The sequence below is a fragment of the Nonomuraea sp. NPDC046570 genome (genome assembly GCF_040645915.1).
GTDB lineage: Bacteria > Actinomycetota > Actinomycetes > Streptosporangiales > Streptosporangiaceae > Nonomuraea.
In genome coordinates this window covers 343,701-459,043 of sequence record NZ_JBEYZF010000003.1, presented here as the reverse complement: position 1 = coordinate 459,043, position 115,343 = coordinate 343,701, and the positions used below count along the sequence as shown (strand labels likewise).

Sequence of the window (115,343 nt, the reverse complement as noted above, 5' to 3'; positions counted from 1 at the left end):
CCTGGACGAGGCGATCGAGGCCAACCGCACGGCCCTCGCCGCGCTGCCCCCGAACCACCCCCACCGGCCGATCGTCACCAAGGGCCTGGCGCTCCTCTACAGCGCCCGCTACCTCGCCACCGACCAGGACGACGACCTCAAGGAGCTGATCCGGCTGGGCCAGGACGGGCTCGCCGCAACCCCCGACGACGACCCGGCGTGGGCGAGCCACCAGCACGTGGCGGGCCACGGCCTGCTCATGCGGTTCTGGCGGTCCGGCCGCAACCGCGACCTGTGGGGTGCGATCCGCGCGCTGCAGGCGTCGGTCACGGCCACCCCGCGGGACCACCCGATCCTCTCGGGCCGCGCCTCCCAGCTCGGCCTGGCGCTGAACACGCGGTACGAGCGCTACGGGCGCCGCCGGGACATGGAACGGGCGATGGCCGCCTTCCGCCTGTCCACCGAGGTGACCTCGGCCTCCACCTCGACCAGGCTGACCAACACCCGGATGTACGCGGCCTACAACCTGCACCACGAACGCCCGGTCGAGGCGCTGGAGCACTACCGGGTCTGCGTGCAGGAGCTGCTGCCGCTCGCCGCCTGGCGCGGCCTGGACCGCTACTCCCAGCAGAACCAGCTCAAGGAGGTGGCCGGGCTGGCCTGCGAGGCGGCCGCCGCGGCGCTGGCCTGCGGCTCGCCCAGGTCCGCCGTCCAGCTCCTGGAGCAGGGCAGGGGCGTGCTGTGGGCGCAGCTCCTGGAGACCAGGACGGACCGGAACCAGCTCCGCGAACGCCATCCGGAGCTCGCCGCCGAGTTCGACCGGTTGTGCGCCGTGCTCGACAGCCGCGACGGCGAGCGGCAGGGCCCCGAGACCCTCCAGGGCGACGGGCTCGGCGGCCCCCGCGAGTGGGACAGCGTGGACCGCAGGAGGCGGGTGACGGCCCGGTTCGCCGAACTGCGCGACCACATCAGGCAACTGCCCGACTTCGACCGCTTCCTGCGTGCTCCCGACTTCACGGCCCTGCGGGAGGCCGCCGCCGAAGGCCCCGTCGTGATCGTCAACGTCGATGACAGGCGCTGTGACGCGCTGCTGCTGACCGCCGACGACCTGCGGGTCCTGCCGCTGCCCCGGCTGACCCACGAGGACGCCGTCCAGCGGGCGCGGGCCTTCCACGACGCGCTCGCCACACCGCCGGCCGGCGTCGCCGCCCGGATCGCCGCGACCCAGACGGTGCTGACCACCCTGGAGTGGCTGTGGGACACCACGGCCCGGCCGATCCTCGACGCGCTCGGCCTGCGTGACACGCCCGGCGAGGCGACCCGGCGGATCTGGTGGTACCCGACCGGGCCGCTCTCGACGCTGCCCCTGCACGCCGCCGGCCGCCACCTGCCCGACCAGCCCGCCGAGTGGGTGGGCGACCACGTGGTCTCCTCGTACACGCCGACCCTGCAGGCGCTGCTGCGGGCGCGGGGCACCGCACCGGCCGACGACCTCCCCGCCACGCTCGTGGTCGGCCTGCGGACCACGCCCCGATCCGGCGACGCCTACGCGGACCTGCCCGCCGTGCCCGGCGAGGTGCGGGCCGTGCGGGACGCGCTCGGCGAGCGGGTGACCGTACTCGAGGACGGGGCCGCGACCCGGCAGGCCGTGCTCGGCGCCATCCCCGGCCACCCCCGGGCGCACTTCGCCTGCCACGGCAGCCAGAACCCGGAGGACCCCTCGGCCAGCCACCTGGCGCTGCACGACGGCGAGCTGACCGTGCTCGATCTCGCCAGGACCGGCGCCGCCGAAGGCGAGCTGGCCTTCCTGTCGGCCTGCGAGACCGCGCAGGGCGACCCCGCGCTGGCCGACGAGTCCATCCACCTGGCGGCGGCCTTCCAGCTCGCCGGATACCGGCACGTGATCGGCACGCTCTGGCGGCTGAACGACGCCTCCGCCGCCGAACTGGCGGGCGAGGTGTACGGCAGGCTCGCCGGCGGCGAGGGCCCGGCGATCGCGCTGCACCAGGCGGTGCGGCGGCTCAGGGGGATCGCCGGGTTCGGCAGCCCGGTGTCCTGGGCGCCCTACGTGCACATCGGCCCCTGAGCCCGCCCCTCACAGGCGGCACCCCCTCGGGATGGTCGACGACGTCGAACGGGGGTCGACGCCCTCGCAGGCCTCGAGGTAGGGGTACGCCTTCGAGCAGGAGAAGCCGGTGGCGCCGCTCAGCCGGAGGCAGACCCAGGCCCTGTCCCCGTCCGCCAGCACCCGCGCCCTGGTCGCGGCCTCGCCACTGCTGCCCGCGTACTTCCCGTAGTACCCCCTCCGCCCGGTCGACGGGTTCTCTTCGTAGACCCGGACGAGGTCGCGAGCGACCCCTCCGACGAGGCCCGCGTGGTAGAAGGGCTGTCCCTTGCACTTGAACAGGCCGGCCCTCCGGTCGGCCACGCTCAGGCCGCCGATCCGTTCCCAGGCGCGGCGGGCGCACTCCACGGACGACGCCGGGGCCGAGGCCGACGCCTGGGCCGAGACCGAGGCGGAGGCCGGGGAGGCGAGGACGGGGAGCGGCGCGAGCAGGCCCACCACTGTGGCGGTGGCGAGAAGAACTGGTTTCATCGTGGGCTCCTTTCCCGTCCCTCACCGTAGGGATCGGTTGTTCAGGATCCGTTCAGCCGGGGCTGACCACGAGGTTCCGCACGTCCACCTCGGCCAGCCAGGCGCGCAGCAGGAACTCCGAACCGAGGCAGTCGGCGAGCAGCGGGTAGCCGGTGACCGGGTACCAAGAGGTCTGGGTCGCGCCGTAGTCGAGCTGGTAGGCGACCTTGCCCCGGTCGTACAGGATGCGCCAGTGGTGGGTGCCGTAGTCGAGGCCGCCCGGCGGGGTGTCGGGCTGGGCGTCGGGGTAGGTGTTGGCGGCGGGCAGGTGGGTCACCGCGAGCTGGTTGAGCTGGCCTTTGCCGCCCTGGTAGAAGGCGTACTGCAGGGACAGGCCGCGGGGCTGGGAGCCGTCGAAGCGGGAGCAGACGCCGAGGCCGTACCCCCAGCCCATGCCCGGGGACGGCGTCTGGGTCGGGCGTCGTACCGTGACGTCGAGGTCGACCTGGAACCTGCACCAGTCGGGCAGCTCCGCGCGGATCCCCGTCCAGGTGTAGCCGCCCGTCGACTTGATCGCCCAATCCTTGATCGTCCACTGCCCTGACCCGTCGCTCCGCGCGACCGACTTGCCGGTGGTGTCGAAGCCGGTCGGTTCGAGGCCCTGGGAGACGGTCCGCGCGGTCTCCTCGCACACCCGCCTGCCAGTGCCGGAGACCATCCCGAGGGGCCCGAGCAGCACCACGGCCGCCACCAGGACAACGAGCAGGGCCACCACGCCGAACAGTCTCCGTGACAGGCGCGGCCGCCGGACCTCCCCGGCCGGGCCGTGCGGGTCGGGGACCGTCCACGACAGATCCGGGACCGGAGCGGGCCCCTGACCGGGGGAGCCGGTCAGCGCCGCGTACACCTGCTGAACGTCAGGACGCCGCTCAGGCTGCTTGTGCAGCGCCCACCCGACGAGATCCCGCAGCCTCTCGTCGACCCCCTCCAGATCAGGCTCCTCGTACACGACCCGGTGCAGCACCACGGGAGCGGCGTCCTCGCCGAACGGGCACCGGCCGGTCGCCGCGTACGCCATCACGGCGCCCCAGGCGAACACGTCCGAGGCCGGGGTGGACGGTTGCCCCATGGCCTGCTCGGGAGACATGTACCCGGCCGTGCCCGGCGCGTTCCCGGTGGCGGTGGTGAGGCCGCCGGCCATCTGCGCGATGCCGAAGTCGATGACCTTCGGGCCGGTCGGGGTGAGGAGCACGTTGCCCGGTTTGAGGTCCCGGTGGACGACGCCCGCCCCGTGCATGGCCTGCAGCGCGGCGGCGATCCCGACGCCGAGCTCGACCAGTTCCTCCCCGGCCAGAGGCCCGGACCGGCGGACCCGTACGGCCAGGTCGGGGCCGTCCACGTACTCGGTGACGAGGTAGGCGCGGTCGCCGTCGACGCCCGAGCCGACGATCCCCACCGTGCAGAAGGGGGCGGACTCGGCCACCCGCCGCAGGATCTCGGCCTCCCGCCGGAACCGCCGCCGGTACCCCGCGTCGTCCAGCCGCTCGCCGCGGATCATCTTCACCGCGACCTGCTCGCCGCCGGGCCCTTCGGCCAGGTAGACGACCCCCATCCCGCCCTGGCCGAGCAGCCGCACGACACGGTAACCGCCGATGTGGCGCGGCACGTCGGGCACGGGCGCCCCCCGGAGGTGTGATCCTGGACGCGTCTCGACGATAGGCCGTCGGCCTTCCTCCCCGCAACGGCGATGGCGGGACGGCCCCCGCGCCCGTCCCGCCACCGTTCAACCCGTTCAGTTCTGGCACCAGCGGCTGCCGTCCGAGTACAGCCCGACCACCGCGAGGCTGTGCCGGATGAAACGGATCCGCAGGCACTGGTTCTTGCCGGCGGTCTGCGCCAGCTTCCAGCGCGCCGCCGCCACCGCGACCGTCAGGCTGTAGCAGGCCGCCCGCACCAGCCGATGCGGCGAGCCCGCGCAGGCGGCGCGGAACTCGGGGCCGATGTCGGAGGCCGCGGCGAGCGCGCGGGTGACGCCGCGGCTGAGGTAGAGGCTGCAGGTCCAAGGCCCGCAGTTCAACGTGCCGAGCCCGTAGCCCGCCGAGGCCGTGCTCGCGGTGGCAGCCGGGGCGATGCTCGCGGTGGCGGCGCCCGCCCCCATGCCGAGCGTGACGGCGAGAGCGAGGGCGGCGGCGGTTCGGGAGATCCACTTCATCGCTGTTACCTGCCTTCCCGCAGGGTCCCTCCCTGCGAACTGAGGACAGCGTGCGACTCGGCCGGTTCAGGATCGGTTCAGCAGGCGCAGGACCCGTTTCTGGCCGTGGACGTCGCCCAGTTCGGCGAAGATCGAGCGGGCCAGCTCCAGCTCGTCGTGCTGGCCGGTGAGCTCGCCGACCGCGGCCAGCGCCCAGGCGTGCCCGTGTCGGTCGCCCAGCGTGCACAACCGGGCCGCCGCCGTTCCCGCGTCCGCGCCCGCCGCGGGGTCGCCTTCGGCGTGCCGGACCAGGGCCAGGCTGAGCAGGCCGTAGGCGGTCAGCCGGGGGTCCCGCAGACGGCGGCCGGCCAGGTCGTGTTCCTCCTCGGCGTGCCGCCGGGCGGCGGCGACCTCGCCGCGCGCCAGCCGTACGGTCACCAGGTCGTGCAGGCAGGCCGCCTGGGCGTGGCGGTCGCCGAGGTCGCGCAGGGCCGTCAGGGCGCTCATCAAACAGTCGCGCGCGACCTCCTCGTCGCCCGCGCGGTGCCGCAGCGCGCCGAGCCCGCGCAGGCAGCGCGCCTCGCCGCGGCGGTTGCCGCCCGCCCGGAACTCCGTCCGGCCGTGCGCGAGCATGCGCTCGGCCACGGCCTGCTCGCCGCGCTCCAGGTGGACGAGCCCGAGCCGCAGCAGCACCCACGCCCGATCCTGCGGCTCGCCGTGGCGGATGAACCGCCCCATGCTCTCCTGGTACGTCTCGACCGCCCCGGCGAGATCGTGCCGCGCGCGCTTCAGATCACCCAGATCCCGCAGCACCAGCGCGTGGCCGCGACCGTCCCCCGCCTCCAGCGCCGCCGCCCGCGCGTACCGGTTCGCGGTCCGCCACTCGTCCAGGTACAGGCGCGCCTCGAAGAACGGGGTGAGCGCGTGCGCCAGCCGCCACGCCTGGTCCGGCCGGCCGGCCAGATCCGCCACCAGCGCGACCAGGAAGGCCCGCTCGGCGTCCAGCCACTCGACGCCGTCCCGCACGTCCGTCGTGTCCATCGACGGCCCGCCGCTCAGGTCGAACTCCTCCGACGTCAACGGCAGCACCGCGGCCCGCACCCGCGCCAGCGCGACGTCCGCCAGACGATCCAGCCCCTCCCGCGGCCCCGGACGCTCCTGGACCAGCAGCCGCATCAGCTCGTGCAGCCGGAAACGGTCCTGCCCCGCGGCGTCACCCGCCAGCCGCTGCAGCAGCCCGAGACCCGCGACCGCCTCCGCCCATCCGGCCGGCCCGAGGCCCGCCCAGGCTGCGAAGTCCGTCGCCGACAGCCGCGCCAGCAGCCGCAGCACCGACTTCAGCTCGTCGTCCAGGCTCTCGTAGCCGAGCTCCAGCGGCGTACGGACCGCGACGTCCCCCGCCCGCATCTCGTCCAGCCGCGACGGCTCGTCCCGCAACCGCCTGGCCAGCCCCGCCGTGGAGACGTCCCGGCTCGCCGCGAACCGCGACCCCACCACCCGGACGGCGAGCGGCAGCCCCGCGCAGGCGTCGATCACGCGATCGGTCGCCGCGCCGTCCGTCTCGACCCGCCCCGTGCCCCCCAGCCTCGCCAGCAGCGAGCGCGCCTCGTCCCGGGTGAAGACATCCACCTCGTACGGCCTGGCCCCCGCGAGCCCGGCCAGCGGCGACCGCCCGGTGATGAGCGCGACCGAGTTCGGCCCGGTCGGCAGCAGGGGGCGCGCCTGTTCCTCACCGGATACGTTGTCCAGCAGGACGAGCAGCGTGCGCCCCGCCGTGAGCGTCCGGTACGCCGCCAGGCGCTCGGCCATGGACGCCGGGATCGCCCCGCCGGGGAAGGCGAGTGAGCGCAGGAATCGGGCCAGGACCGGGCCGGGGTCGGGCTCGCCGCGCAGGTCGGCGAAGAGCTGCCCGTCGGGGAAGCGCTCCCGGTGCCGCCAGGCCGTGTGCACCGCCAGGGTCGACTTGCCGACGCCCGCGTGGCCGTATAGGACGATCGGCAGCGGCGCTCCGCCCGGCCTGGTCGCGAACGCGGTGTCGAGCCGGTCGAGGAGCCGGGCGCGCCCGGTGAAGTCGGGGTCGTCGCGGGGCAGCTCCGCGGGCGGCGGCCGGTCGTCGGCGCCGAGGGCCGGATCCTGCCGGAGGATCCGCTCGTGTAACAGGCGCAGCCGCGCGGACGGCTCGGTGCCGAGCTCCTCGGCCATGACACGGCGGAGCCGGTCGTAGAGGGCGAGCGCCTCGCCGAGGTTGCCGGAGCGGTAGAGGGCGATGAGCAGCAGCCGGTACGCGCTGTCCCGCAGCGGATGCCTGGCCACGAAGATCCGCAGCTCGGTGAGGACCCGCTGGTGCTCTCCCAGCCCGATCCGCAGCTCGCAGAGCTCCTCCAGGGCCTCGGCCCGCAGCTCCTCCAGCGGGACCGCCTCCATCCGCTGGAGGTGGTCGGACTCGACGTCCTCCAGCGCGTCGCCCCGCCACAGGTCCAGCGCCGCGCGCAGGACGCGCACGCGTGCGGCCGCGTTCCCGTCGCGACGGGCGAGCAGCGCCCGGAACCGCTCCACGTCGACCTGCCCCGGCTCGACGCGCAGCCGGTAGCCCCTGCCGCCCGGGACGCTCTCGATGAGATCCCTGGGCAGGATCTTCCGCAGGTCGCTCAGATAGACGCGGACGACTCCCGAGCTGATCTCCCGCGGCCCGGCGAGGGCCTCCAGGAGCTGGCCCACCGAGACCGCCCGACCGGCCGCGAGGGCCAGGGTGGCCAGCACCGTCCGGTGCCGCGGGACCTGAACCGGCACGACCCGCTCGCCATGGCGGACCTCAAGGTGCCCCAGCAGGTTGATTTCCACTGTTATAGGACGCGCGGCTCGAGCATCTGGTGGTCCGCGGCGAACGCCCGCGTCCCTGGCCGGAACGCGGGCGCTCGCGGCTAGGTCAGCACTGGCGCAGGCCCGGCGCGGGGTCCACCGGGGTGTAGATGTCCACAGCGGGAACGTTGCCCCACTGGCCGTTGTCGAGCTTGGTCCAGTACCAGACGTTGTTCCCGCCCGGGTGGTGGTCGCCGGGGCCCCAGCACTGGAACCAGCTGAAGGTCGTGGTCAGCGTGCCCCTGACCGCCGACCTGTACGACCGGTGCTCGTAACCCTTGGCTCCTCTCTTGTTGCCGCAGTGCAGCCGTCCGTCCGCCCAGACGCTGCAGTCGGCGGCCCGGGCGGACTGGGCGGCGGGCGCCGAGGCGGTGGCGGGGGCGGCGGTCAGGGTGGCGCCGAGGACGACGGCGGAGGTCAACACGATCGTGGTTGCTCTGGCGAGCGACATGCGCGTTCTCCTGCGGTAGGGGGAGGCGGTACGCGTTGGTGCGCACCGCCGACCGGGCTAGGCCCGTCCAGTCGCAGACTGTATTCGCCTGACTACCGTTTGTGATGACGCCTGAAGGTGAGATCGATGTGGTCAGTCGGTGAGGTCGTACCACTGGGGTGTGGCGACCTTCAGCGGGTCCGGGATGGGACCGGCGCCCGGGCCGGGGACGACGTAGAGGGCGACGGTGTCGGAGCTGTGGTCGCGGGAGCCGTTGACGATCCAGTCGTCCTTGATCCGGTCCGCCGGGACGGTCTCGTCGAAGAAGCCGCCGTCGGGGAGGATCCACAGCAGGCGATAGCCGACCTTGAGTTGGCGCCGCTGTAGCTCGGCGCGTACCGCCGCGACCGTCTTGCCGTGCACCGTGTAGCCGTCCAGGGACTCCTCTCCCGAGGGGTCGTAGGCGTGGTCGCCGGCGTAGGGCTCGCCCGGCTCGGCGGGACGGCCGACCCCGAGGACTACCCGGCCGGGGAAGTCCGCGGGCATCCAGACCTTGCCGCAGAACGCCGACGAGCAGGGCGTCACGCTCTGCACGCCGATGCTGCCGCGCCACTTGAAGCCCTCTGGCACGATCGGGCCGAACAGGGTGCCGACCTCGTCCGGCGCCGCCGGGATGACCTTCACTGTCACGTTCAGCCCCACCGCGCGGAACGCCTCCTCGAAGCGCCGGCGGTCGGCGGCGGGATCGGTGATGGTGACGGCGAAGTAGTCGTCGGCCATCTTGATGGAGACGGCCGCATTGGCGTACTCCAGGGCCGGACCGCCGGCGGGCAGGCCGACGCCGATCGCGATGGACACGGACGCTGCCGCCGCCACCGCGATCACGACCGGTCGGCGGAGGCTTGGGAGCCAGGACCGCCGACGGCGCGGAGGCCCGGTCGCCACGATCTCCTCGAACAGGTCGTGAACCCCCTGGCTCACCACGGGCTCGGTGGCCGGATCGATGGCGGACACCATACGGTCGATCTTCCTCATCGGCTCTCTCCTTCCAGTGCGGCCGTCACACGGACCTCGTCTGTCGTGTCGAGCAGCCGGGCCAGCCGCTTGCGGGCCCGATGCAGGCGCAGCCGTGCGGCGGTGCCGCTGCACCCGAGGACCTTGGCGATCTGCGGACCCGTCAGCTCCTCCCAGCAGGCCAGCGCCAGCACCTCCCGGTCGGCGGGGGGCAGGGCGGCGAAGGCGGTCCGGACCGTGTCCCCGCGTGGATCGGCGGGCGCCGCCTCCTGGCCGGTGGCCAGTTCGTCACGGAGCCGCGAGGCCAGCGCGGTACGGCGGGACTCCCCGCGCCGGTGGTTGGCCAGGACGCGGCGGGCCGTGCCGTACAGCCACAGCAGCGTGAAGTCGCCGTCGGGGACGTCGTCCAGGCGGCGCCAGGCGGTGAGGAAGGTCTCCGCGATCACGTCGGCGACGTCGTCGGCCGAGTCGGTACGGCGCTGCGTGTACCGGTGGATCGCCGGATAGTGGGCGAGGTAGAGCGCCTCGAAACGATCTCGCGCGCCGGGGGGCACGCGTGACTCCTGCACAGGTGTCTCCTAATCGAAAGGTGCTGGACACCCCCTCAAGTGTCCGGCAGCTCGGGAAGTGTTTCCCGCCCTGGTCAGGCCGCCGGACATCCTTGGTTCGCACGCGTGGTGACGATAATGTCGCGGAACGTAGTCAATCTGAAGGGGTTGTCCCGATGCACGTTCTCCGCAGTCTCACCGCCACCGCCTTGGCGGTCGTCGCGTTGACCACCGCCGCTCCGTCCCAGGCCGAGGACATCGTCACGGGTGAACTGCGGATCACCAGGTACAACATCCACCAGGGCACCGTGGACCGGTGGTACCTCACGTGTGATCCGGACGGGGCCACCCATCCGGATCCGAAAGCCGCCTGCGACCGGCTGTGGGAGATCGGCGGCGATCTCGAAAAGCTCAGGTTCCGGCCGGTCGGCCCGTGCCCGAGGGTCTACCATCCGATCCGCGTGGAGATCGACGGCCGCTGGTACGACCAGCGGAAGAAGTTCGCGATCGTGTACCCCAACTCGTGCTTCGCCGAGTTGCTGGCCCTCCCGGTCGTGCCCACCCCCTGAGCCCGCGCCCTGCCGGATGACGTGGTACCTCCCGGAACAAGAGTCACTGTGGTTGTAACGGCGGATGCTCCTTGTCGAGATGTATCAAGAGGAGCTGTCAAGGGCCGGGGGCGGAGTGCTACGGCATGGGTGAACTTCAAGCGCGACTGCCGGCCTCTCGGACGCGTCTGTTCACTTCAGGGCGACGACTGGGGTGGGTGTTCCGGGATCCGCGTTCGCTGGCGGTGCCGTTCACCGAGCCCGAACCGGTGCCGCGGCCGGTCCCCGACCAGCTCTTCCAGCGGCGGCAGGACGCCGAAGTCTGGCGTGGCAAGCAGGTCGGCCGGGCGTTGAAGCTCTTCGGCACGCCCTCGCTGGCCCTGCTGCTGATGGGCGGCTGCACGGTGGCGGTCGGCGGCGGTGGACCGGTCGCGGCCGGCCTGATCGGGCTGGCCGCCCTGGTCGGACTGCCGGGCCTGCTCCTGGTGCTGGTGTCCGGCCGGCGGAAGCGGGTGGCTTCTCGGGCGGTCCAGGAGGCGCAGCACTTCCACGCCGACGAGCACGAGCGCGCCCATGTCGGGTGGCTGCGCCGCCGGGCCGAGCACCAGCGGGCGCAGGCGGCGTGGGTGGCGCGGGCGGACGAGTGGGGGTCCGCGCAGGCGCGGGTGGCGCGGCGGCTGGACGTGTTCGGCGGCGGGTTGTGGGGCTGGGAAGCCCTGCTGACCGTGCACGGGGCGTCGTCGCTGGCGGGCCAGCCGGTGCTGGTCGTCGACCTGTCCGGCGAACGGGTGTGCGTCGAACTCGCCGCCCTGGCCCACTCGGCCGGGGTGGCGGTGCACAGCGAGGTACTCCCCGCCCAGCTCGCCGAATCGTGCCTGTGCGACGGGCTGGACGCGGGCCAGCTGGTGGACGCGATCGTGGAGTCGATGCACGCCCCGGAGGGGGCGCCGGGCGCGTCACGCGCCGACCGCAGCATGGACCACCGGATCCTCAGCGCGCTGGCGGCGGCGCTGGGCGGCGAGGTGACCATGGCGCGGCTGGCCGAAGGAGTACGCGTGCTGCTCGACGAAGCCCCCGCTCTCACCCGGTTGAGCGCGGGCGAGCACCAGCGGATCGCGCATGACCTGTTCTCCGAGGAGTACCGCAGGCAGGTCCGGCCCGCGTTGACCCGGATCGAGTCCTTCCTGCACCCGCTGGAGGCGTTGGGCGCGGGGCGCACCCGTTCCGGGCCGGCTCCGCTGACCTGCGTGGTGGTGGAGGGCAGCGGGCGCGGCCCCGGCCTCGAACTGCTGACGGATCTGATCGTGCAGTGGCTGACCCACCGGATCTCCACACCGACCGGGCATGTCCCGGCGGTCATCGTGGCCGGAGCCGACGAGCTGGCACGGCGGCACCTGGAGCGGCTGTCGGATGTGTGCGAACGCCGGGGGGTGCCGCTGACCCTGCTGTTCCGTCATCTGCGGGAGGCGTCGCTGGAGATGATCGGCGGTGGCGCGGTGGCGTTCATGCGGCTGGGCAACCACGAAGAGGCGACGCGGGCCGCCGACTTCATCGGCCGCCGGCACACGTTCGTGCTCTCCACGCTCACGCGCACACTGGGCGGCAACGAGACCCACACGACGACCGACTCGTCCGGGCACTCCGACACCGACGGCACCAGCACCTCGCTCAACGACTCGTACAACTTCACCGACCGGCTGTTCAACAGGTTCACCTACAGCGGGCTGAGCGCGTCGGCCGGGGCGAGCCGGTCGGTGACCCGCAACTGGTCGAGCGCCCTGTCCTTCGCCGACGGCACCAACTGGTCGGACGCCGCCGCCCGGCAGCGGGTGTACGAGTACGCGGTGGAGCCGACCACGTTGCAGGGCTTGCCGGACTACGCCCTGCTGCTGGCCGAGCACGTCTTCGGGCAGGGCGTCCAGGTGACCCCGGTGGACTGCAATCCGGCGATCATCACCTTGCCGAGGGTGAGCATCGATCCGCTGCCCGATGCGGCCGAGGCCGTGCAGGCGGGGGAACCGCAGACTACGGGGGGTGAGCGTGGGGGTCGACAGCTCCAGCGGCGAGGAGAGTGAGAAGCCTGAGCGCGCCGAAGAACCGCCCATCGCCGAACCGGCGCCGGAGCGAGCCACCGAGCCGGTGAAGATCGAACCGGATCCCACCTACGAAGAGCTCCACGCCCTGGCTGATCGGCAAGAGGCGGAGATGGCCTCTGAGGATGAGGCAGGTCTCAGGGGTGACGACTCCTTCGATGAGCTGTCCAACGATGCGCCTGGCAACGGTGACGCGCAGACGGTTGACGAGCCCGGCGTGGAGGACCCTGATCCGACCTTTGAGGAATTGCAGGCACTCGCAGAACAACAAGAAGCCGAAATGGCCGCTGAAGAAGAGGCGGACAAAGCAGCCTCATACCCAGATGGGCTTCAGGAGAGCGGCTGGGAGCCAGAAACGGTAATCGGCTTCGTGCAGCGGTGGGAGGACCACGAGGCGCGTTGGCCACAGGAAGAGGCCGCCGCAGTCGATCATTCCGGGGACGAGCCAGGTTGGTGGCGAGGCGAAGGCGGCCAATATTTGATTGTCGAAGAGAACATAGTCACCGGACATCACTACGACCGCCTGGCTGCGATCAGGCCGGAGGTGACAGGTTCGATTGAGGCCATAAAGGCTGAGGTTCCTGGAGCGGACCTGGTTGGACTGGAATATCAGCTAAAGGGGATCGACCGCTATAAGGAGAAAGTAGCGGCAGACCTCGCGTCCACTCCGGAGCGTGCGGTGGAGAAGGTCACGCCGAACATTCCGGACGCGTTGCGCTACACCTACCAGTTCGACAAGGATGACTATGTCAACGGCTACGATGCGGTCTGTGAGCGCCTGCGGGGCCAGGGTTTTGAGATGGAGTTAAGTCGCAACTCCTGGGGTGACTCCCAATATAAAGGCATTAACACCCGATGGCGCAACGAGGATGGCCAGATGTTCGAGGTGCAGTTCCATACCCCCGAAAGCTTCGAGGCGAAGCAGCTCACGCACAAGGCATACGAAAGGCTCCGCAATCCGCTCACTGATGGCCAGGAGATGAAGGAACTAAGGGTCTTTCAGCGAGAGGTTGCAGCCTGCATTCCCGTACCGGAACAGGTGAACGATATTCATAACTACCGAAAGAAGAGTGGTTGAGAATGGCGGAGAAAATCACCTATTATGCAATTCTCGTAGACGAGTACACCATCGACCGGCCGGCTGGCCTGCTGCGTCGCAGGGAGGCTGAAGACGGCGCCTTCGTGGACGAGGGGCTGCAGAAGGATATGGCGTGGCACCGCACAGGCAGCGTGGTCGAGTGGGAGTTCGGTAACTACTCCAACGAGCTCGAAGAGGTGAGTGAGGAGGATGCGCGGCGCATTATTGAGGATCTGCGGGTGCGTTGGAGTGCGCTGAGTTGACGTTCGTGTTAGGGCCGCCTGGGTTGCGGTGGGAGCGGGTTCCGGCGTTTCGGGTGATGGAGATTCCGCGGCCTGAGGAGGGGGTGGAGGCGCGGCGGGGTGAGGATGGGGCTGATGGGCGGCGTTCTCGGGTGGCGTCGTTGGTGCAGGCCTTTTACGCGGCGGGGGAGGGCGGCGGGGCCGGGGGCGGGCGCGCGGGGAACGAGGGCGGCGGGGCGGGTGAGGGTGGTGGGGCGGTCGGGCTGGGCTGGGTTCGGGCTGAGTCCGAGGGGCCCGTAGAGATCGTGGTGGCGGGGGCTGGGCTGGCGGTCGGTGGTACGGGGGAACCGATGGTTCCGTTGCGGTTGCCGGTCGGTGCTCGTGGTCGGAGGCTTTCGGGTGGGTTGGCGTCGGTGCTGGGGCGGTTGCCGTACTGGTGCCGGATTGTCGGCAAGCATGACGCGCTCCTAGTGCGTCAGTCCGAGGAGCGGCGGTTCAGGAGGACGTCGCTGGAGGACGGTCTGCTGGCGGTGTGGGATCAGCCGTTCGGATGGGTGGTGCTGGCCGAGCCGGTCGCCGACGGCGTACTGGAAGAGATGGCCGCGCAGGTGGCGCTGGAGCAGCGTGGCGCGCAGGCGCGGGGGGAGAAGTCGCCCGCGTACGCGGTGGAGACCGAGCGGCTTCGTGAGCGCTACCGGGAGCTGGCGCAGGCGCAGTCGACCGGGTTGTGGCGGATCCATCTGCTGGCGGGCGGCGCCAGCGCCGGGGACGCGCGGCGGGTGGCGGGGCTGGTGTGCGCGTCGATGGATGTGGCGGACCTTCCGTACACGCTGAAACCGGCGCCCGCGGCCCAGGGTGTGTCCCATGTGATCGAGAACGGTGTGGACGGCTCGTCCTTCACCGCGGGGACGGAGATGGTGGCGGCGCTGGCGTGCCCTCCCGAGCAGGAGCTCGCGGGGGTCAGGTTCGTGCTGTCGCCCCGGTTCGACATCAGCCCGGAGGACGGGGAGGGCGGCTTGGGCCTCGGCGTGGTGCTGGATCGGCAGCGACGGCCGGCGGGAGCGCTCACCCTGCCGGCCCGCATCCTGAACCGGCACACGTTCGTCTGCGGCGCGACCGGCGGCGGCAAGTCGAACACCATCCGCGGCCTGCTGGAGTCGGCCACCGCGCAGGGCCTGCCGTGGCTGGTGGTGGAGCCCGCCAAGGCCGAGTACGCGGCGATGGCGGCCCGCCTTCCCGGCCACGAGGTGATCGTGATCCGGCCGGGCGACGTCGACGCCGTCGCGGCGGGCCTCAACCCGCTGGAGCCCGCGGTCGGGCCGGACGGCCGCCGGTTCCCGCTGCAGACCCACGCCGACCTGCTGCGGGCGCTGTTCATCGCGGCGTTCGCGGCCGAGGAGCCCTTCCCGCAGGTGCTGTCGGCGGCGCTGACTCGCTGCTACGAGGAGCTGGGCTGGGACCTGGCGCTGGGCGAGCCGCGGATGCCCGCCGTACAGCCGAGGTATCCGACGCTGGAGGATCTGCAGCGCACCGCCGAGCGGGTGGTCGCCGACATCGGGTACGGGCGGGAGATCACCGACAACGTGCGCGGCTTCATCCGGGTACGGCTGGCGTCGCTGCGGCTCGGCGTCACCGGGCGGTTCCTGCAGGGCGGGCACGGCATCGACTTCGAGCGGCTCCTGCACCGCAACGTGGTCTTCGAGATCGAGGACGTCGGCGACGATCACGACAAGGCGTTCTTCATGGGGACGGTGTTGTTGCGCCTGGCCGAGCATCTGCGCGTCAGCCGGGCCGGGTCCAGGAGCCTGCGGCATCTCACGGTGATCGAGGAGGCGCACCGGCTGCTGCGCCGCAGCGAGGGGCAGCAGGGCGCGGCGGCGCACGCGGTGGAGATGTTCGCCTCCCTGCTGGCGGAGATCCGCGCCTACGGCGAAGGGCTCGTCATCGCCGAGCAGATCCCCGCCAAGCTGGTCCCGGACGTCATCAAGAACACAGCCGTCAAGATCGTTCATCAGTTGCCGGCCGCCGACGACCGGGAGGCCGTGGGCGCGACGATGAACCTCACCGACGCCCAGTCGGCGTACCTGGTGACCCTGCCGCCGGGCGAGGCGGCCGTGTTCACCAGCGGCATGGACTTCCCGCTGCTGGCCCGCATGCCCGACGGGTCGGGGCGCGAGCAGTGCCCGGCTCGTACGGCGAGCGCCGCCCGGATCGTCGATCCGCGCAGCCGTACCTGCCCGCGGGAGTGCGCGCAGGCTCCGTGCACGCTGCGGCAGATGGCGTCCGCGCGGCGGGTCCTGGAGGACGATCCGCGGCTCGCGGTGTGGGCGGAGCTGTCGGTGCTGGGCCACCTGGTCGGCGAGCACATGCCGATTCCGGGCCGCGCGCTGCTCAAGGACCTGCGCGGGATGGAGGAGAGGTCACGCGACTGCGCGCTCGCCCACGCCGTGGACGGCGCCGCGGTGGCGCGGTCCGCGGTGATCGCCAGGACGGTCAGTCCTGCCGAGCTCGCCGAGCACGTGTGTGAGGCGATGCGCGGCCGGGTCGCCGGGCAGTGGGTGTGCGCGAAGGACGAGCCGCGGTGGCGGGTCGCGCGACCGGACGAGCTGACCCTCGGCGGGGAGGGCGCGCCGGCTGTGGAGGCCGCGATCGGCGGCGCCGGTGGGGAGCGGGACCAGGCGCTCGCCGCGGTCCTCGACGACTTCCTCGGCTGCCGCTGGCCGCTGCGCCTTCTCGCGGATTCGCCTGCCTGACAGCGGCCGTGTCCTTGCTCGTGTTCCGGCAAGGGCGGTACAGTCATCCCCGCTTATAGTCACCAATGATGACTATAAGGTGGGAGGGTGGCCATGCGGCGCAGTGAACGCAAGCAGACAGATCCTGACCTGGGGGTTCTCGCGGGCAGGCTGCTGTTCGCGGTCCAGGAGGAGATGTTCGACGCCCTCGCCCGCGAAGGCCACCCCAACCTGCGGCCCCAGCACGGCGCGGTGCTGGCCTACCTCGACGCCGAAGGCAGCCGGGCCACCGACCTGGCCCGCCACTCCGGCCAGCACAAACAGGTGGTCGGCAAGGTGATCGACGAGCTGGAGGCCCTCGGCTACCTCGAACGCCGCCCCGACCCCGCCGACCGGCGCGCCAAGCTCATCGTGCCCACCCCGCTCGGCCTGGACCAGATGGCCCGCTCCGACGCCATCATGGCCGCCATCGAGGACCGCCATGCCCAGGCCGTCGGCGCCGACGACTACGACGGGTTCAAAACCCTGCTGCGGCAGATCATCCAGCGCCAGCGGGACCAGGCGGCCGACGAGACCTGAGGCGCGACCGGCCCTCGCCGAGGGGCACGTCGACGAGGTCCGCCGACGCCGAGACCGTGACGAAGCCGGTAGGTGACCGCCCCTCAGGCGAGTTGGTGCGCCCACGGCGGGTCGGCTCCAGGCGCCTTGCACGTCTCCGCCGCCGCCCGCGTCCCGAACGCCAGTGCCGCCCGCACGTCGTCCGGGGTCAGCGTGTCGAGCCTGCCGCCGAGCCGTCCCCGCGAGCGCAGCACGTGGAGCAGGCCCGCGGTGAACGTGTCGCCCGCGCCCACCGTGTCCACCGGCTCGACCTCGACCGCCGGCACGGACACGCGGGCGCCGTCGAGCGAGGCGAACGCGCCCTGGGCGCCCAGGGTCACGACGACCAGCCGCACGCCGTACCCGTGCCAGGTGGCGCAGGCCTGCTCGGCGGAGAGCTCCAGGTGGGCCAGGTCCTCGTCGCTGACCCGCAGGATGTCGGCGAGCCGCGCCCAGCGGGGGAGCGCCTCCCGGTAGGCCGTCACGGGGACGAGCGAGGTGCGCACATTGGGGTCGAGGGAGATCGTCGCGTGCGGGCGGACGCGGGCCAGCGCCCGCTCGATGAGCGGGCCGCCCGGCTCGACGACCAGCGCCAGCGACCCCGCGTGCAGGCACTCCACGTCGTACGGCGTGCGCCCGGCCAGTTCCTCCGCGGTCCAGAGCCAGTCGGCGGTGCCCTGCGTGTAGAAGTCGTAGGCGGCCCGGCCGGACGCGTCGATCGCGGTGATGGCCAGCGTCGGCCGTTCCGCCGCGGCCACGCAGGAGGTGAGGTCCACCCCGGACGTCGCCAGATGGTCGCGCAGCAGCGTGCCCATCGCGCCTCCCGCCAGCCGCCCGATGAACCTCGTCGGGGTCCCCAGCCTGGCCAGCGCGACCGCCGTGTTCGCCGGGCTGCCGCCGGGGCGTACCTCGAGGGTGAGCGTGCCCTGGCCGGGCGACACGAAGGCGTCGGCCACGGCCTCGCCGATCACCGCGACGCCCGTCACGAGGAGCTCAGCCGGGAACGCGGGTCGGACGGGGGGAGCAGCAGGGAGAGCAGTGTCGCCGTGAGCACCGGGGCGGGGTCGGGGAGCCTCCCCGCGCCGGCCTCCTGGGCGGCGTTGTGCAGTGTGCTGTAGAAGGTGGCGACCAGCCAGGAGACGGGCAGGTCGGTGCGGAAGTCGCCGTCGTGGCGGCCGCGGTCGATCAGGTTCTCGATGCGGACCAGGACCGGGTCGTGGTGGGCGCGGATGAGTTCGGGCGGCAGCGCGCGGGCGGCGGCGCTGTACAGCCGTCCGTGCCGGTCGAGGATCTCCCAGGAGGACCGGACCAGCCTGGCCAGCGCCTCCGGGGCGGGCAGCCCGCGCAACTCCCGGTCGTCGATCGTGGCGCCGGCCACGGTGATCGTGTGCTCCAGCACGGCCTCGACGAGGGACTGCCGGGAAGGGAAGTGGCCGTAGAGGGTGACCCGGCCGACCCCGGCGGCCTGGGCGATGTCGGCCGTGCTGGCGTCGGGGTCGGTGCTCAGCAGCCGCGTCGCGGCGTCGAGGATGGCGGCGATGTTGCGTTCGGCGTCCGCGCGGCGCCGCGCCGGTGTTGTCCTGCCCGTCATGAACGGCCAGCCTACGACTCCCGGCACCCGCGTGGGTTCAGTGCACGTGCGGTGTGCTGGACGCGGGCAGCCGGCCGCCCGGCATCAGCCCGGCGGCGACGAGCGCGGCCACCCCGGCGGCGACGGCCGAGGCCAGGAAGGCGGCGGTGAATCCGGTGACGCCGCTCCCGGTCAGGCTGGCGGCGGCGATGGTGGACAGCACCGCGATGCCCACCGCGCCGCCGAGTTCGTGGAAGGTGTTGACGACCCCGGAGGCCAGCCCCGCCTCGTGGTGCGGGGTCAGGGCCAGAGCGGTGGTGGTCGCCGCGACGAACACCGCGCCGAGCCCGACCGAGGCGACGGTCAGCCCCGGCAGCAGCGTCGTGTAGACGCTCGCCCCGGCCGACAGGCCGGTCAGCAGGCCGGTGCCGATCGCCGCCACGACCAGGCCGGACACGGCCACCACCCGGCCGCCGAGGCGGCCGACCAGGCGGCTGCCCAGGTGCGCGCCGAGACCGGTGCCGACCGCGACCGGCAGGAACAGCAGACCGGTCGCCAGGGCGCTGTAGCCGCGCAGGTGCTGCAGGTAGAACGAGCCGAGGAAGAACAGCCCGATCAGGATCCCGGTGGCGACCAGCATCAGGAACGCGCCCGCCAGCACGGGACGCCGGGTCAGCATCTCCACCCGCATCAGCGGGGCGCGCACCGACCGCTCCACAAGGGCGAAAGCGGCGAACAGGACGACGGCCGCGACCAGCGGGACCAGCGTGCCCGCGTTGCCCCAGCCCGCGTCACCGGCGCCGACCAGGCCGTAGATCAGCGACGCGGTGGCGGTGGTGACGAGCACCGCGCCCGGCAGGTCGATCCGCTGCCTGACCTGCCCGGCGGGCCGGGCGCTGACGAACACGGGCAGCGCGGCCAGCAGGGCGAGACCGGCCGGGACGTTGATGAAGAACACCCACCGCCAGCCGGGCCCGGCCGTGAGCGCCCCGCCCAGCAGCACGCCGAGCGCCGAGCCCGCGCCGCCGATCGCCGCCCACACGCCCAGCGCCCTGTTGCGCTCGGGGCCGTGGAAGGCGGTGGTGACGGTGGCGAGCGCGGCGGGGGACAGCAGCGCGGCGCCGACGCCCTGGGCGACGCGCCCGCCGACCAGCGTCGGGGCGTTCTGCGCCAGGCCGCTCACCAGGGAGGCCAGGGTGAAGACGGCCAGCCCGGCGAGCATCAGACGGCGGGCGCCGAACACGTCGGCCAGGCGGCCGCCGAGCAGCATCAGCCCGCCGAAGAACAGCGTGTACGCCGTCACCACCCAGGTGAGCGTGGCCCGGGTGAGACCGAGGTCGGCGCCGATGTCGGGCAGGGCGACGTTCACCACGGTGACGTCGAGGATCAGCATGAACTGGGCGGCGCTGATCAGCGCCAGCGCCCGCCAGCGACGCGGGTCCGGCGGCGCCTCGGCGGCCGCGGAGGAGTGGAGGGACACGGACTGCTCCTTAACTCGAACATCGATGTACGAGTTAATACTATAGAGGGGCAGGGTATTCCCTTGGTCGGGCGTGGCGGTGGAGCGCCGGGCGGCTCAGGACGAGGTCTGCGTGGTCTCGGCCGAGAGGTGGTCCACCACGGCCGCCAGGTGGCCGGAGCGGGCGAGGGTCTCGCGCTGGCGTCGGGCGGAGGTGCCGCGGTGCCGTACCCGTTCGACCAGGTCGAGCACCTCCTTCCAGTCGCCCGCCTGCTCCAGGGCGTCGCGGACATGGGTCAGGAGGCGGTCGACCATCGCCAGGGCGGGGATCGCCTCGGCGGTCGCGGGGTCGATCAGGAGGCCGTCGAGCCCGGATCGGGCGGCCCGCCACATGGCTGCTCTGGCCAGGCCCGGAAGGGCTAGCAGGGGCGGGCGGTCGTGCGCGATCTCCTCGATGCAGGTGGCGACGAGGGCGCGGGACAGCGCGGCCTGCAGGATCGTGTCGTCGATCGTGGGGCACACGTCCGCGACGCGGAACTCCAGGGTCCGGCTGCGGGTGCCGAGGCGGGCGTCCCAGTAGATGTGGCCGGTGTCGAGAATGGTCCCGGAATCCATCAGCAGCCGGATTCGGTCGGCGTACTCCTGGTGGGAAGCGTGGATCGGGGGCGGCCCCGCGACGGGGAAGCCGCTCCACAGCATGGTGCGGTAGCTCTGGTAGCCGGTGTAGGCGCCTTCGTAGAAGGGGGAGCTCGAGGACAGGGCCAGCAGGACGGGCAGCCACGGCCCGACCCGGTTGAGGACCTGGACCGCCAGCTCGCGGTCCTCGATGCCGACGTGCACATGGCAGCCGCACGTGGCCCGGCGCTGCACCACGTCCTGGTAGTGCTCCAGGATGTCCGCGTAGCGGGCTTTCGGGGTGATCGGCAGGTCGCGCCAGCCGGTGGTCGGCATCGTCCCGGCCGCCATCACCGTGAGCGCCGAGGCGGCGGCGGCCCGGTCGAGTGAGGCGCGCAACGCGCCGAGCTGGTCGCGCAGTTCACCCAGGTCCCGGCATATCCCGGTGCGGGTTTCCACAATGGACAACTGGTATTCGTGATCGAAGCCGTAGTATTCGGTGGCGGATTCCTGCACGCGCAATAACTCCATTGCGGGCAATCCTGTTGGGACCAGAGTTCGATTCACCGGGTCGACGACGAAGAACTCTTCTTCAACTCCCATGGTGAGCACACCGTGACTATACACAGAGATGGTGGGAATACCCCGCGACGGAGATCAGCTTTGTCGCGGGAGGTTGCGCCGGGTACAGCCGCTCACTCCGGTGAAATGAGTGCGAGTGTGACCTTCGTTAGGGGTTTCGGTCGCCCGGCATTCATGTAAAGGCATTGGGTTATAGTTTTCGATCGTCCATATCCAGGAAATAGACAAAGTCGGGCCCCGCATAACCCGAGTTTCGGTCGGCGCATCGAACCCGGAAGGCTTACGAAATGTTGTCCGCGTCCACCAGGGACGCGGCCTCCTCCTCGGTCAGCAGGTCGATCTCGGCGGCCAGGCGCGCCTCCACGGCGGCGGCCAGGCGGCGGACGGTCCTGGTGGTGAACAGCGTGTTCAGCGGCAGCTCGATGCCGACCTCGGTGCAGATCCTGGCCACCACCCGGGTGCCGAGCATGGAGTGCCCGCCCAGGTCGAAGAAGTCGTCGTCGACGCCGAACCCGGAGCGGCCCAGGATCTCACCCCAGATCTCGTGCACCAGCTCCTCGCTCGCCGTGCCGGGCTCGGCCGGGGCCGCCACGGGCTCGTCGCCGGCCGGGGCGGGCAGCGCGGAGCGGTCGAGCTTGCCGTTGGGCAGCCGGGGGAAGGTCCGCACGGCGACGAAGAGGCTGGGCACCATCGTCGCCGGGAGCCGGTCCTGCAGGAAGGCCCGCAGCTCCGCCGCCGGGGCGTCCGCGTCGAGGTAGGCGACCAGGGCCCGGCCGCCGGGCGCGTCGTCCCTGACGGCCGCGACCGCGCGCCGTACCGCCGGGTGGGCCGTCAGGGCGGACTCCACCTCGCCGAGTTCGATGCGGACGCCGCGGACCTTCACCTGGCCGTCGTCGCGGCCGACGAACTCCAGGGTGCCGTCGGCCGTGCGGCGGACCAGGTCGCCGGTGCGGTAGAGGCGCCCGCCGGGGGAGCCGAACGGGTCGGGCAGGAACCGCTCGGCCGTGACGCCCGGTCGCCCGCGGTAGCCGCGGGCCAGGCCGTCGCCGCCGAGGTACAGCTCGCCCACCACGCCCAGCGGCGCCGGGGCCAGGGCGTCGTCGAGCACGTAGGCGGTGGTGTTGGCCACCGGCAGCCCGATGGAGATGGTCGCGGCGCGCTCGGGCACCCGGTGGACGAGGGACCAGATGGTCGTCTCCGTCGGCCCGTACAGGTTGTGCAGCTCGCCCGCCACCTCGTGGATCCGCTCCGCCAGGTGGGCGGGCAGCGGCTCGCCGCCGCTGAACACCCGGGGCAGCCCGGCGGGCAGCTCGCCGAGGATCTCCGCCAGCACCGAGGGCGGCGCCTGCACGGTGGTCACGCCCGTGTCCGTCAGCAGCCGCCCCAACCCCCCCGTGCCGTACGGCGGAGCCACCACCACGCTCCCGCCCGACAGCAGCGGGCCGAACAGCTCCAGCGCGGCGATGTCGAAGGAGAGCGGCGTGAGCAGCAGCATCCGCTCGGCCGCGTCGAAGGCGAGGCTCTCGACCAGGTTCACCACGCCCCGGTGCGGCACCATCACCCCCTTGGGCACGCCCGTGGAGCCGGAGGTGTAGATGACGTAGGCGAGCGCGTCCACGGAGACGGCGGGCAGCTCGACGCCGGGGGGCGTCTCCTCGAAGGGCTCGTCCACGAGCAGCGCGGGCACGCCGGGCATGGCCAGCGCGGAGGTGGTCAGCGACAGCACCGCGCCGGAGTCGGCGAGCATGAAACGCAACCGGTCGGCGGGGTAGCGGGGATCCAGCGGCACATAGCAGCCGCCCGCCTTCAGCACCGCGAGCAGCGCCACCACCAGGTCGGCGCCCGGCGGCAGGCACACGGCCACCGGCGACTCGCCGCCGACGCCCCGCCCGCGCAGCCGCCGCGCCAGCCCGTCCGCGCGCTCCTCCAGCTCGGCGTAGGTGAGGGTGCGGCCGTCCGCGACGACGGCGGTGGCGTCGGGGGACAGCGCCGCGCGCCGGGCGACCAGCTCGTGCAGCGGGCGATGCGGGTAGGCCGAGCGCGGGCCGTGCCACGAGGTCAGCAGCCGCTCCCGCTCGGCCGCCGAGACCAGCGGCAGGCGGGACAGCGGCAGGCCGGGGTCGGCGGTCACGGCGTCGAGCACGGTGAGGAAGCCGTCGGCCAGGCGCGCGATCGTGCTCTCGTCGTACAGGTCGGTGCTGTACTCGATCCAGCCGCTCATCCGGCCCTGCGGGTTCTGCACCTCCAGGGTGAGGTCGGTCTTGGCGGTGCCGGTGCCGTACTGGCCGCGCGCGTCGACCGGGAGCTGGTTGAAGGCGACCTGGTAGAGCGGCGTCCGGGCGGGGTCGCGGGGCGGGCGCAGCTCCTCCACCAGCCTGGCGAACGGCACGTCCTGGTGGTCCAGCGCCTCCGTCACGGTGGTGCGGACCCGCTCGACGATCTCGCTGAACGCCGGGTCGCCGCCCAGGTCGGCGCGGAGCGGCAGGGTGTTGACGAACATGCCGATCAGCGGGTTCAGGTCGGGCAGTTCCCGCCCGGCCATCGGCGAGCCCACCACGACGTCGGTCCGGCCGGTCCAGCGGGCGAGCAGCGCGGCGAAGGCGGCGAACAGCACCATGAACGGCGTCGCCCCGGCCTCGCGGCCCAGCGCGGCGACCCGTCCGGTCAGCTCCTCGGGCACCGAGAAGGCGTGGTTGGCGCCCGCGTAGCTCAGCTCGGCCGGGCGGGGCCGGTCGGCGGGCACCTCCAGCGGCACGCTCCCGGCCAGCCGGGCCCGCCAGTAGGCCAGGTCGTCGTCCAGGGCGCCGCCGCTCAGCCGCTCGTGCTGCCAGACGGTGTAGTCGGCGTACTGGATCGGCAGCTCGGGCAGCTTCGGCGGGCGGTTCTCGCGCAGCGCCGCGTGCGCCTCGGCGAGCTCCTCGCTGAACACCTCGGCCGACCACGCGTCGAAGATCGTGTGGTGGGCGACGAACAGCAGCCGCCACTCGCCGCCGCCCAGCTCCACCAGCCTGGCCCGCCACAGCGGCGGCCGGTCCAGCGGGAACGGCTCGGCCGCGTCGGCCGCCGCGATCCTGGCCAGCTCGGCGCTCCGCTCCGGCTCGGGCAGCCCCGACAGGTCCGTCCGGGCGACGGTGACCGGCACCTCGGGCGCGATCACCTGCACGACCCGCTCCCCGCGCAGGGCGAAACCGGTGCGTAGCGACTCGTGCCGCGCCACCACCGTCCGCAGCGCGGGCTCGACCAGGCTGGGGACGACCGGTCGGAGGCGCTCCAGCCGCGAGCAGCCCGCCACGTTGTAGAGCGGCAGCGCGGGCAGCAGCGCGGTGAGGAACCAGATCCGCTCCTGCGCGTACGAGGCGGGGAAGACGTCCTCGGTCAAAGGTCCTCCGTGAGGCAGTCGCGGATCTCGTCGGCGATGGGGGCCAGCGCGTCGATCTCGCCGATGGTGGCCAGCCAGTGCCACTGGTCGAGCGCGTGGTAGAGCCGGTAGAAGGCGACGCGTTCGGCCCAGTCGGCGGGCAGCTCGCCGTACCCCTCCAGCAGCGCGCGGCGGCGCAGCGGGTCGCCGCGCACCGCGAAGTAGTCGGTGCGGGCCAGGTCCATCAGCGGGTCGCCGCCGAGCGCGTTCTCCACGTCGATGACGCCGGTCAGCTCCCAGCCGCCCGGCCCTTCGGCGACCATCACGTTGCGCTCGTGGAAGTCGTGGTGCAGCAGCACGGGCGTGGCGCAGCGGCCGATCAGGTGGCGGCGCTCGCGCACGTACTCCTCGACGCGCGCGTGCAGCGCCGGGTCGCCGCCGAACTCGGCGAACTGGGCGAGCTTCAGGTCGAGCTGGCCGCCCAGATACGCCTCGTTGGACGGCTCGGGCACCCCGTCGATCGGGCCGAACTCGCGCAACTCCACCCCGTGGACGGCACGCAGCACCCGGCCCATCTCGCGGTACAGCCGCTCGATCGTCTCCGGCTCCAGCGCGCCGGACACCTGCGACAGCGGCCGTCCCGGCACCTTCGACATGACCAGGTACGCCTGCGGCAGGTCGCGCTTGGAGTCGTCGGCCCGCACCACCACGGGCGCCCGCGCGCCGCTGCCGCGCAGCAGCTCGTACACCCGCATCTCCTTGCGCATCCGGGCGGTGAACAGCTCCGGATAGAGCTTGAAGATCAGCTCGCGGCCGGCGGTGCGCACCTCGTAGACCGCGCTGATCTCCCCGCCGGTCCGCAGCACCACGCCCTCGACCGGCTCGCCGAGCAGCTCGCCCGCCTTCTCCGCGCTCAGCGGCATGGTGAGCGCCTTGGCGAAGGCGGGCGCGGTCCAGGCCAGGCTGACGGTGTTGCCCGCCCGCTCGCGCAGCGCCTGCGCGCCCACCAGGTCGTCGGGGTCGGCCTCGGGCATCTCGTCGTCGAAGCGGGCCAGCACCGGGATCCGCATCGAGACCAGCACGTGTACGGCGATGCCGAGGCCGAGCAGGATGTACATGAACGCGATGCCCCGGCCGGGACCGACGCCGATCACCGCGCCGACCGTCGAGGCCAGCGCGCCGCCCGGCGCCAGCAGCGGTTCGAGCAGCCGCTCGCCCAGCGGGGCGACGACCGCCATGCCCACCGGCAGCGTCGACCAGGAGATCATCTGGTTGAGCGCCATGACCCGGCCGTGGAAGCGCTGCGGCACCTTCACATGGATGATCGTCATGAAGACGCCGTTGACGATCGACAGGCTGCACCACAGCCCGAACGCGCCGAGGCCGACCACCAGCGGGGAGGCGTGCAGGCCGGTGATCACCGCGAACAGGCTGAGCAGCAGCGTGCTCAGCAGCACGGCGCGCATCCTGCGCCTGCGGGGTCCTCCCCACAGGGCGACGACCAGGCCGCCGACGGTCGCGCCCAGGCCGCCGACGAACGAGATCCGGCCCGCGGTGCCGAGGTCGGAGAAGGCGAGCACCAGCGGTGAGATCGACATCAGCACCGCGGCCAGCATGACGTTCAGGACCGCGAAGTAGAGCAGGGCGGCCCGCAGGTGGCGGTTGCCCAGCGACATGCGGAAGCCGCCCGCGATCTCGGCGGCCAGCGACTCCCTGCGCTCGTGCGCCATCGTCGCGGGGAAGCGGATGAGCAGCAGCGCGACGAGTACCACCGCGAAGCTGGCCACGTCGATCACCAGGATGCCGCTGAGGCCGATGGTGGACAGCAGCCCGACGGCCAGCAGCGGGGCGACGAACTGGGAGGTGCCCATCAGCATCTGCACGATCCCGGCCGCGTGCCCCAGGTACTGCTTGGGCACGAGCTGGGGCAGGGCGGAGGTGAAGCCGAGCCGCTGGAAGATCAGCGCGACCGACAGCGCCGCGGTGAGCGGGTAGATGTGCCAGATGTCCAGGGTGCCGGTCCACAGCAGCAGGCCGAGCGCGAGCTGTACGCCGCCGGCCAGGCAGTTGCCCACGATCATCATCCGGCGCCTGCTCGACCGGTCGACGATCGCGCCGATCAGCGGGGCGGCCAGCACGCCCGGCATGATCGCGAGGGCGACCAGCAGCGCGAAGTTCACCAGCGAGCCGGTCGTCGTGTAGACCCAGATCGGGATGGCGAAGTCGGTCACCGCCGTGCCGACCATGGAGACGAGCTGGGCCGCCGCGACCGCCATGAAGCGCCGCATGCTCGGCTTCGGGGCGCTGTCCCGTTGCGGCGGCGGGTCCTGCCCGAGCGTGGAGGTCTCCTCGATCCACCACCCCGCGCCGGGCCCGCGCGAGCGCCGGTCGAGGGTGTCGGCGGCGCCGTACCCCATCGCCACGTGCGCGTTGGTCAGCACCTGGGCCAGGTCGTCGGCGCGGTACTTGAGGAAGTAGTGGCCCGCCTCGTCCAGGATGACCAGCGCGGTGGAGGGGGCCAGGAAGTGCCACTCGCGGTAGCGCTCGCGGTAGTAGTCGGTCGCCGGGTCCTGCTCGCCGACCACGGCGACGACCGGGGCGCGCAGCGGCTCGACCCGCTCCGACAGCATCCGGGTGAAGCTCTCCTCGGCGATCAGGGTGTCCCGCCGCTGGTTGCGGACCATGAACCGGACCTGCTCCTCGTCCAGCCCGGAGATGTCGTTGCCCATCGACTTCATGCGGTTCTCGTAGGCCCGGTCGCCGCGCAGCCGGTCCAGGCGGGTCAGCCGGCCGAGCGGCCCGGCGATGCGGCCCTGCGGCCTGGCGAAGGGGAAGATCGCGCCGATGTACACCGCGGCCAGCTCCCGGCCCTGGGCCTCCAGCCGCCTGGCCACCTCCACGGTGACCGCGCCGCCGATGCCGCAGTGGCCGTACAGCGCCAGCGGGCCCTGGACGCCGTCGAGGATCTCGCTCACGCAGAGCTCGATGACCTCCTCCAGCGGCATCGTCGGTTCCTCGGGGCGGCCGGGGTCGTGGCCGGGGAAGGCCATCGAGTAGAGCGCGCACTCCTCGGGCAGCGCGTCGGCGAGCGGCTGGTAGACCAGGGCGCTGCCGCCGCCGTACGGGATGCAGACGTAGGTGATGGCCGGGTCTCGCCGGGACCTGGTCAGCTCGTAGAGCAGGGTGCGGCGCTCGCCCTCGGCGGGGGCCGGGCCCTCGACCAGCTCGGCCAGCGCCCGCACGGTGGAGTGCTTGAACAGGTCCATGACGCCGATCGCGCGCCCCTCCACCGCGGGCAGCGCCCGCCGCAGCCGGGCGACCGCCTGGATGGCCACCAGGGAGTGGCCGCCGAGCTCGAAGAAGTCGTCGTCGGCGCGTACGGCGGGCACCTCCAGCAGCTCCTGCCAGATGCCCGCGATGGCCAGCTCGGCGGGCGTGCTCGGTTCGGCGCCCCTGCCGCCCTCCTCGCCGTGGCGCCGGGGGACGGGCAGCGCGGCCCGGTCCACCTTGCCGTTGGGGCTCAGCGGCATCGCGTCGAGGTGGACGAAGGCGGAGGGCACCATGTGGTCGGGCAGGATCATCCTGAGCGGGGTCCGCAGGTCCGGCTCGCCGTCGGCCACGACATAGGCCACGAGCCGGGTGTCGCCGTCCTTGGTGGCGATCACCAGGGCCTCGCGGACGCCCGGCTGCTCGCGTAGCACGGCCTCGATCTCGCCCAGCTCGATGCGCTGGCCGCGGATCTTGACCTGGTTGTCGATCCGGCCGAGGAAGTCGATCGCGCCGTCGCGGCGCAGCCGTACCAGGTCGCCGGTGCGGTAGAGGCGGGCGCCGGGCGGGCCGAAGGGGTCGGGGACGAAGCGTTCCGCGGTCAGCGCGGGCCTGGCGTGGTAGCCGAGGGCGAGTTGGACGCCGCCGATGTGCAGCTCACCCGGCACGCCGAAGGGCGCCGGGCGCAGGCCGGGGTCGAGCACGTGCAGCCGGGTGTTCTGCACCGGGTGGCCGATCGGGACCTCCTCGGCACCCGGGGTGCAGCGCCACGAGGTGACGTCGACGGCCGCCTCCGTCGGGCCGTACAGGTTGTGCAGCTCGACTCCGGGAAGCTGTTCGAAGAAGCGCGCCGCCACGTTCGGGGTCAGCTCCTCGCCGCTGCACACCACCCGGCGCAGCGACACGCACGCCTCGACGCCCTCCTCCTCCAGGAAGGCGGCCAGCATCGAGGGGACGAAGTGCATCGTGGTCACGCCCCGGCCGGTGACCAGGTCGCGCAGGTAGGCGGCGTCGCGGTGGCCGCCCGGCGCGGCCAGCACCAGGCGGGCGCCGACGACGAGCGGCCAGAAGAACTCCCAGACCGACACGTCGAATCCGGCGGGGGTCTTCTGCACCACCACGTCGTCGCCGGTCAGGCCGTAGGCCCGCTGCATCCAGTCCAGGCGGTTGCCGATGCCCTCATGGGTGTTGGGCACGCCCTTGGGGCGGCCGGTCGAACCCGAGGTGTAGATCATGTAGGCGGGATGGCCGGCGGTCGCCGTCGCGGGCGGCGGGTCGTCCGGGCAGCCCTCGTGCGGGTCGTCCATCGCCAGCGTCACGATCTCGGCCGGGGGCAGCCGGTCGCGGCACCCCTCCTGAACCAGCAGGACCTCGGCCGCCGCGTCCGCCAGCATGAAGGCCAGCCGGTCGGCCGGGTAGTCGGGGTCCAGCGGCACGTACGCGGCTCCGGCCTTGAGAACGCCGAGCAGGCTGACGACCAGCTCCACCGACCGCTCCCCGCACACCGCCACCCTCGCGCCGGGTCGCACGCCGAGCCCGCGCAGCCGGTGCGCCAGGCGGTTGGCCCGCCGGTCGAGCGCCGCGTAGGTCACCCGCTCGTCCGCGAACTCCAGCGCCACCGCCTCCGGCGTCCGCGCCACCTGCGCCTCGAACAGCCCGCCCAGGGTCGCGTCCTTCTGGTACGGCTGCCGCGGCCCCTCCGCGCAGGCGAGGATCCGCTCCCGCTCACCGGCGCCGAGCATCTCCAGGGCCGACAGCCGGGCGGACGGATCGGCGACGGCGGCGCGCAGCAGCGTCTCGAAGTGGGCCGCCAGGTCCTCGACGGTTCGCTCCCCGAGCAGGTCCCGGTTGTAGACGAACAGCCCGTCGAGCCCGTCGGGGCGCTCGGTCAGGAACAGCTCCAGCTCGAAGCGGGCGGCGCGGGCCTCCAGCGCGAACGGCTCGGCCGTCAGCCCGGGCCAGACGGCGTCGCCGCCCGGATGGCTCTGCATGGTGAGGACGGTCTGGAAGACCGGCGACCGGGATACGTCACGCTCGACGCCGAGCTCGCCGACGAGCTGCTCGAACGGCAGCTCCTGGTGGGCGTAGGCGTCCTCGGCACCGCGGCGTACCCGGGCCAGCAGCTCGGCGAAGGTGGGGTCGCCGTCCAGGTCGGCGCGCATCGCCAGCACGTTGACGAACAGGCCGATCATGCTCTCCAGCTCGCTGCGCGCCCGCCCGCCCACCGGCGAGCCGACCGCGAAGTCCGTCTGGCCCGAGTAGCGGCCGAGCAGCACCTGGTAGACGGCCAGCAGCGTCATGTACAGCGTGGCGTCGTGCTCCCTGGCCAGCCGGGAGGCCGCCAACAGCAGGTCCCGGTCGAGCCGGAAGGCGTGCGCGCCGCCGGTGAAGGTGGGCTCGGCCTGCCGTCTGCCGTCCAGGGGCAGGTCGATCGGCGGCACCCCGGCCAGGCGTTCCCGCCAGTAGGTCAGGTCCGCTTCGGCGGCCGGGCGGTCACGCTGCCACAGGGCGTAGTCGCCGTACTGGATGCTCAGGTCGGGCAGGTTCTCGCCCGCGTAGAGGGCGCGCAGCTCGCCGGTGAGGATCTCCACCGACCAGCCGTCGCCGACGATGTGGTGCAGCGTCACCAGCAGCACGTGGTCGTCGGCGGCCAGGCGGACCAGCGAGCCGCGGATCAGCGATTCGCCGGCGATGTCGAAAGGGCGGGCGAGTTCGGCGCTGAGCAGCTCGGCGGCGGTTCGCTCGTCGGGGGCGTCCAGGCGGCGTAACTCGAAGCCCTCCAGGTCGACGATGTCGGTGGTGGGGCGGCCGTCGGAGTCGGCGGGGTAGCGGGTGCGCAGGATCTCGTGCCGGGCGACGATCGCGTGCAGGGCGAGCTGGAGGCGTTCGGCGTCGAGGGGGCCGCGCAGGCGCAGCACCAGGGGGATGGTGTACGCGCCGGTGCCCGGGGCGAACTGCTCCATGAACCACAGGCGTTCCTGGGCGAAGGTCAGCGGCACCTCGCTGTTCGGCGCGCGGCGGGGGATGCCTCCCACGGGGCCGCCGGCGCGACGGCGGCGCAGGCGTTGCTCCAACAGGGCCCGCTTGGCGTCTGAAAGCCGGATGTCGCCCTCAGGCAAGGAGGTCAAACCTGTCTCGCTTTCTGTGGGGGACGGCGCGGCCTGGATGAGAGGTCGTGGAGTGATGAGGCTATTCATACATATAGGTCCTGCTTGCGTCGAGTTGTTGGAGGGATTGGGATGCACTTGTATCGGCTTTCCCGAAATGGTGTTTAGGGCATCCTCTAATGGGTGGCCTGGGTGTTGTGGCTGGGAGCATTCGGGGGATTCATGGCTGACTGTTACAACGGTTGACGCGACTCTGCGCGCCTGGTTATAAGGAAACATCGTATTTTCGGTGACCAGCCGGTGAACGGGGCTCGCCCGTTCGCCGGCCCCCTTTCCCCCTGGGCAGTGGACCTCGTAGAGGAGCGCCTTGAGTATGGCGATCGAGCACCACTCGATCCGGCTACCGAACCACCTCGGAGTTCCCCTGCTCTGCCTGCCGTACGCGGGAGGCGCCGCCGGTGCCTATCGCGACCTGCGGCGGGCCGGGGCCGGGGGGTTCGAGGTGGTTCCCGTGCAGCTTCCCGGCAGGGAGGAACGCGGGGACGAGCCGCCCGAGTTCTCGGTGGCGGACGTCGCGGACCAGATCGCCCCGCGCACGGGCCGGCCGTACGCGATCTACGGGCACAGCATGGGCGCCCGCCTGGGCTTCGAGGTCGTCCGCGAGCTGCGCCGGCGCGGGCTCCCGCCACCGGTCCGGTTCTACGTGGGCGGCGCGCACCCGCCCGACCGGCCGGTGCCGCTGGCCGCCGCCGCGAGCCTGCCCGACGAGCGGTTCGTCGACCAGCTCGTACGGCGGGCCGGCGCGCAGCCCGAGCTCAGGGACGTGCCCGAGCTCAGGGAGCTGTTCCTGCCCGCCCTGCGCGCCGACTTCACCTGGATCAAGAACTACCGGTACACCCCCGAGCCACCCCTCGCCGTGCCCGTCGTGGCCTTCGCCGGGCTCGACGACGCCGAGGTCGGCCCGCCCGACATGCTCGGGTGGGCGAGGCACACCAGCGCGGGCTTCAAGCTGCGGACGATCGACGGCGGTCACTTCTTCCTCAAGGAGCAGCCCGGCAGCCTGGCGCGGCTGCTCACCGAGGACCTGTCGGGCACCGAGTCCCTGGAGGACGGCGAGATCCACGTGAACCTCAGCCCTGGACCGACGGCGACCGCCCGGGGAGGTGGCAGCCGTGATGGCGGCGTCGGTCATGGGGTGGGCGTCGCTGTGCGCCCGATGCGGTCGTTGCCCGCCGACCGGGACCTCCTCGACCCTGGCGAGCTTGAGCAGATCGAGTCGGCCGCCGAGGAGGAGCGCGACTGGCTGACCGCCAGAGCCGGGGCCGCCAAGCAGGCGCTGGCCTCGGCGAGCGGCGCCGACCCCCGCCACGTCACCTTCCCCGACCTGGCCGCACGCGCCCCCTGGCGGCCCGGCGGCGAGCTCGCCCCCTGGCAGGTGCACCTGCTGTCCGTCCCCACTCCCTCGGGCGAGGTCATCATGGCCCTGGCCACCTCTCACGACCGGGTACGGCTCCGCGTCGACCTCGTCCCGCCTGCGGGGTGGTCACGATGACGCGCCTGCCCGACCTCGTCCCTTCCACGGGACTCCTGCCCGACCTGGTCCTGGCGCAGGCCGCGCGGACCCCGGACGCGGTCGCCGTCCGGCAGTGGGAGGCCCGCCTGACCTACCGCGAGCTCGTGGAGGCGGCCACCGCCCTGGCCGTGCGGTTGCGCGCCGCCGGTGCCGGGCCGGAGGCCCGCGTCGGCGTCTGCGCCACCCGCACCCCGGACCTGATCGTCTCCGTGCTGGGGGTCATGCTCGCGGGCGGCGCCTACGTGCCGCTGGACCCCTCGCATCCCGAGACCCGGCTGCGGGCCGTACTCGAAGACGCCGGCATCACCCTGGCCGTCACCGACGAGACCGGGCTCCACCTGCTCAAGCCCACCGGAGCGCACCTCCTGCCGATCCGCGAGGAGCGGAACCTCCAGCCCGGCCTCGCCGAGATCGCCGCCGGGCCTCGCGCGCATCCCGCCAACGCCGCCTACGTCCTCTACACCTCGGGTTCCACCGGCAGGCCGAAGGGGGTGGCGGTCAGCCACGCCGCCGCCGTCGCCTTCGTCACCATGGCGGGGGAGTACTTCGGGCTCGACGAGGGCTGCCGCAGCATCGGGTTCGCGGCGCTCGGGTTCGACGTGTCGGTGCTCGACGTCTTCGCCCCGCTGGCCCGCGGCGGCTCGGTCATGTTCATCCCCGACGAGGACCGGGTGGACCCCGCCCGCCTGCAGCGCTTCCTCGAACACCACGAGGTGACCTGGGGGACCATCCCGCCCGCGCTGCTGCCCCTGCTGGAACCGGACCGGCTCCCCGCCCTGCGCGACCTGCTCACCGCGGGCGAGCCCGCCGGCCCCGAACAGGTCGCCCGCTGGTCACGGCCGGGCGAGCGCCGCTTCCACAACTGGTACGGCCCGACCGAGACCACCGTCTGCGTCGTCGGCACCGAACTGTCCGGTGCGTGGGACCGGCCCCTGCCGATCGGGCACGCGCTCCCCGGCTGCACCGCGTACGTCCTCGACGACCACCTCACCCCCTGCGATCCCGGCACGCCCGGCGAGCTGTTCATCGGCGGCCCCCAGCTCGCCCGCGGCTACCTCTCCCGGCCGGGCCTGACGGCCGAACGATTCGTCCCCGACCCGTACGGCCCGCCGGGCGCCCGGCTCTACCGCACCGGCGACCGGGTGGTGCGCGAGCCCGACGGCCGTATCGGTTTCCTCGGCAGGCTCGACCGCCAGGTCAAGGTGCAGGGCCAGCGCGTGGAGATGGGCGAGATCGAGACCGTGCTGCGCGCCCACCCGACCGTCGGCCAGGCGGTCGTCGACCTGCGCCCGGGACCGGGCGGCGGCAAGGAGCTCACCGCCTACCTCACCCCCGAGACGGCCCCCGGCCTCCCCGAGATCCGCGAGCACTGCCTGTCCCGCCTCCCCCGCTACATGGTCCCGACCCGGGTACACCGCCTCCCGGTCCTCCCTCTGACCTCCGCCGGCAAGATCGACATGCCGCACCTGCACAGCCTGGAGCCCATCGCCACCGCCTCCACCGGGGATCCCGCTGGTGGTGAACCCGCGGGCCGGCCCCCACGTACCGACGTCGAACGCGTGGTCGCCGCCACCTGGGCGCGCGTCTTCGGCGTCGCCCAGCCCGGCATGGACGACGACTTCTACGCCACCGGCGGCCACTCCCTGCTCGCCATGCGCCTGGTCGCCGCCCTGCGCGCGGAGCTGCACCGAGAGATCGCCGTCGAGGACGTCCTGACCGGACGGACCGTGGAGGGACTGGCCCGCAGGGTGGCACAGGCCCCGCCCGCCGACGACCCGCCCGCGCACGCCCCCGCCGCCCTGACCGCGACCCAGCGCCGCATGTGGTTCGTCGAACGCCTGACCCCCGGCACCCCGGTCCACAACATCGCCATGGCCCAGCGCCTGTCGGGCCCCCTCGACCTCCCCGCCCTGCGCACCGCCCTCACCGCGGTGGCGGCGCACCACGAATCCCTGCGCTGGCGCGTCCACGACGCCTCCGGCGTCCCCCACGTGCTCGTCACCCCGCCCGGCGAAGTCCCCCTCCCCGTGGACCACGCCGACCAGGCGGCTGTCGACGCCTGGCTGGCGCGGGAGGCGCGGACCCCCTTCGACCTCGCCGGCGGGCCGTTGTGGCGGGCGCGGCTGCTGCGGCTGGGGGAGGAGGAGCACGTGCTCGCCGTGACCGCCCATCACATCGTCTTCGACGGCTGGTCGCAGCAGGTGCTCTACGACGACCTCTCCCGCGCGTACAAGGGCGGGAGCCTCACCGCCCCCGCTACCTCGCCCGGCGGCTACGCCGCCTGGCTCGACGCCAGGGACGAGTCCGGCGGGCTCGACTGGTGGGCGCGGCGCCTGGACGGCGTGCCCACCGTGCTCGACCTGCCCGGTGACCGCCCGAGGCCGCCCGTGCAGACCTTCGACGGCGCCGCCGCCCACGCCGCCGCCGACCCCGCCACCAGCGCGGCGGTCCGCGAACTGGCCGCGCGGATCGGCGCCACGCCGTACTCCGTCATGCTGGCCGCCTTCGCGCAGGTCCTCTCGCGGCTCACCGGCGCCGCGGACCTGGTCGTCGGCACCCCGGTCGCCGACCGCCGCCACCCCGCGTTCGAGCCGCTGCTGGGCTGCCTCGTCCAGGTGCTGCCGGTACGGCTGGCGGCGGCGGACGAGCGCCCCTTCATCGAGCACGTGACCCGGTGCCGGGACGCGCTCGCCGACGCCCTCGCCCACCTGGACGTACGCCTGGAGCGCGTGGTCGAACGCCTCGGCGCGGGCCGCGACCTGTCGCGCAACCCGCTGATCCAGGTGCTCTTCAACATGTACGACTTCACCGAACCCCGCCTCGACCTGCCCGGCCTCCAAGCGCGCCCGCTGCCGCCCGGCCTGCCCGGCTCCCTGTTCGACCTCACCCTCTACGTCGGCGAACAGGACGGCCACTACGTTCTCCAAGCCGTCTACAACCCGGCCCTGTACGACGCCGGACGCGTCGACGCCCTCCTCGCCTCCTACCTCCACCTCCTCAACCGGCTCGTCACCACCCCCGACGCCCCGGCACGACAGGCGTCCCTGCGCCCGGCCGCTCCCGGAAGCTCCGCCGCACTTCCCGAGGGGCGGGCGTCGCTGCCGGGATGGCAGGGGGCGGGCCTGGTGGAGCGGGGGGCCGAGCGGGCGGCCGAGCATCCCGGCCGGGTGGCGATCACCGGAGCGGGCGGCACGCTCACCTACGGCGACGTCGCCGCGCTGGCGGGAAGGACGGCCGCGGCTGTCGGCGGGACTGCCGCGCCCGGGGAGGTCGTCGGCGTGCTGGCCGCCCGGCGCTGCGAGCTGCCCGCCCTGATGCTCGGCGTGCTGGCGAGCGGCGCCCGCTGGGCCGTACTCGACCCGGCGCTTCCGCCCGCCCGGCTGGCCGCCCAGGCGGCCTCGGCCGGCGCGCGAGCCCTCCTGCGCTGCCCCGGCACGGTCCCGCCGCCCGAGCTGGCCCACCTCCCGGAGGTGCCCGCGGACGGCGACCCGCGTCCCGCGGTCCCGCTGGAGCGCAGGGGGTACCTCTCCTTCACCTCGGGCACGACCGGCGAGCCGAAACCGGTGCGGACGGGGGAGCGGGCGCTGGCCCGGTTCCTCGACTGGTATCCGCGGGCCTTCGGCCTCACCGCCGAGGACAGGTTCGCGCTGCTGGCCGGGCCGGGCCACGACCCGCTGCTGCGTGACGCGTTCGTCCCGCTCGTGGTCGGCGCCACCCTGCACGTCCCGGAGCAGGAGGCGATCCGCGACCCCGCCCGCCTGGCCAGATGGCTGCGCGACAGCGGGATCACCGTCGCCCACCTCACCCCGCAACTGGCCCTGCTCATCGCCACCGCGGGCCTGACGCTGCCCGCGCTCCGGCTGGTCGTGTTCGGCGGCGACCGGCTCACCTGGCCGGACGCCGCCAGGTTCGGCACGGTCGCCCCCGCCGCCCGGCTGGTCAACAGCTACGGCACCACCGAGACGCCCCAGGCGCAGGCGATGTACGAGCTCGGCGGACGCCGGGCGGGCGCGGGGCCGGTGCCGATCGGCCGCGGCGTCGACGGGGTCGAGCTGCTGGTGCTCGACGCGAACGGCGGGCCCGCCGCGGTGGGCGAGCTCGGCGAGGTGGTCGTCAGGAGCGCCCGGCTGTCCGACGGCTACCTCGACGAACGGCTCACCGCGGAACGCTTCTCGGCGGAGGAGGGCGGCGTCGGCCGCTACCGCACCGGCGACCTGGGCCGCTACGACCCCGACGGCCAGGTGATCCCGGCGGGCCGGGCCGACGGGCAGGTCAAGGTGCGCGGCCACCGGATCGAGCTGGGCGAGATCGAGGCCGTGCTGGCCGAGCACCCCCAGGTCAGGGCCGCCGCCGCGGCGCTCGCCGACCAGCCGGGCGGTCCCGTGCTGCGCGCCTACGCCGTCCCGGCGGCGGCCGGCACCCAGGCCGGCGACCTGCTGCGGCACCTGCGCGCCCGGCTGCCCGACCAGGCCGTGCCCGCCGACGTGATCCTGCTGCCCGCGCTGCCGCTCACCCCGAACGGCAAGCTCGACCGGGCCGCCCTGCCCGCCTCGCCGCCGCGTCCCGCGACTCCCCGCGCCGAGGAGCCGCACGGCAGAACCGAGCGGATCATCGCGGGGGTGTGGCGCGAGGTCCTCGGCCTGCCGAGGATCGCTTTCGACGAGAACTTCTTCGACATCGGCGGCCACTCCCTGGCCACCGCCGAGGTCCAGTCGAGGCTGACCGCCCCGCTTGGCCGCGAGGTGCCGATCGTCGACCTCTTCCGCTTCCCCACCGTCCGCTCGCTGGCCGCCCATCTCGACGGGCAGCGGGCCGCCCCAGGTTCAGGCCGCGCCGCCCGGCGGATCGCCGCAAGCCGCGCCAGGACCGCATCTCGCCGGCCCGACCAGGCCAGACAGGAGCTTGAGCCATGACCGGTACCGCATACGACGAGGAGCCCGCGGTCGAACCGATCGCGGTCATCGGGCTGGCCTGCCGCCTGCCGGGGGCCGAGGACGTGCCCGCGTTCTGGCGCAACCTCGTGGGCGGCGTGGAGTCGGTGACGTTCTACACCAGGGAGGAGCAGGCCGCCTTAGGGGTGCCTGACTACCTTCTGGACGACCCGAGCTTCGTGCGCGCCGCCTCGATCGCCAAGGACTACGGGGCGCTGGACGCGGCCTTCTTCGGCATGTCGCCGCGCGAGGCCGAACTGCGCGACCCGCAGCAGCGCATGTTCCTGGAACTCGCGCACACCGCGCTGGAGGACGCCGGCTACGATCCCGGCCGGTACGCGGGAGACGTCGGCGTCTACGGGGCGATCGGCTCCGACGAGTACCAGTGGGTGTACATCAGGCGCGACCGCAAGACGCACGCCTCCGTCGGCAACCTGGCGATCTACGTCGGCAACCACCCCGACTACCTGGCGACGCTCGTCTCCTACAAGCTCGACCTGCGCGGCCCCAGCCTGACCCTGCACACCGCCTGCTCCTCCTCGCTGGTGGCCGTGCACGTCGCCTGCGAGGCGCTGCGGGCGGGCGAGTGCGACATGGCGCTGACCGGGGGCGTGTCCATCGAGATGCCGCCGGAGTGGGGGTACCAGTACCACCAGGACGGCATCTACGCGCCCGACGGCCACTGCCGGGCGTTCGACGCCTCCGCGCAGGGCACCATCTGGGGCGGGGGCGGCGGCATCGCCGTACTCAAGCGGCTCTCGGACGCGGTCGCCGACGGCGACCACATCCGCGCGGTCATCCGGGGCAACGCCATCAACAACGACGGCGCGACCAAGGCAGGATTCTCGGCGCCCAGCATGGAGGGGCAGGCGGTCGCGGTCGCCAACGCGCTGGACGTCGCGGGCGTCGACCCGCGTACGGTCACCTACGTCGAGGCGCACGGCACCGGCACCTCGGTGGGCGACCCGATCGAGGTGGCGGCGCTGTCGAGCGTGTTCAGCCGGGACACCGAGGACGCGGGCTGGTGCGCGATCGGCTCGGTCAAGACCAACATCGGCCATCTCGGCCCGGCCGCCGGCATCGCCGGGCTGACCAAGACGGTCCTGGCGGTGGAGCACGGCCTCATCCCGCCGAGCCTCAACTACGAGCGCCCCAACCCGCGGATCCCGTTCGGCGAGAACCCCTTCCGCGTCGCCGCCGACCTCACCGAGTGGAAGTCCAACGGCGTCCCGCGCCGCGCGGGCGTCAGCTCCTTCGGCATCGGCGGCACCAACGCGCACCTCGTCGTCGAGGAGGCGCCCGCCACCGCGCCGCAGGTCCGCGAGCACCGCGGCCAGCACCTGCTGCGCCTGTCGGCCCGCACCCCCGCCGCGCTCGACGCCATGGTGACCAGACTCGCCGACCGGCTCGCCGAAGGGGACGCCGAGCTCGCCGACGTGGCCTTCACACTGAGCACCGGCCGCCGCGAGATGAAGCACCGGGCGGCCGTGGTCGCGTCGGACGCGGCCGACGCGGTCCAGGCGCTGGCCGACTCCCGCCGCCTGGTCAAGGGCCGGACCGGCAGCCCGCGGGTGGCCTGGCTGTTCTCCGGCCAGGGCGCGCAGTACGCGGGCATGGGCGCCGAGCTCTACCGGACCGAGGAGGTCTTCCGGGCGGCCGTCGACGAGTGCGCCGAGATCCTCCGGCCCGAACTCGGCCTCGACCTGCGAGAGCTCATCTTCCCCGGCGGCGCGGCGGAGGAGGCCGAGGAGCGGCTGCGCCGCACCGCGTTCACCCAGCCCGCGCTGTTCACCGTCGAGTACGGCCTGGCCACGCTCTGGCGCTCGTGGGGCGTCGAACCGGCGGCCATGATCGGCCACAGCATCGGCGAGTACGTCGCCGCCACCGTCGCCGGAGTCTTCGACCTGCCCGCCGCCCTCCGCCTGGTCGCCGCCCGCGGCAGGCTCATGCAGAGCATGCCGCCGGGCTCGATGCTCGCCGTCCGGCTCGACGAGGGCGAGGTCCGCGGCCACCTGCCCGACGGCCTGTCCATCGCCACCGTCAACGGCCCCGGCACCTGCGTGGTCGCCGGCCCGAGCGACCTGATCGAGGAGTACGGCACGCGCCTGGCCGGGACCGGCGTCGGCCACACCGCGCTGCGCACCTCGCACGCCTTCCACTCGGCGATGATGGACCCCATCCTGGGCGAGTTCCACCGCCTCGTCGCCGCGACCGCACGCCGCGCGCCCGCGCTGCCGTTCCTGTCCAACGTCACCGGCACCTGGATCACCCCCGAGGAGGCCGTCGACCCCGCCTACTGGGCCCGCCACCTGCGCGAGCCCGTCCGGTTCGGCGACTGCGTGGCGACGCTGGCCGCCGACGGCGAGTGGCGGCTGGTCGAGTGCGGCCCCGGCCGCCAGCTGGCTGGCCTGGCCAGGACCCAGCTCCCGCAGGGCACGCCCGCGCCGCTGCCCAGCCTGCCCGGCCCCACCGAGGCCGCCTCCGACCTCAAGGTCGTCTACTCGGCGGCGGGCGCGCTCTGGACGGCGGGCGTCACCCTGGACGCCGAGAGGTTCGGCGAGCCCGGCCGCCGGGTTCCGCTGCCCACCTACCCGTTCGAGCGCTCGCACCACTGGGTGCCGATCATCGCCGACCCCGAACTCATCTACCCGAGGCCGCCGCGGACGGGCTCGCTGCCCGTCGAGGAGTGGTTCAGCCTGCCCGCCTGGCGCCAGGCGCCGCTGCCCGCCGCCCGGACGCTGCCCGACCTCACCGGCACCCGCTGCCTGCTGTTCGCGGGCCCGTCCGCCGAGCCGCTGCTCGCGGCGCTGCGCGAGGCGGGCGCCGACGTGCTCACCGTCCGCCAGGGCGAAGCGTACGGCAGGGCCGCCGACGGCTCGGTGACGCTGCGGCCCGGCTCCCGCGACGACTACGAGACGCTGATCGCCGAGACCGGCGTGCCCGGCCGGATCATCCATGCCTGGGCGCTGGACGGCCCGCCCGCCGCGGACGCCGAGCAGACCTGGGCCGCCCAGGAGAGCGGCTTCTTCAGCCTGCTCGGCCTCTTCCAGGCGCTGGCCCAGGCCGACCGGGACGGCGACGTCCACCTGGACGTGCTCACCGAGGGCACCCAGGGCGTCCTCGGCGGCGACGTGCGACGGCCCGAGCACGCCACCGTGGCGGGCATCGCGGGCGTCGTCCCGCTGGAGGCGTCGTGGCTGTCGGTCCGCCACATCGACCGGGAGTCACCGCACGACCTGGCGGCGTTGCTCACCGAACTGGCCCGCGACCCGGCACTGGACCGGCCGGACGAGGGCACGCCGCCCTCCCCGGTCGTGCTGCGCTCCGGCCGCAGGTGGCTGCGCGGCTACGAGCCGGTGCCCGTCGAGGCGCCCGCCGACGCCGCGGCGGGGCTCAGGGAGGGCGGCGTCTACGTCATCACCGGCGGGCTCGGCGGCATCGGCCTGACCCTCGCCGAAGACCTGGCCGCCAGGACGCGCGGCGGGCTGGTGCTGCTGGGCCGCTCGGGACTGCCGCCACGCGAGGAGTGGGACGCGCTGGAGGGCGGCGGAGACCGTACCGCCAGGGCGATCGGGGCGGTGCGGCGGATGGAGCGCGCGGGCGCGAAGGTGCTGGTGCTGGCCGCCGACGTGACCGACGCGGCGGGCATGCGCCGCGTACGGGAGGAGACGCTGGCCGCGTTCGGCCGCGTCGACGGGATCGTGCACGCCGCGGGCCTGCCCGGCGGCGGCATGGCGGAGGTCAAGGACCGGCGGGACGCGACCGGCGTGATGGCGCCCAAGCTGTCCGGGACGCTGGCGCTGCGCGACGCGTTCGGCGACCTCGACCTGGACTTCGTCCTGCTCTGCTCCTCGGTGACCGCGGTGGCGGGCGGCTTCGGCCAGGTCGACTACTGTGCGGCCAACAACTACCTCGACGCCTACGCCCACACCTGGCCGGGCCGGGTGATCTCCGTCAACTGGGGCGCCTGGCTGGAGGTCGGCATGGCCGCCGAGGTCGAGGCGCCGAAGGCGTTCCGCGCGCTGCAGCGCGGCGAGCGGGTCAGCCCGATGGACCACCCCGTGCTCACCCAACTGCACGACGCGCCCGCCGACCGGCTGCCCTGGTGCAGCGGCAGGCTGTCGCCCGGCACCCACTGGGTGCTGGACGAGCACCGCGTCGCGGGCGTGCCGGTGCTGCCCGGCACCGGCTACCTGGAGACGGCCAGGCACGCCTTCGCGACGGTGGTGCCCAGCCCCGCGCCCGGGCACGTCGTCGAACTGCGCGACGTCGCCTTCGTGGCCCCGCTGTCCGTCGCCGACGACGCCTCCACCGAGCTCCGGGTCATGCTCACGGCGGCGGGCGACGGCGCCGAGTTCGACGTGGTCAGCGTCGTCGGCGGCACGGCCAGAACCCACGCCAGGGGCACCGCCGCCTGGGTCGCCGCCGAACGGCGGCACATCGACCTCGCCGAACTACGCGGACGCTGCTCGTACGGCACCCGCGAGGACTCCATGTTCGCCTCCGCCTCCGGCCTGGTCACCTTCGGCCCCCGCTGGCGCAGCCTGCGCTCGGTCGCCCAGGGCCTGAACGAGGAGCTCGCCCGGCTGGAGGCCGCCCCCGAGACCGCCGCCGAACTCGACCGGTACACCCTGCACCCCGCCCTGCTCGACGAGGCCACCGCCTTCGTCAGCGCCGCGGGCGAGCACAGCTACCTGCCCCTCGGGTACGGCAGGCTCACCGTGCACGCCCCCCTGCCCGCCCGCCTGTGGAGCCACGCCAGGCACCGCGACACCGGCGGCGGCGAGGTCATCGCCGTCGACCTGACCCTCTACGACGACGCGGGCGACCCGGTCGTGGAGATCTCCGAGTTCGTGCTCAGGCGCGTCGACACCGACGCCGTCGCCAGGAGCGTGGACGAGGGGGCCCACGAGAGCGCCGCCCAGCAGGAGGTCGCGGAGGAGTCGGCCGCCGCGGGCGTCGCTCTCGACGTCGAAGGCGCCCGGCGCGGCATCTCGCCCGCGCTCGGGGCGGACGCGTTCCGCCGCCTGCTCGCCGCGGGCGTCGGCGCCCAGGCGGTCGTCAACGCGACGCCGCTGCCGGAGTTCGTGGCGGGCGTGCGCAAGCTGACCAAGGAGACGGTGGAGGAGCAGGTCGAGTCGGCCGCCTCAGCCGACGGCGGCGACGGCGACCGCTCCGGGCACGTCGCGCCGCGCAACGACCTGGAGAGCACCCTCGCCGCCCTCTGGGGCGAGGTGCTCGGCACCCGGCAGGTCAGCGTCGAGGAGGACTTCTTCGACCTCGGCGGCAACTCGCTCGTCGCGGTCCAGCTCATCGCGCTGATCCGGAAGAAGCTGGGTGTGCGGCTGCCGATGCGCAGCCTGTTCCAGGTGCCCACGGTGGCCGGGATGGGTGTGCTGGTGGAGGAGATGCGCGGGCAGGGCGAGACGAAGGCGGCCCCGTCGCCCATCGTCCGTCAGCCCCGGGCGGACCAGGGCTGACGGAGCCGCGCCCGGCGTCAGGCGTTCAGCTCGGCCAGCAGGCCGAGCTGTTCGATCCGGTCGTCGACGGTGGGCGCGCCGAGCCCGACGATCAGGCTCGTCGCGCCCGCCTCGCGGTACGCGGCGAGCCGTTCGCGGACCCGCCCCGGCGTCCCGCACAGGGCCAGCGCGTCGACCAGGTCGTCGGGCAGCTCGTCCATGGCCGCGCCGAGACCGTCGTCCAGATAGACGTCCTGCACCCGGGCCGCCGCCTCGGCGAACCCGAGCCGATGCGCCAGCCGGTTGTAGAAGTTGACCGCCTTCGTCCCCATCCCGCCCAGGTACAGCGCCAGCATCGGCCGGACGATGTCCCGGGCGTAGTCGGCGTCCTCGTCCACCATCGCCATCACCATCGGCGACACCGCGATCTCCGACACGTCCCGCCCCGCCGCGGCGGCCCCCTTGCGCAGCAGCCCGAGGGACTCGGCCAGGTGCTCGGGCGGGAAGTGGATGGGCAGCCAACCGTCGGCGATCTCCCCCGCGAGCGCGATCGCCCTGGGTCCCATCGCGGCCAGGTGGATGGGGAGCGGCTCTCGCACCGGCCCGATCGCCAGGCTCAGCTCCTTGCCGCTGCCGCCGGGCAGCGGCAGCTCCATCGTCTCGCCCTTGATCCGCACGGGCTCGCGCGCCAGCGCCATCCGCACGACCGCGACATAGTCCCGCAGGTACGCCAGCGGCCGCTCGTAGCGGTGACCGTGCCACCCCTCCGTCACCTGCGGGCCCGACGCGCCCAGGCCCAGCAGGAACCGGCCGTGGGAGAGCCGGTCGACCGTGGCCGCCGCCATCGCGGTCGCCACGGCCGAGCGGCCCGAGACCTGGACGACGCCGGTGCCGAGCTCGATCCGCGACGTGCCGGCCGCCAGCCAGGCCATGGTCGTCGCCGGGTCCGCGCCGTACCCCTCGGAGGCCCACGCCGAGGCGTACCCCAGCCGCTCCGCCTCCTGGACCAGCCGCAGCTGGTCCTCGGGACTCGCCGCGACCGGTCCCAGGGTTCCGATGCTGAAGCCAAGACGCACGACCGCCTCCTCGTCACAGGGATCTCGACCCGCATCATCTCCCGCGAACCGCCGGGAGCGAAGATCACAGACCGGAAATGTTCACGCGTCTTGAAGGACGCCGACGGAGAAATAGAGCGGTCGTCTTGGAGACTCCGGAATAGTCCATGTCGTGCCCGGAATAACGCTCGCCCCGCGCGGTGACGCGTGCCGCTACGGGCTCTTGGGGGCATCGTGGAGGAGGATCGACTGGTAGCCTGCTCTACTTTCATCGACATTTCGGGTATTTAGGCATCATGCTTGACATATCCAGGGAACATCTCTGAAACCTCCCTACAGCACTGTGGTGAGGGAAAGGGGAGGTGCGATGGTTCTGAGACTGAGGGTGTCACTGCCGGACCGGCCCGGGACGCTCGGGCAGGTGGCCAGGGCGCTGGGTGTGCTCGGGGCCGACATCCTGCAGGTCACCGTGCTGGAACGGGAATGCGGCAGGGCCGTGGACGACTTCACCGTCTGCTGGCCCGGCGTGTCCACCGCCGAAGCCGCGCGCGAACGGCTCTCGACGGTCCCGGGCGTACGGGTGGAGGGAGTCTGGCCGACCAAGGAGGTGCCCGGGTCCACGCCGGACTACGACCTGCTGCTGCACGTGGTCGCCGACCCGGCGCGCGGCCTGCCGACCCTGGTCGACGCGCTGCCGGGCCTGTGCGGCGCGGAGTGGGCGGTCGCGCTGGCCGGCGACGCCGTACGGCATGCGAGCCTGGCCGCCCCCGCCACCGTGAAGCTGCCCGGCCTGGTCCCGTTGCGGCCTGCCGCCTTCGCCGAGGCCGGGATCCGGCTGATGGTGCTGCCGATCACCCACGCCGCCCTGCACGTGGTCGTCGGCCGCAGGGAGGGCCCGCCCTTCCACCGCGCCGAACTGGACCGGGCCGCCAGGATCGTCGAGGTGGTGGCCAAGCTCGCGGACCGCGCGGTGGCGCGTTGACTAGCGGCGCGGCGGGTCGATGCGGGCGCCGTCCGTGGTGAACAGCATCAGCCTGGCCACGTCCACGCCCACCTTGACCGGCATGGCGGGACGCCACGCGGGCCGACCCCCGAGCCTGACGATCAGGTCCGCCCTGCGGTGGTGGCCGCTGCCGGGATTCTGGCCGACCTGCTCCTGATCCTCGTGCTGCTGCTCGGCCGGCGCGAACATCCGCCGCACCATGGCCCGCAGCCCGCCGGACTCGGTGCGCCCGCTGGCCGCGAGGCGCGGGTCCGGAGGCTCCGGCACGGCCACCGCCGGGGCGCCGCACTCGACGTAGGCCAGCCACTCGTGCCCGTGGTACTCCAGCGTCCTGACCCTGCCGAAGAAGGACGGCCCGTCATAGGACTCCTGCACGGGCGCGAGCCCGTCGGGCCGGATGCCGATGATGATCTGGCGGCCGGTGTGCTGGGAGACGGCGTACGCCCGGGGATCGCTCCACGGGATCACCAACTGGTGCGGGCCGAAGTCGAGCAGCACATGCTGGTTCTGCGGGGTGCGTACGGTCGCCGACAGCAGGTTGAGCTGCTGGGAGCTGAGGAAGGCGGCCACGAACGCGGTCGCCGGGTCGTTGTAGATCTGACCGGGCGTGCCGACGTCCTGGAGCACGCCGCGGTTCATGATGGCGATCCGGTCGGCCAGGGTCAGCGCCTCGACCTGGTCGTGCGTCACATAGATGGTGGTGACGCCGAGCGAGCGGACCAGGGAGGAGATCTCCATCCGCAGCTCGGTGCGCATCCCGGCGTCGAGGTTGGACAGCGGCTCGTCCATCAGGAAGATCTTCGGCTGCCGGACGATCGCCCGGCCCATCGCCACCCGCTGGCGCTGGCCGCCGGACAGGGTGCCGGGACGGCGGTCCAGGGTCTCGTCGATGTGCAGCGCCTTGGACAGCTCGGTCACCCGCTCCCTGACCATCGCCGGGTCGGCCTTGGCGATCTCCAGCGGGAAGGCCATGTTGCCGCGCACGGTCCGGTGCGGGTAGAGGGCGCCGTTCTGGAAGACCATGGCCACGTCGCGGTCGCGGGGTGCGAGGTGGTTGGAGATCTGGCCGTCGAGCCAGAGGTCGCCCTCGGTGATCTCCTCCAGCCCCGCGATCATCCGCAGCAGTGTGGACTTGCCGCATCCGGAGGGCCCGAGCAGGACCAGGAATTCGCCGTCCTCGGCGCGAAGGCTCATGCGGTCGACAGCGAGGTGGCCGCCGGGGTACACCTTGGTCACTTTGTCCAGGACGACCGAGCTCATGGGCCTGCTCCATGTTGGGGTCCGCCGGCGGGGAGCTCGCATGCTTGGCGGGCACGGGGCGTCGCCTGTGACGGGGCTGGTTGATGAGGTAGTACATCGCGGGTTAACGCCTCATGTCCAGCCTTGACATAAAAAATCGTGCTTTGGTCATGCGAGTCGACTCGCGTCCCTCGACGATGCGACCGGGCCGGGCACTCCCCGCGCCGATCTCCGCAGCAGCCTGCCCGCCTGGCCTCGACAAACGACGAAAAATCGTTGCATGGAACAACTTGCGTAAACTTGCCGAAACCTCTTACATGTTGGGAGGTTTACGTGATTTTGGGGAGACTTCTATGACAGTTCAGGACTCGTCGCCGACCCGCTGGTGGCGGGACGCGGTGATCTACCAGGTGTACGTGCGCAGCTTCGCCGACGGAGACGGTGACGGCGTGGGTGACCTGCGTGGCGTGCGCGACCGCCTGGACTACCTCGCGGACCTGGGCGTCGACGCCCTGTGGCTGACGCCGTTCTACACCTCGCCGATGGCCGACTTCGGGTACGACGTGGCCGACTACCGCGACGTCGACCCGCTGTTCGGCACGCTCGCCGACGCCAAGGCGCTGATCGACGACGCGCACGGCAGGGGCCTGCGGGTGATCGTGGACGTGGTCCCGAACCACACCTCCGACCAGCACGCGTGGTTCCGCGAAGCCGTACGGGATCCGAAGGCCCGTGACCGGTACATCTTCCGGGAGGGCAGAGGCGACGGGCCGCCCAACGACTGGGAGTCGATCTTCGGCGGGCCGGCATGGACGCGGGTCGAGGACGGGCAGTGGTACCTGCACCTGTTCGCCCCTGAGCAGCCCGACCTCAACTGGGACAACCCCGAGGTGCACGCCGAGTTCGAGGAGATCCTGCGCTTCTGGCTGGACCTGGGCGTCGACGGGTTCCGCGTCGACGTCGCGCACGGCATGGTCAAGCCCGCCGACCTACCCGACATCGGCCACCCGGACCAGGTGCGGATGATCGGCACCGAGCCCGTGCCGTACTTCGACCTCGACGAGGTGCACGACATCCACCGCCGCTGGCGGCGCGTCCTGGACTCCTACCCTGGCGAGCGCATCGGCGTCGCCGAGGCGTGGGCGCCCACGCCCGAGCGGCTGGCCAGGTACGTCCGCGAGGACGAGCTCCACCAGGCCTTCAACTTCCACTACCTGGGCACGCCGTGGGAATCCGGCGCGCTCCGCCACGTGATCACCGAGTCGCTCGCCTCGGCCGCCTCGGTGGGCGCGCCCAGCACCTGGGTGCTGTCCAACCACGACGTCAAACGGCACGTCACCCGCCTCGGCGGCCTGGCCAGGGCGCGCGCCGCCGCGCTGCTGACGCTGGCGCTGCCCGGCTCGGCCTACGTCTACCAGGGCGAGGAACTCGGCCTGCCCGAGGTGCTCGACCTGCCCGAGGAGGTCTGCCAGGACCCGCAGCGCCTGCGCGACCCTGACAGCGGACGCGACGGCTGCCGCGTGCCGATCCCGTGGACCTCGCAGGGCCCCTCCTACGGCTGGCGCCACCCCTGGCTGCCCATGCCCGCCACCTGGGGCGAGCTCAGCGTCGAGGCCGAACGCGACGACCCCGAATCGACGCTGGAGCTGTACCGCCAGGCGCTGCGCCTGCGCCGGACGCTGACCGGCGAGCTGCGCTGGCACGACTCGCCGGATGGCACGCTGGTCTTCTCCCGCGACGGGTTCGTCTGTACGGTCAATCTCACGGGCGCCCCGGTCAGGTCACCGATCGAGGGAGAGCCGCTGCTGGCGAGCGCCCCTGTGGAGAACGGCCTGCTGGCTCCCGATTCCACCACATGGTGGAAGACAAAGGTTGCGTAAAGTGTCCACCATGAATGGTCACGCTCGACTGGCTGACATCGCCGCCCAAGCCGGGGTGAGCGAGGCGACGGTAAGCCGGGTGCTCAACGGCAAGCCAGGGGTGTCCAACGCCACCCGGCAGGCCGTGATGACCGCGCTCGACCTCATGGGCTATGAGCGCCCCCAGCGGCTGCGCCAGCGCAGCAACGGACTGATCGGCCTGGTCACCCCCGAGCTGGACAACCCGATCTTCCCCGCCTTCGCGCAGGCGATCGAGAGGGCGCTGACCCAGCACGGCTACACCCCCGTGCTGTGCACCCAGATGCCCGGCGGCGCGCCCGAGGACGAGTTCACCGAACTGCTGGTCGACCGGGGGGTGAGCGGCATCGTCTTCGTGTCGGGGCTGCACGCCGACACCACGGCGCGGATGGACCGGTACACCAGGCTGACCGACCGCGGGCTGCCGATCGTGCTGGTCGACGGCTACAACGAGCACATCGACGCGCCGTTCATCTCGTCCGACGACCGGCTGGCGTCGCGGCTCGCCGTCCAGCATCTGGTCGACCTCGGGCACGAGCGGATCGGGCTGGCGCTCGGGCCGCGCCGGTTCGTGCCGGTCATCCGCAAGATCGAGGGCTACCGGCAGGCGATGGCGCACCTGCTCGGCGCGACCGACGTCGAGGAGCTCATCGCGCACTCGCTGTTCTCCGTCGAGGGCGGCCAGGCCGCCGCGGCGCAGCTGCTGGCCCGCGGCTGCACCGGCATCGTGTGCGCCAGCGACCTGATGGCGCTCGGCGCGATCCGGGCGTGCCGGGAGAAGGGCCTGTCGGTGCCGGGAGAGGTGTCGGTGGTCGGCTTCGACGACTCGCCGCTGATCGCCTTCACCGACCCGCCGCTGACCACCGTCCGCAAGCCGATCGGCGCGATGGCCTCGGCCGCCGTGCAGACGCTGCTCGAAGAGATCAACGGGGCGCAGGGCAGGCACGTTGAGCTCATCTTCCAGCCCGAACTGGTCGTCCGCGGCTCCACCGGCTCGGGGCCGCTGGTCAACCGTTGACATCCTCCTCTGCCTGTGGGCAGGGGATTCCAACGGCGACTACCCCACGGGGAGGTCGTGTTGAGGTTCACGGTTCGCGGGCTCCGGCAACCCGGGGCCTCCCCATGCGGCCACCGCATGCCCTGCGGCGGTGTCTCGAATGTTGCGGGCGCCTCGTGGTGCGCCCGGCGGTCTGAGCCGGAGACCAGCGTGATTCGGCCTCAGCCGAATGTGGATTCCGGAGCGTCGCGAGAGCTGGCAGGGTTGCCCGGAGGTAAGTTCTTGCGCGGGTCAATCGGGCCGGCCGTCAACCGCGTACGGGCATCGGCCTGTACGCGCACGACGGCCGGCCGTCCCGTCCCAGGGTCATCGGCGCGAATCGCGCCGATGGGGTTCGCCGGGGACGGTACGGGATCGGCAGCGGCACGCCGCTGCCGATCCGCGACTCCCACCGCCGACCCGGGCTTGGTGGTGCGGAACCGGGCCGTGCTCTGCTCAGTTGACCAGGGCCCCGGGTACGGTGGATCAGTCCGACCGGTGGATGAGCGTGAGCAGGGCCGGCACCCAGTGATCACCGTAGCGCTGCCGCAGATCGGCGAGCCGCCAGTCACCGCCGGTGATCTCGCGGCGGCAGAGGGGCGTGCCGCACCGGCAGTCCATGGTGAAGTCCGCCGCACCGCTGCAGGTGGCGTAGTCGTTGGTCACCTCCTCGCCTTCGGCGATGTCGCGCCGTGCGGCGAGGGTGTAGGCGCCGATCCACCACAGGTTCGGATCGCAGCTGTGGTTGCCCTTGCCGTTGGGGCGTCCCGGGGGCAGGACCAGGTGCAGCTCGTCCGTGACCGTGATGCTGTCGATGTAGGGACGGCCGGGACGCAGTGCGGCCCGGGCGAACAGTTCCCGCAGCTCCGCCTCGGACACCAGGTGACCGCCGAGCCGCGACACGACCGTGCCGGCCCTGATGGCGGCCCGCGCGAACAGGCCGTCCCCGGCGACCGGAGAGGGCCGTACCTCGAGGTCCGGGTGCAGCCAGCAGTCAGGTTCTGGATCTTCTATCACGAGCCCACCCTGCCTCACTCCCGCCGTGGTCAGGCGGGTCGCTCGATCACGCCTTGTCGGAGAGGGTGACGCGCACGCCCCCGCTCAGCCCCGAGTCGTGTAGTTCCACCAGCACCGGGCGGATCTTCCTGGGGAGCTCGAACAGCAGCGCGCCGGTGAAGGAGTCGCCGGGGCCCAGCCTGACCGGGGTGGTCTCGGCGCCCGACTTGTCGAGGAGCTTGGCGGCGCCGTGCTTGGCGTCGTCCTCGTCGACGATCTTCTGCTGGCCCGGGTACAGGACCCGGGCCTCGATGCCGATGTTGCTCACCTTGACCGCCAGACGGCATCTGCGGGTCGCGGCCTTGCCCGCCGCTTTGGGGCAGGTGAGAGCGTTCACGGTGAACCGGAGCTTGCCGTCCTGTACGGGCCCTTCCGCGTTGACGCTCGCCGGCCGCATGACCAGGGTCAGCAGGGTCAGCGCCACCAGTAACAGCACCACCAGGGCGACCCCCGCCACCAGGCAGCCGATCCCCTTGCGCGACTTGGCCCGCCCCGCGACGGGGTAGGCGGACGGCGGGACGGGTTGCATCGGTCCACGGCCCCGCCCGGTCTGCGGCACGGTCCCGGCCGGCCACGCGGACGCGGGCGGCCCCTGCGTCGCACGCGGCCGTCCTGCGGGCGCGGGGCCGGGTCCGGCTGCGGGCGGAGGGGCGGGTCGTCTGGACGAGGTGCCGGGGCCCTGCGGCGGGACGCCGCCAGGCCCGCGAGGCAGTGGCCCGGGACTGGTGCGGTCGTAGGCGGGAGGCGGGGCGGGCCGGGACTGGCGGGGCGGCGGCGCCTGGTGGGCGCGGTTGCCGGGGAAGCCGGCCAGCGGGGGCACGTCGGCCGGATTCCACATGTTCGTCAGGTGCTTGGTGGCCGCGAGCTGCGCCGGCCGGTCACCCGAGGTGTCGGGCGCCCCCACCAGTTCGAGCAGCAACTGCCGCGCGGGCGGCCGCATCGCCGGGTCGGGATGGATGGCGGCGGCGACGAGCCGGTCCAGCGGCGCGGGCAACCCCCGCAGATCAGGCGGCGCGGTACGGGCCCTGGCCGCCATCACATAGGCGTCCCCCTCCCCGAACGGATGCCCGCCCAGCCCCGCGTACGCCACCAGCGACCCCCAGGCGAACACGTCCGCCGCGGGGCTGGTGCGCCCCTCGAAGACCTGCTCGGGAGCGATCCACCCGGGCGTTCCCATCACCATGCCCGCGTTGGTGTGCTTGGAGCCCAGGTTCGTCGACTTGGCCAGGCCGAAGTCGATCACCCGCGGCCCGGCGAGCGTCAGCATGACGTTCGCCGGTTTGAGGTCGCGGTGCACCAGCCCGGCCGCGTGGATCGCGGTGAGCGCCGCCGCCACGCCGACGGCGGCCGAGTGCAGCACCGACGGCGGTAGCGCGCCGTGCTGGATGAGGTGGTCCTCCAGGGAGACGCCGTCGATGTACTCGGTGACGAGGTACAGCAGGCCGTCGTCGTCGCCGTGGTCGAGCACGCGGGCCGTGCAGAAGGAGGCCACGCGCTGGGCGTTGGACACTTCTTCGTGGAAGCGCGAGCGGTAGACGGGGTCGGCGGCGAAGTCGCGGCGGATCGCCTTGAGCGCCACCTGGGTGCCGTCGGGGGACTGGGCCAGGTAGACGGTGCCCATGCCGCCGGAGCCGAGACGGCTGAGGAGTTCGTACACCCCGATGGCCGCTGGGTCCTGGGGCGTCAGCGGTGTGCCAGGGGAGCTGCCTTGCCGCCCCAACGTCACTGTCCTCCTCAGCCTGTCTTGACCTTTTCACCCCCGACTCTAATGGAGGAAGACCTCACAAGCGCCTTATCCACGGGCCTCCAGACGGCGGGCGGCTTCGTCGAGATGGCCGGAGGCGACGGCGCAGCGGATGATCTGCCCGGTGAGCACCGGGTCGAGCCAGGACGGCGCGATCCCTTCGCGGCGCAGCCTGCTCGCGATGTCGCGCAGTCTGATCGCGTGCTCGGCCAGTTCGGCCGCGTCCGCACGCAGCGTTTGCGAGGGTTTGGACATGGAGTCTCCTTTGTCCTAGTCGTTGGTGAGCGGGGTTCCCGCGCCGAGCCTGGCCCGGTAGCGGGGGACGGACAGGGCCGCCAGCGGGGTGGCGCCGTCGAGGCCGAGCTCGCGCAGCAGCCGGGCCACGGGATGGCCGGAGGATCCGGCGCGGAGCCGTACCGGGGGCAGGGGGTGGGCGGTGGTGTGGCCGTCGACCTCGACGTGTGAGCGGAGCGGGTGCTCGCCGAGGCGGGAGTAGAGCACCTGGTCCATGCGCGGCGAGGGCAGGCCGGGCCCGAGCCGCCCGGCGAGCGCGAGCAGCGGGGTCCCGTGGTGATCGTGTACGGCCGCAGCCACCCGGCCCCTCTTCCGCCCGACCGTCACCCGCCCGGTCAGGCCGGGCAGCCCCCACACCTCCCGGCCCGCACGCGCCGCCTCCTCCGTCGAGACGACCCTGGCGACCACGTGCACCCCGGAACGCCGCCGGTCGGCCTCCGCCAGCAGCTCGGTCCACACCTTCAGCGGACGCGCCCGCCACGGATCGTGGACCAGGAGGCCGACGCTGACCTCGTCGTGCGCGCCCAGGGAACCGGCCCGGTAGGAGTAGGCGGAGACGGTCACGACGGCCCGCCCGCCGAGCCGTACCAACTGGCCGAGGCCGGGGCCCGCCAGGCGGGCGGCGGCGTCCGCGTCGGCGGCGAAGAAGGCGACGAGGGCGCTGCCCTCGCAGTGCCGCTGCGAGGAGGGGACGGTGAGGAACGGGAAGCCGGGCGGGGCCTGGCGCCGGTCCCACAGGCGGTAGGCCTGGCAGCGGGTGACGGGACCGTGGAAGGCGGACAGCCGCCGCTCGATGTGCTCGCGCTCCTCGTGCAGGTCGTCGCGCAGGTCGTCCAGGTAGACCTGGATGTCGTGGCACTGCGGGAAGCGGTGGGACGGGTTGGTGTAGTCGACGACGTACCAGTCGGGGTGCAGGTCGAAGCAGTTGCCCGCGCCCATGCCGTCGAGCGTGGGCACGATGTCGTGCTGGTTGGTGATCGAGGCCACCCAGGTGCGCGGGTCGGCGCAGATCTTGAAATCGATCGGCGCGCCCACCGACACCACGTGCGTGACCCGGTACCTGGCGCAGAAGGCCGCGTCCTGCGCCAGGTTCATCACCGCGGCCCCGCCCTCGCTGTGCCCGACCAGCACCAGCTCGGCCCCCTCCGGCACACCGAAGTCGGCGATCGCCTTGGCCAGCGCCCTGACGTACGGCGAGTCGCCGAGGATGGTGTTGCGGCCCGCGCCGACGAAGTCCTGCGGCGAGTCGTTGACGGGACTGCCGAACCCCATCCCCGGCGCGAGCACGGCATAGCGCAGCCGCCCGTCCGGCCCCTCGATCTCCTGCAGCATGATCCGCCCGTTGGTGCGCAGTACGGCGATCGCCTCCAGGAAGGCGAGCACCGACCCGCGCGAGGCGATCCCCGCCCGCTCGCCGGGCGGCAGGGCGATCCGGTAGGCGGCGCCTTCGCCCCTGTCCCACCGGGTGACGAGCCTGGTGTCCAGCCCGAACAGCGGCTCCGACCTGGGCGCCCTGCCGACGGCCACCCCCCAGCCCGACCCGTCGTTGAACGGGTTCTCGTCGATGAGCGCGCGCACCGCCAGCAGCTCCATCGCGATGGGCGCGATCGCCGACACGGTTTCGGACGCCCCCCGGCGGGCGAACATGCCGCGCAGGATCCTGACCGCCGCGAGGTCCCGGTCGGAGGTGACCGCGTCGATGAGCGCCCGGGTGTCGTCGTCCTTGAACAGCTCGGGATGGCCGACCGCGACCGCCTCGATGCGCAGCCTGAGCGAGGTCACCGCGACCAGCTCGGCCAGGCTCTCCGCACCGGCCACGCCGCCCGCCCTGGCCGCGAACTCGCCCGCCCGGCCGCCGCACACCGCCCAGCCCAGCCCGCGCGGGCTGGTCAACGCCCGGGCCAGGGCGAGCCGGCCGCGCAGGTCCGCGCGGGCCAGCGCGGCCGTCGTGCGCTCGCCGATCGCCCGGATGCGAGCCGCGATCCCGGCGATCTCCGCCGCCGCCTCCTTGAGCACCGCCTCCTTCATCGGGCCGCCTCGCGCAGCACGATCCGCAGCTTCAGCGTGTCGAGCATCAGCGGCAGCCTCGGCGGCAGCGGCCTGCCCTCCAGCTCGGGGGTGGCCCGGCGGAGCAGCTCGGCCAGGAAGGCGGTGGCGACGTGCAGGGCGAGGTTCATGCCCTTGCACTGGCCGTCCCCCCGGCTGAACGGCCCGAGCAGCCACTCCCGCTCGGCCGTCCCGTCGTCCCAGATGCCGGGGGAGAAGGTGTGCGCGTACCCGAGCCGGGAGTCTCTGGCGTGCAGGATCAGCGGGATCAGCACGCTGGTGCCCGCGGGCAGCACGTCGCCGTACCAGTCGGTGTCGCGGGTCGTCGTGCGCACCAGCACCGGCACCGGCGCCCACAGCCGCAGTCCTTCCAGCAGGCAGCCCCGGAGCCGCGCGGGCGGGCAGGGGAAGGAGGCCAGCAGCGCGAGCGACTGCATCAGCGCGGGCGTCGGCACAGTGAACCCCATCAGCCAGAACGCGGCCTGCCTGACCACGCTGGTGGCGGGGCCGCGCGGCGTCGCGGCGGCCAGCGCGGCCAGGCTGCCGGGCTCGGCCCGGAGCAGGTGCCCGGTGATCAGCTCGTCGTAGCGGGCCGACAGCCTGGCCTGGGCGCGGCCGCGCAGCCCGGCCCAGTTGCCCGCCAGCCGCAGCCTGGCCAGGACGCGGCTCAGCTCGTGGTCGTCGCGGGCGGCGTCGCCGTACAGGCAGCGCCGGGCCACCCGGTTCCAGCAGGCGTCGAGCCGGTCGTAGGTCACCACGCCCGGCACCAGCGTCGCGGCCTCCTCGGCGGCGATCTCGGCGAAACGGTCGGCCATCCGGTGCGCGGTCTCGGCCGAGCCGAGCACCTCGCCGACGAACGCGGCCCGCTCGCGCCGCTCCGCGCCGGTGGACAGCAGCAGCGTGCCGTCCAGGAACGGCGCCAGGCCCTTCAGCTTCTCCGGCGCGGCCAGCGAGTACACCTCGTCGGAGGCGCTCAGCACCTCCCGGACGTCCTCGCCGGACAGCACCAGCAGGGTGGGCCCGGCCAGGCCCTTCACCAGCACCGGGCGCCCGCCGTAACGCTCCCGCAGCTGGGCCGTGAGCCGGTGGGCGTACCCCAGCGTGCCCAGCCGGTTGGTCACGGTGTGGCCCGGCCTCGCCGTGGTCACGGTGCCGCGCAGCAGGCCCGGGAGCAGGAACGCGGCGATGAAGGCGGCGTTCTCGGCCGGGGTGGCGCGGGGGATTCCGTCAGACATGCAGGACCTTCCCGGGGTTCAGGATCCCGGCCGGGTCGAACAGCGCCTTGATCTCCTGCTGCAGGCGGAAGGCTACGGGATCGAGTTCGCGGCGGAGCCAGGCTCTTTTCAGGAGCCCCACCCCGTGCTCCCCGGTGATCGTCCCGCCCAGCTCCAGCGCCGCCGCCATGATCGCGTCGTGCGCCTCCTCCGCCCGCCGCACCTCGTCCGGGTCGTCCTGGTCGAACAGCACCAGCGGGTGCAGGTTGCCGTCGCCGGCGTGACCGGTCGCCGCGATGTACAGGCCGTGGCTCTTGGCGATGAGCTCGATCTCGTCGACGAGCGCGGCCAGCGACCCGCGCGGCACCGCCACGTCCTCGACGAACGCGGTCGGCCTGCCCTTCATCCGGGCCAGCACGGCCAGCGTCGCCGCCCCGATCATCCGGCGCGCCTCCAGCACCTGCTGCGACCGCGCCGTCTCCAGGTGTACGGCTCCCGCCAGCGCGCACAGCTCCGCGATCGCCTCGAGGTCGCCGTCCTCGCTCTCCACGATCAGCGTCGGCGCCGCCCCCGCCGACAGCAGGGGATGGCCGAGCTCGATGATCGCCCCGGTCGTGGTGCGGTCCATCAGCTCCAGCGCCGACGGCGTGTGCCCGGCCGCGATGATCGCCGCCACCGCCGCGCCCGCCGCGAACGCCGAGCCGAACTGGGCCAGCATCGCCAGCGCGGGCCGCCGGGCCGGGCGCAAGGCCAGTGTCGCCTCCACGATCACCCCGAGGGTACCCTCCGAGCCGACGAACAGCCGGGTCAGGTCGAGCCCCGCCACCCCCTTCACGGTGCGCCTGCCGGTCCGGGTGAACGTCCCGTCGGCCAGCACGACGCCCAGGCCGAGCACGTAGTCGGCGGTCACGCCGTACTTCACGCAGCACAGCCCGCCCGCGCCGGTGGCGATGTTCCCGCCGATCGTGCAGGTGTCCCGGGAGACCGGGTCGGGCGGGTAGAACAGGCCCTGCTCGGCGACCGCGTCGGCCAGCACGCGGGTGGTGACGCCGGGCTCGCAGCGGACCAGCCGGTTGGCCTGGTCGATCTCCAGGATGCGGTCCATCCCGGTCAGCGACAGCACGACGCAGCCGTCCACGGCGTTGGCGCCGCCGGCCAGGCCGGTGCGCGCCCCCTGCGGCACCACCGGCACCCGCAGCGCGTGCGCGGTCCGCACCACGTGCTGCACCTGCTCGACCGTGCGCGGCCGGGCGACCACGGCGGGCGCGCCCGCCGGCCCGAAGGGGGCGCTGTCGCGCGTATGCAGGCCCAGCGCGGCCGGGTCGGTCAAGACGGCGTCGCCGGGCAGCCCGGCGCGCAGTGTTTCGATCAGATCCACGGACTCTCCTAGGAAGGTGGGGCGACCGGCACGTCGATGAGGTGCGGCGCGTCCGACGCGGTCGCGGCGCGGACGGCCTCCACGAGGGCGTCGAAGCTCTCGGCCCGGGACGCGGCCACGCCGTAGCCGCGGGCGATCGAGCAGATGTCGATGCCGCCGATGTCGAGGCCGGGCACGCCGGGCGCGTTCTCGAGGCGGCCGAACCACTTCAGGATCGAGTACTCGCGGTTGGTGAGGACCACGAACGTCACCGGGATCCGGTAGGCGGCGGCGGTCCACAGCGCGGGCACGGCGTACTGCGCCGACCCGTCGCCGACCACCGCCACCACCGGCCGCGAGGGCTGCCCCAGCCGGGCGCCGACGGCCGCGGGCAGCCCGTAGCCGAGGCCGCCGCCCGCGGTGAACAGGAACGAGCCGGGCCTGCGCATCCGGATCTGGTCGTGGAAGTCCGGCCGGTTGGACGGCGACTCGTTGACCCAGAGCGTGTCGGGCGGCGCGCCCTGGGCGAGCGCGGCCAGCGCCGAGACCGGCGACATCGGGCTCCGGCCGGGCGGAGCGGGCGCGGGGCCCGGCCTCGGCTCCGGGGCCGCGCGGCCGGTGGGCTTGACCAGGTCGGCCAGGGTGCGCAGCGCCTGCCGTACGTCGCCGACGATGGCGTCCCCGCAGGCGGCGCGGGCCGCTTCGGCGGGGTCGCAGGTGAGCTGCACCAGCTCGGCGCCCTCGGGCAGCAGCGCGCCCGGCACGTACGGGTAGTAGCGGAAGACCGGGGCGCCCGCCACGATCACCAGGTCGTGGCCCGCCAGCTCCGCCGACAGCGGCGCGATGGCCGGGGGAAGCTGGCCCCGGTAGGCCGGGTGGTCCTGGGGGAAGGCGACCCGGCCCTCCAGGGGGGCCTCCCAGACCGGCAGCGCGCACCGCTCGGCCAACTCGACCGCCGCGTCCCAGTCCGCGTCGGCGCCCACCACCAGCACGGGCGAGACGGCCAGGTCCAGGCGCTCGGCCAGCGCGGCCAGCTCCGCCGGGTCGGCCGTCGAGGCGCCCGCCACCCGGCGCGGCGGGCACGGCGCGGCCTCGGCGTCGAAGTCGTCCATCGGCAGCGACAGGAACACCGGCCCCCTCGGCGGGGTGGCCGCCAGGTGGTAGGCGCGCTCCAGCGCGGCCGGCACGTCCTGCGGCCTGGGCGGCTCGTAGGCCCACTTCACGGCGGGCTGCGGCAGCGTCGTCGGCGCCACGTTGGTCAGTAGCGCCTCCATCGTCAGCATCGCCCTGACCTGCTGCCCCGCCGTGACGATCATCGGCGTGCGGTTGGCGGCGGCACCGAGGATCGCGCCCATCGCGTTGCCGACCCCGGGCCCGGTGTGCAGGTTGACCAGCGCGGGCCGCCCGGTGACGGCCGCGTAGCCGTCGGCCATGCCCACCACCACGGCCTCCTGCAGCCCGAGGACGTAGCGGAAGCCGGCGGGGAAGTCCTTCAGCATGGGCAGCTCGGTCGAGCCGGGGTTGCCGAACACGGTGGTCAGCCCCCGCTCGCGCATCCAGTCGACCACCACCTCCCTGACCGTGCTCACGCGGGCCTCCGCCACGGGGTGAACGGGTTGCGCACCCCGGCCAGCGCGGGCGCCAGCTCCGGGTGGTGGCGCAGCAGCACGTCGGCCATCCTGCCGCGCTCGACCCAGGCCAGCCCCTCGGGGCTGTAGATCTCGGGCTTGTACAGGTCGGTGAAGAACGGGTCGCTCTTCAGCCGCCGCGAGGCCATCAGGATGAACACCCGGAAGGCGGTGTCGGAGAAGGCGAACCCCGTCGGCGGGCGCTCGGCGTACATCCCGACCATCGTGTCCATCCGGTCGATGTCGCCGTCGTAGACCTCGGCCAGTTCGGCCGCGGTCGCCACGTCGCCGGTCAGGTCGGCGAAGCCGGTGATCGGCGGCCGGTGCAGCATCCGCCGGAACGCGGTGTAGCGGGGTATGCCGCGCTCGCGGTCGCGCAGCACGTCCACCGCGGCCAGGTCGAGGTGCTCGCCGAACATGCCGCGCAGGTTGCGCAGCGCGTCGGGGTGGTTGTGCAAGGTGATCGCGCCCGGGTGGGCGACGCCGAAGCTGTAGAACAGGTCGGACATCCCGTAGGCGTCCACCGCCGCCCGCGTGCCGCGCCCCTGCAACGGCGTGAAGTCCGTCCTGGCCACCAGCTCCCCGCGCAGGTGGGAGCGGATCTCCCAGTCGTCGGGGATGAGCGGATGCATCCGGTAGGCGGTGACGAACTCCTCGGTGATGGAGTACGGCACGCCGTGGTGGTCCATCGGCGACCCCAGGATGCCCGACAGCACCTCGCCCCGGCCCAGCCGCCGCCCGGCGAACCGCCCGAGCAGCCCCGACCAGTTCACGTTCATGCCCAGCCGCACGCTCGGCCGGTCCAGCAGCGCCGGCGTCCACTCCACCGTGTGGATCTTGGCCATCAGCGCGACGTTGACCAGCCTGGCCGTCTGGAACAGCCGCTCGTCCCGCCAGCTCGGGTAGGCGGCGGCCAGCATCGCGCAGATCGCGTTGTGCTCCTTGACGAACAGCGTGTGCAGCATCGACAGGCCGGCCCAGTAGTTGTCGGCGAAGCCCGTCCGGTCCACGCCCGCCATCCCGGGCGAATCCTCCTCGGGCAGCCGCCCGTCCTCGACGATCATCATGCCGCCCTCGCCGGTCCGCAGCCGGCGGCAGGCCGCCTCGGAGCTGCCGTAGAGCTGCGAGCCGTCCCACCAGTGGGTGACCACGTTCTGGAAGGTGGGCGGCGCGTCCGGGTCGGCGGGCGGGACCGGGTCGGGTCTGGTCCGCCGCACCAGCATGGCCCGCTCGGGCCACGGGTCGCCGTCCTCGACGGGCACCCGCATCGGATGGGCGGCCGGGTTGCGGCCGTGGCTGAACCAGTCGTGGTTCTGGAAGTGGATCCACGCGGCGGCCAGCACGTTGAGCGACGTGGCCGGCTTGAACGAGCGCCTGGCCAGCAGCTTGTTGCTGACCTCGCGCGGGCTCGGCGACATCAGCTCCGGCAACTGCTCGGGGACGGTCAGGTGCAGCGGCGCGTTGCGGTCGAAGCGCGTGTGCGCGGCGCCCATGTCCACGTCGGCGGGGTCGTAGCCGCTGCCGTCGTAGGTCCTGTGCAGCGGCCTGCAGCTCGCCGGCCGGCGCGGAGGCTCGCCGCCCGCGTCGCAGGTGTCGTGCAGGTTGTGCTCGCGAAGCTGCTCGCGCAGCCCGGCGAGCTTGATCAGCTGCACCGCGAAGGGGAGCCGGTGCCACTGGTCGGTTGCCGTCATAGGGGAGCCTCTCGGTCACGTGTAGTGATCCGATGAGAACGCTCCGTAATCGCCGGAGGCAACGCGCGTTTCGACTGATGGAACGTTGCCGACGATCGGCGACGCGACGTTCCGCCCGCCGGTACGGCTCGCGCAGGGCGGCGCGAGCCGTACCGGATGGGCTCAGTCGAGGGCGCGCATGGTGGTGGAGATGGCCTGGGCGGCGCCGCGCACCGCGATGCCCAGCCGGGCCAGCGGCAGTGCCGAGGCGGGCGTGGCGACGCCCACCGCCATGCAGATCGAGCCGGTCGGCCCGAACACGGGCGCGGCGACGCACGCCACGCCTTCGGCGTACTCCTCCTGGGAGTAGGCCACGCCCTGCCGGCGGACCAGGGCCAGCTCGCGGTCGAGGGTGGCGAACGCGGTGATGGTGCGCCTGGTCATCCGGGTCAGCGGCCCGCCTCGCTCGGACAGCGCCTTGCGCAGGTCGTCGTCGAAGGCGAGCAGCACCTTGCCGGTGGCGGTGCAGTGCAGGGGGGCGCGGTCGTGCTCGTCGGAGGGGGTGTGGATCCGGTCGTGACCGTACAGTCGTTCGACGTAGGCGGCCTCCAGGCCGGACGGGACGGCCAGGTTCACCGTCTGCCGGGTCGTCTCGTACAGGTGCAGCAGGTCGGGGAGCACCGCTCGCCGGGTGCCCGGGATCCTGGCCCGGGACATGGCGGTGAGCAGGTCGCCCAGCATGTAGCCGGTGCCCTCGCGGCGGGCCAGCCCGCGCGAGCAGAGCACGCCGAGCAGCCGGTGCGCGGTCGACTTCGGCAGACCGGTCCTCCTGCCCAGTTGCGACAGGCTCAGCGGGCGCGGATCGGTGCTCAGCGAGGTCAGGATGTCGATCCCGCGTTCCAGACTTCCTGAGGTGGTGCGATGCGCTCCTTGTCGCGGGAGGATCGGATCGTGGTGGAGGGAGGAGGAAGTCCTCGGCATATTGCGTCACCCTTTTTGTTTCGCCGAGGAGAAGGGAGGGTCTTCCCCGGAAACAGTGTTTGCCAAATTTTTGACTACCCGAAATGCAGGTCTGTGACACCCGCTTATGGCGGCCCGCCCCGCAGCGAGATGATCTCCGCGAACACCGACAACGCCACCTCCGCGGGCGTCCCGGCACCGAGGTCCAGTCCGCCCGGGACCCGCACCCGCGCACCCTCGGCGAGGGGCGTGGGGAGGACTTCAACTGGAGCTGACGCTCACGCGCCGGGTGCGGGCTTGCGGGCGACGCCGCCAAGGAAGGCGTAGTGGGTGATCGTCGAGCAGCGCTCCACGCCACCGGGACCGGGACGCCACTCCGGCATCGGCACCAGCCCCGGGTCGAGCAGCTCCAGCCCGTCGAAGAAGGCGAGGATCTCCTCGTGGGTGCGCCAGCGCCCGGTGCCCAGCCGCTCGTTGAACATCTTCTCGAAGGCGGTCACATGCGCCGAGACCCGCGGGTGCGCCTGACCGGGGTCGGCGAAGTGCGAGATGGCGACATAGCTGCCCGGGGGCAGCTCCGCGACCAGCCGCCGCACGATGCCGCCCGGCCCCTCCTCGTCGTGCAGGTGGTGCAGGATGGCGAACAGCAGCACCGCGACCGGCCGCTCGAAGTCGATCAGCGCCCGTACGTCGGGATGGCGGAGGATCTCCTCGGGGGAGCGCAGGTCACCCTCGACGATCCGGGTCCGCGGGGCGGACAGCAGCGCCCGCCCGTGCACGAGGGCCATCTCGTCGTTGTCGACGTAGATCACCTTCGCACCGGGGGATACCTCTCCGGCCACCTCGTGCACGTTGCCCTGAGTGGGCAGGCCCGAGCCGATGTCGACGAACTGGTCGACGCCCGCCTCGCCGGCCAGATGGCGGACCACGCGACGCAGGAAGGTCCGGTTGACCCGGGCCGCGTCGGCGCCCTCCGGGTCCATCCGGACGGCGGCCTCGGCCACCTGGCGGTCGACCGCGAAGTTGTCCTTCCCACCGAGGAAGAAGTCGTAGACGCGGGCGATGCTCGGTCGCTTCGCGTCGACGCCAGGGGGAACGCGTTCCTCGATGGGCACAGGAGTCTCCGTACGCAGGGGATCTTCACCGTACCAACCGAAGATGATCTTCGCTAGCGGAGGGCGGCGGCCTGCGCGGCGAGCTTCTCGATCCTGGCCCAGTCGCCGGTGGCCAGCGCGTCGGCCGGGATGAGCCAGGTGCCGCCGACGCACCCGACGTTCGGCAGCGCCAGGTAGGCGGGCGCGGTCTCAGGCCGGATCCCGCCCGTCGGGCAGAACCGCACGTCGGGCAGCGGCCCACCCAGCGACTTCAGGTACGGCAGGCCGCCCGCGGCCTCGGCGGGGAAGAACTTGAGCTCGTTCAGCCCGCGCTCGGCCAGCGCCATCACCTCCGACGCGGTGGCCGCGCCCGGCAGGAACGGCACCCCGCTCGCCAGCAGCGCGTCCACGAGGGACGGCGTGGTGCCGGGCGAGACCAAGAACTTCGCCCCAGCCCCCACAGATGCCGAAATATCAGCAGAAGTCCGGATTGTTCCGGCGCCGATGATCGCGTCGGGCACCTCGGCGGCGATGCGCGCGACGGCCTCCAGCGCGGCCGCCGTGCGCAGGGTCACCTCGATGACCGGCAGGCCGCCCGAGACCAGCGCCCGCGCCAGCGGCACGGCGGTCTCCACGTCGTCGATCACGACGACGGGAATCACGGGGGCGAGATCGAGCAGAGTCATGCGATGAGCTCCTTGGCGGATTGCCGGGTCAGCCACGCGGCTGCCCCGGTGAGGGCCGGCTGCGGTGCCACGATCAGCGTGGTCGCGATCGCCGACAGGTAACCGGCCAGGTTGGGGCTGGCCTCGAAGCGGGCCCTGAAGTCGCTGGCGCGCACCCGGTCCACGATACGGGGCAGCACGCCGCCGCCGATGTAGACCCCTCCCTTGGCGCCCAGGGTCAGCGCGACGTTGCCCGCGAAGCTGCCGAGCAGCCCGCAGAACACCTCGATCGTCTCCGCGCACAGCGTGTCGTCCAGCCGGGCGACGATGTCGGAGGCGGTCAGCTCGGGCGCGGTGACGCCGTTGACCACGGCCAGCGTCCGGTGCAGCCGTACCAGGCCGGGGCCGGACAGCAGGTGCTCGGCGTCCACGTGCGCCACCCCCTGGGTGTGCAGCACCCGGACGATCTCCAGGTCCCGCGCGTCCAGGACCGGCACGGTCACGTGCCCGCCCTCGCCCGGGACCGGCACCCAGTCGTCCCCGGCGGGCACCAGCCCGGCCACACCGAGCCCGGTGCCGGGCCCGAGCACGGCCTTCACCCCCCGGGAGGGAGGAGGACCGCCGAGCGAGACCAGGTCCCCCTCGCCGTCCAGATACGGCAGCGACGCCGCGAGCGCCTCGAAGTCGTTGAGCAACCCGGTGTACGGCAGGCCCAGCTCCCGAACCGACCCCGCCCAGGGCGAGTTCGTGAGCCGGTACCTGTCACCGTCGATCGGCCCCGCCACCGCCACGCAGCCCGCGCCCGGTCGCACTCCACCCTCGATCGTGTCGAGATACGCGGCTACGGCTTCGGGAAGACTGTCGTGCTCGGCCCCGGTGAGGACCCTGACGTGCCCGGGCTGGGCACCTGGTGCGGTGACGAGCCCGAAACGCGCGTTGGTGCCGCCGATGTCGGCGACCAGCCAGGGCAGATCGAAGAGGTGGTCGCTCACCTGGCGACCTCGGCGTGCGCGGTGCCCGCCGGGGCGGCGAAGCCCAGGCCGGGACCGTGCTCGCCGGACTCGGCGCCGTTGACGCCGAAGATGCTCGCGCCGTGCTGCGCGTGGCCCGCCATGCGGCGGAACGCGGAGAACAGCTCGCGCCCGGTGCCGACCCACTGCGCGTCGCTGCGCGCCCGCCCGCCGGGCTCCCGCCCGGCCAGCTCGCCGGCGGGCACCAGCAGCTCCAGCGTGCCCGCGGTCGAGTCGAGCCTGATCGGGTCGCCGTCGCGGACCAGCGCGATCGGCCCGCCGTCGGCCGCCTCGGGCGACAGGTGGATCGCCGCGGGCACCTTGCCGGACGCGCCCGACATCCGCCCGTCGGTGACGATCGCGACCCGCTGGCCCCGGTCCAGCAGCACCGCCATCGGCGGGGTGAGCTTGTGCAGCTCCGGCATGCCGTTCGCGCTCGGCCCCTGGTAGCGGATGACCGCCACGAAGTCCTGCCCGTCCAGCTCGCCGGCCTCGAAGGCGCGCAGCAGGTCGAGCTGGTCGTCGAAGACCTTCGCGGGCGCCTCGATCACCAGGTGCTCGGGCTTGACCGCCGACACCTTGCTGACCGCGCAGCCCAGGTTCCCGTCCAGCATGTGGATGCCGCCGTCGGCCGCGAACGGCTCGGCGACCGGGCGTAGCACGTCCAGGTCGGCGCTCCCCTGGGCGGCCTCCTCCCAGACCAGCCCGCCGTCCTTGAGGACGGGGGCCGAGCGGTAGTGGCCGAGGCCGCGCCCCGCGACGGTGAGCACGTCCTCGTGCAGCAGCCCGGCGTCCAGCAGGTCGCCGATCAGCACCTGCATGCCGCCCGCGTCGCGGAAGTGGTTCACGTCCGCCTGGCCGTTCGGGTACATCCTGGTCAGCGACGGCACCACCTTCGACAGGCCGGCCAGATCGTCCCAGGTGAGCACGATCCCGGCGGCGGCCGCCATGGCGACCAGGTGCAGCGTGTGGTTGGTCGAGCCGCCGGTGGCCAGCAGCGCGACGCACGCGTTGACCACCGCCTTCTCGTCGACCACCTCGCCGACCGGGGTGTACTCCGGCCCGTGCGCGGTGATCTCCACCGCGCGCCGGCCCGCCGCCTCGGTGAGCGCGTGCCGCAGCTCGGTGTGCGGGTTGACGAACGTCGAGCCCGGCAGGTGCAGGCCCATGACCTCCATCAGCACCTGGTTGGAGTTCGCGGTGCCGTAGAAGGTGCAGGTGCCAGGGGAGTGGTAGGACTTCGACTCCGCCTCCAGCAGCTCGTCCTGGCCGACCTTGCCCTCGGCGAACAGCTGCCTGGTGCGCGCCTTGACCTTGTTCGGCAGGCCCGAGCCCATCGGCCCGGCGGGCACGAACACCGCGGGCAGGTGCCCGAAGTGCAGCGCGCCGATCAGCAGCCCCGGCACGATCTTGTCGCACACGCCCAGCAGCAGCGAGGCGTCGAACATGTCGTGCGACAGCGCGATCGCGGTCGACATGGCGATCACGTCACGGCTGTAGAGGGACAGCTCCATGCCCGCGCGGCCCTGCGTGATGCCGTCGCACATGGCCGGCACGCCGCCCGCGACCTGCGCCACGCCGCCGGCCGCGCGCACGGCGGCCTTCAGCTCGGGCGGGTAGGTCTCGTACGGCTGGTGGGCGCTCAGCATGTCGTTGTAGCTGGTCACGATGGCCACGCCGGGCTTGGCCGTACCGCGCAGCGCGAGCTTGTCGGAGGCGGGTGCGGCGGCGAAGCCGTGCGCCAGGTTGGCGCAGCCCAGCGACGCGCGCGCCGGGCCCTTGGCGCGGGCGCTCTCGCCGTCGCGCCGGATCCGCTCCAGATAGACGGTACGGCTCGCGCGGCTGCGCGCGGCGATCCGCTCGGTCACCTCGGCGATGACGGGGTTCACGGCAGGTCCTCCTCGTGCCAGGCGCGACCGCTGCGGCCGAGCAGTTCGTGGGCTCCCGCGGGCCCGGTGCTTCCGGCGGGGTAGGGCTCGGGCAGCGCGGCCGAGGACTCCCAGGTGGCCAGGATCGGATCGATCCACTGCCAGGCGGCCTCGACCTCGTCCCGGCGCATGAACAGCGTCGGATTCCCGGCCAGCACGTCGGTGAGCAGCCGCTCGTACGCCTCGGGCACCCGCGTGGTGAACGTCTTGCCGAAGCTCAGGCTCAGCGGCACCGGCTTCAGCGTCACCTCGCCCGCGCCCGGCTCCTTGGCCATGATGTGCAGCTCGATGCCCTCCTCCGGCTGCAGCCGCAGCACGAGCCGGTTGGGCGTGCCACCGGGGAAGATGGAGTGCGGCACGTCCTTGAACTGCACCACGATCTCCGACCGCCGGTACGGCATGCGCTTGCCGGTCCGCAGGTAGAACGGCACCCCCGCCCACCGCCAGTTCTTCACCTCGGCCCGGATGGCGGTGAAGGTCTCCACCCGGCGCGAGGCCTCCGTGGTCGGCGTGGAGGCGGGCTCGTCGAGGTAGCCGGGCATCCCGTCCGCCTCGGTGTACTGCCCGCGCACGGTGAAGCGGTCGGCCTCGGTCCCGGAGATCGGCCGCAGCGACTGCAGCACCTTCACCTTCTCGTCGCGGATCGACTCGCGGTCGTTGCGCGACGGCGGCTCCATGGCGACCAGGCAGAGCAGTTGCAGCAGGTGGTTCTGCACCATGTCGCGCAGCGCGCCGGCGTGGTCGTAGTAGCCGCGCCGGCCCGGCGTGCCGACGGTCTCGGCGGCGGTGATCTGCACGTGGTCGATCCAGAGGGAGTTCCAGATCGGTTCCAGGAAGGCGTTGGCGAACCGGAGCACGAGCAGGTTCTGCACCGTCTCCTTGCCCAGGTAGTGGTCGATGCGGAAGATCTGGCGCTCGTCGAAGATGGCGCCGACCTCGTCGTTGATGCGCTGCGCGCTGACCAGGTCGCGGCCGAGCGGCTTCTCCAGCACCACCCGCGACCTCGGCGTGACCAGGCCCGCCTGCTGCAGTTCCCGGCAGAACGGGCCGAAGGTCATCGGCGGGCTGGCCAGGTAGAAGATCCGGTCCCGCTCCTCGTGCCCGGCCAGCAGGCCGCCGAGCGAGCGCCAGCCGCTGTCGTCGTCGCCGCCGACGTCCACCGAGACGTGGTGCAGGCGGCCGAGGAAGCGCTGCCACATCGCCGGGTCGTCCACCGGGACGGAGTCACGTACCTCGGCGTCCACCTTGCCGCGGAAGTCGGCGTCGTCCAGGCCGCCGCGCGACATGGCGATGACGCGCGTCTCGGGGGAGAGCCGCCCGTCGCGGTCGCAGTGGTAGAGGGCCGGGATGAGCTTGCGCATGGCCAGGTCGCCGGTGCCGCCGAAGACGACGAGGTCTGCGGTGTGCGCGGCGGTGGGTGGCAGGGGGGACACGTCGGGAACTCCGATTGATCAGCCAAGCGGGGACAGAACGGACACTAGCCAGAGTTTGGGGCATACACAACCCGAGTTTTGCTATTTGAGATAAGAAAGTCACGACTATTCATGACCTAAGACTGTGTGGTTCACTGGGCCGATGCCTCGACGTACCGCCGCGACCCTTGCCACCACCGGCGAGGTGCTGGGCCTCATCCGCTCCGGTGAGGCCGTGACGCGGGCGGACATCGGCCGGGTGACCGGCCTGTCCCGCCCCGCGGTGTCGCTGCGCGTCGGGGAGCTGATCGAACGGGGCCTGGTCGTGGAGCGCGCCGACGCCCCCTCCACCGGCGGCCGTCCGCCGGTTCGGCTGGAGTTCAACGCCGCAGGCGGGGTCGTGCTGGTCGCGGCGCTCGGCGCGAGCCGGACCCGGGTGGCGGTCTGCGACCTCGCGGGGGCCGAGTTGGCCGGGCGGGAGTTCGTCATCGACGTCGAGCAGGGGCCCGACGTGGTGCTGCCGCTGCTCATGGACACCTGGGACGAGCTGCTCGGCGACCGGCCGAGGAGCACGGTCAGGGGCGTCGGGATGGGCGTGCCCGCGACCGTGGAGTTCGCCGCGGGCCGTACCGAGAGCGCGCGGGTGATGGCGAGCTGGACCGGCGTGGTGATCCCGCCGATCGTGCGCGAGCGCTTCCCCGTGCCGGTCTACGTGGACAACGACGTGAACGTGCTGGCCATCGGCGAGCACCGCGGCGCCTACGCCGAGGAGACCGGCGACCTGATGTACGTCAAGGTCTCCACCAGGATCGGCGCCGGGATCATCGCCGGCGGCGGGATCCTGCGCGGCGCGCTCGGCGCGGCCGGGGAGATCGGCCACATCCCGGTCCGCGACGGCGGCGGCGTGCTGTGCCGCTGCGGCAACGTCGACTGCGTGGACTCCGTGGCCAGCGGCACCGCGCTGCTGCGCGACCTGCGCGCCGCGGGGCACGACGTCAAGACCATCGCCGACGTGACCGCGCTGATCCGCGCGGGCGACGCCGGGACGATGGCCATGGTCCGCGAGGCGGGCCGGCGCATCGGCGAGGTGCTGGCCAGCGCGGTCAACCTGCTCAACCCGTCCGTGGTGGTGCTCGGCGGGGACGTGGCCGAGGCGTTCGCGCCGCTGGTGTCGAGCATCCGCGAGGTCGTCTACCGGCGCTCCACCGCGCTGGCCACCCGCAGGCTGCGCATCGAGGCCAGCCGCCTGGGTCCCAGCGCGGGCATTTCCGGCTGCGCCGTGATGGTCCTCGACCACGTCCTGTCGCCTGACCTGATCGACGAGTCCGTTTGACGGATCTCTGCCAAACCATGGCAGGATCTTCCGGATGTGGCACCGGATCGGGGCTTTGTCCCTTGTTGTGTTGATGTCAGTGGGATGTGGCGCGCTGCCCCGCGAGCAGGACTCTCCTCCGTCCCCTCCGCCGACGACGGCAGCCCCATCGCCCGCCGCGCCCACCGGCAAGGAGGACGCCCGCCCCGCCCTCGGAACCACCCGCAGCACGCTCACCCCCGCGCTCCAGGTCGACGTGGTCGGGCTGAACCGGGTGGCGGGCAAGCATCTCGTCGCCCAGGTCAGGCTCACCAACACCGGCACCGAGAAGGAGCTGCCGTGGACCGGTGAGCTGGGCGACAGCACGCGGCCGCTCGGGCGGATCCTGTGGGCGTCGGGGATCGGGGTGCTCGACGCGGAGGCGCGCCGGTGGCTGCTGCCGTACAAGCCCGAGGGCAGTCCGTGTCTCTGCACCGACCAGGATCGTGACGGGCTCGGCTACTTCATCGAGCCCGGCAGGTCGATCACCGTCTACGCCGTGCTGCCCGCGCCCTCCGGCAACCCGGCGTCCACGACCGTCGTCACGCCCGTCGGCCCGCCGATGCTCGACGTGCCGATCAGCGACGACCCGCCGGTCACCGACGGCCTGGACATCCCCGACCCCGGCGCCCAGCCGGTCACCACGCTCAGCCACCGCCTGCTGCTGCCCTCCGAGTCGCTCGACCGCTCGGAGGAGACCGCCGACGACGGCAAGGACCTACAGGTCAGCCTCTCGTCCGACGTGCTGTTCGCGGTCGACAAGGCCGACCTGACCGGCAAGGCCAGAACCGTCCTCGCCCGCACCGCCAAGCTCATCGACGCCTCCACCGGCCCGTCCGTCACCGTGTCCGGCCACGCCGACTCCTCCGGCACCGACGCCATCAACGAACCGCTGTCCAAGCGCCGCGCCCAGGCCGTCCAGCGCGCCCTGTCCGGCCTGGTGACCCGCGACGGCGTCCGCTTCAAGGCCGAGGGGTACGGCTCCCGCAAGCCGCTGTACAGCAACGACGAGGAGGAGGGCCGCCGCCGCAACCGCCGGGTCACCGTGGCCTTCGTCAAGCCCGCCCCCGCCCAGGAGCCGGCGGCGCCCAGCGACCCCGTGATCACCATGGCGCCCGGCCAGGACGACCTGAAGGCCTCGGCCAAGCTCGACGGCAAGCCCTTCACCCTGGAGGTGACCGGCCTGCGGCGGCTGCCCGGAGACCTCGCGGTGCTCACCTACCGCGTCACCAACGACGGCGACGCGGAGGCCTGGGCGCACGAGCTCGGACACTCCACCGAGTGGATGTCGTACAAGTACCAGGCCGCCAGCAACCTCCGCCTGACCGACACCGACGCCAGGCGGCAGTACCTGCCCGGCCGGGTGCTGGTGGACGCGGACGGCGGGACGGACGCCTACTGCGCCTGCTCGGAGACCTCCGGCGTACGGCTGAGCGCGCCGAAGTTCGGCCCCGGCGAGACGAAGGAGTTCTGGGGCCTGTTCGGCCTCCCCGCCGCGGTCCCGTCGGTATCGGCCAAGATCGCCACCTGGCCCGCGATCCAGGTCTCGGCCCGCTAGCTGCCTCGCCTCCGGGGACACCCGTCGCAGGATGTCCCCGGAGGACCGCCCGGCCCGGTCAGCCGAGGAGGGTCTCGCCGACCCAGCCGCCCTCCGCGCACCCCGGGGGGATGACGAAGACGGCCGAGCCGATCGGGGTGATCCACTCGTTCAGCAGGTCGACCTCGGCCAGCGCCCGCTGGACGGGGGTGAACTGCCGCTCCACGTCGGCCTGGTACGCGGCGAACAGCAGCCCCGAGTCGGCCTGCCCCTCGTCGTAGTTGTAGACCCTGCGGAACATCCGCGACCCCGGATCGGCGACCCGGGCCCGCCTGATGTGCGCCTCCCTGGCGATCACCGGGAACCCGAGCCCGTTGAGAGCCTCGAAGTCCGGCTCGTCGTGCTCGGCCTTCCCGGTCAGCGGCGCCCCCGTGTCGAGCCGCCTGCCGACGCTGAACTCCTTCGCCACCCGGTCGGCGGCGTCCCAGGTGTCCATCAGCATCCTGATCCGGCGCAGTACCAGGGTGGTGCCTCCGGCCAGCGGCCCCTGCCCGATCCACACCGCCCGCTCGAAGTCGGGCGTGCCGGGGACAGGGTTGACGGTGCCGTCGAGCTGGCCCATCAGGTTGCGCTGGGTCAGCCCCGCCCGCTGGGTCGCCTGCCGGAACCCCCGCTGCACCCACCGGATCTTGGCGAACGAGCGGGTGTCCTTCAAGGTCATCCGCAGGGCGTGCGCCACCGAGACCGGGTCGTCGCCGCAGATCTGCAGCAGCAGGTCGCCGCCGCTCCAGCGCTCCTCCAGCCGGTCGACCGAGAAGCGCGGCAGGGGGCCGGGGTGGCGGTGCCGTACCTTGGCGGCCTCGAACAGCCCCGGCCCGAACCCGAAGGTGACCGTCAGCCGCGCGGGCAGCGCGGCCAGCTCCGGCTCGGTGTCGGCCAGCGCCCCCTTGCCCTGGGTCAGCCGCCTGGCGTCGTCGGTGAGCAGCCGCATGAGCCGCGCGACCTCGTCCCTGCCGGTCCCGCTCCGCAGGTCGAGCCCGACGAACACGCCATGGGCCTGCGGCGGCGTCGCGACCCCCGCCTGGTGGACCCCGTGGAACGGTTCCACACTCGTCCCCGTCGCCGCGGGCGGCTGGGTGACCGCCTTCTCCGTGGTGTACGCGGCCAGCGCCGCCGCCCCGCCCGCGAGCAGGCCCCGGCGGCTCAGCCCGTCCGCCCTCACTGGTGCCCCGGCTGGTATTCCTCGTTGGCCCCCGCGAAGTCCTTGCCCACGGCCGTGAACTCCATGACCGAGCCGTCCTTCAGCGTGAGCGTGAAACGCACCTCGGAGCCAGGCTTCACCGGGTTCTTCACGTCCATGAGCATGATGTGGTTCCCGCCGGGTTCGAGGGTCAGCGTCCCCTTGGCCGGAATGGTGAACCCATCCTCCTTGGGGCGCATCACCATCTTCCCGGCCTCCTGCACGGTCTCGTGCAGTTCCACTCGCGGTGCGGCCGGGGTGGCGGCCTTCAGGACCGTGACGGCGGTGTCCCCGCTGTTCACCAGCGTCCCGAAGGCGGCGCTCATACCGCCGCCTCCCTTGATCGTCTTCACCCACGGGTCGGTGATGCTCAGCACCGGGCCCGGGGCGGCGGCCTGCGCGGCCTTCGGCGCGGGCGGCGCGGCGGCGTCCGGGGTGCCCGTACAGCCGGCGAGCCCGGCCATCGACACCAACGCGACGCAGAGCACACGGCGAACGTCCATACGAATCTCTCTCCCTTGGTCATGGCATGGCGGGAGTCCAGCCAGGACTCCTCCTACGGCCCTGGGCCGTTTCAGACGGTGCGGAGGGAGAGGGGAGGGCCGCGACCGCTCACCACGTGCTCGAGCAGCGCGGAACGCAGGACGAGCGGGGAGGAGGGCGGCGCCGCGTGGAACGGCACCACGATCGGGCCGGGGGCGAGCGGGAGGCGCAGGCCGAGCCGTACCCCGATGCGGCGCACCAGCGCCCACAGGGCGGCCTCGCCGCGCGCCAGCCAGAGCGCGGTCAGCCCGACCGCCCAGCCGTGCATGACCAGCATGCCGAGGCCGGGCACCAGGCCCGCGTGCGCGTGCGCACCGCCGGCGAGCGCAGGGGACGCGAGGTCCGGCGTGGACACGGTGTGCGCGAGGGAGAACAGCAGGTGAAGAGCCACCTGCAGGGTGGTCAGCAGGGCCAGGACGGCGGCGGGACCGCGTTCCCGGCCGGAGACGAGGGCTCCGGCGGCGAAGGACGCCGTGAAACCGGTCATCGCGCTGCCCAGCGAGACCGTCCCGCCCGCGACGATGTGCGCGAGCACCCCAAGCCCGGCGCAGACCACGGCGAACGCCGTGGCACGCACCAAGCGGAAGGACAGTGAGGCGGTCATCGTGTGGGGAATCCTCCCACGTACCCCGCTCGCCCCCGCCTCCGCACCCGCCGTTCAGGCACTCGCCGGCGTTCACCGGACCGGGCAGGCGGTGCTCGGATGGGGTCAGCGGTCGAAGTCGAGCGATTCCTGCGGGGTGGGTCGGGGGTTCTGGCGGCGGTGCTTCTTCTTCTTGGTGTGGGTCGGGGTGGGGGAGTGGCCGACCGGTGGGTGGGTGGCGTTCAGCGTGGTCACCACGTCGTCGCCGGGTTCCCTCTCAGGGGAGGGGGTCACCGCGGTCGTCGGCGGCTGGCGGGTCGGCTTGACCCCGTGCTCCTTGACCTTGCGGGACAGCGGCGACTTCGAGGACCGCGCGGGGGTCGGCGTGATCTGCCGCACGGGCGAGGTGACCTGGTCCTCGCTGGGGACTCCGCTGGGAAGCGCGGAGGCGGGAGCGCTGGGCCGGGCCGATCCGGCGGGCACGGGACGGATGGCGTTGGCGCGCGGCGGCTCTCCGCCACCGACCTCGCTGAGCGACCTGGAGGTGAGCGCGAAACCGGCCACGACCACGGCGGCGGCCAGCATGAGCGTGCCGGCGAGCACGGCGACGGTCATCAGGGCCCGCCTGCTCCGCTCGGGGTGTGCGGCCGGGCTGGGGGCAGTCACGAACGAAGATCGTAGTGACAACTGGTCTCGAATGGGGAACTACCCGCCCGAACGCCTGGACCTTCGGGGCAAAGGAAAAGCTCCGGACGGGCCCGGTCCGGAGCTTTTCCTGGCCGCTAGCGAGCGAGGTGGTCGGTGCCGGTGGCCCAGATCGCCTGGCTGCCGTCGTAGATCACGACGTTGCCGTCGTCCTGGACGCTGAGCCGGGACCCGGGGTGACCGTGCGTGCCGGACGCCCACACGGGCTTGCCGGAGACGGTGTAGACGACAAAGTTCCCGTCGGTCTGGAACACCGCCCGGTGGCCCCTGTGCACGGTGTTGCTGGCCCACCGGGGCGAGTTGAACTCGTCGTAGACGACGAGGTTGCCGTCCCGTTGCAGGACCAGGCGGGCAGCGGCCGAGCTGACCGAGTCGTCGTGCGACAGGACGTACGGCGCGTTCAGGACGACGTCCGCGTGCGCCGGTGTGGCGGTCCAGGATCCCAGCATGAGGGCGGTGAACAGGATGACGCCCAGAGACCTGATCGTGATGCGTTCCTTCGGCCCGTTGAGGGGCAAGGTGAGCCTCCTTAAGCTGATCGAACACGTTGAGTGGTCGGAGCGCTACGCTCTGACGTTGATCAGTATGGGCGAGTCAAGAGGCGAAGTCGAGGTCATTTGCGCAGGTGAGGCGCAGATGGTCGTGACAGGGAGAGCACATGGGCGCAGAGTGAGGGGATGAGGACCGACGTCACCGAGATCGCCTCCGGCGTGTACCGGCTGTCCACCTACGTGCCCGACGCGGACCTGGCCTTCAACCAGTACCTCGTCGTGGCCGAGGAGCCGCTGCTGTTCCACACGGGCCTGCGCGCCCTCTTCCCGCTCGTGTCGTCCGCGGTGGCGAGCGTGATGCCGGTCGAGCGGCTGCGCTGGATCACCTTCGGCCATCTGGAGGCCGACGAGTGCGGGGCGATGAACCTGTGGCTGGCCGCCGCCCCGCAGGCGCGGGTGGCGCACGGCGCGCTCGGCTGCGCCGTCTCGATCAACGACCTGGCCGACCGCCCGCCGCGCCCGCTGGCGGACGGCGAGGTGATCGACCTCGGCGGCAGGCGGGTACGGCGGATCGAGACGCCGCACATCCCGCACGGCTGGGACGCGGGCGTCCTGTTCGAGGAGACCACCTCGACGCTGCTGTGCGGCGACCTGTTCACCGCGATGGGCGAAGGTCTGGCGCTGACCGAGCGCGAGCTCATCTCCGGCGCGCTGGCCGCCGAGGACGTCTACGGCGCCACCTGCCTCACCCCCGGCACGGGCCCCGCCATCCGCGCCCTGGCCGAGCTGTCACCGCGTACGCTCGGCCTCATGCACGGGCCCGCGTACGCCGGTGACTGCCCGCAGGCGCTGCGGGACCTGGGCGACGCCTACGACGAGCGGCTGGCCGCCGAAGGCGTGCGCCTGCACGGCCCGATCACGCCGTCGGCGCGTCAGGCGCCGCAGTGATAGCTCTCGCTGGTGAACAGCCCGTAGGCCCCCTTGGGCCCGTTGATCCGGGCGCTGAGCCGGACGCACTGTGCCCTGGCCACCACCTGGGCGGGGCCCGCGTAGATCTTGAATCGGCTCGCCTCGCCCACGCACTCGCCGGTCGCCGTGTTACAGAGCTCGACCTTGGTGAACGAGCGTTCGCCCCTGTCGATGACCTTCTCGGTCCAGGCGCAGTTGGCGCCGGTTTGGTGGTTGTAGGTGAGGTACGCCACGCCGAAGACCTTGTGCGGCTTCTTCACGTTCCTGACGAAGTGACTGTCGAGGATCTTAAAGTCGTCGCCGAACTTCTCCGCGCACCGGTTGGGTGTGGCGCCGGCCCGCGCCGCTGTGGCGGGCGGGCCCACCACCCCCAGACCTGCCGTGAGCGCCAGCGCCGCCGCGATCGTCGCGAACCTCATTGAGCGTGCCCCTTCGTCGGTGGTAACCGTCACTGTCGGTAACCAGTCAACCAGCGGGCGAGGTCAATCGCACGGATGTCAGCAGGCGCACAGCAACGCGCGCAGCGAACTCTCCAGCGACACGCCGCTCTCCACGGGCTCGGGCCACGGGAAACGCGCCAGCGACGGGTCCTCGACGCCGAGTCGCACGGTGGCGCCGAAGCGGTCGAGCTCCCACAGCCAGGCGTCCTCGGCGGGCGCGTCGAGCAACTGGGAGACCCCGGCGCCGAGCTGCGGCCGGTGCGCGCCGTTGACGTGCGCGAGCACCCGCTCGGCCACCTCGGCCAGCGGGTCGGGCGCCGCCTCCAGGTACTCCTCGGCGTCGAGCACGCCGGACTCCTGCCCGGTCAGGTAGACCACCTGGCCGACGTCCACGCGGAGCAACTGGGGCGCGCCCGCCTCGCCGTACCGCTCCAGGGCCTCGAAGAGGGCGTCGTCGGGGCTGTGCGCCGCGATCGCGATCGCGGCCTCGCGCGCCGTCTCCGGCGGTACGGCCTCGGCCCAGCCCTGCACCTTGAGCAGCGAGCGCGGGTGCTCCACCGCGCCGATCATCCGCACCGCGTTCAGGTCCACGGTGACGACCGCGTCGCCGCGCAGGCCGTACAGCTCCTCGCCGGGGCGGACCAGCAGCAGCGGCCGGCCGCTCGCGTCGACGCCGCCGTGCGCGCGCCGGGCGGGCATGGGTGAGCCCGCCACGCAGGCGTGCGTGACGGCGGAGGCTCCGGCGAGCGTGCGGATCCGCTCGGGGAGCGGCGGGGCGAGCAGCGGCATGGCGTCTCCTTGAGGTTGTCGCTCGACATAGGTTAGGCTTGCCTTAGTAAGGTCTACCTAACCATATTGAGGTGAACGTGCGCTACACCGGCCCGAAGGTGCGACTGTCCCGACGTGCGGGAGTTCCGCTGACCAGGAAAGCCGTCCGCTACTTCGAACAGCGCCCCTACCCGCCGGGCGAGCACGGCCGCAAGACCAACCGCCGCACCACCGGCGACTACGGGCTGCGGCTGATGGAGAAGCAGAAGCTGCGCTGGTACTACGACGTCGCCGAGCGGCAGCTGCGCCGCTACTGGGACCTCGCGGTGCGCCGGGAGGGCGCCTCGGGCGCCGAGCTCGTCGCGATCCTGGAGACCCGCCTCGCCTCGCTCGTACTCCGGGCCGGCCTCGCCCCGTCCATCTACGCCGCCCGCCAGTACGTCACGCACGGCCACATCACGGTCGACGGCCGCAAGGTGGACATCCCCAGCTACCTGGTCAAGCCCGGCCAGGTCATCGCGGTACGGCAGCGCTCGCGGGCCATGCAGCCGTTCGTCGCGGCGGCCGAGGGCGTGTACGCCGACGAGCGGACCGCCGCCTACCTGTCGGTGGACCACGCCGACCTGCGCTTCACGCTGCTCAGCCACCCGACCCGCGAGCAGATCGCGGTCCCGGTGGACGAGCAGCTGGTGGTCGAGTTCTACTCCAGGTGATCAGCGGCGCCAGGCGGCCCAACTGCCCGCCTGGTTCTGGTTCCCGGCGACCGGCCGCCAGCCGGGCGGCGCCGCGGGCCAGGTGCCCTCGATCCCGGCACCCGCCGGCCACGGCACGACGACCAGACTCAGGTCCGCGGGCAGGAAGTGGCCGCGGGACGGATCGACGGGGACCAGCTTCCGCCGTACGGCGAACGCCTGCGAGACCCAGATCCGCCAGTGGACCCCCTGGTAGTCGACGCCCACCCGATCATCGGGACGCAACCCGGCGGGCGCCAGGTCCGTGGCGAAGCTCAGGATCCTCCCCCAGGGGACGGAGACCTTGACCACGGTCACCCCGGTGATCGCCAGTTCGACGGCGACGCAGGCGGCGGCCACGGCGATCAGCCCGGTCCGGCGGCCGGCCGTGGCCCGCACCAGGGTGGCGAGGGCGAGCAGGAGCGTGGCGGTCACCGTGGCCCGCCAGAGGTTCAGGGCGTCCCAGTCCCAGGTCAGGAAGCAGATCTCGGGGAAGTCGAACACGCCGAAGAAGTCGCGGGACAGGCTCTCGCCCGCGTGCAGCCAGACGATTCCCGCGGTCACGACGGTCAGCGCCGCGGTCCCGAGAGCCGCCCTGATCGCCGTGGCCGTACGGGCACGGGTCAGCACCACCAGACCGGCCGCGACGAGCGCGGGCGTGAAACAGGCCAGGTACCTGCCGTAGGCGTGGTTCGCGACGGTGCCCTCGCCCGGCAGCGCCGCCGAGGTCGCCACGGCCACCCCCGCGATCGCGGCCAGCGTGACGCCCGCGAGCAGCCGGTCCGCTGGAGGGGCGGCGCGGCGGAAGGCGGTCGCCGCCAGGGCGAGCAGGCCGACGCCCGCCAGGCCCCAGGTGGCGACGATCACGTGCCAGAGCTGGCCGGCGGCGACGGAGACCGTCCAGGCCAGGCCGTCCAGGGTGGTCAGCCGGTCGGTGAGCCAGTCGCCCAGCGGGGCGACGCCGCCCGGGTAGAGCTCGGCCCGCACCCAGCTGTTCAGCGCCCAGCCCGCGCCCGCCCCGAGCGCCGCCACCAGGGCCATGGCCGCGACGTCGCGCCCGATCGTCCCGCGGCGGCGGAGGGCGACGACCACGAGCAGTCCGGCGTGCGCCACCAGGATGATCAGGCCGCGCGCGTGCGTGCTGTACGCGTACGCGGCGGCCGCGCTCGCCGCGACGCCGTGCAGCCGCCCGCCTCCGCCGAGCCACCCGTGCAGCAGGAGCAGCCAGCCGAGGACGACCACCGGGAGCACGGCGTCGGTCAGCGCGAACTGGGAGTAGTAGATCGCGGAGGGGATCAGCGCGGTCACGTGCGCGAGGAGGCAGGCTCGGCCTCTCGGCAGGCCCATCCGGCGCAACGCCAGGTACGCCAGCACCAGGAGGCTCGCGCCGGCCAGCGCGTTGATGACGAGGACCAGCCGGTACACGGTGGCGGGGTCGTCGCTGATCCAGTAGACGGGGGCCAGGAGGAGTGAGTATCCGCCCTGGTAGAAGGTCCGCCCGGACAGGTCGCTGGGCGACCCGCCCGAGATGAGGCGGGCGGCCAGGAGGTAGCCGCTCTCGTCGGGGACGAGGATGGGCATCGCGTGCTGGAAGGAGACGGCCATGCGGAGCGCGGCCTGTGCCATCCAGCCGGCCAGCAGCGTCAGCGCCCAGAAGCGGGTGCGGTCGGGGAGTTCCGCGGCGGGGGACGTGACACGGGGTGACGCGACGGCGGTTGGTCCCACGATGGCCTCTGAGATGGTGAAATCGACAGAACTGATTTCACACCCTAGTCGCGGGCTTTTCACCGGCGAGCGCCTTGAGCGTCGCCGTCGGCTCTGTTTTGTCTCTTCACGCGGTAACGCCGTGCCCGGATATTCTCCGGGCACGGCGTCAGTCGTTTCGCCGGGTCAGTTGTTCGGCGGGGAGTTGAGCACGAAGGCGGAGCAGTTCCTCGGCCAGTTGTACCCTCCCGACGTGACGCACGCCGTCTGGTAGACGTCGCCGTCCTCGGTGAGGATGGAGATGTGAATATCGTTGGCGGGCGGCTGGCCCTGGTCCACCACGGTGGCGGCGATCACCTTCTCGCCGGGCGGGATGAGCGAGCTGAGGTCGTGCCACGGCGGCTTCTTGCTCGAGTCCCGGACGACCAGGCCGCCACCGGTGGGGACGAGCAGCGTGAAGTGGGTGTTGGCGCGCTGGGCGCTGTCGATGCTCGCTCCCGGCCCCATGGCCCCGGTGGCGCCGGGGATGCCCTGCGGGCCGGTGGGCCCGGTGTTTCCCGGCTGGCCCTGCGGCCCCGAGGGCCCGGTGGCTCCGACGCCGCCCTGCGGGCCCGCAGGCCCGGTGACCCCGGTGCCGCCCTGCGGGCCTGACGGTCCGGTGGGACCGGCGACCCCCTTCGGTCCTGTGGGCCCGACCGCGCCCCTCGGCCCGGTGGGGCCGGTGGTCCCCGACGTCGCGCCCGGCGGACCGGTGGGTCCGGTGGGCCCGGCCTGACCCTGCGGGCCGGGCGGGCCGGTCTTGCCCTGGGGGCCGGTCGGGCACTTGCAGGAGTCGTTCTTGCACGGCGTGCCGGGACAGGGCTTCTTCCCGTGCTTGCGGCAGGGCCTGCCTCTGCCGCAGCCGAGGCCGCCGTCGAGCAGGCGCCCGTGCGTGTTGCCCGCGGCCTTCCGCTCACCGGGAGGTCCGAACGCGCTTTCGGCGGAGGCGTTCACCGACGTCTGAAAGGACGACGCGATGATAATTCCGGAAATCGTCGCTGTGGCCATCCATGAAACGGCGCGACTTCCGTGGCGAAGGCGCTGGACGGTCCCATGACTAAGAAGGGACATCTCACTTCCCGAAGACTAGAAGATTCCAGAGAATCTGAATCCCTGCTGCGCCGTGACAGTGGCGACAAGCTCGGAGATACCCCGGTTATAGAGGTGAAACCTGCCTGGGGAGTTATCAACGAGCAAAGGGATGATCGTCTTTGAGAGTGCGCCGGATATCGCGATTTCCAGCCTTTAATTCAAACAAACGGGGACAGAATGCTACGCCGGGTGACCGGCGCGCGGCGGGGCCGTGCAGTAGTCGCCCACCCCCGACTCCAGCAGGTCGAACGCCCGCTCGGCCTGCCGGGTGGCGTCGGGCGCGATCTCGTCCCAGCTCTCCCCGGCGAGCTTCCGCCGGACCGCCTGGCCCGCCACGATGCGGGTGACCGCCAGGAGCTGGGCGGCGACGATCGCGGGCGTGAGGTCGTCGGGATCGGCGCCGGACTCCTCCGCCAGCGTCTCGGCCAGCAGCGCCTCCCGGCGATCGTGCATCACCTTCAGTCGCGCCTGCAGCGAAGGGCTCTCGCTCACCAGCCTGGCGAACAGGTCGCCGCCCTCGTTGAGCCCGTACCGCCAGTGCCGGGTGTCGAGCGCGTCGAGGAAGTCACGCCGTACGGCCGCCACCGCGCCCTCGCCCGGCCGGCGGTCCCGGACGACCTGGGCGGCCAGTCGCTCGGCGTTGTCCTGGCGGTCGAGGAACAGGTCCTCCTTGGTGCCGAAGTAGTTGAACACCGTGTTCACCGACACGTCCGCGGCGCGCGCCACCTCGGCCACGGTCACATGCTCGAACCCGCGGGCCATGAACAGCCCCATCGCCACATCGGCGATCCGCTGCCGGGTCTCCCGCTTCTTGCGCTCGCGCAGGCCCTCTTCCATGCCCCCAAGGATACAACTTTGCGGTCACTCTAAAATTTAAGCTACTCTAATTTTGGAGGCGATCACATGATCAAGGTTTCAGGTCTGAGCAAGACCTTCAAGGACGGCGTGCAAGCCGTCCGCGGCGTGGACATGACCGTGCGGGCCGGCGAGATCGTCGGCTTCCTCGGCCCCAACGGCGCCGGAAAGACCACCACGATGCGCATGCTGACCACCCTGCTGCGCCCCACCGCGGGCACCGCCACGCTGGCCGGGCACGACCTGCTGGCCGACCCGCGCGGCGTGCGCCGCCGCATCGGCTACGTCGCACAGTCCGGCGGCCTCAGCCCGGCCACCCCGGTCGGCACCGACCTGCTCCTGCAGGCCATGCTGTACGGCCTGAGCCGCCCCCAGGCCCACGAGCGGGTGGCCGAACTGCTGGGCCTGCTGGAGCTCGGCGGCCTGGAGACCAGGATGGGGGTGACCCTCTCCGGCGGCCAGCGACGGCGGTTCGACATCGCCTTCGCCCTCGTCCACCAACCGGTGCTGCTGTTCCTCGACGAGCCCACCACCGGCCTGGACCCGCAGAGCCGGGCCAACCTGTGGGACCACATCCGGGCGCTGCGCGCCGAACACGGCGTGAGCGTGTTCCTCACCACGCACTACCTCGACGAGGCCGACGCTCTCTGCGACCGGCTGCTGATCATCGACCACGGCCGCATCGTCGCCGAGGGCACCCCGGACGAGCTGAAGGCTGGCGGCACGCTCGACGACGCCTTCCTGTCCATCACCGGCCGCTCGCTGCGCGAAGGGAGCCCGGCATGAGGGAGACCTGGCTGGTGTTCCGCCATCACCTGGCGCTCACCCTGGCCCACAAGTACGGCATCGTGTTCACCGCCGTGCAGCCCATGCTGTTCCTGGTGCTGTTCGGGCCGCTGTTCGCGACCATCGGCAGTTGGGAGACCCTGGTGCCGGGCCTGATCATCCAGCTCGCGCTGATGAGCACCGGCCTGGCCGGGTTCGGCATCGTCTTCGAGAAGCGCTCGGGCGCGCTGGAGCGGCTCAGGGTCACCCCCGCGCCCCGGCTGTCGCTGCTGCTCGGCCGGGTGCTCGACAACGCCGTCACGCTGGTCGTCCAGACGTCGGTGCTGGTCGCCGTCGGCTACGCGTTCGGCCTGCGCGCCCCGCTGGGCGGCGTGCTCGCCGGGCTGCTGCTGGTCGTGGTCCTCGGCGTCAGCCTGGCCGCGCTGTCGTGCGCGATCGGGCTGACGATGAACCAGGAGTTGTTCGCGCCCGTCATGACCACCGCGGTCGTGCCGCTGATCCTGCTGTCGGGGGCCTTCCTGCCGATGTCGATGGCGCCGCCGTGGCTGGACGCGCTCTCCCACCTGAGCCCGTTCCGGTACGTCGTCGAGGCGCTGCGCGACCTGTTCGCCGGCCACTACCTCACCGGAACCGTGCTGGCGGGCACACTCGTGACGGCCGTGTTCGCCACGGTCTGCCTGGCCGTCGGCACCCGCGTCTTCAGCAGGGCCGGGGCCTAGTCCCGGGGCGGGCCGAACGGCTCGATCCGGGGGTCGGAGTAAGGCGGGCCGGCCCGGTGGCCCGCCTCGTCCGTCACACGCAGGCCGTACAGCCCCTGGTCGGGGTCGATGAGCACCAGGCCGTAGCCGGTGTCGACCTCGTCCTCCGACAGGCCGAGGCGCTCGATCGCGTCGGCGAGCGTCGCGCCCCGCGGCAGCCGTACGGTGATGAGGACCATGTCATCACGCTACGCTCTTCGCCCGCCTCTGCAACGCGGCGACGATCGCGGCGGTGGACACCACGCCGAAGCCGTAGTCGAAGTCGAAGCCCACGTCGCTGCGGTCCTCGGCGGTACGGCGCAGCAGCGAGCGGAGCTGCGACGGTGACAGGCGCGAGGCGGGCCACTGGGTGCGGATCGCCGCGACCAGTCCGGCGGCCACCGGGCAGGCGGCCGAGGTGCCCGAGTCGGGGGCGTCGTCGCCGAACGCCTTCGACCCGGAGAAGTGCGTGTAGGCGCACACGTCCGGCTTGCGGGTGGTCAGCCGTCCGGGCCCCTGCGAGGAGTAGCCGACCCGTTCGTTGTTGACGTCCACCCCGCCGATCGACAGCACCCGCGGGTGCGAGTTCGCGCCGCCGATGGGCCGGTCGGGGTAGGCGCACCTGCCGTCCTTGCACTCGCGCCCGCAGTTGCCCGCCGCGAACAGGATGTCCGCGCCCGCCCCGTCGAGGGCCGCGACGATCAGGTTGAACGGGTGGGCGGCGTTGTCGGAGTAGTTGCCGGGGTGGCCGGGCGGGAAGTCCCACGCGGGGGAGAAGGACCCCCACGAGTTGCTCACCACCAGCGACCTGGAGTCGGCGGGCTGGGCGTCCAGCACCGTGCGCAGGTGCGCGAAGGCCGCCACCGCGTCCGACAGCAAGCCGTCCAGCGCCGAGCCGCCCGGCCGGGGCGACAGCAGCACCGGGATGTCGATGAGGGAGGCCTGCGGCGCGCCGATGAGCGCGTCGAACGCGCACATCGTGCCGTGGTCCACCTCGAACTCGCCGGGTCTGCCGCTCACGCCGGAAGGGTTCCAGCTGCGCTCGGCGTCGAGGGTGACGCCGCGTCCGAGCGCTCTGGCCACGTGCGCGGCGTTGATGCCGGTGTCGAGCACGGCCAGCGCCACGCCCTGCCCGTCGAGCCCGGCGGCGTTCAGCGCGGCCACGTTCATCAGCCGTTCGACGTCGTGCCAGTCGCCCACGGGGGCGTCGCCGCCGCAGGTCAGGTTCGACTCGATGACTGGGTCGGCGAAGACGCCCACGACGTCGGGCCGCAGCGTCGGCAGCAGCGCGAGCCGGGTGGACAGCTCGTCGTCGGCGATCTCGCCGCGCACCAGCACCGAGGCGTCGTCGGCGGCCAGGGAGAAGGTCAGCGGCTGGTTGAGGGAGAGCGGATCCCCGCCGGTGGCGGGGAGTGGCCGGGGAACGGCCACCGGGGTGAAGGCGGTGTCGAGCGCGACGCCGGGCAGGCCGTCGGCGACGTCGGCCGTCGTCGCGCGCCGCCCGGGATCGGCCACCGCCGCGACCAGGTCGGGGGATGGACGTAGCTGGATCAGGACCCGCATGGGAGACCACCGAACTCTCTGGAGGGAACGAACCTCCCCACATTCCTCCATCCGCAGGACCGCGTCCAGCGACTCTTCAGGGTTGTGACCTGCTGGATTACCCCATTTCCCCGCGAACGGGACTTTGATTTTCGGCGCGGAGGAGATGTGCCGCCAGCGCGGTCAGCCACACCCACCCGATGACGAGCGTCAGCCGCTGCAGCAGCCCGCCGATCGGCATCAGGGCCGGGCTCTGACTGAAACCCCCCGAGGCCAGGACGAACCCGGCCAGGAACGCGGGCGCGGTCACGAACGAGTACACCGCCCACGCCGTACGGCCCGCGCGGGCGAACCGGTAGCCCACCACGCAGCAGGCGACCGGCAGCGCGAGGAAGACCGGCGCCGAGAAGGCGTCGTGCAGCATGCCGTCGTCGGTCGGGACGGGCAGCAGCATCGGGGTGCCGGCCGGGTAGCCGCTGACCGGGTCGGTCGGGAACACGCCCGCCCCGATGAGGCCGACGCCCATCATGCCGACCAGCACGGGCGCCCAGGGGCCCGCCTCGTAGCGCCGCCTCAACGCGGGGGCCAGGCCCGCGGCGAAGGCCACCAGCAGCAGGCCGGTGACGATGAAGTTCGCGGTCTGCGTCCACCACAGCTCGCCGAGTGCCAGCGCGCTCACCGGGTGCCGCATCGGGTCGTAGCCCGCGCGGGTGGCCCCCTCGACGAGGAAGGCCACGACGAACAGCGGAGGACCCACGACGCCGCAGGTGAGCAGCGCCCGTTCCACCCGTAAAGGCACGGTCATGCCGGAACCCTACCCGGCGATCACCGGCCGTGTCAGAGGCCGCACAGCTCCGACAGCGACTGGGCCGCCTGGTTGTTCCGCGTCGGCGTCTGGGACGGCGTGCTCGGGCGGGTCCTGGTCGGCTTCGGCGTGACGCCGGCGGAGGGGCTGCCGGGGGAGGCGCTCACGTTCGCGGCCAGGGCGGTACGGGAGGGTTTGAGCGAGTCGTTCAGCGCCTTGGCGGACGCGCGACGGATCTTGTTCCAGTCGGCCGAGCCGGGCCAGTAGTGCGGCGGCACGAACTGCAGGCTGGTGATCTTGGCGCCCTTCACCTTGAGGGCCAGCGTGGCCAGGTGCTCCAGGAGCGGCTGCGGGATGTTGGTCTGGGCCATCCGCCGGGCCGCGTGCGCGATCTTCGTGAAGTTGGCCAGGATCTTGTCCGGGGTGGCCTGCTGGGCGAAGGCGCCGATGACGCAGCGCTGGCGGGCCATCCGGGAGAAGTCGTCGCTGCCCACCCGCGAGCGGCCGTACCAGAGCGCCTCCTCGCCGGACAGGCGCTGGTAGCCGGCCTTGATGGTGCCCGCGGTGCCGTAGAGGCCGCCCCACTTGACGTCGCTGTCGACGCGGATCTTGAGGCCGCCGATGGCGTCGACGAGGTCGGCGAAGCCGTACATGTTGACCAGGGCGTAGTAGTCGATCTTGATGCCGAGGGTGTGGCCGATGCCGTCCATCAGCGCCTTGGCGCCCCGGTTGCGGCCGCCCATGATCTCGGGGTGGTCGTTGGCGAACTGCCAGACCTCGTTCAGCAGGCCGCCGCTGCCCAACTCGGCCATGAAGCCGTTGGGGTAGTGCTTGCCCAGCGGCGAGTTGGGCGAGAAGCGCACGTGCTGCAGGTTGCGCGGCAGGCTGAACAGCACGGTGTTGCCGGTCTTCACGTGCACGCTGGCCACGGTCATGCTGTCGGTGCGCACCCCGGTCCTGTTGCCCGCGGCGTCGCCGCCGACGAGCAGGAAGTTGACCCGCTCCTTGCCGTTCCACGGGTCCTCGTGCTTGACCGGCTCGGCCTTCGTGCCGTCGTCGGGCACGGACGGGAAGATGCCCTTGAAGGTGTCGCGGGTGGTCTGCGCGGTGTTGGCGGCCAGCGCGAACGGCGCGGTCACCGCCACGCAGAGTATGCCGACCGCGATGCCGGAGATGATCTGCCCCCGGCCGTTGAGACGGTCGGGGCCGAGGGTGATGTAGGAGACGAGGATGAGGGCGAACCAGCACAGCGCCCCGATCCCGGCCCCGATGCTGACCGACATCAGGACGCTGTCGCGGACCAGCGCGCCGAGGTTTTCTTCGGTGCGGGTGAGGGCGAAGACCAGCCCGGCGAGCAGCAGCAGCCCGAAGCCGCCCAGCAGCGCGAACCCGGTACGGCGGCGCCCGGCCCGCAGGTGGGCGGCCCCGGGCAGGATGGCCGACAGGGCCGTCCAGCCGATGATCGAGGCCGGGTTGAGGCGCTTGGCAAAGCGCGGTGCCTGACCAGAGGGCCGACGAGGGGTACGCCGTTTCCTGCCTCCGGCGGCACGATCTCCCCCAAGGCGCATCGTCACACCGCTCCTTCAAACGTCGTACCAGGCAAAACCGCGGCTTTGCCCCCCGTTGAGCATGAGATTGCCAGGATTCTAGCCCCCATATAGGGACATCACTGACAGATGCCGAAACCGGGATGAACGGTTCATGAAGCTACGACGTCGTCGATGCCGGTGCGAGCCAAGTGTTGCACTGGAACGCCTTGTTCTTCTCCCACCCCTGGCGGAACCACCGGTTGTTGTTCGCCGGACTGCCATGATCGCGAGGATATCCAGGGAAGTCGCCCACTCTGGCATAGAACGCGTACAGCGTTCCGCGCCCGCTGGAGGTGACCGGATAGCTGCTCGCCACCGCGCGCATGAACATGCCGCCGAAGCAGGTAGCCTGGAGCTCCAGCTTTCGGCTCAGTGCCAGCCGGCCGCTCTTGCTGCTGGAGCCCAAATGCTTCTGCCAGTGCGAGCCGAGGATGCCGGTGATGTTCTGGACGTGGTGACCGTACTCGTGGGCCATCATGCTGATGATCGCGCCGTGCCACGAGCTGATCTGCCCGTACCCGATCGAGTTGCCGTTGCCCCTGGCCATCGCCGAGGTGGAGGCGTAGATGGTGTTGTTGCGCGGGCAGTAGTACGGCACCATGTTCCCGGCCGACGGGTAGTCGCCGCAGGCGCCCCTGCCGCGCTTGGCGGCGATCGCGTAGCCGGGCGGGCTCCAGTCGATGCCCTGCCGGTTCAGGATCGGCCCCCACGCCTGGTCCATGCACTTGCCGGTCTTCAGGATCAGCGCCTTGAGCTGGCTGTGGCTGTAGATGTTGGCGTTGCCCGCGCGGCAGTTCGTCCTGGGCAGCGCGCCGGCCCGGTACATCGTGTTGTTCGTCAGTCCCGTGTTCAGGCTGACCTGGGCCGGCTGGTTGACCGTCTCCTGCTCCGGCGGCCTGCTCGGCTCCTGGGTGGGTTCCCTGGTGGGTTCCCTGGTGGGTTCCCTGGTGGGTTCCTGGGTGGGTTCCTGGGTGGGCTGGCGGGTCGGGCGCTCGGTGGGTCGGGTCGGCTGGTCGCTCTCCCGTCCGATCGGGCGGTCGCTCTCGCGCGGCGTGTGGGTGGGCAGCGCGACGGGCGAGGTGGTGTCGGTCAGTGGAGAGTTCTTGAAGATCGCGGCGGCGACCACGAGCAGCAGGAAGACAGCCGCGACCGAGCCGAAGACGGCGATCAGGATCCCCGCCGCGCCACCGGACCTCTTGCGCGGCTGCGGGCGCTGCCACGACCCGTAGGGGCCCGGCGGGGGAGGGGGCGGCGTCCAACCGGGCCCCTGCGGCGGCGGCCGGTGTCCCTGGGGCGGCCACTGACCGCCCTGCTGATACTGAGGCCCCTGCGGGCCGTACGGGCCCGGCGGCGGCGGAGGCTGCTGGTACGGCTGGCCCTGCGGCGGCGCGGGCGGGGGCGCGTAAGGCTGCTGACCCTGGGGCGGCGCGTAAGGCTGCTGACCCTGGGGTGACGGGGGAGCGTAGGGCTGGCCTTGGGGCGGCCCGTAAGGCGGGCCCTGGGGCGGAGCCTGCGGCGGTGGGGCCGGGCGGTACTGCCGGGTGGCGGGCTCCTGGTACGGCTGCGCCTGCGGCCGGGGCGGCGGCGGGTAACCCTGGTGGGGCCTGCCGGGTGGAGGCTGGCGGCGGGGATCCTGGGGCGGTGGGGGATACTGCCCGTTACCTGTCACCCTGTGTCCCCTTTGCCCCCATTGTCCGAAACCGGCATGACGGTTCGGACCTTTGCCAAATTTGGGGCAGAAGCATACTGATTTATCACCCGTCACGGATGTAGCGGTACTCGGTCACGGTCCGAAATCATTCGAGGTGATCTCCGCTATGTCCCGGACCGCGCGGCGGGCGTTGTCCTAGCTTCAAAGGCATGAACCTGCAGCAGCTCCGCTACGTGGTCGCGACTGCGGAGCACCGCACCATGACCGACGCGGCCAGGTCGCTCTACATCGCACAGCCTGCGCTTTCACGTGCGATCAGGGACCTGGAGCGCGAGCTCGGCATGACCCTCTTCGCCCGCTCCGGGCGCGGTGTCGTCGTCACCGCGCAGGGACGCAGGGTCGTCAAGCTGGCAAGGGAGGCCCTCGACGCCGTCGGCGAGATCGAGGCCCTGTCCCATCACGCCGGTACCTCGGAGGCGGAGCTGCGCATCGCCTCCACCCCCAACCTCGAACCCGGGCTGGCCGGGCGGCTGCTACCCGCCTACGCGGCCGAGCACCCGGGGGTGCGGGTGCACATCGTGCGCTGCGACGGCCGGGACGCCGTGGTCAGCGCGATCAGGGAACAGCGGGCCGACCTCGGCCTCACGGACCTGCCCGTGCCCACCGACCTGATCACCCACCCGCTGGAACGCCAGGAGATCGTGCTCATCTCCCCGCCCGGCCTCGACCTGCCCGATCCCGTTCCCATGCTCAGGCTCGACGGCCTGCGCCTGGCCCTGCCCGCGCGCGGCAGCGTACGCCGCAGGGAACTCGACGCGATGTTCGGCAAGTACGCCGTCAGCCCCGTCGTGGTGCTGGAGACCGACGAGCGCAACGGCTGGCTCCACGCCGTCCGCTCGGGCCAGGCCTCCCTGCTCTGGTACCGCGGCATGGCCGAGCAGGCCAGCCGGGCGGGCCTGGTGGTCCGCTCACTGGAACCCGCGGTACGCCGGGTGATCGCCGTCGTCCACGCCCGCCGTCGCCTGCCGCTGATCGCCCAGGACTTCCTGCTGACCGCCGAGAAGGGCTCGGCCGCCTAGCACCCCGGCTCGCGGATGGAGATGTACCGCCTGCCGCGATCTTTCCGTAGGCTCGGTGGTGATGAGCACTCTGCGCCTGCGCGGCAGGCAGTTCGGCCCCGGCGAGTTCGCGGTGATGGCCGTGGTCAACCGTACCCCCGACTCCTTCTACGACCAGGGCCGCACCTACGGCTTCGGCGCCGCCCTGGAGGCGGTGGACCGCGCGGTCGAGGGCGGCGCCGACATCGTGGACATCGGCGGCGTGAAGGCGGGGCCGGGCGAGGACGTGGACGCCCGCGAGGAGATCCGCCGGGTCGCCGACCTGGTCGAGGCGGTCCGGGAGCGGCACCCCGAGCTGGTGATCAGCGTCGACACCTGGCGGGCCGAGGTCGGCGAGGTGGTCGCCAGGGCGGGCGCCGACCTGCTCAACGACACCTGGGGCGGCGTGGACCCCGGTCTGGCCGAGGTGGCCGCCAGGCACGGCGTCGGCCTGGTGTGCGCGCACGCGGGCCGGGTCGAGCCGCGCACCCGGCCGCACCGGATCGCTTACGACGACGTGGTGGCCGACGTCGTCTCCTACACCGTGGCGCTGGCCGAGAAGGCGGTGGCCGCCGGGGTGCCGCGCGAGTCGATCCTGATCGATCCCGCGCACGACTTCGGCAAGAACACCTTCCACTCGCTGGAGGTCAGCCGCCGCCTGGACGAGATGGTCGCCACCGGCTGGCCGGTGCTGGTCGCCGTCTCCAACAAGGACTTCGTCGGCGAGACACTCGGCGGCCTGCCGGTGGCGGAGCGGCACGCGGGCACCATCGCCACGCTGGCCGTCTCGGCGCTGCAGGGCGCGCGCGTGTTCCGCGTCCACGACGCGGCCTCCGCGCGCACCGCGCTCGCCCAGATCCCCGGTCGGCGGCCGGACCGCCGTCAGGTCCCGCTGTAGATCACCGACAGGAAGCGGACCAGGATCGCCTCGCGGACCCGCGCAGGCAGCGCGTCGAGCACCGCGTTGACCACCGCCATCTCCGGCTGGTCCCGGCTGGTCAGGTCGATCCCGACCGAGGCGGCGAGTTCGGCGAACGTGGCGTCGTCGAGCGCGTCGAGGTCGAGTCCCGCGATCAGCTCCACCAGCCCGTCCGGAAGGACGGCGGGCCCCCGGGACCGCGCCGCAGCCGCCGACTCGGCGATCACCTCCAGCATCGCCTCCACCCCCCGCAGCGTGACCCCGGTGACGGTGACGTGCAGGTTGGCCGGAATGCCCGCGTAGGAGAGCTGCGGCTGGATGAACCACCCCCGGCGGCGGGCCTCGTCGGACAGCACGAACACGTCGACGTCGTCCCCGGCGAAGGCGACCAGAGACGACTCCTGGCCGCCCAGCACCCGCAGCCCGGGGATCGCCGCGACGCCCTCCCGCAACCTGGTCGCGGCCCGCAGGGTGGCCCGGCCCAGTTCCAGGTAGCCGTCCCGGCCGAGGGCCTGCAATGTCGCCCACGCGCCGGCCAGCGGCCCCGCCGACTTCGAGCTCTGCACGGTGGCGTTGATCACCGTGTATCCCGGCCACGCCCCCGACGCGAAGTACGCCCGGCGACGCGTCGCGGGATCGGCGAACAGCACCACCGAGGCGCCCTTGGGCGCGTAGCCGAACTTGTGCAGGTCGCAGGAGATCGAGGTCACCCCGGGCACGGACAGGTCGAACGCGGGCACGTCCGCGCCCGCCTCGCGCAGCCACGGCAGCAGCCACCCGCCCACGCACGCGTCCACGTGGCAGGCCACCCCCCGGTCCCGCGCGAGCGCGGCCACCTTCTCCACCGGATCGACGACCCCCTGGGGATAGGAGGGCGCCGAGACCACGACCAGCACGGTGTCCCCGTCGATCGCCGCCTCCACCGCCTCCGGCTCCACCCGGTAGGTCACCAGGTCGACGGGTACGGCCCGCACCTCGACACCGAGATAGTGCGCCGCCTTGTGGAAGGCGGGGTGCGCGGTCACCGGCACCACCATGTTCGGCCGTCCCGCCACCCGCGAGCCGTCCCGCGCGGCCTTCACCGCCAGCATGATCGACTCGGTGCCGCCGTTGGTGAAGATGCCGTGCCCGCCGCCCAGCAGGTCCGCGACCGCGCCGACGACCTGCCGCTCCATCTCCACGACGCTCGGGAAGGCGGTCGGGTCGAGGGTGTTGACCTCCAGCATCTCGAAGTAGGCGTGCGCGGCGGCCTCGTGCACCTCCGCCCGCCCGGTGTCGTAGACGTAGGCGGTCACCTGGCCGCCGCGCACGGGCAGGTCGTGCGCGCGCAGCCGGGCGATCTCGGCGAGCAGGTCGTCGGTGGCGCGGCCGGTGTCGGGGAGGTTCAACCGGTCTCCTTCGGGGTCGGGGCGAGCCTGCCGTACCGCAGGATCGGTGGCAGGCTGAGCAGCATGAGGGCGGCGGGCAGCGCGGTGAAGCCGAGCAGCAGGCCGGTCAGCGCGGACGGTCCCTGGACCGCCGGCGCGTCGAAGGGCGCCGAGACGAACCCGGTCAGCGCCAGCACCAGCGCGAACAGTCCGGGCCCGACGGCCAGGCCCGCGGTCTCGCCCGCGGTCCACAGACCGGTGAACGCGCCCGCCTGGGCGTGCCCGGTGCGGGCGGCGTCGGCGTGCACGGTGTCGGGCAGCATCGACAGCGGCAGCAGTTGCAGCGCGGCGTAGCACACGCCCGCGAGCGCGGTCAGCGCGAGCGTGGGGACCAGCGCGCCCGCGCCGATCGCCGGGATCATCGCCAGCGCCGCCACGCCGAAGCCGAGCGTCGCCGCCAGGTAGCAGCGCACCATCCCGTAGGCGCGCGCCAGCCGCGCCCACCCGGGTACGGCCAGCATGCTCGGCCCGACCAGGCAGACGAACATCACCGACGTCAGCCCGTAGTCGCCGAGCCGGTAGGCCGCGACGTACGGCGCCCCGGCCAGCATCACCGCCACGCCCAGGGCCTGCGCCACGAACGCCGACAGCAGCGCGAAGAACGGCCGGTTACCCCGGGCCGTGCGGAAGGCCGCGACCGGCCCGAGCGGGCGCGGCCCCGGCCGGGAGACCACCCAGCGGGTCGACAGCGTCGCGCTCACCAGCGCCGCCGCCATCACCGCGCCGATGGCGACGCCCATGACCGCGTACCCGGCCCGCCCGCCGCCCGCCAGGTCCACCACCGCGGGGGCCAGCCCGCCCGCGACCAGGATTCCGACGGTCAGGCACACCACCCGCCACGACGTGATCCTGGTCCGCTCGGCCTGGCTCGCCGACATCTCCGCGGGCAGCGCCACGTACGGCACCTGGAAGCAGGCGAACGCCGAGGCGGCCAGCAGGAAGGCCGCCCCCGCCCACACCGCCCCCGGCACGTCGCCGGGCACCGCGAACATCGCCGCGAAGCCGAGCGGCAGGGTGAGCGACCCGAGCAGCAGTAATCGCCCGCGCCTCCCGGTCCGCACCGCCTCGCGGTCGCTGACGGCGCCGACCAGCGGGTTGAGCAGCACGTCCCAGATCTTCGGCGCGACCAGCACCGCCCCGGCCAGCGCGGCCGAGACGCCCAGCATGTCGGTGAGGTAGTAGAGCAGCAGCAGCCCCGGCACCGCGGAGAACACGCCGGTGCCGACCGAGCCGATCCCGTAACCGAGCAGCCGGTCCCGGCCCAGCCGCCCGGCCGTCGTGGTCACGGCGCCTCGCCCGGCAGGCCCAGCGCGCGGTGCAGCGACCGATGCAGGTGCGCGCGGAAGCGGCGCACCGCCGTACGGTCGCCCGCGCCCCTGCGCCGGCCCTCCTCGTCCAGGACGCCGCCCCTGGCGAAGCCGTGCACGCACCAGATGACGCTCCACACCGCGTACTCCACGTCGACGTCCGCGGCGATCACCCCCACCGCCGCGGCGGGCCGCAGCGAGCCTGTGACGGCGGACACGAGCGGCTTGACGTACTCCCGCTCCAGTTCGGTGACGTCGGCGGCGTCGGAGAGCCAGCGGTGCATCCACAGCGCGGGGATCTCCGGATTGTCCACGCAGAAGTCGAGGTAGCGGTCGACCAGCCGGTGGATGGCGGCCACCGGGTCGCCGCCGGCCAGTTCGGCGGTCGCCTGCTCCAGCGCCTCGCGCTCGGCGGCGGCGGAGCGTTCCATCACCGCGAGGTACAGCTCGCGCTTGCCGCCCACGTGGTAGTTGACGGTGGCGATGTTCAGCCCCGCCGCGTCGGCGATCTGACGGGTCGACGTGCCGTCGTACCCGAGGGCGGCGAACAGGGTGGTGGCCACCTTGAGGATCGTGTCGGCCTGGGTCATGCGGAGACGGTAGGTCAGGCACCCGCACTTGGTCAATCGCTTGATGGAGGGATTCGCGCAGATCGCCTGGCATGAAGCGGAATGCAAGATCGCCACGGGACGCGCGACCGTCTGACGCTAGGCGGGCGTGCTTTCGATCTGCTTTCGCGAGCGTGACGCGTCAGAGGGCGCGCGGCGGCAACCGGACGACCGCCCGCAGGCCCGGCCCCGCGTCCTCCAGGCATACGGTGCCGCCGTGCGCCCGGACCGTCTCGCGGACGATCGCCAGGCCGAGGCCCGCGCCGCCCTCGTCGCGGCTGCGGCCGTCGTCCAGGCGGGTGAACCGGTTGAACACCCGCTCCCGGTCCTGCTCGGGGATGCCGGGGCCGTCGTCGGTGACCGTGAGCACGCCGTCGGCGGTCAGCGACACCTCGACCTTGGCGGCGGCGTGCCGTACCGCGTTGTCCATCAGGTTCGTCAGGACGCGGCTCAGGTCGATCGCGTCGCCGTGCACCACCACCGGGTCGCAGGCGGTCAGGCGGGCCTCGGCGTACCGGTCGGCGACCTGGCGGGTCACCTCGTCCAGGTTGACCGGCTCGCTCCTGGCCGGGATGCCGCCGCGTTCGTCGAGCCTGGCCAGCGCGAGCAGGTCCTCGGCCAGGCGGGACAGGCGCATCGCGTCCTCCAGCACCCCCTCGGCCGTCTCGCGCCAGTCCTGGCCCTCCGGGTGGCCGATCGCCACCTCCAGTTGCAGCCGCATGCTGGCCAGGGGGCTGCGCAGCTCGTGGGCGGCGTCGGAGACCAGCGCGCGCTGGCGGCTCTCCGCCTCCTCCAGCCGGGCCAGCATGTCGTTCAGTGTCGTGGCCAGGGAGTACACCTCGTCGCGCGCCTCGGGCACCGGCAGCCGCCGTGACCTGGCCGTGTGCGTGATGTCGGCGGCGCCCTTGCGCAGCGAGGCGATCGGCCGCAGCGTCCTGCCGATGATCAGCCAGCTCGCCCCGGCCAGCAGCACGATCAGCACCGGCGTCCCCGCGAACAGCACCCGGCCCGCGATGGACAGACTCTCCTGGATCTCCCCGACCGGCCTGGCGGCCAGCACCGTCTGCCCCCGGTCGGCCCTGACCACCACCACGCGCAACGGCCCCGGGATGCCGTACGGCCGGCCGTCCAGGTACAGGGCGCGGTCCTCGGCTATCGCCCGATCCCGGTCGCGGTCGTCCAGCAGCGGGACCAGGCGGTCGGTGCCGTAGGTGCTGTGCGTGATCCGGCCGGTGCCGTCGAGGACCTGCACCAGCGTGCCGTCCACGGTGCCGATCGGGTTGGCCAGGTCGCCCGCGTCCGCCTGCGCCCGCACGTCCTGCGCGCGCAGCCTGGTCGAGTCGTCGACCGTGCCGATCAGCGACCGGCCGAGCACGGTCATCAGCACCGACGCCGACACCGCCAGGGCGAGGGCCAGCGCCGCCGAGGCGACCGCGGTGAGCCGGAAGCGCAGGCTCTTGCGCCGCCAGCGGACCCTCGGGGAGTCAGCCACCGTCGCCGGCCAGCCGGTAGCCCGCGCCGCGCACGGTCTGCAGCGCGTTCCTGCCGAACGGCGCGTCGACCTTGCGGCGCAGGTAGCCGACGTACACCTCGACCACGTTCGGGTCGGTGTCGAAGGTGTCCCACACGTGCTCCAGGATCTCCGCCTTCGACACCACCTCGTCATGCCTGCGCATGAGGTACTCCAGCAGCGCGAACTCCCGCGGCGTCAGCTCCACCTGGCGGTCGCCGCGCGCCACCTTGCGCCGCGCCGGATCCAGCGTCAGGTCGCCCGCGCTCAGCACCGCGGGCCGCCGCCCGGCGTCGCGCCGCAGCAGCGCCCGCAGCCTGGCCACCAGCACCACGTAGGAAAACGGCTTGGTGAGGTAGTCGTCGGCGCCCAGATCGAGCCCGTCGGCCATGTCGTACTCGCCGTCCTTGGCCGACAGCATCAGGATCGGCACCCAGTTCTCCTCGGCGCGCAGCTGCTTGCACACGTTGTAGCCGGACAGCCGCGGCAGCATGATGTCCAGCACCACCACGTCGTAGCCGCCCTGCCTGGCCTGGTGCAGCCCGTCCTCGCCGTCGTGGGCGAGGTCCACCGCGAAGCCCTCGGCCTGCAGGCCGCGCTGCAGCGCCGCGGCCATCCGCCGCTCGTCCTCGACCACCAGTACCCTCATGACTCCCCATTCTCGCGGTGCCCGCCTGAGAGGCGGCTGAGAAGACTGAGAGCCGTCTCAGCCGGTCTCAGGCTCAGCTAAGGATGCATGACGCAGGCTGCGGTCATCGACATACGGTGAAGGAGTGACATGCAGCAGCGAACGAAGACAGGCCGGCTCGTGAGATGGGGAGTCCCGGTCGCCGCGGTCGCGGTGATCGCCGGCGCCATCAGCGCAGGCCCGGTGATCGCCGCCGTCAGCGGGGAGCCCGTGCTGCCCGAACGCACGGCGGGGCAGTTGCTCGCGGACGCCGCGGCGGCGGTGCAGAAGGACGGCATGAAACCGATGTCGGGCACGGTCCTGGAGACCGCCTCGCTCGGCCTGCCGGCCCTCCCGACGGGCGTCGACGCCAGCTCGCCGATCAGCCTCCTGTCCGGCTCCCGCGAGGCCAAGGTCTGGTACGGCGACGGCGACCACTTCAGGCTGGCCCTGCCGGGCAAGATGAGTGAGACCAACGTCATCGTGAACGGCGACCAGACCTGGCTGTGGGACAGCGGGACCAACACCGCCACCAAGATCAAGGCGCCGGCCGGCGTCGGCCAGCGGGAGGAGCCGCCCTCGCACACCCCCGCCGCCGTGACCCCGCAGCAGGCGGCCGAGAAGGTGCTCGCCGCGGCCGGCGAGCACACCGACGTCAGCGTCACCAACAACACCAAGGTCGCGGGCCGGCCGGTCTACCAGCTCGTCCTCGCCCCCAAGGCCGAGGCGTCGCTGGTCCAGCAGGTCCGCGTCGCGCTCGACGGCGAGACCTACGTCCCGCTCCAGGTCGAGGTGTACGCCAAGGGCTCAGCCGAACCCGCCTTCAAGGTCGGCTTCACCCAGGTGACCTTCACCCCGCCTGCCAAGGAGAACTTCACCTTCACCCCGCCCGCCGGGGCCACCGTGAAGGAGCAGACCATCGGCGCCGGGGACCTGGCCGGCAAGCCCGAGCACACCGGGCCGGACAAGGAGCTGGAGGCACAGGTCAAGACCGTCGGCACCGGCTGGACCACGGTCGCGGTCGCGCCCTTCTCCGCCGACGCCCTGACGGCCGCGCCCAAGCAGGGGGAGCAGGAGGGGCCCGACCTGAGCGGATTCGCCGACACCGTGCTCAAGTCCGCCACCCCGGTGAGCGGGCCGTGGGGCAGCGGCAAGGTCATCAAGACCAAGCTCGTCAGCGTCCTGCTGACCGACGACGGCCGCGTCCTGGCCGGCGCGGTCACCCCGGAGGAACTGACCAAGGCGGCAGGCATCAGGTGACCACCGTCACGCTGGAAGCGGGGGCGCCCATCGGGGCGTCCCCGCCCGCCGACTGCTCGATCGTCACCCGCGGCCTGACCAAGCAGTTCAAAGGCGGGCAGGTCGCCGTCGACGCTCTCGATCTGGCCGTGCCGCGAGGCTCGGTCTACGGGTTCCTCGGCCCGAACGGGTCGGGCAAGACCACCACCATCCGCATGCTCCTCGGCCTGGTCACGCCGACCTCGGGCGAGTGCGAGGTGCTCGGCGAGCCGATGCCGCGCGGCGTGGCCACCGCGCTGCCGAGGGTCGGCGCCCTGGTCGAGGGCCCCGCCTTCTACCCGTACCTGTCGGGCGAGGCGAACCTGCTGCGCTTCGACGCGGCCGACCCGACCGCCTCGGGCCGTACGGCCAAGGCCCGCGTCACCCGCGCCCTGGAGCGGGTCGGGCTGAGCGCGGCGGCGAGTAAGCGGTACCGCGCCTACTCGCTCGGCATGCGCCAGCGGCTGGCCATCGCCGCCGCCCTGCTCGGCCCGCGCGAGCTGCTCATCCTCGACGAGCCCACCAACGGCCTGGACCCGCAGGGCACCCGTGAGGTGCGCGCGCTGGTCAAGGAGATCGCCGCCGACGGCACCACGGTCTTCGTCTCCTCGCACCTGCTGGCCGAGGTCGAGCAGATGTGCACGCACGCGGCCATCATGCGCACCGGCAGGCTCGTCGCCCAGGGGACCATCGCCTCGCTCAACGGGGGACTGGCCACCCGGATCAGGATCGAGACGCCGGACATCGCCGACGCCGCGCGGGTGTTGCGCGGGCTCGGCCTGACCGAGGTCAGGACGGGCGCCGACGTGAGCGCCGACCTGGGCGGTCACGCGCCCGAACGCGTCAACGCCGAACTGGTGGCGCAGGGCGTCGCGGTTCGCGGCCTGGCCGTGGTGCGGCCGAGCCTGGAGGAGGTCTTCGTGGGACTGACGGGAGAGGGCTTCGATGTCGACGGCTGACACCAGGCGCACACCGGGACTGGTCCCCGTCTCCGAGACCCGCGAGTCCACCGAGCGGACCCCGCCCCTCACCGCCACCGGCCCCGTCGCGGCCACCGGATCCGCGGCCGAGGCGTCCGGCGGGGTGGGGCGGGGGTGGGCGTTCGGGCGGATGGCGCGGTCCGAGCTGGGGCTCACGTTCCGCCGGCCGCGGAACCTCGCGATGCTCGCCGTCCTCGCCATGGTCCCGGTGCTGATCGGCGTCGTGGTGCGGCTGATCGGGGCCGAGGACGCCGACGGTGGGCCGGGCGGGGCCGGCGGGCTGGTCGCGCAGACCGCGGGCAACGGGCTGATGCTCACCTTCGCCGCGCTGTTCGTGCTGGTCCCGCTGCTGCTGCCGGTCGCCGTCTCGGTCGTGGCCGGGGACTCGATCGCCGGCGAGGCGAGCGCGGGCACGCTGCGCTACCTGCTGGCGGCGCCCGCGGGCCGCACCAGGCTGCTGGTGGTGAAGTACGCGAACGCGGTGGTCTTCTGCCTGGCCGCCACCGGCGTGGTGGCGCTCGCCGCGCTGGTCACGGGCCTGGTGCTGTTCCCGACGGGACCGGTCACGCTGCTGTCGGGCACCACCGTCTCCTTCGCCGAGGGCCTGCTCCGCTCGCTGATCGTCGTCGGCTACGTCACGGCGGGCATGGCCGCGCTGGCCGCGGTCGCGCTGGCCCTGTCAACGTTCACCGAGGTGCCGATCGGCGCCATCGCCTCCACGGTGGTGCTGGTCATCGTCACCCAGGTGCTCTCCGCGATCCCGCAGCTCGAGGTGATCAAGCCGTACCTGCTCCCGACGTACTGGACCGGGTTCGACGGTGTGTTGCGCGACCCGGTCGCCGTCGGCGATCTGACCCAGGGGCTGCTGGCCTTCGGCGCCTATGTCCTGCTCTTCGGTTCCATCGCCTGGGCCCGTTTCACCGGCCGGGACATCACCGCCTGAGCTGCCCCGGCAGGCAGGTGCGGACGCCTGCCGGGGCCGTGGGTGTCAGGCGGCGCGGCGGCGCAGCCCGAGGATGCCGACGACGACGCCGATCGCGCCGACCAGGAGTCCGGCGCCGCCCAGCAGGCGGGCGGTGCCGTCGGTGGAGGACGCCGCGGAGGCCGCGACGGGGGCGACCGCGGGCCCGGCCGAGGCGGCCGCCGGGGCGGCGGCGGTGGCGGGGGCGCCGTGGGCGTCGCCGCTCGACGGGGTCAGCTTCAGGACCGGGGCCGGGTGCTCGGCCTCGGTGCCGTCCGTCTTGGGCGCGTCCGCCCACTTGACCACCTCGCCGCCCGTGTACGTCTGGGTGGTCGGGAAGACGAGCTGATCGGTGTCCTCGGGCAGCTTGCCCATCGACACCTCGAACTCCTGGAACTGGCCGGGCTTGATCTCCCCGCCGCTCCAGACGATCGTGGTGACCGCCTCGGTCAGCTCGCCGTACTCGGTCTTGACCGGCTTGGGCAGTTTGCCCTCGGTGACCTTGACGTCCCAGCCGGGGATCGGCTTCACGGACACGAACGCCAGCGGGTGGTCGGTCGGGAAGGTCACCTCGATCTTGCTGGTCGAGGCGTCGTCGCGCTCGTTCGGCACCCGGAAGGCGACCTTGCTGAAGCCGCCCTGCTCGGCGGTGCCGGGGTTGATGGTGACGTGGGCCAGCGCGGGCGCGGCCAGGGCGAAGGTGAGCGCGGTGGCGGCGGCGAGCACGCCCACGGCGCGGCGGGTGTACGACATGGTGGAACTCCACTTGGTGATCAGGGGATTCAGGGGGTGTCAGAGGTTCAGGCGGGGAGTGGAGGACCGCGCCTGCTGACGACGTGCTCGATGCGAAGGGACGAGCGCCCGGGGACGCTCCGGACGACGGCGACCTTCGCCTGCCGTACCACGGGGACGGGGGGCGGGGACCAGAGGGCCGGGCGCAGGCCGAGGCGGCGCAGCAGCGACCACAGGGCCGTCTCGCCGCGGGCCAGCCACCAGCCGGTGATCAGGGTCGCGGTCAGGTGCGCGAGCAGCATGCCGAGGCCCTCGCTGAGCCCCTGGCCGTGGGCGTGCCCGAGGCCGAGCACGACGGCGGTGCCGTCGGTGCCGAACAGCTCGTGCAGGCCGGCCTGGGTGCCGAGGAGCGCCAGGTTGACGGTCGTGGGGGAGCGCTCCGTGCCGGTCAGCGCGGTGGCGACCACCAGCACGCCCACGCCGCCGAGCGTGATCGCCCACGGTGCCGGGCCCGCGCCGGCGGCCAGCGCGTGGCCGAGGGCGGCGAGGGTCACGCAGACGGCGGTGAAGGCGGCCGACCGCGCGAGCCGGAGGGGAAGTCGCGCACGCATGGGTGGTCGTATGGTCTCACAGGCCTCCGCGGAGGAGGATGGCGTTGGCGCATCAGTCCCATGTGGGCAATACCTGGCTGAATTGTGACCTTTGTCGCTAGGGTCTGAGCCGACCGCTTTGACATGAGGTGATGACGTTGCGGCACTTTGCTGGGTTACTCCTCGGACTGATCGTGACAGGAGTCCTGCTGGTCGGTGGCGGATGGGCGGTACAGCAGGCGGTGGGCAGCGGGCCGGGCGCGGGTGCCGTCGCCGGTGGCCAGAAGCTGTGGATCGCGCTCGGCGTGATGGCCGCGATCGGCCTGCTGGTCGGCCTGGTGGTGGGCGGGCGGGTGTCGCCGCTGGCCACGTTCGTGCCCTCGATGGCGCTGCTCGCCTGGAGCGTCGTCTACGCGCTCGACGTCAACAGGGCGCTCTCGCTGATCCCCACGGAGCCCTCGGTGCACCAGGTCGTCCTGGAGGCGGGGCGGGGCAACCTGACCCTGCTCACCACCGGCGTCTACGCCCTGCTCGGGGTGGCGATGTTCCTCCCCGTCCTGATGCCCTCGCGCTGGGCGGGCAGGCGGGGGGACGGGGAGGAGGACTACGAGGAGAACGCGGAGGGCGCCTACTACTGAGCGCCGGTGTAGAGCCTGGTCACCACCTCCTCGATCGACGACTCCCCGGGGGCGGTGGCCATCAGCTCCTCCAGGCCGCCGTCGAAGGCCAGCCGGCCGTGGTCGATCAGCATCACCCGGCGGCAGAGCTGTTCGATGTCGCCCAGGTCGTGCGTGGTCAGCAGCACCGTGGTGCCGTGCTCGGCGTTGAGCCGGCGCAGGAACGCGCGGATGCTGGCCTTGCTGACCACGTCCAGCCCGATGGTGGGCTCGTCGAGCACCAGCACGTCCGGCGCGTGCAGCAGCGCGGCGGTCAGGTCGCCGCGCATCCGCTGGCCGAGGCTGAGCTGGCGGACCGGCGTCCGCAGGAACGAGCCTAGGTCGAGCGTCTCGACGAGCTGGTCCAGCCTGCTCCGGAAGTCCTTGCGATCTACTTTGTAAAGGAGCCGGATCAGTTCGAAGCTGTCCTTGAGCGGCAGGTCCCACCACAGCGTCGTCCGCTGCCCGAACACCACCCCGATCCGCCGCGCCAGCGTCGTCCGCCTGCGCGACGGATCGAGCCCGGCCACCCGGACGCGCCCCGAGGTGGGCGTGAGAATGCCGCAGAGCATCTTGATGGTGGTCGACTTGCCGGCCCCGTTCGGCCCGAGGTAGCCGACGAACTCTCCGGCCGAGACGGTGAACGACAGGTCCTGTACGGCGTGCACGGTGGTCCTGCGCACCTTGAACGAGCGCCCCGCGCGGTCCAGTTCGATCATGGTCAACTCCCCGTGGATCGGTATCGGCGAACCCCGTGCCGCCAGGCGAAGGCGGCGGCCAGAGCGAGGACGAGCGCGGCGGCGGGCGCCAGGAACCGCATGAACTCCGGAGTCCCGAACGGATCCTGCCTGCCCAGCACGTACAGGCCGGGCTGCCAGCTCACGAACGCCAGCGGCAGGATGTACGTCACCCCGCGCACCAGGTCGCGCCCGTAGACGCTGAGCGGATACTGGCTGAGCTGCCCGCCCCCGTAGGTCCAGGCGTTGGCCACCTCCGGCGCGTCGGTGAGCACGAACTGGATCGCCCCGCCGAAGGTCCACAGCGCCCCGAAGATGACCAGGCCGCAGACCAGCATGACCGGCACCATCCAGAGCCGCTGCCAGGGGATCTCCAGCACGGCCAGCGCGTAGCCGAGGACGAGGGCGGACTGCAGGACCCGCCCCGCCCTGGTGGGCAGGAAACGGTCGGTCGCCATCTGCACCCAGGTGCTCGCCGGGCGGATCAGCATGGTGTCGAACGTGCCCGACCTGATGTGCTGGCTGATCCGGTCCAGGTTGCTGAACAGCAGGTCGGCCGAGGCGAACGCGGTGCCGGCCGCGCCGTACATGAACAGCACCTCGTCGCGGCCGAAGCCGCCGAGGAGAGTGGTGTTGGCGAAGATGACCAGGATGACCGCCACGTCGAGTCCGGCCACCAGGAAGCCGAGGACCAGCATGAGCGCGAAGGACGCGGGGTAGGCGGCGGCCGCCCTGGTCCACGTCCAGGCCAGCAGGAGGTAGCTCCTAACCACCCTGGATCACCACCTTGTGCCGGATGAGCCGGGTGCCGAGGGCGCCGAGGGCGAGCAGGACGGCCGCCCAGAGCCCCTGGAAGGCGAGCGCCTCCAGCAGGCCGGTCTTGCCGAGGTAGACGTCGGTGGGCACCTGGACCATCGCCGCCCACGGCAGCGCGGCGGCCAGGTCGCCGAGCAGGCCGGGCAGCAGCCCGAGGGGGAGCAGCATGCCGCTGAAGAACGTGGTCAGCACCAACGAGAGGGTGTTCACGCCGCGGTCGTCGACCAGCCAGCAGACCGACAGCGCCACCAGGTAGCGCCAGGCGAAGCTGACCAGGACCCCGGCCGCGAAACTGGCCGCGAACGCCAGCCAGGCCGACGCGCTCGCGGGGAAGGTGATGTCGAACAGCAGCGCGCCGAGCACCGTCGGCGGGATGCCGCGCACCAGGAACAGGTACGCGGCCCTGCCGAGGTCCTCGGCCAGCGACCACAACTGCAGGGAGGCGGGCCTGACCAGGTCGAGGGCGATGTCGCCGCTGCGGATGCGCTCGGGGATGGTCAGGCCGCCGCCGAACAGCTGCATCGGGCCGATGAAGGCCTGGGTGATGAAGCAGAAGGTGACGGCGTCGATCAGGTCGTAGCCGGCCAGGCCGGGTCTGGCCTGCCAGAGGGCGATCAGGACGTAGGCGCGCAGGATGCCGAAGACGCTGTTGGTGAAGGCTCCGGCGAGCGCCGCCCAGACGTAGGTGGCGTGCTTGCGGAAGCCGTACCGGACCAGCCGGGCATAGAGGGCAATGGTGGGACACCTCCGGAGGGTGACGGGACGGTGACCAGCCGTGCCCGGACGCGCACACGGGTCTGCCCGTGCGGCGCGAGAATTATCCGCTTACGCCTCAGCGGTCGGCAACCCGATAAACGAACCGCGCCACCGGTCATGTCGTTCGTCCAGGTGGGCGGGAGTAAGGGGGTTTTCCGGGGGAATCCTCCGGGTGGAGGGGTCGCATGCCGTACCAGATCGATCAGGACGTCTGTCCCGGCTATCCGCTCAGCTGGCAGGCCCGTGCGCTCACCGGGCTCATGCGCGGCACCGTGAAGCCCGCCTCTACCCTTCTGCTCAGGCATCCGCTGGCGATCACCGCCGCGGCCCGGCTCGGCGAGCTGGCCACGCGGGTGCCGCTGCGACCGCCCGCGCATGTCGAGGTCGTGCCGCACCGGTTCGCGGCCTGCGGCGGGGAGTGGGTGCGCGCCGGGCGGGAGCTGGACGAGAGCGCGGTCGTGCTGTACTTCCACGGCGGCGGCTACTTCTCCGGCTCGCCCGCCACCCACCGGCCGGTCACCTGGCGACTGTCGGTCGCGGCGCGGCGGCCGGTGCTCGCCCTCGACTACCGGCAGGGGCCCGTGCACCCGCTGGCCGAGTCGCTGTCCGACGCCCTGGACGCCTACGCCTGCCTGCTCGAACGCGGCCACGACCCGGCCGGCGTCGTCTTCGCCGGAGACTCGGCGGGTGGCCACCTGACCCTCGCCGCGCTGCTCGCGCTGCGCGACCGCGGCCTGCCGCCGCCCGCCGCGGCGATCTGCCTGTCGCCGTGGGCCGACCTGACCGACGCCCCGCGCCGGGCCAACCGCAGGCAAGACCCGATACTGCCGGCCGGCCGGGTGCGCTGGCTGGCCCGCCGCTGGACCTCCGGCCTCGACCCGAACGACCCGCTCGTCTCGCCGGTGCTCGGCGACTACACCGGCCTGCCGCCGCTGATGATCGTCACCGGGTCGACCGAGGTGCTGCGCGACGAGGGCCGCCGGGTCGCCCTGCGTGCCCGGGACGCCGGGGTGCCGGTGACCTACGAGGAGTGGCGCAGGATGCCGCACGCCTTCGCCGTCCTCGCCGACGTCCTGCCCGAGGCCAGACTGCTCTTCCGGCACATGGCCCGCTTCCTGGACGCGGTACGGCACGCGCCGGGCGGGGAATCCTCCGCCGCCGCGTGACGTTCTCCGTATAGGTTAGGTTTGCCTAACTATGCGATGAGGAGCGAGCCGAATGTCAGACAAGCCCCGTGACCACCACCGCGGCGTGGTGCTGCGCAGCGAGCGCGTCACCCCGCACATGATCCGCCTCGTGGTCGGCGGGGAGGGACTCCGCGACTTCGCCACCTCCGGCTTCACCGACCACTACGTCAAGCTCGTCTTCAAGGTCGAGGGCTTCGACTACCCCGAGCCCTTCGAGGTGGCGACCGTACGGGCGACGATGCCGCGCGAGGCGTGGCCGCGCCTGCGCACCTACACCGTGCGCGCCTGGGACCCCGACGCCCTTGAGCTGACCCTCGACTTCGTGCACCACGGCGACAAGGGCCTGGCCGGACCGTGGGCGGCCGCGGCCGAGCCGGGTGACGAGGTGCTGATGCTCGGCCCCGGCGGCGGCTACGCGCCCGACCTGGACGCGAGCTGGCATCTCATGGTCGGGGATGAGAGCGCCCTGCCCGCGATCGCCGCCGCCGTGGAACGGCTACCGCAGAACGCCGTGGCGCACGTCTTCATCGAGGTGGACGGACCCGAGGAGGAGCAGAAGCTCGACCTCCCCGTCGTCTACCTGCACCGCAAGGGCGCTCCCGTCGGCACCCGGCTGGTCGAGGCCGTGCGCGCCCTGGACTTTCCCGGCGGCGACGTGCACGCCTTCGTCCACGGCGAGGCCGGGTTCGTCAAGGAGCTGCGCCGCCACCTGCGCGTCGAGCGCGGCATCCCCATGGAGCGCCTGTCGATCTCCGGGTACTGGCGTCTCGGCGTCGACGACGAGGGCTGGCGCGCGGTGAAGAAGGACTGGAACCGTCAGGTCGAGGCGGAGGAAGAGGCCGTCCTGCGCTGAACCGGCGCCTGGTTCACGCGCGACCGTCGCCGAGCCGCGGGAACGTCCGCACTGGTCAGGCGTCACTTCCGGCCAACCCGTCACACGCCTTACTTACCTCCGAGGATCATTCACCTTACCTCCGATACCCCTTCTGACAGTCATGCGGAAACGCCTCCCGGTTCGGACCACAGTGTGCTGTGCGGTGACCCGACCAGGAGAGGCGATATCCGGATGGCACGTGGTGGAAGCGGTTCGGCCGCCAGCATGCCCGCCGGCGTGCGGCCGCTCACGGTCGGCGACCCGGTCATCATCGGCCGGTACCTCCTGCTCGGCCGCCTCGGCACCGGCGGGATGGGCGTGGTCTACCTGGCCGAGCACCCCCAGGGCGGGCTGGTGGCGCTCAAGACGCCGCACCCCGTCCACCTCAACGACCCGACGCTGCGCGCCCGGTTCGCCGAGGAGGTGGCCTTCTCGCGGCGGGTGGTGCCGTTCTGCACCGCCGCCGTGATCGAGGACGGCACCGACCGCGACCGGCCGTACCTGGTCAGCGAGTACATCCAGGGCCCCGCGCTGTCCCAGGTCGTCGTGGCCCGCGGGCCGCTCACCCCCGACCTGGCGTACGGCGTCGCGCTCGGCGTCGCCGCCGCGCTGGTCGCCGTGCACGACGCCGGGCTCGTCCACCGCGACCTCAAACCGGGCAACGTGCTGCTGTCGCCGGACGGGCCGAGGGTCATCGACTTCGGCATCGCCCGCGACGTCGACACCCTCGCCGCGCACACCCAGGCCGGGCAGGTGATGGGCAGCCCCGGCTGGGTCGCCCCCGAACGTCTCACCGGCGGGGCCGCGCTGCCCGCCTCCGACATCTTCTCCTGGGGGTGCCTGGTGGCCTTCGCCGCGACCGGCGACCACCCGTTCGGCGGCGGCGAGCAGGACGTGCTCACCCGCCGCATCCTGCTCGAACCGCCGCGCACCGAGGCCGTGCCCGCCCTGCTCCGCTCGGCCGTGACCGCCGCCCTGGCCAAGGATCCCGCCGAACGGCCCAGGGCCGCCGACCTGCTGCGCGCACTGCTGGCCGCCGGGGGTGTCGGGGATCCGTGGGATCTGCGCGAGGCCGTGGCCGGGGTGCTGGAGGAGATCTGGACCGCGGTGCCGTACCCGCCCGGAGCCGGTCGGGTGCGCCTCGCCCGGCAGGCCGGCCACTCGGCGGAGACGGCGCCGCCCCGGCGGCGGGGCGGCCGGGCGAAGCCGGGCGCGCACCTGTCGCACGCCGCGTTCGCGGCGCTGGCCACGGTCTCGATCGCGGCGGTGACGGTGGCCGCGGCGGGCGGCGGCGGAGTACGGCTGGGCGGCAGCTCGCAGGTCCCGGAGAGCGTGCCCGTCGTGGCGCCGCACGGCACCGCCGACTCCACCATCAAGCCCCTCACCAGCCCCGGCCTGACCCCCCGGCCCGGCCAGACCCCCGCCACGCCGACCGTGGTGGTCACCCACACCCGGACGCTGAGCCCGAGCGCCCTGGTCACCCCGACCGGGGCCAGGATGCGCGAGTTCCCCGACGAGGAGAATCCACGCACCCGGCAGCCCGATGTGCCCGGTCCCGGCGACCCGGGCGAATGCGTGAACCCGGCGGGACGCAAACGCGGCAAAGCGGCCTCGCGGGACTGCCCGGAGCCGTCCACGAGCATCAGCACGATCCCCCAGGAGGGCCCTGGCGAGTCCCCGTACCCCACCCCCACGGACTCCACGCCGTCCGCCTCGCCCTCGACGAGCACGTCCGCCACCGGAACGCCGTGAGCTCCGGCGGGCTTTAGGCTCGGCGGTATGCGCTCACGTCCCACTTTTCCCCATGAAGTCCGGCTGACCGGGGAGGACCTGGTGCTGCGCGAGTGGCGCGAGGACGACCTGCCCGCGATGTCCGAGCTGTTCGACGACCCCGACATCGCCCATTTCACGCCGCTCGTCACACCGTTCGACCTCGACGCCGCCCACGCCTACCTGGCCAAGGCCGAGCAGAACCGGCTCGCCGACCTGCGCCTCCAGCTCGCCATCACCGCCGACGGCGGCGTCCCCCTCGGCGAGGTGCTGCTCATCCGTACCGACCTCTTCCCGCTGGTCGCCAACATCGGCTACAGCGTCGGCGCCAAGCACCGGGGGCGGCGCCTGGCCGCCCGAGCGGTGCGCGTGCTGATCGCCTTCGCCAGGGACGAGATGGCGCTGGACCGCGTGCAACTGCAGATCGAGCCGGACAACGGCCCCAGCATGGCGGTGGCCAGGGCGGCGGGGTTCCGCCTGGCCGGGGATCCGCCGATCGTGCTGGAGGAGAAGGGACGCGCCTTCTCCCTGCACACCTGGTCGCGCGACCTGCGGGACTAGGCCGTACCAAGAAAAGCCCCCGCCCCCGTGAGCCGGGGAGCGGGGGAAACGCCGGGAGCCTTCGCATGCCCTGGAAGGCCGCCGGCGAACTCGGGGGGTCAGTGGGCGAACTGCTCCTCCTCGGTGGAGCCCCGGAGGGCCGTGGTGGAGGAGTCGGGGGCGACGGCGGTGCTGATCAGGTCGAAGTAGCCGGTGCCGACCTCGCGCTGGTGGCGGGTGGCGGTGTAGCCGCGCGACTCGGCCGCGAACTCGGCCTCCTGCAGCTCGACGTAGGCGGTCATGCCGTGGTCGGCGTACCCGTGGGCCAGGTCGAACATGGAGTAGTTCAGCGAGTGGAAGCCGGCCAGCGTGATGAACTGGAACTTGTAGCCCATGTGGCCGAGCTCGCGCTGGAACTTCGCGATCGTCGAGTCGTCCAGGTGCTTCTTCCAGTTGAAGGACGGCGAGCAGTTGTAGGCCAGCATCTGGTCGGGGTACTGCGCCTTGATCGCCTCGGCGAACTCGCGGGCCACGTCCAGGTCGGGGGTGCCGGTCTCCATCCACAGCAGGTCGGAGTGCGGGGCGTAGGCCAGGCCGCGGGCGATGCACGACTCCACGCCGTTGCGCACCCGGTAGAAGCCCTCGGCGGTACGGTCGCCGGTGACGAACTGCTGGTCGCGGGGGTCCACGTCGCTGGTCAGGAGCGTCGCGGCCTGGGCGTCGGTCCGCGCGATGATCAGTGAGGGGACGCCGCAGACGTCGGCGGCCAAGCGGGCCGCGTTCAGCGTCTTGACGTGCTGGCCGGTGGGGATCAGGACCTTGCCGCCGAGGTGGCCGCACTTCTTCTCCGAGGCGAGCTGGTCCTCCCAGTGCACGCCCGCGGCACCGGCCGCGATCATGCCCTTCATCAGCTCGAAGGCGTTCAGCACGCCGCCGAAGCCGGCCTCGGCGTCGGCCACGATGGGCGCCAGCCAGTGCGGCGCCTCCACCCCCTCCGACCAGGTGATCTGGTCGGCGCGCAGCAGCGCGTTGTTGATCCGGCGCACGACGGCCGGCACGGAGTTGGCCGGGTACAGGCTCTGGTCCGGGTACGTCTGGCCGCCCAGGTTGGCGTCGGCCGCCACCTGCCAGCCGGACAGGTAGATCGCCTTCAGTCCGGCCTTCACCTGCTGCACGGCCTGGTTGCCGGTCAGCGCGCCCAGCGCGTTGACATAGTCCTCGGAGTGCAGCAGTTCCCACAGGCGGTCGGCGCCGAGCCTGGCCAGCGTGTGCTCCTCCTGCACGCTGCCGCGCAGCTTGACGACGTCCTCGGCGGTGTAGGTGCGCTCGACACTGCTCCAGCGCGGGTTGGTGTCCCACTCGCGCTGCAACTGCTCAGCGGCTCCCTTGAGGCGATCGTTCACGTTTCACTCCTTTGTCGTCCCCTGGGTGCTTATGACGAGTGTGTGCCCATGGTCGGCGCGGCTAACAGGCGATCTGTATGGAAAGAACGGCGAAAATTCTGCTGGACGTAACACTGGCGCGTATTCAGGGGAGAAGAATTCCAGAGTTTTCGCTATGGACTAGACCAATCGACTGACGCTCCGGCCTGCCCGCGCCTTGGGCCTAGAAGATGGGCGGATTTTTCGTTTAGGATCTGGACATGGCCTCCTTGCTCGGCGAAGAACCGCTTTCTTTGACGCAGGAGCTCGATCTGATCGCGTTCGGCCAGCGTCTGCGCCACCTGCGCAAGCAGCGCGGCCTCACCCTGTCCGACCTGGGGATACGCGTCAGCCGGGCGCCGAGCCAGCTCTCCCTGCTGGAGAACGGCAAGCGCGAGCCGAAGCTGTCGCTGCTGAAATCCCTCGCCACCGCGCTCAACGTGCCGGTCGAGGAACTACTGCGCCGCCAGCCGCCCAACCGCCGCGCCCAGCTCGAGATCGCGCTGGAGGAGGCCCAGCGCGACCCCATCTACGCGGGCCTCGGCCTGCCGCGGCTCAAGGTCTCCGCGCGCGTGCCCAACGACGTCCTCGAACACCTGCTGGGCCTGTACGGCGAGCTACGCGCCAGACACGCGCGAGGCACCGCCACCCCCGAGGAGGCCAGAGCCGCCAACGCCGAGCTGCGGCGCAGGCAGCGGGAGGTGGGCAACTACTTCCCCGAGATCGAGAAGGCCGCCGCCGAGGCGCTGGCCGCGGTCGGCTACCGGGCCGGAGCCCTCTCCCAGAGCACCGTCCAGGGGCTGGTCACCCACTTCGGCTACACCGTGCACACCGTCCAGGACCTGCCCCGGTCCGTGCGCTCCATCACCGACCTGCGCAACCGGCGCATCTACGTCAAGCACGAGCAGCTCGGCATGCACTCCCCGCGCACGATCCTGCTGCAGACCCTCGGGCACCTCGCGCTCGGCCACGACAAGCCGCGCGACTTCGCCGACTTCCTGCGGCAGCGGACCGAGGCCAACTACTTCGCCGCCGCCGTCCTCGTGCCCGAGCGCACCGCCGCCCAGTTCCTGCTGGAGGCCAAGCAGGACCGGGCGCTGTCGGTCGAGGACCTGCGAGACGTGTTCGCCGTGTCCTACGAGATGGCCGCGCACCGGTTCACCAACCTGGCCACCCACCATCTCGACCTGGTCTGCCACTTCGTGCGCAACGACGCCGGCGGCACCATCTTCAAGGCCTACGAGAACGACGGCATCGTCTTCCCCGCCGACGAGCAGGGGGCGATCGAGGGGCAGCGGATGTGCCTGCAGTGGTCGGGGCGGCAGGTGTTCGCCTCGCCCGACCGGTTCTCGGTGTTCTACCAGTACTCCGACTCGCCCACCGGGACCTACTTCTGTGTCGCGCACGTCGATCCGTCGCGGGAGCGGGACTTCGCGATCACGCTTGGCGTGCCGTACCGGGAGTCGCGGTGGTTCCGGGGGCGGGAGACCACCAACCGGACCAAGTCCAACTGCCCGAACGGCGACTGCTGCCGGCGCCCGCCCGCCGAGTTGTCGCAGCGCTGGGAGGGGTTCGCGTGGCCGTCGGCGCGTGGCAACTCGCACGTGCTGGCCGCGCTGCCGCCCGGGTCGTTCCCCGGCGTGGACGAGGCGGACGTCTACACCTTCCTCGAACGCCACGCGTCGAACGCCTGACCCGGGAGTGCCGTCCTCCGGGGGACGGCACTCGCGGTGACGTCCTACTTGACCGCGCCCGCGACCAGGTTGCGCAGCTCGATGTGACCGGCCTTCAACTCGGCGACGTCACCTTCGACCCGCTTGAGCGAGCGCTCCATGTTGCCGATCACCCGCTCGGTGGTGGTCATCCGACTCTCGAGTCCGTCCATGCGCTCGTCGAAGCCGTCCATGCGCGCGTCGAGGTTGTCCATGCGCGCATCTAGCTTGTCCATGCGCGACCCGAGAGTGTCCACCTTCGAGTCGAGTCTCGTGAGGACGTCGAGGATCACCCTGGATGTGCTGATGCTCTCGTCGGCGTGTGCCCTGAGCACCGCCACGTCGCCCTCGAGGCGGGCCACCCTTGCTTCGACACTCGCAGCCATCAGGACCTCCTTGCGGAAAACCAGCGTAACTGGTTCTGGGGGGTAGGCCGGGGCGCCCCGGCGGAATGCGCAAGGTGATTGGACCACAACCGAACGTGTCCGCGTGGCCTACTACGCGTGACGCGGAACACAAACTTTTCGAGGTCACAGTCCCTTCGGTCCACGCCGAAACGACCGCGACCTAGCGTGCACGACATGACCACTCCCCGCACCGATGACCGTGTCCCCTCCCAGGTCGTCACCGCCATGACCGACCACGTCCTCCGCCTCGCCGCCACCTGGACCGCCTGGGACGGCCGCCCCATCCACACCGACGACCGCGTCTACACCCCGCACAAGGCCGTCAGGCGCGTCGCAGATCACCTCATCGACCACCTCGCCGAGGTCGAGGCCCGCCTGGCGGGCAGGCCTCCGCAGCCCGACCACTGGCACGCCTCCATGTCGACCACGCCCGCCGACCTGGTCCCGTTCACCGAACCCGACCTCGACGAGGCCCGCAGCCGCCTGACCCGCCTGGCCGCGGTCTGGGCGGTCCGTCTCGACTCGCTCTCCGAGCGGCAACTCGACCATTCTCCGGGCGAAGGCTGGACCTTCCGGCAGATCGCCTTCCACCTGGGCGAGTCGGTCTATTACGCGGACTCCGTCGGGGACCTTCTAAGCTGAGGTCCGTGAGGTCGACGGGGGAGGGTGTGCGTGCTGCCTGAGGTGGAGGCCTGGTTGCGCAGCCGTACATCCGCGGCGGCCGACTGGCCGCTCGAACGTCTGCTCGCCGCCAAGGGCGGCGCGAGGGTCAGTGTCGTGCTGCCCGCCCGCGACGAGCGCGAGACCGTCGGCGAGATCGTCACCGCGATCCGGCGTGATCTGGCGGGCCTCGTCGACGAGATCGTGGTGATCGACTCCCGCTCGACCGACGACACCGCCGTCGTGGCCGCGCGGGCCGGGGCCACCGTACACGCGCAGGACGAGATCCTGCCCGACCTCAAGCCGCTCGACGGCAAGGGCGAGGCGCTGTGGAAGTCGCTCGCCGCGACCAGCGGTGACCTGCTGGTCTTCGTCGACGCCGACATCAGGCGGTTCCAGTCCTCGTTCGTGACCGGACTGCTCGGCCCGCTGCTCACCGACCCCACCGTCGCCTACGTCAAGGGCTGCTACGACCGTCCGCTGCTCGACGCCCCGACCGGCGGCGGCCGGGTCACCGAACTCGTCGCCCGCCCGCTGATCAACCTGCACTGGCCCGAGCTGGCCGGGTTCGTCCAGCCGCTCGCCGGAGAGTACGCCGGCCGCCGCTCCGCGCTCGAACGCGTCCCCTTCGTCACCGGCTACGGCGTGGAGCTCGGCCTCCTCATCGACCTGCTCGACCTCGCCGGCCTCGATGCGCTGGCCCAGGTCGACCTCGGCGCCAGGGAACACTCCCACCAGTCGACCGAGGCGCTGGGCGCCATGGCCGGCCAGATCATGCTGGCCGCCTGGTCCCGGCTCGAACGCCAAGGCCGCATACTCCCACTCCACGAGCCTTCGGTACGGCTTGCGCAGTTCCGCCGGACCCCCGAGGGACACCAGGTGCTGACCAGGGACGTCTCGGTCGCCGAACGCCCACCGATGATCACAGTGGAAGGAGGCCGGCCATGAGCAGATGGGCGGACCTGACCGGCGGGGACGCCGGGGCCGGTTACGCGGCCCGCTTCGCCGAACTCGCCGCCACCGGCAAGGACATGCACGGCGAGGCCCGCCTGTGCGCCGCGCTGGTGCCCGCACCGGCCCGGGTGCTGGACGCGGGATGCGGCACGGGGCGCGTGGCGGCCTGGCTGGCCGCGCACGGGTACGAGACGGTCGGCATCGACCTCGACCCCTCCATGCTCGCCGAGGCCCGCCGCGCCGCCCCCCACCTCACCTGGCTCCAGGCCGACCTCGCCGACCTCGACGTGCCCGCCGTCCTGTCACCCACCGGTTCGCCGGAAGGCTTCGATCTGGTCGTGGCCGCGGGCAACGTCATCCCGTTGCTGGCCGGAGGAACCGAGGCCGAGGCGGTCAGGCGGCTGGCGAGCGTGTTGAAGCCGGGCGGGATGCTGGTGGCGGGTTTCGGTCTCGACGCCGCCCATCTGCCCGTGCCCCCCAGCGTGACCCTCGACGACTACGACACCTGGTGCGCGGCGGCCGGCCTGACCTTGGACCACCGCCTGTCCACCTGGGACGGCCGGCCGTACACCGGCGACGGCTACGCCGTCACCATTCACCTTCGCCCCATCTGATCGTTCTTCTCACGGTGGCGGTGGCGGTCCCTTCGGTACGCTGCCGGCGAGGACGTCCCGGTAGGCCTCGAAGACGAAGTCGGCCCAGCCGATGGACAGAGCGTCGTCCCAGGGCCGCGACGTGTACTCCGAGCCCAGGGCCCGGATGTTGTCGTCCGGCCAGGTCGTCGAGTTGCCGAGTAGGCCGCCATATCGATGTTCGGGAACGCCGCAGCCGTCTTCACCAGGGCGGCCGGCGGGGTCGCGGCCCCCTGGTCGGCGATCCGCCGGAGGTAGCGGGCGACGGCGAAGATGTTGAACTCGTCCGAGGCCAGCAGCCGTGCCGTCGCCTCGTGCCCCGGCCCGCCGGGCGCACGGAGACCGAGCCGGTCCCTGGTGCCCGTGCCGAGCAGGTCGGCGAACAGGTCGTGACGCCTGGCGGTCGACACGACCACCTGCCCGAGCCCGATCGAGGTGTTCCCTTTCATCAGGCTCGTGGCGCCCTGGAAGTCCTTCGCGTCCTCGGCCTGCGACTGGTCTCGCTGCTCGGCCAGGAGGAACGCGGCCACGAGCTGCGGGTGCAGATTGTGCGCTCGGGCGGCGGCGGCGATGACCTGGGCGCGGGAAGGCAGACTGCCGGCGTAGGAGTTCTCCTCCACCGAGCCGATCCGCCGGCGCAGCAGTAGCTCGGCCTGCTGGGAACGCTGCGTGGCGGAGAGTGTGGCCAGGTACCCCGGCAGGCTGCCCGGCAGCGGGTTCGTGTACGTCGCGACCGTCGCCGCGTGTCCTGCCGCCAGCAACGCCTTGTCCTCGACCGGGATCTTCGGCACCCCCGGCGTGCCGGAGAAGACGCCCGCGTGGCGGGTGACCGGGATGACCCCGGTGGCCCCGGCCCCGGTGAACGGCTGGGTCAGATGACCGCCGTGGGCGCCGGTTCGAGGCGTTCGGGCCGGGCTGACCAGTGCGCCTTCCAACGGCGCCGGGTCGAAGGCGGCGGCGCCGGCGGTCACGCCGAGCCGGCCGAGGTTGTACTGCAGCTCGGCGGAGAGCCCCAGCCGGCTGATGTGGGGCTCGACGACGGCCCGCCCGGCCGGGTTGAGCCTCGCCCCCATCAGCTGCAGGAGGCGACGCCGATGGGCCGACCCGTCGATCCGGTCGAACAGCGCCGCCACCATGCCGGCGCCGAGGTCGGCCACGGTGGACGAAAGGTCCGGATCGGCGTCCAGCACGGCCAGGACGCGGGCTTCGTCGGCGGACGTCACGGCCCAGTCCGTGAGGCTGTACGAGATCAGCGGCCGTACGGTGTCGCCGGCCGGGGTGAGTGCGACGCCGCCTCCCATGGCGCGGATCGAGGGGCTGGGCATGCCGAGGCCGGACAGGGCGGCGGTGCGCTCAGCCTCTCGCTCGGCCGCGCCGGTGGCAGGGGAGAGGCGGTCGCCCCGGTCTCGGGTGATGCCGCGACGGTTCTGGATCACATGGGTGAGTTCGTGAGCCAGTACGCCGCTACGGGCGTCAGCGGCGTCCTCATGCCGTCCCAGGACGACATGCTCGCCCGCCGTGAAGGCTCGCGCGCCCAGCGCCGCCGACGAGTGGCGGGCTGCCGTGCCGCTGTGGACGCTCACGCCTGCCAGGGATTCCCCCAGCTTGACCTCCAGTGACCGGCGTACGTGCGGCTTGAGGATGGTGAGCGGGGCGCTCAAGCCTTGGGCGACCACATCGGCGAGGCCCGGCTTCGCGGCCGGTGCGGGCACGGGGCGGTTGGTGAGCTCTCTCGCCACCCGCTCATGGGCGGAAGCGCCGGTGGGCGAGCGGCAGCCGTTGCGCCACTGCCGTGACGGGGTTGCCGATCGCGCGCTCCGCCCGCCGGGAGGAATTGCCGCATTGCGCCATTGTGAGCCGTTCGAGTGCAATGTCCTGTGGTCCGGCCGACACAAGTGTGTGGGGACTTTGGAGCGAAATCTGATGGCTACTGGGTCAAGCCTCGGTCCTTGGGGAGATCGCGATAATTCGCCCCGAAATCGATAGGGTTCGGGGCTGTTCGTGATCAATCAGGTGGAAGGTTGTTCGTGCTCGCTGATTCGGTCCTGGCGCGGCGGCAGCCGTACCAGATGTTCTGGTGGTGGGTCGCTGTTGGGTTGAGTGTGTGGCAGATCATTCGGATTCCGCTGGATTTTCTGGTCGTTTCATCTTCCGAGTCGGATGCGTTGCGGTTTTTCCAGTGTCTGGAGACGGACGCGCCCAGGTTCGCCGCGTGGCGGTACGTCGTCGACGACGTCGCGGAGGAGTTGGGAGAGGTGCTGTCTCTCGCGGCACCCGTGCTGCTGGTGACGTTGGCGCTGACGGTGAAGCGGTACGGGGCGGGGCGGCCGGAGGTGGGGCTGAGCGCCGCCCGGTGGGGGTTCGGCGTGGTCACGCTGGCCGACCTGTTGCTCGTCCTGGAGGGGCTGATCACGCCCCCGCGGTGGAATCAGGACTGCCTGGCGAGGCTGGACCTCCCGGAGGTCGACTACCTGGGCGCCGCGTCGGCCTGGATCGTCTCGGCCAATGTCGCGATCATGATCGCGGGGGTGGTCGGGACGCGGGTGCGGCCCGGCCTGGGGTTCGTCGCGGCGGTCGCGGCGGTGGCGGTCGTGCTGGGTGGGGTCCAGGTCGTGGAGAGCCTTCCGGACTCCTACGAGGGTCCGGCGCTCGCGGCCGACGGGACACCGCGGTACGCGCTGCTCAGCTCGTTCGGGCGGAACAAGACCTGGAGCGACGGAGGCAGCGAGCTCTACGTTCTTGATCTCGAAGCGGGCGACATCCTCGACGGGGTTGCCCGGCCGGACCAGGAGTTCGTCGAGTACACCGCCGTCACCCGGGACCGGCTGCCCGGCCACTACCTGGTCGCCGCGGCCACCTTCGCGTCCAGGG

At 72.6% G+C, this 115,343-nt stretch carries 92 protein-coding genes (2 of these 92 cut by a window edge); 35 read left to right on the top strand and 57 right to left on the bottom strand.

Annotated features, from left to right (window positions below):
- Positions 1-2,065: the 3' portion of a CHAT domain-containing protein gene (locus ABZ911_RS08135; RefSeq protein WP_358053191.1), read on the top strand. The gene continues 2,519 nt to the left of window position 1, outside the view; the window shows 2,065 of its 4,584 coding nt (coding positions 2,520-4,584); its start codon lies beyond the left edge, outside the window; the stop codon is at positions 2,063-2,065.
- Positions 2,066-2,074: 9 nt separating this feature from the next.
- Here ABZ911_RS08135 and ABZ911_RS08130 read toward each other — a convergent pair whose 3' ends face one another.
- The 7 genes from ABZ911_RS08130 to ABZ911_RS08100 all read right to left on the bottom strand — a co-directional run bounded on the left by ABZ911_RS08130 (position 2,075) and on the right by ABZ911_RS08100 (position 9,617).
- A complete protein-coding gene (locus ABZ911_RS08130; protein WP_358053189.1) occupies positions 2,075-2,575 on the bottom strand; it encodes a hypothetical protein in 501 nt (166 codons plus the stop codon).
- Between the two features lie 52 nt (positions 2,576-2,627).
- The gene (locus ABZ911_RS08125) at positions 2,628-4,334 is read right to left on the bottom strand and encodes a serine/threonine-protein kinase (protein ID WP_358053187.1); all 1,707 of its coding nucleotides are present in this window, start codon (positions 4,332-4,334) and stop codon (positions 2,628-2,630) included.
- Positions 4,335-4,346: 12 nt separating this feature from the next.
- Positions 4,347-4,766 carry a hypothetical protein gene (locus tag ABZ911_RS08120; RefSeq protein WP_358053185.1) on the bottom strand — a complete coding sequence of 140 codons (420 nt, stop codon included), beginning with the start codon at positions 4,764-4,766 and terminating at the stop codon, positions 4,347-4,349.
- A gap of 66 nt (positions 4,767-4,832) precedes the next feature.
- The gene (locus ABZ911_RS08115) at positions 4,833-7,586 is read right to left on the bottom strand and encodes a BTAD domain-containing putative transcriptional regulator (RefSeq protein ID WP_358053183.1); all 2,754 of its coding nucleotides are present in this window, start codon (positions 7,584-7,586) and stop codon (positions 4,833-4,835) included.
- A gap of 85 nt (positions 7,587-7,671) precedes the next feature.
- A complete protein-coding gene (locus tag ABZ911_RS08110) occupies positions 7,672-8,055 on the bottom strand; it encodes a hypothetical protein (protein ID WP_358053181.1) in 384 nt (127 codons plus the stop codon).
- A 132-nt stretch (positions 8,056-8,187) separates the two neighbouring features.
- Positions 8,188-9,069 (bottom strand): hypothetical protein, encoded by an 882-nt coding sequence (locus tag ABZ911_RS08105; protein ID WP_358053179.1) that lies wholly within the window; start codon positions 9,067-9,069, stop codon positions 8,188-8,190.
- Complete coding sequence (locus ABZ911_RS08100) at positions 9,066-9,617, bottom strand: RNA polymerase sigma factor (RefSeq protein WP_358053177.1); 552 nt, start codon at positions 9,615-9,617, stop codon at positions 9,066-9,068. Before ABZ911_RS08100 ends, ABZ911_RS08105 begins: the two co-directional genes overlap by 4 nt.
- Before the next feature lie 155 nt (positions 9,618-9,772).
- Here ABZ911_RS08100 and ABZ911_RS08095 point away from each other — a divergent pair, with 155 nt between their 5' ends.
- The 6 genes from ABZ911_RS08095 (at position 9,773) to ABZ911_RS08070 (ending at position 16,868) form a co-directional block, all read left to right on the top strand.
- A complete protein-coding gene (locus ABZ911_RS08095) occupies positions 9,773-10,165 on the top strand; it encodes an SSI family serine proteinase inhibitor (protein WP_358053175.1) in 393 nt (130 codons plus the stop codon).
- 197 nt (positions 10,166-10,362) lie between these two features.
- On the top strand, positions 10,363-12,219 hold the full coding sequence (locus tag ABZ911_RS08090; RefSeq protein ID WP_358053173.1) for a hypothetical protein: 1,857 nt from the start codon (positions 10,363-10,365) through the stop codon (positions 12,217-12,219).
- Entirely contained in the window at positions 12,179-13,315 is a 1,137-nt protein-coding gene (locus ABZ911_RS08085; RefSeq protein WP_358053171.1) for a hypothetical protein, read from the top strand. The genes ABZ911_RS08090 and ABZ911_RS08085 overlap by 41 nt, the downstream gene beginning before the upstream one ends.
- Positions 13,316-13,317: 2 nt before the next feature.
- Complete coding sequence (locus ABZ911_RS08080; RefSeq protein WP_358053169.1) at positions 13,318-13,578, top strand: hypothetical protein; 261 nt, start codon at positions 13,318-13,320, stop codon at positions 13,576-13,578.
- A 449-nt stretch (positions 13,579-14,027) separates the two neighbouring features.
- Positions 14,028-16,310 carry a DUF87 domain-containing protein gene (locus tag ABZ911_RS08075; RefSeq protein ID WP_358053167.1) on the top strand — a complete coding sequence of 761 codons (2,283 nt, stop codon included), beginning with the start codon at positions 14,028-14,030 and terminating at the stop codon, positions 16,308-16,310.
- Positions 16,311-16,403: 93 nt separating this feature from the next.
- Positions 16,404-16,868 (top strand): MarR family transcriptional regulator, encoded by a 465-nt coding sequence (locus tag ABZ911_RS08070; RefSeq protein WP_358053165.1) that lies wholly within the window; start codon positions 16,404-16,406, stop codon positions 16,866-16,868.
- An 83-nt stretch (positions 16,869-16,951) separates the two neighbouring features.
- Here the strand turns inward: ABZ911_RS08070 and ABZ911_RS08065 are convergent, their stop codons facing one another.
- From ABZ911_RS08065 to ABZ911_RS08040, 6 genes are all read right to left on the bottom strand, one after another.
- Positions 16,952-17,872, bottom strand: a complete 921-nt coding sequence (locus ABZ911_RS08065; RefSeq protein ID WP_358053163.1) for a carbohydrate kinase — start codon at positions 17,870-17,872, stop codon at positions 16,952-16,954.
- Complete coding sequence (locus tag ABZ911_RS08060) at positions 17,869-18,477, bottom strand: TetR family transcriptional regulator (RefSeq protein ID WP_358053161.1); 609 nt, start codon at positions 18,475-18,477, stop codon at positions 17,869-17,871. The genes ABZ911_RS08065 and ABZ911_RS08060 overlap by 4 nt, the downstream gene beginning before the upstream one ends.
- A 37-nt stretch (positions 18,478-18,514) precedes the next feature.
- Positions 18,515-19,936 (bottom strand): MFS transporter, encoded by a 1,422-nt coding sequence (locus ABZ911_RS08055; RefSeq protein WP_358053159.1) that lies wholly within the window; start codon positions 19,934-19,936, stop codon positions 18,515-18,517.
- Positions 19,937-20,032: 96 nt separating this feature from the next.
- Positions 20,033-21,133, bottom strand: a complete 1,101-nt coding sequence (locus ABZ911_RS08050) for a glutamate--cysteine ligase (RefSeq protein ID WP_358053157.1) — start codon at positions 21,131-21,133, stop codon at positions 20,033-20,035.
- A gap of 259 nt (positions 21,134-21,392) precedes the next feature.
- Entirely contained in the window at positions 21,393-24,491 is a 3,099-nt protein-coding gene (locus ABZ911_RS08045) for an amino acid adenylation domain-containing protein (protein WP_358053155.1), read from the bottom strand.
- Positions 24,488-30,865, bottom strand: a complete 6,378-nt coding sequence (locus ABZ911_RS08040; RefSeq protein WP_358053153.1) for an amino acid adenylation domain-containing protein — start codon at positions 30,863-30,865, stop codon at positions 24,488-24,490. Before ABZ911_RS08040 ends, ABZ911_RS08045 begins: the two co-directional genes overlap by 4 nt.
- A 352-nt stretch (positions 30,866-31,217) precedes the next feature.
- On the opposite strand from ABZ911_RS08040, the gene ABZ911_RS08035 reads away from it, so the two are divergent.
- Genes ABZ911_RS08035 through ABZ911_RS08025 form a run of 3 tightly spaced genes read left to right on the top strand, consistent with a single transcriptional unit; the run spans position 31,218 to position 42,828 of the window.
- Positions 31,218-32,396 carry a thioesterase domain-containing protein gene (locus ABZ911_RS08035; RefSeq protein ID WP_358053151.1) on the top strand — a complete coding sequence of 393 codons (1,179 nt, stop codon included), beginning with the start codon at positions 31,218-31,220 and terminating at the stop codon, positions 32,394-32,396.
- Positions 32,393-37,330: an amino acid adenylation domain-containing protein gene (locus tag ABZ911_RS08030; RefSeq protein WP_358053149.1), complete on the top strand. Its 4,938-nt coding sequence runs from the start codon at positions 32,393-32,395 to the stop codon at positions 37,328-37,330. Before ABZ911_RS08035 ends, ABZ911_RS08030 begins: the two co-directional genes overlap by 4 nt.
- Positions 37,327-42,828, top strand: coding sequence for an SDR family NAD(P)-dependent oxidoreductase (locus ABZ911_RS08025; RefSeq protein ID WP_358053147.1), 5,502 nt, complete (start codon positions 37,327-37,329; stop codon positions 42,826-42,828). The genes ABZ911_RS08030 and ABZ911_RS08025 overlap by 4 nt, the downstream gene beginning before the upstream one ends.
- Before the next feature lie 17 nt (positions 42,829-42,845).
- Here ABZ911_RS08025 and ABZ911_RS08020 read toward each other — a convergent pair whose 3' ends face one another.
- Positions 42,846-43,883, bottom strand: coding sequence for an LLM class F420-dependent oxidoreductase (locus ABZ911_RS08020; protein WP_358053145.1), 1,038 nt, complete (start codon positions 43,881-43,883; stop codon positions 42,846-42,848).
- Between the two features lie 346 nt (positions 43,884-44,229).
- Here ABZ911_RS08020 and ABZ911_RS08015 point away from each other — a divergent pair, with 346 nt between their 5' ends.
- Positions 44,230-44,844 carry an amino acid-binding protein gene (locus ABZ911_RS08015; RefSeq protein WP_358053143.1) on the top strand — a complete coding sequence of 205 codons (615 nt, stop codon included), beginning with the start codon at positions 44,230-44,232 and terminating at the stop codon, positions 44,842-44,844.
- Here ABZ911_RS08015 and ABZ911_RS08010 read toward each other — a convergent pair whose 3' ends face one another.
- Positions 44,845-46,125, bottom strand: coding sequence for an ATP-binding cassette domain-containing protein (locus tag ABZ911_RS08010; protein WP_358053141.1), 1,281 nt, complete (start codon positions 46,123-46,125; stop codon positions 44,845-44,847).
- 332 nt (positions 46,126-46,457) lie between these two features.
- Between ABZ911_RS08010 and ABZ911_RS08005 the strand changes: the two genes are divergently transcribed.
- Positions 46,458-47,984, top strand: a complete 1,527-nt coding sequence (locus tag ABZ911_RS08005) for a glycoside hydrolase family 13 protein (RefSeq protein ID WP_358053139.1) — start codon at positions 46,458-46,460, stop codon at positions 47,982-47,984.
- A gap of 10 nt (positions 47,985-47,994) precedes the next feature.
- On the top strand, positions 47,995-49,020 hold the full coding sequence (locus tag ABZ911_RS08000; protein ID WP_358053137.1) for a LacI family DNA-binding transcriptional regulator: 1,026 nt from the start codon (positions 47,995-47,997) through the stop codon (positions 49,018-49,020).
- Positions 49,021-49,524: 504 nt separating this feature from the next.
- Here the strand turns inward: ABZ911_RS08000 and ABZ911_RS07995 are convergent.
- The 14 genes from ABZ911_RS07995 to zwf form a co-directional block, all read right to left on the bottom strand.
- A complete protein-coding gene (locus ABZ911_RS07995; RefSeq protein WP_358053135.1) occupies positions 49,525-50,055 on the bottom strand; it encodes an SET domain-containing protein-lysine N-methyltransferase in 531 nt (176 codons plus the stop codon).
- A 46-nt stretch (positions 50,056-50,101) separates the two neighbouring features.
- Entirely contained in the window at positions 50,102-51,820 is a 1,719-nt protein-coding gene (locus ABZ911_RS07990) for a serine/threonine-protein kinase (RefSeq protein WP_358053133.1), read from the bottom strand.
- 66 nt (positions 51,821-51,886) lie between these two features.
- Entirely contained in the window at positions 51,887-52,093 is a 207-nt protein-coding gene (locus tag ABZ911_RS07985) for a hypothetical protein (RefSeq protein WP_358053131.1), read from the bottom strand.
- Between the two features lie 15 nt (positions 52,094-52,108).
- Positions 52,109-54,160 (bottom strand): acetoacetate decarboxylase family protein, encoded by a 2,052-nt coding sequence (locus ABZ911_RS07980; RefSeq protein WP_358053129.1) that lies wholly within the window; start codon positions 54,158-54,160, stop codon positions 52,109-52,111.
- Entirely contained in the window at positions 54,157-55,413 is a 1,257-nt protein-coding gene (locus tag ABZ911_RS07975) for a cytochrome P450 (protein WP_358053127.1), read from the bottom strand. The genes ABZ911_RS07980 and ABZ911_RS07975 overlap by 4 nt, the downstream gene beginning before the upstream one ends.
- Positions 55,406-56,770: an FAD-linked oxidase C-terminal domain-containing protein gene (locus ABZ911_RS07970; protein WP_358053125.1), complete on the bottom strand. Its 1,365-nt coding sequence runs from the start codon at positions 56,768-56,770 to the stop codon at positions 55,406-55,408. The genes ABZ911_RS07975 and ABZ911_RS07970 overlap by 8 nt, the downstream gene beginning before the upstream one ends.
- An 8-nt stretch (positions 56,771-56,778) precedes the next feature.
- Complete coding sequence (gene mdlC / locus ABZ911_RS07965) at positions 56,779-58,338, bottom strand: benzoylformate decarboxylase (protein ID WP_358053123.1); 1,560 nt, start codon at positions 58,336-58,338, stop codon at positions 56,779-56,781.
- On the bottom strand, positions 58,335-60,068 hold the full coding sequence (locus ABZ911_RS07960; RefSeq protein WP_358053121.1) for a peroxidase family protein: 1,734 nt from the start codon (positions 60,066-60,068) through the stop codon (positions 58,335-58,337). The genes mdlC and ABZ911_RS07960 overlap by 4 nt, the downstream gene beginning before the upstream one ends.
- Positions 60,069-60,230: 162 nt before the next feature.
- Positions 60,231-61,028 carry an IclR family transcriptional regulator gene (locus ABZ911_RS07955; protein WP_358053119.1) on the bottom strand — a complete coding sequence of 266 codons (798 nt, stop codon included), beginning with the start codon at positions 61,026-61,028 and terminating at the stop codon, positions 60,231-60,233.
- 257 nt (positions 61,029-61,285) lie between these two features.
- Positions 61,286-62,122 (bottom strand): SAM-dependent methyltransferase, encoded by an 837-nt coding sequence (locus ABZ911_RS07950; RefSeq protein WP_358053117.1) that lies wholly within the window; start codon positions 62,120-62,122, stop codon positions 61,286-61,288.
- A gap of 53 nt (positions 62,123-62,175) precedes the next feature.
- The gene (gene eda / locus ABZ911_RS07945; RefSeq protein ID WP_358053115.1) at positions 62,176-62,787 is read right to left on the bottom strand and encodes a bifunctional 4-hydroxy-2-oxoglutarate aldolase/2-dehydro-3-deoxy-phosphogluconate aldolase; all 612 of its coding nucleotides are present in this window, start codon (positions 62,785-62,787) and stop codon (positions 62,176-62,178) included.
- Entirely contained in the window at positions 62,784-63,758 is a 975-nt protein-coding gene (locus ABZ911_RS07940; RefSeq protein WP_358053113.1) for a glucokinase, read from the bottom strand. Before ABZ911_RS07940 ends, eda begins: the two co-directional genes overlap by 4 nt.
- Positions 63,755-65,665, bottom strand: coding sequence for a phosphogluconate dehydratase (gene edd / locus ABZ911_RS07935; protein ID WP_358053111.1), 1,911 nt, complete (start codon positions 65,663-65,665; stop codon positions 63,755-63,757). The genes ABZ911_RS07940 and edd overlap by 4 nt, the downstream gene beginning before the upstream one ends.
- Positions 65,662-67,128: a glucose-6-phosphate dehydrogenase gene (gene zwf, locus ABZ911_RS07930; RefSeq protein ID WP_358053277.1), complete on the bottom strand. Its 1,467-nt coding sequence runs from the start codon at positions 67,126-67,128 to the stop codon at positions 65,662-65,664. The genes edd and zwf overlap by 4 nt, the downstream gene beginning before the upstream one ends.
- A 151-nt stretch (positions 67,129-67,279) precedes the next feature.
- Here zwf and ABZ911_RS07925 point away from each other — a divergent pair, with 151 nt between their 5' ends.
- Positions 67,280-68,449 (top strand): ROK family transcriptional regulator, encoded by a 1,170-nt coding sequence (locus ABZ911_RS07925; RefSeq protein ID WP_358053109.1) that lies wholly within the window; start codon positions 67,280-67,282, stop codon positions 68,447-68,449.
- 73 nt (positions 68,450-68,522) lie between these two features.
- Positions 68,523-70,025, top strand: a complete 1,503-nt coding sequence (locus ABZ911_RS07920) for an OmpA family protein (RefSeq protein WP_358053107.1) — start codon at positions 68,523-68,525, stop codon at positions 70,023-70,025.
- A gap of 58 nt (positions 70,026-70,083) precedes the next feature.
- On the opposite strand, the gene ABZ911_RS07915 is transcribed toward ABZ911_RS07920, so the two are convergent.
- The 5 genes from ABZ911_RS07915 to ABZ911_RS07895 form a co-directional block, all read right to left on the bottom strand.
- On the bottom strand, positions 70,084-71,226 hold the full coding sequence (locus tag ABZ911_RS07915; protein WP_358053105.1) for a Dyp-type peroxidase: 1,143 nt from the start codon (positions 71,224-71,226) through the stop codon (positions 70,084-70,086).
- Complete coding sequence (locus ABZ911_RS07910; protein ID WP_358053103.1) at positions 71,223-71,747, bottom strand: copper chaperone PCu(A)C; 525 nt, start codon at positions 71,745-71,747, stop codon at positions 71,223-71,225. Before ABZ911_RS07910 ends, ABZ911_RS07915 begins: the two co-directional genes overlap by 4 nt.
- A 71-nt stretch (positions 71,748-71,818) precedes the next feature.
- Positions 71,819-72,391, bottom strand: coding sequence for an MFS transporter (locus ABZ911_RS07905; RefSeq protein WP_358053101.1), 573 nt, complete (start codon positions 72,389-72,391; stop codon positions 71,819-71,821).
- A 105-nt stretch (positions 72,392-72,496) separates the two neighbouring features.
- Positions 72,497-73,036, bottom strand: a complete 540-nt coding sequence (locus ABZ911_RS07900) for a hypothetical protein (protein WP_358053099.1) — start codon at positions 73,034-73,036, stop codon at positions 72,497-72,499.
- Between the two features lie 116 nt (positions 73,037-73,152).
- Complete coding sequence (locus ABZ911_RS07895; protein ID WP_358053097.1) at positions 73,153-73,593, bottom strand: hypothetical protein; 441 nt, start codon at positions 73,591-73,593, stop codon at positions 73,153-73,155.
- A gap of 159 nt (positions 73,594-73,752) precedes the next feature.
- Between ABZ911_RS07895 and ABZ911_RS07890 the strand changes: the two genes are divergently transcribed.
- Positions 73,753-74,514 carry a hypothetical protein gene (locus ABZ911_RS07890; protein ID WP_358053095.1) on the top strand — a complete coding sequence of 254 codons (762 nt, stop codon included), beginning with the start codon at positions 73,753-73,755 and terminating at the stop codon, positions 74,512-74,514.
- Here ABZ911_RS07890 and ABZ911_RS07885 read toward each other — a convergent pair.
- Together ABZ911_RS07885 and ABZ911_RS07880 are read right to left on the bottom strand one after the other, a co-directional pair.
- Positions 74,499-74,954, bottom strand: a complete 456-nt coding sequence (locus tag ABZ911_RS07885; protein ID WP_358053094.1) for a hypothetical protein — start codon at positions 74,952-74,954, stop codon at positions 74,499-74,501. The genes ABZ911_RS07890 and ABZ911_RS07885 overlap by 16 nt on opposite strands.
- A 78-nt stretch (positions 74,955-75,032) precedes the next feature.
- Positions 75,033-75,764 (bottom strand): DUF2470 domain-containing protein, encoded by a 732-nt coding sequence (locus tag ABZ911_RS07880; RefSeq protein WP_358053092.1) that lies wholly within the window; start codon positions 75,762-75,764, stop codon positions 75,033-75,035.
- 77 nt (positions 75,765-75,841) lie between these two features.
- On the opposite strand from ABZ911_RS07880, the gene rpsD reads away from it, so the two are divergent.
- Entirely contained in the window at positions 75,842-76,456 is a 615-nt protein-coding gene (rpsD, locus tag ABZ911_RS07875; protein WP_358053275.1) for a 30S ribosomal protein S4, read from the top strand.
- Here rpsD and ABZ911_RS07870 read toward each other — a convergent pair whose 3' ends face one another.
- From ABZ911_RS07870 to ABZ911_RS07860, 3 genes are all read right to left on the bottom strand, one after another.
- Complete coding sequence (locus ABZ911_RS07870) at positions 76,457-78,199, bottom strand: hypothetical protein (protein WP_358053090.1); 1,743 nt, start codon at positions 78,197-78,199, stop codon at positions 76,457-76,459. It abuts the gene before it with no gap.
- 165 nt (positions 78,200-78,364) lie between these two features.
- Positions 78,365-79,171, bottom strand: coding sequence for a hypothetical protein (locus tag ABZ911_RS07865; protein WP_358053088.1), 807 nt, complete (start codon positions 79,169-79,171; stop codon positions 78,365-78,367).
- A gap of 318 nt (positions 79,172-79,489) precedes the next feature.
- On the bottom strand, positions 79,490-80,146 hold the full coding sequence (locus tag ABZ911_RS07860) for a TetR/AcrR family transcriptional regulator (RefSeq protein ID WP_358053087.1): 657 nt from the start codon (positions 80,144-80,146) through the stop codon (positions 79,490-79,492).
- Between the two features lie 66 nt (positions 80,147-80,212).
- On the opposite strand from ABZ911_RS07860, the gene ABZ911_RS07855 reads away from it, so the two are divergent.
- Both ABZ911_RS07855 and ABZ911_RS07850 read left to right on the top strand, forming a co-directional pair.
- Positions 80,213-80,950 (top strand): ATP-binding cassette domain-containing protein, encoded by a 738-nt coding sequence (locus ABZ911_RS07855; RefSeq protein ID WP_358053085.1) that lies wholly within the window; start codon positions 80,213-80,215, stop codon positions 80,948-80,950.
- Entirely contained in the window at positions 80,947-81,669 is a 723-nt protein-coding gene (locus ABZ911_RS07850; RefSeq protein WP_358053083.1) for an ABC transporter permease, read from the top strand. Before ABZ911_RS07855 ends, ABZ911_RS07850 begins: the two co-directional genes overlap by 4 nt.
- On the opposite strand, the gene ABZ911_RS07845 is transcribed toward ABZ911_RS07850, so the two are convergent.
- From ABZ911_RS07845 to ABZ911_RS07825, 5 genes are all read right to left on the bottom strand, one after another.
- Positions 81,666-81,887, bottom strand: coding sequence for a hypothetical protein (locus ABZ911_RS07845; RefSeq protein ID WP_358053081.1), 222 nt, complete (start codon positions 81,885-81,887; stop codon positions 81,666-81,668). The genes ABZ911_RS07850 and ABZ911_RS07845 overlap by 4 nt on opposite strands.
- A gap of 4 nt (positions 81,888-81,891) precedes the next feature.
- On the bottom strand, positions 81,892-83,250 hold the full coding sequence (locus tag ABZ911_RS07840; protein WP_358053079.1) for a S8 family serine peptidase: 1,359 nt from the start codon (positions 83,248-83,250) through the stop codon (positions 81,892-81,894).
- Positions 83,251-83,347: 97 nt separating this feature from the next.
- On the bottom strand, positions 83,348-84,034 hold the full coding sequence (locus ABZ911_RS07835) for a DUF998 domain-containing protein (RefSeq protein WP_358053077.1): 687 nt from the start codon (positions 84,032-84,034) through the stop codon (positions 83,348-83,350).
- A gap of 32 nt (positions 84,035-84,066) precedes the next feature.
- Positions 84,067-85,602 carry an LCP family protein gene (locus tag ABZ911_RS07830; RefSeq protein ID WP_358053273.1) on the bottom strand — a complete coding sequence of 512 codons (1,536 nt, stop codon included), beginning with the start codon at positions 85,600-85,602 and terminating at the stop codon, positions 84,067-84,069.
- A gap of 139 nt (positions 85,603-85,741) precedes the next feature.
- Entirely contained in the window at positions 85,742-86,449 is a 708-nt protein-coding gene (locus ABZ911_RS07825) for a neutral zinc metallopeptidase (protein WP_358053075.1), read from the bottom strand.
- Between ABZ911_RS07825 and ABZ911_RS07820 the strand changes: the two genes are divergently transcribed.
- From ABZ911_RS07820 to folP, 3 genes are all read left to right on the top strand, one after another.
- A complete protein-coding gene (locus ABZ911_RS07820) occupies positions 86,394-86,852 on the top strand; it encodes a glycine zipper domain-containing protein (RefSeq protein ID WP_358053073.1) in 459 nt (152 codons plus the stop codon). The two genes, ABZ911_RS07825 and ABZ911_RS07820, sit on opposite strands and share 56 nt — an antisense overlap.
- A 631-nt stretch (positions 86,853-87,483) precedes the next feature.
- On the top strand, positions 87,484-88,353 hold the full coding sequence (locus ABZ911_RS07815; RefSeq protein ID WP_358053071.1) for a LysR family transcriptional regulator: 870 nt from the start codon (positions 87,484-87,486) through the stop codon (positions 88,351-88,353).
- A 61-nt stretch (positions 88,354-88,414) separates the two neighbouring features.
- Positions 88,415-89,269 carry a dihydropteroate synthase gene (folP, locus tag ABZ911_RS07810; protein ID WP_358053069.1) on the top strand — a complete coding sequence of 285 codons (855 nt, stop codon included), beginning with the start codon at positions 88,415-88,417 and terminating at the stop codon, positions 89,267-89,269.
- Here folP and ABZ911_RS07805 read toward each other — a convergent pair.
- The 5 genes from ABZ911_RS07805 to ABZ911_RS07785 all read right to left on the bottom strand — a co-directional run bounded on the left by ABZ911_RS07805 (position 89,254) and on the right by ABZ911_RS07785 (position 94,791).
- Entirely contained in the window at positions 89,254-90,678 is a 1,425-nt protein-coding gene (locus ABZ911_RS07805) for an aspartate aminotransferase family protein (RefSeq protein ID WP_358053067.1), read from the bottom strand. The two genes, folP and ABZ911_RS07805, sit on opposite strands and share 16 nt — an antisense overlap.
- Positions 90,675-92,003: an MFS transporter gene (locus tag ABZ911_RS07800; RefSeq protein ID WP_358053065.1), complete on the bottom strand. Its 1,329-nt coding sequence runs from the start codon at positions 92,001-92,003 to the stop codon at positions 90,675-90,677. Before ABZ911_RS07800 ends, ABZ911_RS07805 begins: the two co-directional genes overlap by 4 nt.
- Positions 92,000-92,614, bottom strand: a complete 615-nt coding sequence (locus tag ABZ911_RS07795; RefSeq protein ID WP_358053064.1) for a TetR/AcrR family transcriptional regulator — start codon at positions 92,612-92,614, stop codon at positions 92,000-92,002. The genes ABZ911_RS07800 and ABZ911_RS07795 overlap by 4 nt, the downstream gene beginning before the upstream one ends.
- 160 nt (positions 92,615-92,774) lie before the next feature.
- The gene (locus tag ABZ911_RS07790) at positions 92,775-94,124 is read right to left on the bottom strand and encodes an ATP-binding protein (protein ID WP_358053062.1); all 1,350 of its coding nucleotides are present in this window, start codon (positions 94,122-94,124) and stop codon (positions 92,775-92,777) included.
- On the bottom strand, positions 94,117-94,791 hold the full coding sequence (locus ABZ911_RS07785; RefSeq protein ID WP_358053060.1) for a response regulator transcription factor: 675 nt from the start codon (positions 94,789-94,791) through the stop codon (positions 94,117-94,119). The genes ABZ911_RS07790 and ABZ911_RS07785 overlap by 8 nt, the downstream gene beginning before the upstream one ends.
- 129 nt (positions 94,792-94,920) lie before the next feature.
- On the opposite strand from ABZ911_RS07785, the gene ABZ911_RS07780 reads away from it, so the two are divergent.
- The 3 genes from ABZ911_RS07780 to ABZ911_RS07770 are packed head-to-tail and all read left to right on the top strand — an operon-like array spanning position 94,921 to position 98,010.
- Positions 94,921-96,069 (top strand): DUF2092 domain-containing protein, encoded by a 1,149-nt coding sequence (locus ABZ911_RS07780; RefSeq protein ID WP_358053058.1) that lies wholly within the window; start codon positions 94,921-94,923, stop codon positions 96,067-96,069.
- Positions 96,066-97,046: an ABC transporter ATP-binding protein gene (locus ABZ911_RS07775; RefSeq protein WP_358053056.1), complete on the top strand. Its 981-nt coding sequence runs from the start codon at positions 96,066-96,068 to the stop codon at positions 97,044-97,046. The genes ABZ911_RS07780 and ABZ911_RS07775 overlap by 4 nt, the downstream gene beginning before the upstream one ends.
- A complete protein-coding gene (locus ABZ911_RS07770; protein WP_358053054.1) occupies positions 97,033-98,010 on the top strand; it encodes an ABC transporter permease in 978 nt (325 codons plus the stop codon). Before ABZ911_RS07775 ends, ABZ911_RS07770 begins: the two co-directional genes overlap by 14 nt.
- Positions 98,011-98,055: 45 nt before the next feature.
- On the opposite strand, the gene ABZ911_RS07765 is transcribed toward ABZ911_RS07770, so the two are convergent.
- The gene (locus ABZ911_RS07765; protein ID WP_358053052.1) at positions 98,056-98,781 is read right to left on the bottom strand and encodes a YcnI family protein; all 726 of its coding nucleotides are present in this window, start codon (positions 98,779-98,781) and stop codon (positions 98,056-98,058) included.
- 47 nt (positions 98,782-98,828) lie between these two features.
- Positions 98,829-99,371, bottom strand: a complete 543-nt coding sequence (locus tag ABZ911_RS07760) for an MFS transporter (protein WP_358053051.1) — start codon at positions 99,369-99,371, stop codon at positions 98,829-98,831.
- A gap of 173 nt (positions 99,372-99,544) precedes the next feature.
- On the opposite strand from ABZ911_RS07760, the gene ABZ911_RS07755 reads away from it, so the two are divergent.
- Positions 99,545-99,988, top strand: coding sequence for a hypothetical protein (locus ABZ911_RS07755; protein WP_358053049.1), 444 nt, complete (start codon positions 99,545-99,547; stop codon positions 99,986-99,988).
- Here the strand turns inward: ABZ911_RS07755 and ABZ911_RS07750 are convergent.
- Genes ABZ911_RS07750 through ABZ911_RS07740 form a run of 3 tightly spaced genes read right to left on the bottom strand, consistent with a single transcriptional unit; the run spans position 99,982 to position 102,174 of the window.
- The gene (locus ABZ911_RS07750; protein WP_358053047.1) at positions 99,982-100,725 is read right to left on the bottom strand and encodes an ATP-binding cassette domain-containing protein; all 744 of its coding nucleotides are present in this window, start codon (positions 100,723-100,725) and stop codon (positions 99,982-99,984) included. The two genes, ABZ911_RS07755 and ABZ911_RS07750, sit on opposite strands and share 7 nt — an antisense overlap.
- A 2-nt stretch (positions 100,726-100,727) precedes the next feature.
- Positions 100,728-101,516 (bottom strand): ABC-2 family transporter protein, encoded by a 789-nt coding sequence (locus ABZ911_RS07745; RefSeq protein WP_358053045.1) that lies wholly within the window; start codon positions 101,514-101,516, stop codon positions 100,728-100,730.
- The gene (locus tag ABZ911_RS07740) at positions 101,509-102,174 is read right to left on the bottom strand and encodes an ABC-2 family transporter protein (RefSeq protein WP_358053271.1); all 666 of its coding nucleotides are present in this window, start codon (positions 102,172-102,174) and stop codon (positions 101,509-101,511) included. The genes ABZ911_RS07745 and ABZ911_RS07740 overlap by 8 nt, the downstream gene beginning before the upstream one ends.
- A gap of 326 nt (positions 102,175-102,500) precedes the next feature.
- On the opposite strand from ABZ911_RS07740, the gene ABZ911_RS07735 reads away from it, so the two are divergent.
- From ABZ911_RS07735 to ABZ911_RS07720, 4 genes are all read left to right on the top strand, one after another.
- Complete coding sequence (locus ABZ911_RS07735; RefSeq protein ID WP_358053043.1) at positions 102,501-103,481, top strand: alpha/beta hydrolase; 981 nt, start codon at positions 102,501-102,503, stop codon at positions 103,479-103,481.
- Between the two features lie 52 nt (positions 103,482-103,533).
- On the top strand, positions 103,534-104,355 hold the full coding sequence (locus tag ABZ911_RS07730; RefSeq protein WP_358053041.1) for a siderophore-interacting protein: 822 nt from the start codon (positions 103,534-103,536) through the stop codon (positions 104,353-104,355).
- A 213-nt stretch (positions 104,356-104,568) separates the two neighbouring features.
- On the top strand, positions 104,569-106,128 hold the full coding sequence (locus tag ABZ911_RS07725) for a protein kinase (RefSeq protein ID WP_358053039.1): 1,560 nt from the start codon (positions 104,569-104,571) through the stop codon (positions 106,126-106,128).
- Positions 106,129-106,155: 27 nt separating this feature from the next.
- A complete protein-coding gene (locus ABZ911_RS07720; protein ID WP_358053037.1) occupies positions 106,156-106,707 on the top strand; it encodes a GNAT family N-acetyltransferase in 552 nt (183 codons plus the stop codon).
- 98 nt (positions 106,708-106,805) lie between these two features.
- Here the strand turns inward: ABZ911_RS07720 and aceA are convergent, their stop codons facing one another.
- Positions 106,806-108,089 (bottom strand): isocitrate lyase, encoded by a 1,284-nt coding sequence (gene aceA / locus ABZ911_RS07715; protein WP_358053035.1) that lies wholly within the window; start codon positions 108,087-108,089, stop codon positions 106,806-106,808.
- 272 nt (positions 108,090-108,361) lie between these two features.
- Between aceA and ABZ911_RS07710 the strand changes: the two genes are divergently transcribed.
- On the top strand, positions 108,362-109,801 hold the full coding sequence (locus ABZ911_RS07710; protein ID WP_358053269.1) for a helix-turn-helix domain-containing protein: 1,440 nt from the start codon (positions 108,362-108,364) through the stop codon (positions 109,799-109,801).
- 44 nt (positions 109,802-109,845) lie between these two features.
- Here the strand turns inward: ABZ911_RS07710 and ABZ911_RS07705 are convergent, their stop codons facing one another.
- On the bottom strand, positions 109,846-110,205 hold the full coding sequence (locus tag ABZ911_RS07705; RefSeq protein WP_358053033.1) for a hypothetical protein: 360 nt from the start codon (positions 110,203-110,205) through the stop codon (positions 109,846-109,848).
- A 195-nt stretch (positions 110,206-110,400) separates the two neighbouring features.
- Between ABZ911_RS07705 and ABZ911_RS07700 the strand changes: the two genes are divergently transcribed.
- From ABZ911_RS07700 to ABZ911_RS07690, 3 genes are read left to right on the top strand one after another with little or no spacing between them, the layout of a single operon-like run.
- Positions 110,401-110,868, top strand: coding sequence for a hypothetical protein (locus ABZ911_RS07700; protein ID WP_358053031.1), 468 nt, complete (start codon positions 110,401-110,403; stop codon positions 110,866-110,868).
- A gap of 30 nt (positions 110,869-110,898) precedes the next feature.
- Positions 110,899-111,834: a glucosyl-3-phosphoglycerate synthase gene (locus ABZ911_RS07695; protein WP_358053029.1), complete on the top strand. Its 936-nt coding sequence runs from the start codon at positions 110,899-110,901 to the stop codon at positions 111,832-111,834.
- Positions 111,831-112,454: a class I SAM-dependent methyltransferase gene (locus ABZ911_RS07690; protein WP_358053027.1), complete on the top strand. Its 624-nt coding sequence runs from the start codon at positions 111,831-111,833 to the stop codon at positions 112,452-112,454. The genes ABZ911_RS07695 and ABZ911_RS07690 overlap by 4 nt, the downstream gene beginning before the upstream one ends.
- Here the strand turns inward: ABZ911_RS07690 and ABZ911_RS07685 are convergent.
- Positions 112,436-114,211, bottom strand: a complete 1,776-nt coding sequence (locus tag ABZ911_RS07685) for a DUF4157 domain-containing protein (RefSeq protein ID WP_358053025.1) — start codon at positions 114,209-114,211, stop codon at positions 112,436-112,438. The genes ABZ911_RS07690 and ABZ911_RS07685 overlap by 19 nt on opposite strands.
- Before the next feature lie 426 nt (positions 114,212-114,637).
- Here ABZ911_RS07685 and ABZ911_RS07680 point away from each other — a divergent pair, with 426 nt between their 5' ends.
- On the top strand, positions 114,638-115,343 hold the beginning of the coding sequence (locus ABZ911_RS07680; protein WP_358053023.1) for a hypothetical protein. 785 nt of this gene lie beyond the right edge of the window; the window shows 706 of its 1,491 coding nt (coding positions 1-706); it begins with the start codon at positions 114,638-114,640; its stop codon lies off the right edge, out of view.

Coding starts and splice junctions, on each gene's coding strand:
- ABZ911_RS08130 (WP_358053189.1), bottom strand. CDS start 2,575: ATGAAACCAGTTCTTCTCGCCACCGCCACAGTGGTGGGCCTGCTCGCG.
- ABZ911_RS08120 (WP_358053185.1), bottom strand. CDS start 4,766: ATGAAGTGGATCTCCCGAACCGCCGCCGCCCTCGCTCTCGCCGTCACG.
- ABZ911_RS08110 (WP_358053181.1), bottom strand. CDS start 8,055: ATGTCGCTCGCCAGAGCAACCACGATCGTGTTGACCTCCGCCGTCGTC.
- ABZ911_RS08105 (WP_358053179.1), bottom strand. CDS start 9,069: ATGAGGAAGATCGACCGTATGGTGTCCGCCATCGATCCGGCCACCGAG.
- ABZ911_RS08095 (WP_358053175.1), top strand. CDS start 9,773: ATGCACGTTCTCCGCAGTCTCACCGCCACCGCCTTGGCGGTCGTCGCG.
- ABZ911_RS08080 (WP_358053169.1), top strand. CDS start 13,318: ATGGCGGAGAAAATCACCTATTATGCAATTCTCGTAGACGAGTACACC.
- ABZ911_RS08070 (WP_358053165.1), top strand. CDS start 16,404: ATGCGGCGCAGTGAACGCAAGCAGACAGATCCTGACCTGGGGGTTCTC.
- ABZ911_RS08060 (WP_358053161.1), bottom strand. CDS start 18,477: ATGACGGGCAGGACAACACCGGCGCGGCGCCGCGCGGACGCCGAACGC.
- ABZ911_RS08050 (WP_358053157.1), bottom strand. CDS start 21,133: ATGGGAGTTGAAGAAGAGTTCTTCGTCGTCGACCCGGTGAATCGAACT.
- ABZ911_RS08035 (WP_358053151.1), top strand. CDS start 31,218: ATGGCGATCGAGCACCACTCGATCCGGCTACCGAACCACCTCGGAGTT.
- ABZ911_RS08030 (WP_358053149.1), top strand. CDS start 32,393: ATGACGCGCCTGCCCGACCTCGTCCCTTCCACGGGACTCCTGCCCGAC.
- ABZ911_RS08025 (WP_358053147.1), top strand. CDS start 37,327: ATGACCGGTACCGCATACGACGAGGAGCCCGCGGTCGAACCGATCGCG.
- ABZ911_RS08015 (WP_358053143.1), top strand. CDS start 44,230: ATGGTTCTGAGACTGAGGGTGTCACTGCCGGACCGGCCCGGGACGCTC.
- ABZ911_RS08010 (WP_358053141.1), bottom strand. CDS start 46,125: ATGAGCTCGGTCGTCCTGGACAAAGTGACCAAGGTGTACCCCGGCGGC.
- ABZ911_RS08005 (WP_358053139.1), top strand. CDS start 46,458: ATGACAGTTCAGGACTCGTCGCCGACCCGCTGGTGGCGGGACGCGGTG.
- ABZ911_RS08000 (WP_358053137.1), top strand. CDS start 47,995: ATGAATGGTCACGCTCGACTGGCTGACATCGCCGCCCAAGCCGGGGTG.
- ABZ911_RS07985 (WP_358053131.1), bottom strand. CDS start 52,093: ATGTCCAAACCCTCGCAAACGCTGCGTGCGGACGCGGCCGAACTGGCC.
- ABZ911_RS07980 (WP_358053129.1), bottom strand. CDS start 54,160: ATGAAGGAGGCGGTGCTCAAGGAGGCGGCGGCGGAGATCGCCGGGATC.
- ABZ911_RS07975 (WP_358053127.1), bottom strand. CDS start 55,413: ATGTCTGACGGAATCCCCCGCGCCACCCCGGCCGAGAACGCCGCCTTC.
- ABZ911_RS07960 (WP_358053121.1), bottom strand. CDS start 60,068: ATGACGGCAACCGACCAGTGGCACCGGCTCCCCTTCGCGGTGCAGCTG.
- ABZ911_RS07955 (WP_358053119.1), bottom strand. CDS start 61,028: ATGCCGAGGACTTCCTCCTCCCTCCACCACGATCCGATCCTCCCGCGA.
- eda (WP_358053115.1), bottom strand. CDS start 62,787: ATGACTCTGCTCGATCTCGCCCCCGTGATTCCCGTCGTCGTGATCGAC.
- ABZ911_RS07925 (WP_358053109.1), top strand. CDS start 67,280: ATGCCTCGACGTACCGCCGCGACCCTTGCCACCACCGGCGAGGTGCTG.
- ABZ911_RS07920 (WP_358053107.1), top strand. CDS start 68,523: ATGTCAGTGGGATGTGGCGCGCTGCCCCGCGAGCAGGACTCTCCTCCG.
- ABZ911_RS07910 (WP_358053103.1), bottom strand. CDS start 71,747: ATGGACGTTCGCCGTGTGCTCTGCGTCGCGTTGGTGTCGATGGCCGGG.
- ABZ911_RS07905 (WP_358053101.1), bottom strand. CDS start 72,391: ATGACCGCCTCACTGTCCTTCCGCTTGGTGCGTGCCACGGCGTTCGCC.
- ABZ911_RS07890 (WP_358053095.1), top strand. CDS start 73,753: ATGAGGACCGACGTCACCGAGATCGCCTCCGGCGTGTACCGGCTGTCC.
- ABZ911_RS07885 (WP_358053094.1), bottom strand. CDS start 74,954: ATGAGGTTCGCGACGATCGCGGCGGCGCTGGCGCTCACGGCAGGTCTG.
- ABZ911_RS07880 (WP_358053092.1), bottom strand. CDS start 75,764: ATGCCGCTGCTCGCCCCGCCGCTCCCCGAGCGGATCCGCACGCTCGCC.
- ABZ911_RS07860 (WP_358053087.1), bottom strand. CDS start 80,146: ATGGAAGAGGGCCTGCGCGAGCGCAAGAAGCGGGAGACCCGGCAGCGG.
- ABZ911_RS07855 (WP_358053085.1), top strand. CDS start 80,213: ATGATCAAGGTTTCAGGTCTGAGCAAGACCTTCAAGGACGGCGTGCAA.
- ABZ911_RS07850 (WP_358053083.1), top strand. CDS start 80,947: ATGAGGGAGACCTGGCTGGTGTTCCGCCATCACCTGGCGCTCACCCTG.
- ABZ911_RS07845 (WP_358053081.1), bottom strand. CDS start 81,887: ATGGTCCTCATCACCGTACGGCTGCCGCGGGGCGCGACGCTCGCCGAC.
- ABZ911_RS07840 (WP_358053079.1), bottom strand. CDS start 83,250: ATGCGGGTCCTGATCCAGCTACGTCCATCCCCCGACCTGGTCGCGGCG.
- ABZ911_RS07835 (WP_358053077.1), bottom strand. CDS start 84,034: ATGACCGTGCCTTTACGGGTGGAACGGGCGCTGCTCACCTGCGGCGTC.
- ABZ911_RS07830 (WP_358053273.1), bottom strand. CDS start 85,602: ATGCGCCTTGGGGGAGATCGTGCCGCCGGAGGCAGGAAACGGCGTACC.
- ABZ911_RS07820 (WP_358053073.1), top strand. CDS start 86,394: ATGTTGGCGTTGCCCGCGCGGCAGTTCGTCCTGGGCAGCGCGCCGGCC.
- ABZ911_RS07825 (WP_358053075.1), bottom strand. CDS start 86,449: ATGTACCGGGCCGGCGCGCTGCCCAGGACGAACTGCCGCGCGGGCAAC.
- ABZ911_RS07815 (WP_358053071.1), top strand. CDS start 87,484: ATGAACCTGCAGCAGCTCCGCTACGTGGTCGCGACTGCGGAGCACCGC.
- folP (WP_358053069.1), top strand. CDS start 88,415: ATGAGCACTCTGCGCCTGCGCGGCAGGCAGTTCGGCCCCGGCGAGTTC.
- ABZ911_RS07795 (WP_358053064.1), bottom strand. CDS start 92,614: ATGACCCAGGCCGACACGATCCTCAAGGTGGCCACCACCCTGTTCGCC.
- ABZ911_RS07785 (WP_358053060.1), bottom strand. CDS start 94,791: ATGAGGGTACTGGTGGTCGAGGACGAGCGGCGGATGGCCGCGGCGCTG.
- ABZ911_RS07780 (WP_358053058.1), top strand. CDS start 94,921: ATGCAGCAGCGAACGAAGACAGGCCGGCTCGTGAGATGGGGAGTCCCG.
- ABZ911_RS07770 (WP_358053054.1), top strand. CDS start 97,033: ATGTCGACGGCTGACACCAGGCGCACACCGGGACTGGTCCCCGTCTCC.
- ABZ911_RS07765 (WP_358053052.1), bottom strand. CDS start 98,781: ATGTCGTACACCCGCCGCGCCGTGGGCGTGCTCGCCGCCGCCACCGCG.
- ABZ911_RS07760 (WP_358053051.1), bottom strand. CDS start 99,371: ATGCGTGCGCGACTTCCCCTCCGGCTCGCGCGGTCGGCCGCCTTCACC.
- ABZ911_RS07750 (WP_358053047.1), bottom strand. CDS start 100,725: ATGATCGAACTGGACCGCGCGGGGCGCTCGTTCAAGGTGCGCAGGACC.
- ABZ911_RS07735 (WP_358053043.1), top strand. CDS start 102,501: ATGCCGTACCAGATCGATCAGGACGTCTGTCCCGGCTATCCGCTCAGC.
- ABZ911_RS07730 (WP_358053041.1), top strand. CDS start 103,534: ATGTCAGACAAGCCCCGTGACCACCACCGCGGCGTGGTGCTGCGCAGC.
- ABZ911_RS07725 (WP_358053039.1), top strand. CDS start 104,569: ATGGCACGTGGTGGAAGCGGTTCGGCCGCCAGCATGCCCGCCGGCGTG.
- ABZ911_RS07720 (WP_358053037.1), top strand. CDS start 106,156: ATGCGCTCACGTCCCACTTTTCCCCATGAAGTCCGGCTGACCGGGGAG.
- ABZ911_RS07705 (WP_358053033.1), bottom strand. CDS start 110,205: ATGGCTGCGAGTGTCGAAGCAAGGGTGGCCCGCCTCGAGGGCGACGTG.
- ABZ911_RS07700 (WP_358053031.1), top strand. CDS start 110,401: ATGACCACTCCCCGCACCGATGACCGTGTCCCCTCCCAGGTCGTCACC.
- ABZ911_RS07690 (WP_358053027.1), top strand. CDS start 111,831: ATGAGCAGATGGGCGGACCTGACCGGCGGGGACGCCGGGGCCGGTTAC.